The following is a 113,846-nucleotide window of genomic DNA, read 5'->3' as shown; positions in this document are numbered from 1 at the left end:
CCGTCCGACCAGGCGACCAAGGACGCGATGGTCGACGACATCGAGCAGATGGACCGCATCATCGCGGCCTTCATCGACTACGCGCGTCCGACCCAGCGCAAGCCGGAGCCGGTCGACCTGTCGTCGATCGCGCACGAAGTCGCCGCGCGCGTGTCGGGCGAGGACGGCGTCGAGATCCGCACGCGGCTCGCGCCGACCGCCGTGATCGAAGCCGACGAGACCGACATGCGCCGCGTGATCGGCAACCTCGTCGAGAACGCGCGCAAATACGGCCAGAGCCGCGACGACGGTGTGTCGCGCATCACGCTCGAGACGCGCGTGACGCACGCGCGCGTCGAGCTGTCGGTGAGCGACGAGGGCCCGGGCATCCCCGAGGACCAGTTGCCGCTCGTGATGCGGCCGTTCTACCGCGTCGACACGGCGCGCACCAAGGCGGACGGCACGGGGCTCGGCATGGCGATCGTGCTGCGCCTCGTCGGCCGCTATCGCGGCGCGCTGCGCCTGCGCAACCGCAGCCCCGAAGCGGGCCTCGAAGTCACGCTCGAATTCCCCGGCGCCGGCAAGGCGCGTGCGACGGCGTGACGCGTTCGCGCACGCTTCTTGCGCGTCACACTATCGGCGCGGTTGAAAAAAACTATGGGAATCGTTAGCCAAAAACTATTGAAGCGATTTATTAATAGTGTTATAGTCGTGCCCATGCTGTCACATCAACGTTGCAGCACCGAGGTAGCTTGACTCAGTCTTCTTCCCAACTCACACAGGAGTATCCGCATGAAAACCGTGGGCGATAAACTCGAAGCATTCACCGTCGTAGCCGCGAAGCCGGGCTTCAACAATCACGAGGAAAACGGCCAGTCGGCGTTCGAGACCGTCACCGAAGCGTCGTTCCCGGGCAAGTGGAAGATCATCTACTTCTATCCGAAGGATTTCACGTTCGTGTGCCCGACGGAAATCGTCGAGTTCGCGAAGCTGACGAAGCAGTTCGAAGAGCGCGATGCCGTCCTGCTCGGCGGCAGCTCGGACAACGAATTCGTGAAGCTCGCATGGCGCCGTGAGCACAAGGACCTCGACAAGCTGAACCACTACTCGTTCGGCGACGTCAAGGGCGAGCTGATCGACCAGCTCGGCGTGCGCGACAAGGAAGCCGGCGTGGCCCTGCGTGCAACGTTCATCGTCGATCCGGACAACACGATCCAGCACGTTTCGGTGAACAACCTGAACGTCGGCCGTAGCCCGGAAGAAGTCCTGCGCATTCTGGACGGCCTGCAAACGGACGAACTGTGCCCGTGCAACCGTGCAGTCGGCGGCGCAACGCTGTAAGCGCATCGATGCACGAAGCCCGCGGCGCACGTCCTGCCTGCGGGCTTTTTTAACGGCCAACCCATAGGAGATATCAATGGAATTCATCGATTCGATTAAGGCACGTATCCCCGACTACGCGAAGGACATTCGCCTGAACCTCGACGGCACGATCTCGCGCTCGTCGCTCGAAGGCACCGATGCAGTCGGCGTCGCGCTGGCGGCGGCGGTCGCGGCGAAGAGTACCGTGCTCGTGAAGACGATCCGCGAAGCCGGCGTGCTGTCGCCCGAAGAGACGAACGCCGTGCTGACGGCGGCCGCGCTGATGGGGATGAACAACACCTGGTATCCGTATGTCGAGATGGCCGACGATGCCGACCTGAAGACGCAGCGCGCCGAGCTGCGGATGGGCGCGTATGCGTCGCACGGCGGCGTCGACAAGCGCCGCTTCGAGATGTACGCGCTCGCCGCGTCGATCGTCGGCAAGTGCCACTTCTGCGTGAAGTCGCACTACGCGCTGCTGAAGAACGAGCAAGGGATGTCGACGACGCAGCTGCGCGACGTCGGCCGCATCGCGTCGGTGATCAACGCCGCCGCGCAGGTGATCGCCGCCGAAGGCGAATAAGCAGCCACGCGAACGGCAGCGCGATACGGCGGTCAAGCGCGCCGGATCGCGCCGCAAAACGAAAATGCCACGCAAGCGCGTGGCATTTTTCATTCCGGCGGCGCAACCTGCGCGCCGCTTCGGACCGGCGTCGGGCGCTCACGCGCCCTGCTTCACCAGCAGCGCGGCGGCCTGCGCCTCGATGCCCTCGCCGCGGCCGAGGTAGCCGAGCTTCTCGTTGGTCTTCGCCTTCACGTTCACGCGCTCGAGCGGCAGGCCGAGATCGGCCGCGAGGTTCGCGCGCATCCCGTCGATGTGCGGCGCGAGCTTCGGCGCCTGCGCGATCACCGTGCTGTCGACGTTCTGGATCGTGAAGCCGGCCGCCTTCACGCGGGCGACGCATTCGCGCAGCAGCACGCGGCTGTCCGCGCCCTTGAACGCCGCGTCGGTGTCGGAGAAATGGCGGCCGATGTCGCCGAGCGCCGCCGCGCCGAACAGCGCGTCGGTGATCGCGTGCAGCAGCACGTCCGCGTCCGAATGGCCGAGCAGGCCGCGCTCGTACGGAATCGTCACGCCGCCGATGATGAGGGGGCGCCCCGGGACGAGCTGGTGCACGTCGTAGCCTTGTCCGATTCTGAAGTCCATGCGTAATCCGGTTTGAGATGAGGTGAAAGTCAGGAAGCGTTCGCGGGGCGCGCGAGGATCGCTTCCGCGAGCGCGAAATCTTCCGGGTACGTGACCTTGAAGTTGCGCAGGCTGCCCTGCACGACGCGCGGCGTATGGCCGGCCCATTCGATCGCGCTGGCCTCGTCGGTCAGGTCGTGCCCTTCGCGCTGCGCGCGCAGGATCGCGTCGCGCAGCATGCCGATGCGGAACATCTGCGGCGTCTGCGCCTGCCACAGCGCGTCGCGCGACTCGGTGCGCGCGATCGCGTCGCCGCCGGCCGGCACGCGCTTGAGCGTATCGGCCACCGGCAGCGCGACGATGCCGCCGACCGGGTCGTCCTTCAGCGTCGCGACCAGCGTGCGGATCAGCGCCGGCGTGATGCCAGGGCGCGCGGCGTCGTGCACGAGCACCCAGTCCTGCTCGGTCGCGCCGAATTCGGCCAGCTCGAGCAGCCCGTTGAGCACCGACGCCTGCCGCGAGCCGCCGCCGCAGCGGCGCACCGCGAAGCGCAGGCCCGCGAAGCGGCGCGCATCGAAGTGCGTGTCGTCGGGCGCGAGGACGACGAGCGTCTGCGCGAATTCGCTGCACGCGTCGAACGCGGCGAGCGTGTAATGCAGGAGCGCGCGGCCGGCCAGCGTGCGGTATTGCTTCGGCACGGCCGAGCCGGAACGGCTGCCCGTGCCGGCGCAAGGAATCAGGGCGAAAAGTCGGGGAGTCACGAAGGGGAAACGCCGGAAAGATGAAATCGAGAAGCGGATTTTATAATAGGTCTTTCGTCTCGACCGGCGCGCCGCGTCGCGCCCGTGCCCGCCACCCCTGCCGTCCCTATGCCAGACAACGCTTCCACCCCGTTCGCCTCGCCCGTCGCCCGCGTCAAGCCGGGCCAGCGGTTCGCCTTCGACGGCGCGCACGGCTCCGCCGACGCACTCGCCATCGCCCGCTATCTCGCCGACAACCGCGACGCGGTCCCGCTCCTTGCGGTGATCTGCGCGAACGCGGTCGACGCGCAGCGGCTGTCGCAGGAACTCCGCTACTTCTCGCCGGAGGCGCGCGTGCGCCTGCTGCCGGACTGGGAAACGCTGCCGTACGACACGTTCTCGCCGCACCAGGATCTCGTCTCCGAGCGGCTCGCGACGCTGCACGACCTCGGCGAGGGCCGCTGCGACATCCTGCTGGTGCCCGCGACCACCGCGCTGTACCGGATGCCGCCCGCGTCGTTCATGGCCGCGTACACGTTCGCGTTCGCGCAGGGCGAGCGGCTCGACGAGGCGAAGCTGAAGGCGCAGCTCACGCTGGCCGGCTACGAGCACGTGAGCCAGGTCGTGCGGCCCGGCGAATACTGCGTGCGCGGCTCGCTGATCGACCTGTACCCGATGGGCTCGCCGCTGCCGTACCGGATCGACCTGTTCGACGACCAGGTCGACTCGATCCGCGCGTTCGATCCCGATACGCAGCGCAGCCTCTATCCGGTGCGCGACGTGCGCCTCCTGCCCGGCCGCGAGTTTCCGTTCGACGAAGCGGCGCGCACGGCCTTCCGCAGCCGCTGGCGCGAGACCTTCGAAGGCGACCCGAGCCGCGCGCCGATCTACAAGGACATCGGCAACGGCGTGCCGTCGGCCGGCATCGAGTACTACCTGCCGCTGTTCTTCGACGAGACGGCCACGCTGTTTCACTACCTGCCGCAGGATGCGCACCTCGTGTTCGCCGGCGACCTCGAAGCGTCGATCCGCCGCTTCACGGCCGATACGAAGCAGCGTCATGCGTTCCTCGCGCACGACCGCGAGCGGCCGATCCTGGAGCCGCAGCGGCTGTTCCTGTCCGACGAGGATTTCTTCGCGTTCGCGAAGCCGTTCGCGCGCGTCGTGCTGCCCGCGCAGCCGGCCGGCGGCTGGGCGACGGCCTTGCCCGAGCTCACCGTCGATCGCCACGCGGACGATCCGCTCGCCGCGCTGCGCACCTTCGTCGAAGCGTCGGGCAAGCGCGTGCTGCTGACGGTCGAATCGGCCGGCCGCCGCGAGACGATCCTGCAACTGCTCGCCGAGCATCGCCTGCGTCCGGCGTCGAACGACCACTTCGCGGGCTGGCTCGAAAGCGACGCGCCCTTCGCGCTCGGCGTCGCGCCGCTCGCGAGCGGCTTCGCGGTGCCGGGCGAAGGCTACGCGATCGTCACCGAAACCGAGCTGTACGGCGCGCTCGGCCGCCGCGCCGGGCGCCGCCGCCAGGAACAGGCGAGCAACGTCGACGCGATGGTGCGCGACCTGTCGGAGCTGAAGGTCGGCGATCCGGTCGTGCATGCGCAGCACGGCATCGGCCGCTACATGGGCCTCGTGTCGATGGATCTCGGCGAAGGCGAGACCGAATTCCTGCATCTCGAATACGCGGGCGACAGCAAGCTCTACGTGCCGGTCGCGCAGCTGCACGTGATCTCGCGCTACAGCGGCGCCGATCCCGACAGCGCGCCGCTGCACGCGCTCGGTTCGGGCCAGTGGGAGCGCGCGAAGCGCAAGGCCGCGCAGCAGATCCGCGATACGGCGGCCGAGCTGCTGAACCTGTACGCGCGCCGCGCGGCCCGCGAAGGTCACGCGTTCGCGCTCGAGCCGCGCGACTACGTGAAGTTCGCGGAAAGCTTCGGGTTCGAGGAAACGCCCGACCAGGCCGCGGCGATCGCGGCCGTGATCGGCGACATGACGAGCGGCAAGCCGATGGACCGCCTCGTGTGCGGCGACGTCGGCTTCGGCAAGACCGAGGTCGCGCTGCGCGCCGCATTCATCGCGGTGATGGGCGGCAAGCAGGTCGCGCTGCTGTCGCCGACCACGCTGCTCGCCGAGCAGCACACGCAGACCTTCGCCGATCGCTTCGCCGACTGGCCGGTGCGCATCGTCGAGCTGTCGCGCTTCAAGACCGCGAAGGAAGTGAACGCGGCGATCGCGCAGATCAACGAAGGCAGCGTCGACATCGTGATCGGCACGCACAAGCTGCTGTCGTCGGACGTGCAGTTCAAGCGCCTCGGCCTCGTGATCATCGACGAGGAACACCGCTTCGGCGTGCGCCAGAAGGAAGCGCTGAAGGCGTTGCGCGCGGAAGTCGACGTGCTGACGCTGACCGCGACGCCGATCCCGCGCACGCTCGGGATGGCGCTCGAGGGCTTGCGCGATTTCTCGGTGATCGCGACCGCGCCGCAGAAGCGGCTCGCGATCAAGACCTTCGTGCGCCGCGAGGAGGAAAGCGTGATCCGCGAGGCGATGCTGCGCGAGCTGAAGCGCGGCGGCCAGGTGTATTTCCTGCACAACGAAGTCGAGACGATCGAGAACCGCAAGGCGATGCTCGAGGAGCTCGTGCCTGAAGCGCGGATCGTGATCGCGCACGGCCAGATGCACGAGCGCGAGCTCGAACGCGTGATGCGCGATTTCGTCGCGCAGCGCGCGAACGTGCTGCTGTGCACGACGATCATCGAGACCGGCATCGACGTGCCGAGCGCGAACACGATCATCATGCATCGCGCCGACAAGTTCGGCCTCGCGCAGCTTCACCAGTTGCGCGGCCGCGTCGGCCGTTCGCACCACCAGGCGTACGCATACCTGCTGGTCCACGACCCGCAGTCGCTGACCAAGCAGGCGCAACGCCGCCTCGAGGCGATCCAGCAGATGGAGGAACTCGGTTCGGGCTTCTATCTCGCGATGCACGACCTCGAGATCCGCGGCACCGGCGAGGTGCTCGGCGACAAGCAGTCGGGCGAGATCCACGAGATCGGCTTCCAGCTGTATACCGACATGCTGAACGACGCCGTGAAGGCGCTGAAGAACGGCAAGGAGCCCGACCTCACGGCCCCGCTCGCCGCGACGACGGAAATCAACCTGCATGCGCCCGCGATCCTGCCGGCCGACTACTGCGTGGACGTGCAGGAGCGGCTGTCGCTGTACAAGCGGCTCGCGAACTGCGAGCACGGCGACGCGATCGACGGCATCCAGGAAGAGCTGATCGACCGCTTCGGCAAGCTGCCGCCGCAGGCGCACGCGCTCGTCGAGACGCACCGGCTGCGGCTCGCCGCGAAGCCGCTCGGCATCGTCAAGATCGACGCGAGCGAGGCCGCGATCGGGCTGCAGTTCGAGCCGAACCCGCCGATCGATCCGATGCGGATCATCGAGATGGTGCAGAAGCACCGGCACATCAAGCTCGCGGGCCAGGACAAGCTGCGCATCGAGACGCGCTCGCCCGATCTCGCGATCCGCGTGTCGACGATCAAGGAAACGCTGCGCGCGCTCGCCCCGCGCGCCGACGCGGCGAGCGCGGCACGCTGACGGCACGGCCGCGATGCTGCACCGCATCGCGGCCGGCGAAGGCGGGCCGGCGCGTTTTTGAGTATGATTTTCCCATTCCTCAGACGGAGTTTTGCCATGTCCACTCTCGACGCGCCGGCGCCGTCCGCCGCAACCCAAGGCGACGCCTCGCTCGTCAGCCTGCCCTGGATCAAGCAGCTGGTGTCGATGGACACGACGAGCCGCGTGCCGAACCTCGGCCTGATCGAAACGGTGCGCGACGCGCTCGCCGCGAAGGGCATCCAGTCGACGCTCACGCACGATCCGCGCGAAGGCTGGGCCAACCTGTTCGCGACCGTGCCCGCGCACGACGGCTCGACCGACGGCGGCATCGTGCTGTCGGGGCACACCGACGTCGTGCCGGTCGACGGCCAGCAGTGGGACAGCAACCCGTTCGAGCCGGAGTTGCGCGACGGCCGCCTGTACGGCCGCGGCACGTGCGACATGAAGGGCTTCATCGGCGCGGCGCTCGCGCTGCTGCCGGAGATGCAGGCGACGAAGCTCGCGAAGCCGATCCATTTCGCGCTGTCCTACGACGAGGAAATCGGCTGCGCGGGCGCCCCGCTGCTGATCGCCGATCTGGTCAAACGCGGCGTGAAGCCGTCCGGCTGCATCGTCGGCGAGCCGACCAGCATGCGGCCGATCATCGCGCACAAGGGCATCAACGCGTACCGCTGCTGCGTGCGCGGCCACGCGGCGCACTCGTCGCTGACGCCGAAGGGCCTGAACGCGATCGAATATGCGGCGCGCCTCATCTGCCACATCCGCGACATCGCCGAGCGCTTTCGCGCCGAAGGCCCGTTCGACGCGCTGTACGACGTGCCGTTCACGACCGCGCAGACGAGCACGATCCAGGGCGGCAACGCGATCAACACGGTCCCGGCCGAATGCCGGTTCGACTTCGAGTTCCGCAACCTGCCGACGCTCGATCCCGAACAGATCTTCGCGCGCATCGAAGCGTATGCGCGGGAAACGCTGCTGCCGCAGATGCTTCGCGAGCATCCGAACGCGGCGATCGAGTTCTCGAAGATCGCCGCGGCGCCCGGGCTCGACGCGACCGAACAGGCAGCGATCACGCAGCTGGTGCGCGCGCTGACGGCCGACCAGGACAAGCGCAAGGTCGCCTACGGCACGGAAGCCGGCCTGTTCGAGCGCGCGGGCATCCCGAGCATCGTCTGCGGGCCCGGCAACATCGAACAGGCGCACAAGCCGAACGAGTATGTCGAGCTCGCGCAGCTCGCCGCCTGCGAGCAGTTCCTGCGCAAGTTCATCCGCAGCATGTCGGTCGACGCACACTGACTGCCCCCGCCACGCCGGCCTGCGTGTGCGGGCCGGCCCCCTCCCGCCACCCGCCACCCGCCACGTCATGTCGACTGACCAACAGCGCACTGCCCATACGACGATCGACGGCGAACCGATTCCGACGCTCGACGAAATCGCCGCGCAGCATTTCGCGTTGTCGCCGTGGGTCGCGCGCACGCCCGTGTTCGAGCGTGCCGACCTGCCGTCCCTCGAGGGCACGCACGTCAACTTCAAGTTCGAGCTGCTGCAGGTGAGCGGCAGCTTCAAGGCGCGCGGTGCGTTCACGAACCTGCTGGCCCTCGACGAAGCGCGCAAGAACGCCGGCGTCACGTGCGTGTCGGCCGGCAATCACGCGGCGGCCGTCGCGTATGCGGCGATGCGGCTCGGCAGCAGCGCGAAGGTCGTGATGTTCCATACCGCGAGCCCGGCGCGCATCGCGCAGTGCAAGCAGTACCGCGCGGAAGTCGTGCTCGCCGGCAGCGCGTCGCAGGCATTCGACGTCGTGCGGCGGATCGAGGCCGAGGAAGGTCGCTTCTTCATCCATCCGTTCAATGGCTATCACACGATTCTCGGCACCGCGACGCTCGGCTACGAATGGGCGACGCAGACGCCCGATCTCGACGCGGTGATCGTGCCGATCGGCGGCGGCGGGCTCGCGGCCGGCATGGCGACCGCGCTGCGGCTCGCGAATCCGCGCGTGCACGTGTACGGCGTCGAGCCGGAAGGCGCCGACGCGATGAGCCGCAGCTTCGCGGCGAATCACACGATCCAGATGAGCGCGATGCAGACCATCGCCGACTCGCTGATGGCGCCGCACACCGAGGAGTACAGCTACCAGCTGTGCCGGCGCCACGTCGACCGCATCGTCACGGTGTCCGACGACGCGCTGCGCGCGGCGATGTTGTTCCTGTTCTCGCAACTGAAGCTGTCGGTCGAACCGGCGTGCGCGGCTGCGCTCGCGGCGCTGCTCGGCCCGCTGCGCGAAACGCTGCAGGGCAAGCGGGTCGGCGTGCTGCTGTCGGGCACGAACACCGATCCCGCGACGCTCGGCATGCATCTCGCGCACGCAAAACTGCAGCACTGAACCCGCGCACGATACTCAGGGTTATCCCCAGTTTATGTTGACAGCCCTGTTGATAACCCGCCGGACAAGCACGCAAGTGGTTGAGCGCGCAGCGTTTTACGCGCGCGAAGCGCGCCGGACGCGAAATAGGCAGATAGCGCCGCCGAACGCATGGCCCGCGGCGTGGCAACGTCGTACGCGGCAGATGATCGGCGCGGCAGCCGTCGCGCTACTTGCCGGTTGCGCGGCCCCGCCCTCGCCCGTCGTCGACGCTTCCGTTGGCTGTCTGCGGCCGGACATGCACCGGATGCTGCAGGCCGACCTGCTGTTCGGGCGCGATATCGCGGGACGCGGCCCCGTCACCGAAACGGAACGCGCGGCCTTCCTCGCCGAGGTCGTCACGCCGCGCTTTCCGGACGGTTTCACGGTCTGGGACACCCGCGGCCAATGGCGCGACCGCGCCACCGGCCGGATCATCGGCGAAGCGAGTTTCGTGGTCCGTATCGTCGCCGACGACACCGCCGATACGCACGCGCGGCTCGTGGCGATCCGGCACGCGTACCGCGAGCGCTTCCGGCAGGACTCGGTCGGCATCACGCTCGTACCGGCCTGCGCGTCGTTCTGATTCGTCCTCCCGCTGGCTGATGCGCGAAGACACATAAAAAAAACGGGCGCCCGAAGGCGCCCGCCGCATGCGACACATCCGCGTATCGCTTACTTGTTCTCGAACATGTCCATGATCTGCTGCTTCTCCTGCTGCGTGACGGGCGGCGGCGCGAGCCCCTCCGAGCCGGCCGAGCCGAGCGCGTCGTTCGCGCTGATCGCATTCGCGGCCGGGTTGATGTCCACGCTGCCGACGAAGCCGTTGCCCGGCGTGCGATCGGCGTAGTACAGCTCGCCGTCGATCGAGGTCAGGCCGTCCGGCATCGGCATCTGCTGCTCGGGCACGCCGTTCAGCGCGGTGCGCATGTAGTTCACCCAGATCGGCAACGCGAGCTGCGCGCCGAATTCGCGGCTACCGAGGCTCTTCGGCTGGTCGAAGCCCATCCACGCGACCGCGACGAGCGACTGCTGGTAGCCGGCGAACCAGCCGTCCTTCGCATCGTTCGTCGTGCCCGTCTTGCCCTGCAGGTCGCTGCGGCCGAGCGCGTTGGTGCCCGCGCCCGTACCGGCCGTCGCGACCGTGTGCAGCAGGCTGTTCATCACGTATGCGTTGCGGCCTTCGATCGTGCGCGGCGCGGTGCCGCCGGCGATCACCGGCTGCGATTTCTGCAGCGGCTGGCCGCGCGCGTCGTCGACTTCGGCGATCAGGTACGGATCGACCTTGTAGCCGCCGTTCGCGAAGACCGCATAGCCGGTCGCGAGCTGCAGCGGCGTCACGAGGCCGGCGCCGAGCGCCATCGGCAGGTACGGCGGCGTCTTCGCCGGATCGAAGCCGAAGCGCTGCGTCACGTACTCCTGCGCGTACTGCGTGCCGATCGACGCGAGGATCCGGATCGACACGAGGTTCTTCGAACGCTGCAGGCCGGTGCGCATCGACATCGGGCCGTCGGGCTGGTCGTCGTCCTTCGGTTCCCACGCGGTGCCGCCCGGCACGCTCGGCGGGAAGTACAGCGGCGCATCGTTGATGATCGTCGCCGGCCCGAGGCCCTTGTCGAGCGACGCCGAATAAATGAACGGCTTGAACGACGAACCCGGCTGACGCCACGCCTGCGTCACGTGGTTGAACTTGCTCTTGTTGAAGTCGAAGCCGCCGACGAGCGAACGGATCGCACCGTCCTGCGGCGCGATCGCGACGAGCGCGCCTTCGACCTGCGGCAGCTGCACGATCTGCCAGCCCGTCTTGCCGTCCTTCAGCACGCGCACGATCGAGCCCGGCTTGATGTGCAGCGTCGCGTTCGCGCGCGGGCTCAGCGCGGCCGACACGAAGCGCAGGCCGGCCGGGCCGATCGTCGTCGTGGCGCCGCCGACGAACTGCACCTCGACCGCGTTCGGCGACGCCGACAGCACCACCGCCGACTGCAGGTCGCCGTTGTCCGGGTGATCGGCGAGCGCGTCGTCGATCGCCTCGTCGCGATCGTCGCCGGCCGCCGGCAAGTTGATCGAGCCTTCCGGCCCGCGATAGCCGTGGCGGCGCTCGTAATCGAGAATGCCGCGGCGCACGGCCTGGTACGCGGCTTCCTGGTCGGCCGAGTTGATCGTCGTCGTGACGGTCAGCCCGCGCGTATAGGTTTCGTCCTTGTACTGCTGGTACATCATCTGCCGCACCATCTCGGCGACGTATTCGCCGTGCACCGCGTACTGGTTGCCCGGCGTGCGCACGCGGATCTCTTCCTTCACCGCCTGGTCGTACTGCGGCTGCGTGATGTAGCCGATCTCGAGCATGCGCTTCAGGATGTACTCCTGGCGCACCTTCGCGCGCTTCGGATTGACGACCGGGTTGTACGCGGACGGCGCCTTCGGCAGCCCCGCGAGCATCGCCGCCTCGGCGAGCGTGATGTCCTTCAGGTCCTTGCCGAAATACACGCGCGCGGCGGCCGCGAAACCGTACGAGCGCTGGCCCAGGTAGATCTGGTTCATGTACAGCTCGAGGATCTGGTCCTTCGTCAGCGCCTTCTCGATCTTGTACGCGAGCAGCATCTCGTAGATCTTGCGCGTATACGTCTTCTCGCTCGACAGGAAGAAGTTGCGCGCGACCTGCATCGTGATCGTGCTCGCGCCCTGGCGCGCGCCACCGTGCATCAGGTCGGCCACGCCGGCGCGCAGGATGCCGAGGAAGTCTACGCCGCCGTGTTCGTAGAAGCGGTAGTCCTCGATCGCGAGCACCGCCTTCTTCATCACGTCGGGAATGTCCTGGAAGCGCACGAGGCTGCGGCGCTCCTCGCCGAACTCGCCGATCAGCACGTGATCGGCGCTGAACACGCGCAGCGGCACCTTCGGCTGGTAGTTGGTCAGCGCATCGAGCGACGGCAGTTGCGGCGCCATCACGACGAGCGCGTAGCCGACGATCAGCGCACCGACGATCGCGAGCGTCGCGATCAGGCCGACGAACCACAGCGCGACGCGCGAGCCGAACGAGCGGCGCGCGCCGTCCCCGCCGCCGCGGCGCTGCGCGCGCCGGTCGTCGCCGCGCTCGTCGTCATCGGGGTAATAGGCCCCCGACGGCGAACGGCGCAACGTGTAGTGAGGTTCGTTCCGGTCGGAAGGAGAAGACGGTCGTTTGATGATTGGCATGTCGGAATGGCGGGCGGCGTGGCGCCCTCGGACGCATGCGGAAAATGCAAGCGGATGAATCAGAGTGGGTGCATCGTGGCAACTGTCACGTCGACAGACCCCGCCGCGCGGCGATCCGTTCCCGCGACGTGACAGCGCATTTTAATGAAATCGACCGATCGGCTTCGCGATTTTTTGTAAAAATTCCCGCACAAGCATGAATTGCGGAACGTATTGGCGCCATGCTCCGCCTATCATGGACTCGCGACCCGGTGCGCGCCGCGGCGTTTCTTTCAGATGCGAAAGGTGGAAACCTGCACACGCACGGCGCTTGAACTCCAGCGCTTAAGCCGTATTTAAGGGGCCGGCGGTGTAATATCCGCCGGCTCACGCGGGTCGGAACCGATTCGCGACGGGCATTGCCGCCGACGCGGCACCTTTCAACCACGGAGGATTTCATGTCGCTTTTCGACTCTGTTTCGCGCACGATCAAAGGCCTGCTGAACGATGCGGCCGACTCGGTACAGGATCCGTCGCGCGACGCACGGCAGATCGTGCGGGAGCTCGACGACAGCATCGGCCGTGCCGAGAATTCGCTGATCGAGATCGAGGCACAAGTCGCGACCCAGCGCAGCAAGCGCGATGCGGCCGACGACAAGGTGAAGAAGTACGAGGACGGCGCGAAGCGCGCGCTGCAGGCGGGCGACGAAGCGCTCGCACGCGAGGCGCTCGCCGCGCAGTCGAACGCCGAAGCCGAGCGCGATGCGCTCGCGGCCGAGCTGACGACGCTCGAGCCGTCGGTCGACAAGCTGAAGGGGCAGATCGCCGACATGCGTCAGCGCCGCAACGACCTGAACGCACGCTCGAACATCCTGCAGGCCAAGCAGGAAATCGCGCAGGCGAAGGATGTCGCGGCAAGCGCGTTGGGCGGCATCGGCGGCAAGAACCTGTCCGAGGACTTCCAGAAGCTCGAGGACAAGGTCGCGCTGCAGAATGCGCGTTCGGACGCCCGCCTGAATTCGGCCGACACGTCGAGCGGCAAGGCGCTCGACGACAAGCTCGCCGCGCTGAACAAGGGCCCGTCGGTCGAGGACCGCCTCGCCGCGCTGAAGAAGCAGCTCGACACGCCCGCGCAGTAACGGCAGGCAACCGCGCCGCGGCCCGCCGGGCGCGCGGCGCGCACCGATCGTCAGGAGACGGGCGCCCGCGCCCGGTTCGACCATGAAGAAATCTCTCGCCGCACTCGGCTTCTCGCTGATGCTGCTGTCGTCCGCCGCCTTTGCGGTTCCGTCGCTGCAGCAAGTCGAGCAGTCGATCGCGCAACGTGACTGGCAGCGCGCCGACACGCAGCTGTCGCAAGTCATCGACGCCCATCCGAACAATGCGCATGCGCGCTATCTGTACGCACAGGTGCTGGACCGCGAAGGCCGCGCGTCCGACGCGCTCGCGCAACTGCAGCGGGCGAAGTCGCTCGATCCGCAACTGCGCTTCACCGACGCGTCGCATTTCGCGCAGACCGAATCGCGCATTCGCGCCGACGCCGCGCGCGTGAGCGGCGCGAGCGGCAACGCACCGTCGGCCACGCAGGCCGGTTCGTTGCAGTCGTCGCTCGCACCTGCCGCGCCGGTTGCGAAACACGGTCCGTCGACCGGCATGTGGATCGGCCTCGGGCTGCTCGTCGCGGTCATCGCGCTGGTGCTGCGCTGGACGTTGCGGCGCGCACGCTCGGCCGACGACAGCCGTGCCGGCGACGAACGCCGCGCGCAGTTGAAACGCGCGACCGACGTGCTGAACGACATCCGTCCGCTGAAACTCGACGCGAAACTGTCGACGGCGCCCGGTGCCGCCGCGCTCACCAGCGAACTCGAAGGCATCGAGACCGATGCACGCGCGCTCGTCGAAGCGCTGTCGAACGGCAAGAACCCGGTGCCGCCGTATCGCATCGACGAACTCGAACAGCGGCATGCGAGCGTGAAGGCGCGCGTCGAAGGCCGCCCCGATCCGAGCGCGCCGCCCGCTGCGCCCGCGAACGGCAGCGGCTCCGTGTATGCGCAGGAAGCCGATCGCGTGACCGGCATGCAAGGGCAGCCGTATCAGCAGCAACCGTACCCGCAACAGCCGTATCCGCCGCAACCGTATCCGCAACAGCAGCCGCCCGTCGTGGTTCAGCAAGGCGGCGGTTTCGGCAGCGGAATGGGCGGGCTGCTGACCGGCGTGCTGCTCGGCGAAGCGATGTCCGGCGGCCGCGAACGCGTAGTCGAACGCGACGTGATCGTCGACGACCAGCGCCGGCGCCAGGAGAACAACGATCCGGGCTTCGACCTCGGCCGCGGCGACGATTCGAACTGGAGCGACGGCAATGGCGGCGGCGGCGTCGATCTCGGCAGCAACGACGACGGCTGGACCGACGACAACACCTGAGCATGGCTCGCGCGGGCGTCGACGCATCGCGCCGCGCCCGCCCCCGCGCTTTCTTTCATTTCCACTCGCGCCGGCCCGGTGATTTGTTAATCATTTCAAGATGGGCTACCGGCAATGGGGCACGTTCGCTATCATGCGGCCATCGGCGTGCCCCCGATCCGACCCATCAGACGCTTCGCAGCCCTGCGCGTCGCGGCACGCCTCCTCTCGCCCAACCAGGAGAAAGCCGCTCATGAGCATAATCAAGGAATTCAAGGAGTTCGCCGTCAAAGGCAACGTGATGGATCTCGCCGTCGGCGTGATCATCGGCGGCGCGTTCTCGAAGATCGTCGACTCGGTCGTGAAAGACCTCATCATGCCGGTCATCGGCGTGCTGACGGGCGGTCTGGATTTCTCGAACAAGTTCGTTCTGCTCGGCACCATCCCCCCGACGTTCAAGGGTAATCCCGATTCGTTCAAGGACCTGCAGGCCGCGGGCGTCGCCGCATTCGGCTACGGCTCGTTCATCACCGTGGCGATCAACTTCGTGATCCTCGCGTTCATCATCTTCCTGATGGTGAAATTCATCAACAAGCTGCGCAAGCCGGAAGAAGCGGCGCCGGCCGCGACGCCGGAAGACATCGTGCTGCTGCGCGAGATCCGCGATTCGCTCAAGCAACGCTGAGCACCGCGCCACGCTGCGACTGCCGGGCCCGCCATGTGCGGGCCTTTTTCATGGGCACGCATCGTGCACCGTCGTGCGAGCGCCTATCTCACTTTTTTGTGACGCGCGAATGCACGCGCGGGAAAAGCAGGTCTATGATGGAGACTAAACGACAGTACGGGCGCCAAGACGCTGGCTGTGTCGATCATCGTGGCATGCGGGTCGACGGGAGACATTGATCGTCGTACCGCACGAGTGCGGAGTGCAGCATTTTCGTGTGCTATAAAGGATCGACATGCGGCGTACATAGCCGGGAGTGGGTCGCATGAAAGTGCCGCATTTCTTGCAATTGTTTTTCAGGCGAGTGTTTATGTCCTTCCCGAAAAAACGTCGACGTGCGCAACAGGATGGCCAGGAGTCCTTCCTCGCGGTATTGCGCCATTCGAAACCGTTCGCGCAGCTCGACACCAAGATTGCCCGCGCCCGTGCGCAGGACGAACCCGTCCTCTATGCGCACGTGCTACCCGGCCTCGACGTGCTTCTGTGCAGCGTGCGCGGCGCACAGCCGCCCTATCCGGCCATCGCCGAACTGCGCAAGCGCTGCCTCGAATCGATCGCCAACGCACTCGAACAGCCGCTCGACGGCCTCGAGAACGGCGGGTACTGGTACGAGGCGAACGGCTTCGGCTTCCTCGTGTTCGCGAGCCGCGCCCGCGCGCGTATCCTGCCCGAATTTGGTGCAGGCACGAAAGCGAGCCTGCGTGGCGGGCTCGGACGCCAGAACGCCGGCGACACGACACCGCGCTCCCTCGGCTGAACCGACACCGACACGATGGGCCGCCTCCGGGCGGCCCATCGGCCATTCAGGCCTCCCGCTTCAGCGTCGCGGCGCGCTCACTGCGCCGTCCCGCGCCCGTTGCCGGGCCGGACGATGTCGATGAACGCGGCGAAATCGGCGCCGGCAAGCCCCTGCGCGGCGCCCAGGCGCAGCACCTGCTGCACCGTGGCCGATACGGGCATCACCGCGCCCGTGTCGCGCGCGGCGTCGGCGATCGCATCGACATCCTTCTGGAACGTGCTGAGCGCGCCGATCGGCGCGTGACCGCCTGACGTCATGCGCGGCACGAAGGTCTGCAGCAGCACCGAATCGGCCCAGCCGCCCGCCAGCGCGTCGGCCAGACGCGCGGCGTCGATGCCGCTCGCCTGGGCCAGGCCGACGGCTTCCGCGATCGCGGTCACCGTCGCGGTGACGATCGCCTGGTTGCACAGCTTCGCGGTCTGGCCCGCGCCAGCGTCGCCCATGTGCGTGACGCGCGACGCGTAGGTATCGATCAGCGGTCGCACCGCAGCGAGGTCGGCGGCGCCGCCGCCCGCCATCACCGCAAGCGTGCCGGCCTGCGCGCCGGGCACGCCGCCCGACACCGGCGCATCGATCCAGCCGACGCCGAGCGCGGCGGCACGCGCCGCGTAGTCGCGCGTCGCGGCAGGCGGAATGCTCGAGTGATCGACGATGCGCTTCAGCCGGCGTGCATGCGCATCGCCGGCAAACAGCCCGTGCTCGCCGAACGCGACGTCGCCGACCGCACGGCCGTCGAGCACGCACACGAACACCGTGTCGACGCGCTCGGCCAGTTCGCGCGGCGTGTCGACCACCTGCGCACCGTCCTTTTCAAGCGCCTCGGCCTTGCCGCGCGTGCGGTTCCATACGCTGACCCGGTGGCCCGCCGCCAGCAAATGCCGAATCATCGGCGCGCCCATCAATCCCGGTCCGCAAAATCCGACTTCCACGATCTTCCTCGTCTCCAATTGAGGTTGCACTTGCCGCCCATCATACCTATCACTCAAGAAGCCGGACACGCGCGGCGCCGCTTCGGGCCCGCCGCTTGCGCCGGCCGCACACACACCGACATCCCAGGGAGCGCATCATGAGCGACCACGTCTACAAGCTGATCGAACTGACCGGTTCGTCGCGGCAATCGTGCGACGACGCCATCCGCAACGCGATCTCGAAAGCCGGCAAGACGCTGCACAACCTGCACTGGTTCCAGGTGACCGAAACGCGCGGCCACATCGAAGGCGACCAAGTCATCCACTGGCAGGTCACGCTGAAAGTCGGCATGCGCATCGACGACTGACGCACGCGTGTCACGCGCGGTGCCCTGACCACCGGATGCGTGCAATGCGCATCCGCGCGGTACCGCGCACGCCCGCATTCCGCCCCCTTCACCCGCTCCCCGTTCGGCCCTCTTCAGTCCGCTTGGCGAGGCCCGGCGACGGGTGTCTGCGGGTATCCATCTCTTGACGCTGACTTTAGTTCATATTAAAAACCATATACCCACCTCCCCCATCGATCAGCCCAGCCATATAAACCGGAGAAATCATGAGTCAGCAACGCGAGGCGATCGACACGTACCTCTTGCGCGTCTTGCACACCTTGTTGATGGAGCGCAGCGTCACGCGCGCGGCCGTCAAACTGAACCAGTCGCAACCGGCGATCAGCGCCGCGCTGCGGCGCCTGCGCGACATCACCGGCGACCCGCTGCTGGTGCGCGGCAAGTCCGGCATGGTCCCGACCGAATACGGGCTGCGCCTGCTCGAGCCGGTGCAGAACGCACTGCGTGAAATCGAGCGCATCAAGTTCCAGCAGCACAATTTCGACCCGGCCACGTCGATCCGCTGCTACCGGATCGGCTGCCCCGACTACCTGAACGTGCTGTTCGTGCCGACCGTCGTCGAACGCTTCCGCCAGGCGGCGCCGAACGCGACGCTCGAGTTCCATTCGCTCGGCCCCGCGTTCGATTACGAGCTCGCGCTGGAAGACGGCAAGCTCGACATCGTCGTCGGCAACTGGCCCGAGCCGCCCGAGCAGCTGCACCTGTCGAACCTGTTCGTCGACGAAATCGTCTGCCTGATGAGCAACACGCACCCGTTCGCGAAGCGCGGCGGGCTCACGCTCGACCAGTACCTGAACGCGCCGCATCTCGCGCCGACGCCGTACTCGGTCGGCCAGCGCGGCGCGATCGACGTGCATCTCGCACGCGAACGGCTCAAGCGTCACGTGGTCGTCACGCTGCCGTACTTCAACCTCGCACCGTACGTGCTGGTGAAGTCCGACCTGATCTTCACGACGACGCGCCTGTTCGCCGATCACTACGCGAAGTTCCTGCCGCTGTCGGTCGTGCCGGCACCGCTCGACTTCCCGCCGATGCAGTATTACCAGCTGTGGCACGAACGCTGCCACTACTCCGACGAAGTGCGCTGGCTGCGCAGCCTCGTCGCCGAAGCGACCCGCACGCTGATCGAGGCGTAAGCGCATGCGACGCGCGCGCCGGCCACGCCGTTGCGGGGTGGGCCGGGGTGACGCGCGGCGCGGCCCTTGGCGGCTTCTCAGCCTCAGCCTCAGCCTCAGCCTCAGCCCCAGCTTCAGCCTCAGCCGTAGCCACGGCCGCGCGCCCGATCCGCGGCGTGCGGGCGCGCGGCCTTCACCTCACGTCGACGAGGTCAGCGCGACGCCTCCACGAGTGCCTGCGCCAGCGCGTTGTGGCGCTCGATGACGGGCGGCAGGTCGATCGTCGCGAGCCGCCCTTCCCGCACCACCACCTTCCCGTTCACCACCGTGTACGCCGTCTGCGATGGCGCGCAGAACACGAGCGCCGCGACCGGATCGTGCAGCGCGCCCGCGAACAGCGGCTGGCGCAGGTCGAACGCGGCGAAGTCCGCGGCCATGCCGGGCTTCAGCGCGCCGATGTCGTCGCGGTTCAGCACCTTCGCGCCGCCCAGCGTCGCGATCTCGAGCGCTTCGCGCGCGGTCATCGCATCGGGCCCGAAACCGACCCGCTGCAGCAGCAGCGCCTGCCGCACTTCCGCGACCATCTGCGCGCCGTCGTTCGACGCGGAACCGTCGACACCGAGGCCGACCGGCACGCCCGCCAGACGCATCTTCCGCACCGGCGCGATGCCCGACGCGAGCCGCATGTTCGAACACGGACAGTGCGCGACGCCGGTGCCGGTGCGCGCGAACAGGCCGATCCCCGCATCGTCGAGCTGCACGCAGTGCGCGTGCCACACGTCGTGGCCGACCCAGCCGAGATCTTCCGCGTATTCGGCAGGCGTCATCCCGAACTTCTCGCGGCTGTACGCGATGTCGTTGACGTTCTCGGCCAGGTGCGTGTGGAGCGACACGCCGTAGTCGCGCGCCAGCACGGCCGCGTCGCGCATCAGGCCGCGGCTCACCGAGAACGGCGAGCACGGCGCGACGACCACCCGCAGCATCGCGTAGCGGCCTTCGTCGTGATAGGTCTCGATCAGGCGCTGCGCATCGCGCAGGATGTCGGGCTCGCGCTCGACGACCGAATCGGGCGGCAGCCCGCCGTCGCGCTGGCCGACGCTCATCGCGCCGCGGCTCGCGTGAAAGCGCATGCCGATCCGCTGCGCGGCGCCGATGCTGTCGTCGAGCCGGCTGCCGTTCGGATAGATGTACAGATGGTCGCTCGACGTCGTGCAGCCCGACTGCAACAGCTCGGCCATCGCGGTCAGCGTCGACACCTCGATCATCTCGGGCGTCAGGTGCGCCCAGATCCGGTACAGGTTCGTGAGCCAGCCGAACAGCTCCGCGTTCTGCGCGGCCGGCACCGCGCGCGTGAGGCTCTGGTACATGTGATGGTGCGTGTTCACGAGCCCCGGGATCACGAGGTGGCCGCGCAGGTCGAGCACTTCGTCCGCAGTATCGGGCAACTCGGCGCTCGGGCCGACCGCGACGATCCGGTTGTCTTCGATATAGAGCCCCGCGTCGCGCAGTTCGCGGCGCGTGTCGTCCATGGTCACGAGCACGTCGGCGTGCTTGACCAGCAGGGTCGTCGGGCGGGATGAGGATGGGTGCGGCGCGCGTGCGTGCGCGCCGGGGTGTTGCTCGGGATTCATGCGTTCTCCGCGTCGGTCAGCCCTTTCGGGCGGTCGCAAAGCCGTTCGAACGCTGATTCGCGGCACGCCCCGGTGCCTGCGTCCGTTCGAACGCCCTGGCCCGGTTACCCGGCGTGCTCGCCGTCTTCGGGGTGCGCCCCGGCCGCCGGGCCGACGCGCACGGCGGGAGGATCGCCGATGCGCGCGCGCCGCACAATGCGCGACGCCGAATACTGCGCTTCACGGTTTCGATATGGTACGCGCGTGGGCCGTGCAGCGGCCCGCCGGGCGCGGCGCGGCGGGTTTTTTCCCGCCGTCGACAGCGGTTCATGCGCGGCGCATTATCTTTGATATCGCGCCCGTATTTGCGCGGGGAACCTTTTTACAATGCCTGCACGGCGCTCGCTTCAATCTCGCCGACGGGTATGTAGCCACGTGACGTGGAGCCTCGATCCGCCGCACAGTCATGGATCGAGTCGCCGCCGAACCTCGCATTCACACAAGGACAATTGCGAATGGGAAAGCTCACTACCCACGTACTCGATACGGCGCACGGCCGTCCCGGCGCCGCCATCAAGGTGGACCTCTACGCGCTGGACGGCGAATCGCGCCGCGCGATCAAGACCGTGCTGACCAATAGCGACGGCCGCTGCGACGAACCCCTGCTCGAAGGTGCCGCGCTCGCCGCCGGCGAATACGAACTCGTGTTCCATGCCGGCGACTACTTCGCGTCGCTCGGCGTGAAGGTGCCCGAACCGCGCTTCGTCGACCGCGTCGTGCTGCGCTTCGGCATCGCCGACACCGCATCGCACTACCACGTGCCGCTGCTCGTGTCGCCGTGGTCGTACAGCACCTATCGCGGCAGCTGACACACGCATCGGCGCCCGCATCAAAGACAACGATCTGAGTCTGGAGGAGTTTCATGGAAGGCTTCATCACCGACTGGCTGAACCTCGCGCTGCGATGGCTGCACGTCATCGTCGCCATTGCGTGGATCGGCGAGTCCTTCTATTTCGTCGCGCTCGACAACAGCCTGAAACCGCCGACCGACGCGAACCAGCGCAAGCGCGGCGTGTTCGGCGAACTGTGGCACGTCCACGGCGGCGGTTTCTACAACATGCAGAAGTACACGGTCGCCCCGCCGGAAATGCCGGATGACCTGCACTGGTCGAAGTGGCCGTCGTACACGACCTGGCTGTCGGGCTTCTCGCTGTTCTTCGTGCTGTACCTGCTCGCGCCGAACACCTACCTGATCGACAAGAGCGTGCTCGACATGGGCCCGGTGGTCGCCGTCGCGTCCGCGCTCGGCTTCCTCGCGGCCGGCTGGATCGTCTACGACACGCTGTGCCGCATCCTCGGCACCAACGATCGCGTGCTGGGCATCTGTGTCGGCCTCTACGTCGTCGTCGCCGCGTACCTCGCGTGCCACATCTTCTCGGGCCGTGCGGCGTACCTGATCGTCGGCGCGATGCTCGCGACGATCATGTCGGCGAACGTGTTCTTCGTGATCATCCCCGGCCAGCGCAAGATGGTCGACAAGATGCTCAAGGGCGAGGAGCCGAACCCGATCTACGGCAAGCGCGGCAAGCAGCGCTCGGTGCACAACACGTACTTCACGCTGCCGGTCGTGTTCGCGATGCTGTCGAACCACTATGCGATGACGTACACGAACAAGTTCAACTGGGTCGTGCTCGTGCTCATCATGCTGGCCGGCGCGCTGATCCGTCAGTTCTTCGTGATGCGTCACCGCGGCAAGCAGCTGTGGTACCTGCCGATCGGCGGCGTCGCGCTGCTGTCGGGCGCGCTGGTGTGGACGATGCCAAAGCCGGTCGCACCGGAAGCACAAGCGGCGAACGCACCGAAGATCGTGATCAACGACATCATGCCGATCCTGCAGCAGCGCTGCGTCGAGTGCCACTCGGCCAAGCCGACGCTGATGGGCAGCGCGCCCGCCGGCGTGATGTTCGACACGCCGGACGAAGTGTCGAAGAACGCGCAACGCATCTACGAACAGGCCGTGCGCCTGAAGGCGATGCCGATCGGCAACGTCACGCACATGACCGACGACGAGCGCGTGAAGCTCGCCGCCTGGTTCGAGGGTGGCGCGGTCAAGTAAGCCACGGTGCGCCGGCTATCAATTGCCGGCGCGATCCTCTCCGTTCGCGGGCCCGGCAACGGGCCCGTTTTTTTGCGTGCGCGGAATGCGCGTCGTACGCTAGCCGCGCATCGCGTCGCGCTGCAGCGCGACGAGCGCATCGAGCGCGCGCGGGCCGTCGTCGAACGGCACGAAGATGTGATCGTGATACGCGGCGGCCATCACGTTGCAGCTGATGCCGGCCTCACCCAATGCCCGCGCGAACGCGGCCGTCAGGCCGACCGCGGCAAGATCCGAATGCACGGTCAGCGTGATCCATGCGGCGCGGAACAGCACGGGCCAGCCGCGACGCGCGGCCGTCGCCTCGTCGACCACGACCGTCACGCCTTCCGCTTCGCGAAAGATCGCGATCGTTTCGGATAACGATATTTCCGTAGCGGCCGGCAGTGCGACGAATGCGAACGCACCGCGATGCAGTTCGGGCTGCAGCGTGCGCAGCAGTATCGTGAGGTCGTTTTCAGGTTGGCTCATCGGGGGAACGCGTCCGGAACCGGACGTCGGGCGGTGGCGATGCGGGCACGATAGCACGCGACCGGCCGCCTCGACGCCCCCGCAACGTCACATCCGCGTCAGCGCAACGTCGTCCGCGAGCCGGTCCGCGCGACGCGACGATGCACGGCACGGCTCGGCTCGGCGACACGCCCCGATGCGACGCCGTTCGTCGCGCTGCCGCATCGTGCGTACGAGCACGCACGGCTCGTCGCGCCATGACGCGCGCGGCGCGCATAAAAAAACCCGCGCAGGTCGCGCGGGTTGCTTCGACAGGCGGGGCCGAACTGCCGCTCAGGCCGTCACAGCGTCCAGCGCGTCCTCGGTGAGCCACAGCGATTCCGGCAGGTCCTGCTCGTTCAGGTTCAGCCCGTCACCGCCGCGATCGACGACGATGAAGTCGCTGACGCCGCCCAGCGCGATCAGCGGGTGATGCCACACGCCCTTCGCATAATTGACGCCCTGCCAGCCGCTCGTCACGAACGCGCGGATCTTCGACGGATCGAGATCGCCGGCCGGCGCGACGACGACGAGATACGGCTGGTCGTTCAGCGGCACGAACGCCTGGCTGCCGAGCGGATGGCGCTCGAGCATCTTCACCTCGAACGGCAGCGTGCGCGGCTGGCCGCGGAACAGGTTAACGAGCGTGCGGCCGTCTTCGTCGCTCACGTCGACCTTCGCAAGATCGTGAAAGCGGATCGTCGTGCCGAGATTGATCGGAATCTGCTTCGCGCCTTCGGTTTCGATCACGTCGCCGAACGCCGCGAAAGCTTCCTTGGTCAGCGGTTCGATTGCGAGCGTCTTCATTTGTCGAGCGTCCCCCACAGACGCAGGCGCGATACGCCGCCGTCCGGAATGATGTTCAGGCGCACGTGGGTCACCGGGCCCAGCGATGCGATCTCGTGTTCGAAATAGTGCTGCTTGTCCATCTGCAGCTTCTGTTCGCCGAGCAGCACCGGCCAGAACATCGACTGCGTGATCAGCGAGCTGTCGGTGCCGCCCGACACGTACGCGGCCTGGATCGAGCAGCGGTCCGGATAGTTGCCCTTGAAGAACGCGGTGTCGACTTCGATCTTGCGGATCACGCCCGGCTGCGCGAGCGCGATGATCGCCCAGTCGTTGCCCGGCTCGCGGCGACGGCGGGTTTCCCAGCCGTCGCCCATGTTCACGCCGCGGCCCGGCAGCAGCAGGTTCGACGCGACGCCGAAGTGCTGGTTGTTCGCCGCCACCACGTAGCCGCCGTTCTCCATCGCCGCGAGGTCGAACTGCTCGGTCGCGCTGGCGCCGGCCCAGTCGAGCTGCGGCTGGCCGTACACGCGCAGGCGCGCGATGCCGCCGTCCGGATAGATGTTCACGCGCAGGTGCGTGAACGCGCGCGCGTCGCTCGCCGCGACGTAGTGGTGGCTGTTGCCTTGCAGCGTCGTCGACGGCACGATCTCGACCCATTCGGTCGCGTGCGTCGGCGCGCCGTCGGCCACGTACGCGGCCTCGATCGACGCGGCCGGCGGGAAGTTGCCGGTGAAGTGGCTCGTGTCGATGTCGAAGCCCTTGATCACGCCCGGACGCGCGAGCTTGACGATGCACCAGTCGTAGCCCGTCGTGCGCTTGCGGCGCGTCTCCCAGCCGTCCATCCACTTGCCGTGGTCGTCGTACTTGCCGGGAATGAAAACGGCCGGCTCGGGGTTCAGCATCCGCTCCTTCGGCGCGAAGAAGTCGTCGCTGGCCTCGAGCGCCTGCGCACCGAGACGCGGGTCGGCGAGGTTCACGTAGCGCCGCGTGAAGTCGGGTGCGTCGGGATCGAGAAGCGGAACAGCCATGATGTTTCCTTGTTTCAGTGATGCGATCAGGCCGCTGCGACGCAGCAGGCCGTCGTGAGGTGTCAGGCGTCGATCAGGTCGTCGAGGCGGAAACGCGCGATCCGGTAGATCTGGTCGAGGCTCGCGCGCAGTTCCTCGGTGCGCGAATGATTCACGCGCGACTCGAAGTTCGCGATGATGCCGTGCCGGTCATAGCCGCGCACCGCGAGGATGAACGGGAAACCGAACTTCTCGCGATACGTGCGGTTCAGCGTCAGCAGCTTGTCGAACTCTTCCTGCGTGCACTGGTCGAGACCCGCGCCGCTCTGCTCGCGCGTCGACTCGGCCGTCAGCTCACCGCGCACGGCGGCCTTGCCGGCCAGCTCCGGGTGGGCATTGATCAGTGCGAGCTGGCGGACTTCGCCGCCCGTCTCCACCGCGTTCGACATCGTCTCGTGCAGCGCGTCGATGCTCGCGAACGGCCGCTTGCCCGCCGCGACCTCGGCCACCCACGGCGAATGTTCGAAGATCCCCGACAGCGCCGCGACGAATGCGCTCGGCGCCATCGTGTTCAGTTGCTCCAACGTGTAACGCATCGCCTTCATGCTTTCCCTTCGTTTCGATGACTGGGCTGGTACGGATGATGTTCGCGCCAATGACGCGCGATATCGACACGCCGCGTCACCCATACGCGATCGTGCTTCTCGATGTGATCGAGGAAACGCTGCAGCCCGCGGAAACGCCCCGGCCGGCCGAGCAGCCGGCAGTGCATGCCGATCGACAGCATCTTCGGCGCGTCGTCGCCCTCCGCGTACAGCACGTCGAACGCGTCACGCAGGTACTCGAAGAAGTGGTCGCCGGTGTTGAAGCCCTGCGGCGTCGCGAAGCGCATGTCGTTCGTATCGAGCGTGTACGGAACGATCAGCTGCGGCGACGTGCTGCCGCCCGACACCTCGACATCCATCCAGAACGGCAGGTCGTCGCCGTAGTTGTCGGAGTCGTACAGGAAGCCACCGTATTCCGCGACGAGGCGGTGCGTGTTCGGGCTGTCGCGGCCGGTGTACCAGCCGAGCGGACGCTCGCCCGTCACGCGCTCGATCGCTTCCATCCCGAGGCGCATGTGCTCGGCCTCGAGCTCGGGCGTCATGCTCTGGTAGTGGATCCAGCGCCAGCCGTGGCACGCGATCTCATGGCCGAGCTCGACGAAGGCACGCGCGAGTTCCGGATGACGCTCGATCGCCATGCCGACGCCGAACACCGTCAGCGGCAGCCCGCGCTTCTCGAATTCGCGCAGAATGCGCCACACGCCCGCACGCGAACCGTACTCGTAGATCGACTCCATGCTCATGTGGCGGTCCGGATAGGCGGCCGCGCCGACGATTTCGGACAGGAACTGCTCGGAGCCCGGATCGCCGTGCAGCACGCAATTCTCGCCGCCCTCCTCGTAGTTCAGGACGAATTGCACGGCGACGCGGGCGCGCCCGGGCCAGTTCGCCTGCACGGGATGGCGGCCGTAGCCGATCAGGTCGCGAGGATAGTTGGGATCGAGTGACATGGGTTCGAAGTGCCGCGAAAGCGTGCTGAAATAATGGGTTCGCATCGACCCGCGCGGGTGCCGGAGGCCGGCCGCACGGGCCGATGCGATGACGGCCCAGTGTAGCGAAAAGGTTCATACGCGCCCATACAGCGGCGCAGATAGTGCAGGTCAGACGGCGTGTATGTGCGGTTGCGGCAAAGTCGGGACCGGTTCCGGTGCGGCGCTTCCGCTGCGCGCCCCGGCGGCGGCCGGCGTGGCCGACGAGGCGCCCTCCGGCGGGCTGAAATGCGCGAATTCGCCGTCGTAGCGCTTCGGCAGCGGCCGCGCATAGTCGCCGCGCTTCGCGGTCGCGAGGCGCAGCGCGACGAGCGCCTCGGCCCACTTGACGGCTGCTGTGACACCTTCCACGACCGGCGCGCCGATCTGCTGCTCGATCTCGTGCGCGAATTCGGCCATCCCGGCACAGCCGAGGACGATCGCGTCGGCACCGTCCTCGTCGAGCGCGCGCCGGCATTCGTCGACGATGATCCGCCGCGCGGCCGAACCGGGCCGGTCGAGCTCGAGCACCGCGACGTCGGTCGCCCGCACGTTGCGGCAGAACCGCTTCATCCCGTAGCGCTCGGCGAGATGCCATGCCATCCCGCAAGTGCGCGCGAGCGTCGTGACGACCGAGAAGCCCGGCGCGAGCACGCTCGCCGCGTGCATCGCCGCCTCGGCGATCCCGATCACCGGCCCGCGCGCGAGTTCGCGCGCCGCATACAGCCCCGGATCGCCGAAACACGCGATCACGTACGCATCGCAGCCGTCACGCTCGCCCTGCGCGATCTCGGCGAGCAGCCCGGGCGTCGCGAGCGCTTCGTCGTAATAGCCTTCGATCGACGGCGGCCCCATCGGCGGGCTCACCGCGACGATCTCGGTGCCTGCCGCCGCGACTTCGCGCGCGCAGCGGCCCATCGCGTCGGTCATCCGCTGCGTCGTGTTCGGATTGATCAGCTTGATCTTCATCGCGCGCTCCTCAGGCCTTCGTGCTCGCGAGCAGCCGGTAGAACACGAAGCCGAGCCCCGCGCCGATGAACCACGAGAAGTTCGCGGCGGCCTGCCAGCCCGGCACCATCACGCAGACGACGGCGATCACCGCGGCCGGCAGCAGCGCGGCGAGCGCGCGGCGGTTCACGCCGCCGGTGTACCAGTAGGTGCCGCGCTCCGACATCGTGTACAAGTCGTCGCGCACGAGCCGGCCGCGCTTGACGAGGTAGAAGTCGGCGATCAGCACGCCGTACAACGGGCCGATGAACGCGCCGAGCACGTCGAGCGTGTAGTGGATCACGGCCGGGTTGTTGAACAGGTTCCACGGCGTGATGAAGATCGACGCGACGGCCGCGAGCATCCCGCCCGCGCGCCAGCTGATCAGCCGCGGCGCGACGTTCGAGAAGTCGAACGCGGGCGACACGAAGTTCGCGACGATGTTGATGCCGATCGTCGCGATCGTGAAGGTCAGCGCGCCGAGGATCACCGCGGTCGGATGGTCGATGCGGCCGACCGTCTCGACGGGGTCGGTGATCAGTTCGCCGAACACCGGCAGCGTCGCGGCGGTGGTGATCACCGTGACGAGCGAGAACGCGAGGAAGTTGACCGGCAGCCCCCAGAAGTTGCCGCGCTTCACGTCGCCGAACGAGCGGCAATAGCGCGAGAAGTCGCCGAAATTGAGCATCGGCCCGGAGAAGTACGACACGACGAGCGACACGGCCGTGATCATCACCGGAATCACTTCCGCGCCGTGATACTTGACGCCGCCGAGGTTGAGGCCGATGTTGCGCCAGCCCGCGCGCCACACCATGTAGCCGGCCAGGATGAACATCACGACGTAGACGGCCGGGCCCGCGAAGTCGATGAACTTCTTGATCGTCTCCATCCCGTTCCAGAACACGAGCGCCTGCAGCACCCACAGCAGCATGAAGCCGGCCCAGCCGACCGCCGACAGCCCGAGGAAGCCGTAGCGGTGGACGTCCGCGTACGGCAGCCATTGCGGAAAGAACTTCAGCACGACGATCACGAGTGCGCTGGACGCGAGATAGGTCTGGATGCCGTACCACGCGATCGCGATCAGCCCGCGGATCACGGCCGGTACGTTCGCGCCGAGCACCCCGAAGGTCGCGCGGCACGCGACCGGATACGGCACGCCGATCTGCTGGCTCGGCCGCGCGATGAGGTTGCACAGCCGATTCACGATCGTGATGCCGACGATCAGCGCGATCAGCACCTGCCAGCTCGTCAGCCCGAGCGCGAACAGGCTGCCCGCGAACACGTAGCCGCCGACGCTGTGCACGTCCGACATCCAGAACGCGAAGATGTTATATGAGCCCCACGTCTGATTCTTTAGTGGTGCCAAATCTTCGTTGTACAAACGTTCGCTGTAACCGTCCGGCAACACGGGGCCGCCGCCCTCGCCGCCTTCTTCCGCCGGATACGCACTGTCGTGCGCCACACTGAACTGAGCCATGACTTCTCCTTGACGCGGCCTGGCAGCCGCTCCACCGTCATCGATATCGCTCCGGATCGTCGTCCGGAGTCGGACTGGCGGCCGGCGGCGCGAACCGCCGGCCTGCATTGCTCTCGTCGTGTGGCGCGCGGCCGGGTTCGCGTCGCCGCTCAGGCGCCGCCGAACACTTCGCGCAAATCGACCTGCCCTTGCGCGGGCCGGTCCAGCATCTTCAGTTCGACATGCTGCAGGTGGTGCGCCATCAGCGTCACCGCCCGCTTCGAATCGCCCGCTTCCAGCGCGGTCAGGATCTCGTCATGGTCGTCGCACGAGCACGGGCTGCGCCCGTGCGATTCGTACAGCGCCGACATCAGCGTCGAGCGTGCGACGAGCCCGTCGAGGCACTCGCAGAGCGTCGCGTTGCCCGTCAGCGCCGCGAGCGCCGTATGGAATTCGCCCGACAGGCGGATCCACGCCGCGAAGTCGTGCCGCTCGAACGCCTTGCGTTCCTTGTCGATCAGCGCGGCGACGCCCTTCAACCGCTTCGCGCCCGGCCCCGTCGCGAGCCGCTCGACGACGGCCAGCTCGATGATCCGGCGCATCTCGAACACCTCGTGCACATCCTGCAGCGTCGGGCTCGCGACGAACGCACCGCGGTTCGGCTCGAGATCGACCAGCTTGTCGGCGGCGAGCTGCGAAAGTGCCTGGCGGATCGTCCCGCGCTTCACGCCGAACACGTCGCAGAGCTGCGCCTCCGTCAGCTTCGCGCCGGGCGCGAGCCGATGCTCGAGGATCGCGGTGCGGATCCGCTCGGCGATCGCTTCGGGACCGGCGGCGCCGGACGGATGGGTAGCGGAGTCGTTCATGTTCTGCATCGTGTGATGGTCCTCATCCTAGGACGGACATAAAGATTGTCAACAATTCTTTTCGGAGAATGCGCACAACCGGTGTGCATCGGCCTGTGCCAGAGCGGTGCGCTGTGCCCGATATCCAGGCACGACAAGCCTCTCGCGTTTGCCCATGGCGGCTCACGGTGTATACCCTCTCCGCCATTTTGTTGACAAAAATGGTGCGTGCCACGACACCAACCCGATCGGCGACGATGAAAATTTCCGACCGTTAGTTGCACATTTACTTTAAAGAAAAAGGCGGGAAACCCCGCCTTTCGATGGCCCCTGCCGGCCTCAGCCGAGATGCGGATAGTCCGACAGCGTGAGCCGGAAACCGTGCGCATTCGCGACGAGCTGCGCCTGCGCGCCGAACGGCAGCGTCAGCAGGTCGGGCACGTGACCGAACTGCAGCCCAGTGACGACCGGAATGCCGATCACCGCGCGCATCTGGTCGATCATCGCCTGCATGTCGTAGCCGTTGTCGTACTCGAACGGCCGCGCGCCCGTGAACTGGCCGAGCACGAGCGCCTGCTGGCGCGCGAGCAGCCCCGACAGGTGCAGCTGGTAGATCATCCGTTCGATCCGGAACGGCTGCTCGTTCACGTCCTCGATGAACAGGATGCCGCCCTCGATGTCGGGCATGTACGGCGTGCCGACGAGCGACGTGAGGATCGCGAGGTTGCCGCCCCACAGCGTCCCCGTCACGTTCACGGTCTGCACTTGCGGCGCCTCGGTGACGATCGTCGTGGTCGGCTGCGACAGCGTCCGCCAGAAGTGCTGCATCGTGAAATCGCTCGGCGTTTCCGCGCCGAAGTCGGCCGACAGCATCGGGCCGCCGAAGGTCTTGATGCGCGCCTTCGCGTACAGCGCGAGCTGGATCGCGGTGAAGTCGCTGTGGCCCACGAGCGCGATCGGCTGGTCGCGCAGCCGACGCTCGAGCCCGCGATAGTCGAGCCCGTGCAGGATGCGCGCGGCGCCGTAGCCGCCGCGCACCGCGAGCGCGATATCCGGCAGCGCGCGCTCCGGATCCGCGAGACGGTTCAGGTCGCCGGCCCGCTCGCCGTCGGTGCCGCCGAAGCGCTGAAAGCGACGCTGCGTCGCCTCGATGTTCTCGATGCGCTGCTGCGCGCCGCTCAAGCGCTCGAGCGCGCGGTTGATCGCATCGGGGTCGTGCGGATAACCGGACGGCGCCAGCAGGCGGATGGTGTAGGACGCGGCGGGCTGGAAGGACATGGCGAAAGATATCGGGATCGTCAAACCTGCTTAGAGGGTCCGAACCGTCTCCGGTTCACGGAACTGCGCGGCCCGCCCGCTCCGGGCGACGGGCACTGGCACGGCGGGCGCGCTATGACGCGCCGGATGCGGCGTCGCGGGCGAGCCGTGCTTCCCGCAGCGCGCGACGGCGCTCCGCGAAGAACGATTTCAGCGCGGCGCCGCACTCGTCGGCGAGCACGCCGCCGGTCACGTCGGTATGGTGATTGAGCTGCGGATTCGCGAACGCGTCGATCACGCTGCCGCACGCGCCCGTCTTCGGGTCGGCGGCGCCGTAGACGACCCGCGCGATGCGCGCGTGCATGATCGCGCCCGCGCACATCAGGCACGGCTCGAGCGTCACGTACAGCTCGCAGCCGGGCATTCGGTAATTCTGCAGATGCTGCGCGGCCATGCGCAGCGCGGCCATTTCCGCGTGGGCCGACGGGTCGTGCCCGCCGATCGGATGGTTGAAGCCGCGTGCGATCACTTCGTCGCCGCGCACGAGCACCGCGCCGACCGGCACTTCGCCGGCCGCGCGCGCCTCTTCGGCGGCAGCCTGCGCGAGCCGCATGAAATGCAGGTCGCGCGCCGACACCGGCGCGGCTTCGGGAACGGGAGCATCGGGAACGACAGCCGGTCCGGCTGCCGCGTCGGGCAGCGCGTTGGCGCTCACATCGGCCCCGCTTCGGCGGGCGCGTCGTCGAGCCCGCGCTCGCACAGACGTTCCGCGATGCGCCGGCAATAGTCGCGCGGCATCACCATCGGGCCGCCGCGCAGCGATTCGAGCGCCATGTCGAGGGCGAGGATCTTCGCCTGCAGCCGGCAGCGCGCGGCGCGGTCGCTGACCGCCTGCAGTTCGTCCTGCAGGTTGCGCAGCGCGCGCAGTTGCTCGACGGCCGGCGGCACGAAGCCCGCATTCTTCAGGATACGGTTGGCCACCCGCACCTCCTCGGGTACGAGCAGGTCGTCATCCAGCGCCTGCGGCGCGCCGGTACCCGGCAAATCGTCGAACTCGCCCCGCGCGGCGGCGGCGGCAATGCGTTGTTCGACCAGTGCGTCAAGCAATCTCATCAGTCAATCGGAACAAATGCGGCAGCCGAATTCTAGCAGGGTGACGTGCGTATGACAGGCCCTTCGAACGCATGCTCGATATTGTGTTTTTTAGGGGCCGAATCGGCGCGCATGCGTGCCGATCGCCGCGACTTGCCGCTGTGCTGCGCCGCAGCAGGCTCCGCGCGGATTCGGCGCCGTTTGCGCGGGCCGTGTCGCGCCCTGTTTTTTTATTTTCGCGCGGGTCGCCGCCGCCCCGCTTTTCCGGAATCGGAAAGTCGAAATCAGAAATAGTTGGTTGGGGCGCGCGAGCGCGCTCACTACACTCGAGCCATCTTGTCATAACAAGTTGACCGATGACCCCACCCAACGTCGTGCCGCTGTCGGCGGCGCCGCTCTACGTGCAGATCAAGGACACGCTGCGCACGCGCATCCTCGACGGCACCTATGCACCACACAGCCGGATGCCGTCCGAGCACGAACTCTGCGCGATGTTCGACGTGAGTCGCATCACGGTGCGCCAGGCACTCGGCGACCTGCAGAAGGAAGGCCTGCTGTTCAAGCTGCACGGCAAGGGCACGTTCGTGTCGAAGCCGAAGGCGTTCCAGAACGTGACGTCGCTTCAGGGCTTCGCCGAGGCGATGTCGTCGATGGGCTACGAGATCGTCAACCAGCTGCGCAGCTTTCGCACCGTGAAGGCCGATCGGCACCTCGCGACGAAGCTGAACGTGCCGGAAGGCGCGCCGCTCATCGAGATCCACCGCGTGCGGCTGCTGAACCGCGAGCCGGTGTCGCTCGAGCAGACGTGGGTGCCCGAGGCGCTCGGCAAGCGGCTCGCCGACGCCGATCTCGCGACCCGCGACATCTTCCTGATCCTCGAGAACGACTGCGGCGTGCCGCTCGGCCACGCCGACGTGTCGATCGACGCGATCCTCGCCGACGATGAAATCGTCGACGCGCTGCGCGTCGAGGAAAGCAGCCCCGTGCTGCGGATCGAGCGCCTGACGCACGACGCGTCGGGCACGCCGATCGACTACGAACACCTGTACTTCCGCGGCGACGCCTTCCAGTACCGGCTGCGCATCGACCGGCAGAAGACCCGCCAACCTGCAAGGAATCCTCAATGAATACCCATGTACTCGAATACGACATCGTCGTGGTCGGCGGCGGCACGGCCGGCCCGATGGCGGCGATCAAGGCGAAGGAGCGCGACCCGTCGCTGCGCGTGCTGCTGCTGGAGAAGGCCAACGTGAAGCGCAGCGGCGCGATCTCGATGGGGATGGACGGGCTGAACAACGCGGTGATCCCGGGCCACGCGACACCCGAGCAGTACACGCGCGAGATCACGATCGCCAACGACGGGATCGTCGATCAGGAAGCCGTGTACGCGTATGCGACGCACAGCTTTGCGACGATCGAGCAGCTCGACCGCTGGGGCGTGAAGTTCGAGAAGGACGGCACCGGTGACTACGCGGTGAAGAAGGTCCACCACATGGGTTCGTACGTGCTGCCGATGCCGGAAGGCCACGACATCAAGAAGGTGCTGTACCGGCAGCTGAAGCGCGCGCGCATCGCGATCACGAACCGGACCGTCGCGACGCGCGTGCTGACCGACGCGCAGGGCCGCGCGAGCGGCGTGCTCGGCTTCGACTGCCGCACGGCCGAGTTCCACGTGATCCGCGCGAAGGCCGTGATCCTGTGCTGCGGCGCGGCCGGCCGGCTCGGCCTGCCGGCGTCCGGCTACCTGATGGGCACCTACGAGAACCCGACCAATGCGGGCGACGGCTACGCGATGGCGTACCACGCGGGCGCGGCGCTCGCGAACCTCGAGTGCTTCCAGATCAATCCGCTGATCAAGGACTACAACGGCCCGGCCTGCGCATACGTGACGGGCCCGCTCGGCGGCTTCACCGCGAACGGCAAGGGCGAGCGCTTCATCGAGTGCGACTACTGGAGCGGCCAGATGATGTGGGAGTTCTACCAGGAACTGCAAAGCGGCAACGGCCCGGTGTTCCTGAAGCTCGACCATCTCGCGGAAGAAACGATCCAGACCATCGAGCAGATCCTGCACACCAACGAGCGGCCGAGCCGCGGCCGCTTTCACGCGGGGCGCGGCACCGACTACCGGCGCCAGATGGTCGAGATGCACATCTCCGAGATCGGCTTCTGCAGCGGCCACAGCGCATCCGGCGTCTACGTGAACGCCCGCGCGGAAACGACCGTGCCGGGGCTCTACGCGGCCGGCGACATGGCGGCGGTCCCGCACAACTACATGCTCGGCGCATTCACCTACGGCTGGTTCGCCGGACAGAACGCGGCCGACTACGTGGCCGGCCGCGCTCACGCGCCGGTGGACGACGAACAGGTCGCCGCCGAACGCGCCCGCGTGCTTGCGCCGCTCACGCGCGAGCGCGGCCTCGCGCCGGCGCAGGTCGAATACAAGCTGCGCCGCATGGTGAACGATTACCTGCAACCGCCGAAGGTGACGCGCAAGATGGAGATCGGGCTGCAACGTTTTGACGGCATTACTGAGGATATCGAAGAAATCAAGGCGAGCCACCCGCATGAACTGATGCGCGCGGCCGAAGTGCGCGCGATCCGCGACTGCGCCGAAATGGCCGCGCGCGCGTCGCTGTTCCGCACCGAGAGCCGCTGGGGGCTGTACCACCATCGCGTCGACTTTCCGCATCGCAACGATGCCGAGTGGTTCTGCCACACGTGGCTGCGCAAGGGTGCCGACGGCACGATGCGCAGCGAGAAACGACCGGTCGAACCCTACGTCGTGCCGCTCGCCGACGACGAACGCAGCGCCTACGCGCACCTGCGCATCCGCGAACCGGCCGCACACGCGGCCGCCCTCTGACTCCGAGGAGCCTTACCGTGCCCCATACCCCGCACGACATCTTCCTGCGCAGCAGCGCGCCCGTGACGATCGACGAGGACCGCTGCATCGCCGACAAGGGCTGCACCGTCTGCGTCGACGTGTGCCCGCTCGACCTGCTCGCAATCGACGTGACCAAGGGCAAGGCCTACATGCAGTTCGACGAATGCTGGTACTGCATGCCGTGCGAACGCGACTGCCCGACCGGCGCGGTCAAGGTCGACATTCCGTACCTGTTGCGCTGACCTGGCGCGCCGCTTCCCCACTACCGGACTCACGACACATGAAACCTGCTTCCGACCATGCCGCGCTCGTCGCGCGCGTTGCCGCACCCGATGCATCGGTGCGCCGGATCGCGCTGCTCGAACTCGCCGATCTCGAGGATCCCGATCTCGTGCCGATCTTCGTAGCCGCGCTGCGCGACGATCCGTCCGCCGACGTGCGCGGCGAAGCCGCGCGTGTGCTCGCCGCCTGGGAGCAGCCCGACGTCGTCGACGCGCTGTGCCGCGCGCTGCTCGATCCGGACGACGACGTGCGCGCGACCGCCGCACACAGCCTGTCCGAACTGAAGGACGTCGCATCCGGCGCCGCGCTGTGCCGCTGGGTCGAGCACGCCGAACCGTTCGTGCGCGGCGCCGTGCTGCGCGCGCTGCGTGAACTGCGCGACCCCGACGCGTTCGCGCCGGCGCTGCGCGCACTCGACGCGCCGGCGTCGGCCGTGCGCGCCGAGGCCGTCGCCGTGCTCGGCTGGCTCAAGGACGCCCGCGCGCTGGCGCCGCTCGCACGCATCGCCACGACCGACACGCATGCGGACGTACGGCGTATCGCGGTCGGCGCGGTCGGATTCGCGGCGTCCGCCGACACGGCCGTCGTCACCGCCTTGCTGGCGGCGCTGCGCGACGCCGAATGGCAGGTCCGCGAGGAAGCGGCCGCGACGCTCGGCAAGCTGCGTGTCGCGGCCGCGCGCGCACCGCTCGTCGCCTCGCTCGACGACGATTACTGGCAAGTGCGCTTGCGTGCGGTGCGCGCACTCGGGCAATTGCGCGACGCCGCCGCGGCGCAGGCCGTCGCCGCGCTGCTGTCGCACGCGATCAGCAACCTGCGCAAGGAGGCCGCGCTCGCGCTCGGCGAACTGCGCGATCCCGCGACGCTGCCCGCGCTGCACGACGCGCTCGACGATCGCGATCCCGAAGTACGCAAGGCCGTGCGGATCGCGATCGCGCAGATCGGGGAAGATGCACGATGACGCCGCCGACCGAGATCCTGCTCGATCATGCGGCCCGCGCATTGACGCTGTGCTGGCCGGACGCCGACACGCAGCACATCGGCTATGCGCACTTGCGCAGCGCTTGCCCATGCGCCGCATGCCGGAAGATCCGACTCGATGGCGGGCAGGTCGACGCGCCACCCGACCTGACGCTGGACGGCGTGGAAGCGGCCGGTTACGGCATCCGCCTGCTGTTCGGCGACGGTCACGCGCGCGGCATCTATCCGTGGCCGTTTCTGGCGGAACTCGGCGCAGACGAGACGGATGCGGGCGTCGCAGCGCCCGACGTGCCCGCATCCGGCCATCCCGCGAACTGACCGTCGGCGAAGCTCGATCTGGCCGTCGACGAGCACGATCGTCCGGTCGGCTTCATGCTGCTCGACGGCAGTCACATGGAAGCACTGTTCGTCGATCCCGCGCACCACGGCGCGGAGTGTCGGGCGGCGGCTGGTCGAAGCGGCCCTCCGACGCCATCCCGACCTGTCGACAGACGTCAACGAGCAGAACGAAGCGGCGGCGGGATTCTACGAACGGCTCGGATTCGAGCGCTGCGGACGATCGGCGCGCGATGGACAAGGGCGCCCTTATCCGCTGATTCACCTTCGTTATCGTAGTGGCGGGCAAGACTGAGCAGGATCGGGACAGCGCGTGACGTCGCCTTGCGCTGCATCGAAAGCCGCGCTTTCCACCGACGCTACAACGGAGCACCCGCCCGCCTTCTGCTCTGCGATACGCGAGCCATCCGTGCAGCACGGGCATCGCGGGCATCGCGGGCATCGCGGGCATCGCACCGCTACGCGCGTCGGCGTGGCAGCATGCGCTCGGCGACCGCGAACGCACGCTGCATGAAGTGGTTGAACCGCTCGGCATCGCGCCGCAGTCCGGCCTGCTGGCCGCCGATCAGACACAGGTGCGCGATCTGCCCGACGATCTCGGCTTCGCCCGGCATGCGAACCCACCGACGGGACGTCTCGAGCGCGAATGCGAGACGCGTGGCATCGACGCGCTGCTGGAATTCCGCGACCAGCGCGTCCTGCATTGCCCAGGCGCGGATCGCCGCTTCGCGCCCCGGTCGCTTCTCCGCCGCGATGCGCAGGTAGCGCGTCAGCGTGTCGGCCGCGCCGCGGCCGTCCGCCGCGTAGGCGAGCATGCGTGCGGTGTAATCGTCCTCCCACGCGGTCAGCAACGTCCTGACGAAGTCCTCCCGATTCCGGAAGTGGTGATGGAACGAGCCGCGGGTCACGTTCAGCCGTCGTGCGAGACGCTCGGCCGAAATCCCCGCATACCCTTCCCCGTCGAGGGCGTCGAAGCCCGCGGCGATCCAGTCGTTTCGAGTCAGTGTGCGCATCGGTATCGCCATACAGGCTGTGTATGGCGCGGCATGGGCAGATAGGCTGCGAACTCTATCACGGCCGCCACCGCTTCCTGCAACGCGCCACGACTCACGGAGTTCACGTTGAAAGACATCGCTCTCGTCGCATTCGACCAGTTCACCGACATCGACCTGTTCCTGATGTGGGACATCCTCGGCCGCAATACCACGGACTGGCGTGTCCGGATTCTCGGCGCGCAGCCGCTGTTGCGTTCCGCGCATGGTCTGGCCATCCCCGTGCACGGCCCGCTCGAGGAAGCCAATCGCGCCGACGCCGTGCTGTTCTCGAGCGGCAGGCTGGGCATCCCGGCCGCGCTCGCGAGCCCGGATTTCCTGCCGTCGTTCGATCTCGATCCGGCGCGCCAATACATCGGATCGATCTGCGCGGGCGCCTTCGTCCTGGAGCGGCTCGGGCTTTTGCCGGACCGTCGCGCAACGACGCACCCCGACGCGCGACACGGGCTGACGGATCGCGGGCTGCATGTGCCGGACCAGCCGCTCGTGTGCCACGGCAATGTTGCGACGGCGGGCGGCTGCGTGGCGGCGCTCTATCTGACGGGATGGCTCGTGGAATCGATGTTCGATGCGGACAAGCGGCGCGAGACGTTGCTGCCGGTCCTGCCCGCCGGACAACGGGAACTCTACGAGGACATCATCGAATTCAGCATTCGACAAGGACAGGGGCAGACTTCGGGCTCGATCAGGATGATCGATGCCGGCGGTCGTCGGCTGCCCTAGTGCGCGACATGCAGACGCGTCGCTTGTAGTGGCCGGGCTGTCCCGCACCTCGGTGCCCGGACCCGGCATGCAGGCAAGGAAAACACTGCGCGCCGGCGGCCATCGAATCACGGCCGCCAACCGCACCAACGACAACGCCCGGCAGGTTCCCCTGCCGGGCGTTGCGCATCATCCGATGCCGCTATCGGTCATCGAGGCACGCCTCGACGCCGACGCTCACTCCCACTCGATCGTCGCCGGCGGCTTGCCCGAGATGTCGTACACCACGCGGTTGATCCCGCGCACCTCGTTGATGATCCGGTTCGACGCACGGCCGAGCAGCGCGTACGGCAGGTGCGCCCAGTGCGCGGTCATGAAGTCGGTGGTCTGCACCGCGCGCAGCGACGTCACGTAGTCGTACGTGCGGCCATCGCCCATCACGCCGACCGACTTCACCGGCAGGAACACCGCGAACGCCTGGCTCGTCAGGTCGTACCAGGTCTTGCCGACGTCGGCCTCGCCGCACAGGCCCGCTGCCGCGTCCTGCGCGGTGGCGGTCGTGCCGCGCAACTCCTCGATGAAGATCGCATCCGCGCGACGCAGCAGGTCCGCGTATTCGCGCTTCACTTCGCCGAGAATCCGCACGCCGAGGCCCGGGCCCGGGAACGGATGGCGGTACACCATCTCCGGCGGCAGGCCGAGCGCGACGCCGAGTTCGCGCACTTCGTCCTTGAACAGGTCGCGCAGCGGCTCGAGCAGCTTCAGGCCGAGCGTTTCCGGCAGGCCGCCGACGTTGTGGTGGCTCTTGATCGTCGTCGCCTTCTTCGTCTTCGTGCCGCCCGATTCGACCACGTCCGGATAGATCGTGCCCTGCGCGAGCCACTTCGCCTTCGACAGCTTCTTCGCCTCGGCCTGGAACACCTCGACGAACTCGCGGCCGATGATCTTGCGCTTCGCTTCCGGATCGGTCACGCCGGCCAGGTGGCCGAGGAACTGCTCGGATGCGTCGACGTGCACGACCTTCGCATGCAGGCGGCCCTCGAACATGTCGAGCACCATCTTGCCTTCGTTCAGGCGCAGCAGACCGTGGTCGACGAACACGCAGGTCAGCTGGTCGCCGATCGCGCGGTGGATCAGCGCGGCCGCGACGCTCGAATCGACGCCGCCCGACAGGCCGAGAATCACTTCCTCGTCACCGACCTGCTCGCGAATCTTCGCGACGGCTTCCTCGATGTGGTTCTTCATGATCCAGTCGGGCTTCGCGCCGGCGATCTGCAGCACGAAGCGTTCGATGATCTGGCGGCCCTTCACCGTGTGCGTGACTTCCGGGTGGAACTGCACCGCGTAGTAGCCGCGCGCCTCGTCGGCCATGCCGGCGATCGGGCAGCTCGGCGTCGACGCCATCAGCGCGAAGCCCGGCGGCAGCTCGGCAACCTTGTCGCCGTGGCTCATCCAGACCTTCAGCATCCCGTGGCCTTCGTCCGTCTTGAAATCCTCGATGCCGTCGAGCAGGCGCGTATGGCCGTGCGCGCGCATTTCCGCATAGCCGAATTCGCGATGGTCGCTCCACTCGACCTTGCCGCCAAGCTGCACGGCCATCGTCTGCATGCCGTAGCAAATGCCGAGCACCGGCACGCCGAGATCCCACACGGCCTGCGGCGCGCGCAGCTGGTGGTCTTCGTACGTGCTCGCGTGGCTGCCCGACAGGATCACCGCCTTCGGCGCGAACTCGCGGACGAAGTCGTCGGACACGTCGTTCGGGTGGATTTCGCAGTAGACGTGCGCTTCGCGCACGCGGCGCGCGATCAGTTGGGTGACTTGCGAACCGAAGTCGAGAATCAGGATTTTGTCGTGCATGGCTGCGGACGGGATGAAGAGAATAAGAAAAGCAGCGCACGAAGCGCTGCGTCAAAAGCATGGACAGCGGCGTCGGGCGGCAGGCGGCTCGCGCGACGCATCGCCGGTCAATCCTGCAACGGCGGGCGGGCGTCGAATGCGACGCTGCCTGACGCGCGGTCGGATGCGGCCGACGTGGTGGCCGCGGCCGGCGCCGAGGGCGCCGCCGGACGGCTGACGACCGGTTCGACCCGCTGCCGCGGCGCGGAGGCCACCGCTGATTCGGCCGGGCGCTTCGCGTCCCGAGCGTCGGGCGCCTGCGCCCGTTCCACCCTTTCCGCCTTCTCGCGCCGCCGCACGGTCGATGCCAGCCGCACGCCGCCGAGGCCCAGCAAGATCAGCGCGACCCCGGCCATCGCCGACAGCACGCGGCCGGCGGCCGCGAGCGCGGGACCGTTGCCGGTGCCGAACGACCACACGACCGCCAGCACGCCGATCAGCCAGTTCACATGGCCGACCGCACGTGCGACGGGCGCCGTGAGATCACCGTTGAGCGCCGCATGAAACGCGAGCCACGCGAGGCCGAGCAGCGCGATGCCGAACGCCTGGCCGAGCATCGCCGGCTGGATGTTCGCCAGCTGCAGCGCGTTGAACAGCGCCTGCCAGGGCGTCAGCACGAACAGCACGCCGAACGCCAGCAGCAGCACGGCATCGACGATCAGCACGGCTCGCAGCAGCGGTTTCATCGGCGATCAGTCCACGTGGTAGTTCGGTGCTTCCTTCGTGATCTGCACGTCGTGCACGTGCGACTCGCGCATGCCCGCCGCGGTGATCTGGACGAATTCGGCCTTGTCGTGCAGTTCGTCGATCGTGCGGCAACCGCAGTAGCCCATGCTCGCGCGCACGCCGCCGACCAGCTGGAACAGGATCGCGTTGACCGAACCCTTGTACGCGACGCGGCCCTCGATGCCTTCCGGCACGAGCTTGTCGATGTTCGCCGAGTTGTCCTGGAAGTAGCGGTCCGCCGCGCCGTCCTTCATCGCGCCGACCGAACCCATGCCGCGGTACGACTTGTACTGGCGGCCCTGGTACAGGAACACGTCACCCGGCGCCTCTTCGGTACCCGCGAACATGCTGCCCATCATCACCGCGTTCGCGCCGGCCGCGAGGGCCTTCGACACGTCGCCCGAGAAACGCACGCCGCCGTCGGCGATGCACGGCACGCCGGTGCCCTTCAGCGCTTCCGCGACGTTCGCGATCGCGCTGATCTGCGGCACGCCGACGCCCGCGACGATCCGCGTCGTGCAGATCGAGCCCGGGCCGATACCGACCTTGACCGCGTCCGCGCCGTATTCGACGAGCGCCTTCGCGGCGGCAGCCGTCGCGATGTTGCCGCCGATCACCTCGACGTGCGGGAAGTTCTGCTTGACCCAGCGCACGCGCTCGAGCACGCCCTTGCTGTGGCCGTGCGCGGTATCGACGACGATCACGTCGACGCCCGCCTGCACCAGCAGCTCGACGCGCTCTTCGTTGTCCGGGCCGACGCCGACCGCCGCGCCTGCGCGCAGCTTGCCGTGTTCGTCCTTGCACGCATCCGGGTGTTCGGTCTGCTTCGTGATGTCCTTCACGGTCATCAGGCCGCGCAGTTCGAACGCGTCGTTGACGACCAGCACGCGCTCGAGGCGGTGGCTGTGCATCAGCGCCTTCGCTTCGGCGAGCGGCGTGCCTTCCTTGACGGTGACGAGACGCTCGCGCGGCGTCATGATCGACTTGACCGGTTCGTCGAGGCGCGATTCGAAACGCAGGTCGCGGTTCGTGACGATGCCGACGAGCTGCGGGCCTTCGACGACCGGGAAGCCCGAGATGCCATGCTGACGCGACAGCGCGATCACGTCGCGCACCTTCATCTGCGGCGGAACCGTGATCGGGTCGCGCACGACGCCCGATTCGAAACGCTTGACCTTCGCGACTTCGCGAGCCTGCTCGGCCGGCGTGAGGTTCTTGTGGACGATGCCCACACCACCCTGCTGCGCCATCGCGATCGCGAGGCGACCTTCGGTGACCGTGTCCATCGCGGCGGACACGAGCGGCATGTTCAGGGAGATGTTGCGGGTCAGCTTGGTCTTCAGGCTGGTGTCGCGCGGGAGAACGTCGGAAAAGGCGGGAACGAGGAGCACATCATCGAAAGTGAGTGCTTTTTGGATCAGACGCATGGCAAATCCTATGGGCGCAAAAGCGAATTATACGCGAAGCGCTGCGAATTTTCACAACACGAACAACGGGTTAGCCGCCTTCAGGCGCCCGGGGGCCGAATCGTTCGGATCGCCGTTCGGTTCGTTTTCGATCGCCTTTCGTTTCACCCCCGCATCGGCCCATTCGCGCAGCCGGCCGGAATCGGGCCGATCGCCCGCCGTTGCCGCACGACGCCGGACCTGCCGACGGCGCCTGCGCCGGCCCCGTTCGACGCGCACCGGCAGCCCCCCGGGGCGCCGCTAGGCCAGTCCGGCCGCGGCCCACGCGATCATCGCCGCGCCGGCGCCGATCGCCACGCCGCCGACAAGCCGCGCGACGCGAACGCCAGCCGGCGCCAGCCGCTCGGCGGCGACCGCCACGGTCACGACGGCCATCACGCGCAGGTCCATCATGCCGGCCGCCAGTGCGACGGCCGTCAAGTTCCCGCAGCAGGCGCCGCACCGTAGCGCGGTACGCACGCCGTACCGCCACGCGACCGCGGCCCGGGCTGCCGCCCGCGGCGCGCATGCGTCGTCCGGCGCATGCCGGCAGCAAGCGAGCCGGCGCGCCTTCCAGCCGGAAAACTGCAGCACGCCCGCGCCGAGCACGATCGCGCCAGCCGCGAACGGCACCGTGGCGGCGAGCGCGGGCAGCCGCGCGGCGGCCGCCGCCCATGCAGTGCCGACCGGAAACACCAGCGCGCCGAGCGCCATCCACACGGAGAAATACGCGGTGCCCGCGACCGCGACGAACCATGCCGCACGCGCGTCGTCCGCCGCGCCGAGACGTTGCCGACATCGCCAGAGCACCGGCGCCAGCACCGGCAGCATCATCGTCACCGTCATCGCGCCCCACATCCCGGCGAATGCGGCGAACGCGCGCCCAGCCTGCCATCCGCACGGCCTGAGCCACCCGGCCGACAGCGTCCAGCCGCCGGCCATCGGCATGCCGCCCATCGCGTCCATCGATGCGTGCTGCGCGAGCGTCGCCCAGATCGCGGCGGCCCATACCGCGACGAGCGCGGCGCCGAACACCCGCCGGCCGCCGCCCGCGTCAGCAGCAACAGCCCGTTTCGTCGCCGTGCTCATCGCCCGCTCCCGCGGCTCGCCGGGCCGTGCTCAACCGCGTGCATACTCGTCATGACGGCGCCACCACACGCCCGTCTCGTTGCGCCCGAGCGGCGCGCGATCGAGCCACTGGTACATCCCCCACAGCCCGTCGAGCCCGCGCGCGTACGTCGAATACGTGTGATAGACGATGCCGTCCTCGCGCACGAACGCGCTCATCCCCGGCCGGTCGCGCGCGTACGTCGCGGCGTCGGTGCCGCACGTCGCCGCGAACTGGGCGAGCGCGGCGGGCGGCGGGTCCATGTCCATCGCGTGGCCGGCCCGCGCATAGTTGTATTCGACGTCGCCGGCGCGCTGCTGCGCTTCGGTGAACGACACGTTGAAGTCGAAGTTGAACTCGCCGCCGTCCGATGACGCCCACGGAAAGTGCCAGCCCATCCGCTGCCGGTATGCCAGCAGCTTCGCAAGCGGCGCGCGCGACACCGCCGCGAGCGTCACGTCGTGGTTCGCGAGGTGGACCGCGAAACCGTCGAAGCCGTCGGCGAGCGCCGAGCACGACGGGCAGCCGGCCTTGTAGTCGGGGCCGAACATGAAGTGATAGACGAGCAGTTGCGAGCGGCCGCCGAACAGATCGTCGAGCGTCGCCGGGCCGCGTTCGGTGTCGAACCGGTAGGCCTTGTCGACGCGCACCCACGGCAGCGCCTGGCGCCGCCGCGCGAGTTCGTCGCCCTGCCGGGTCAGCGCCTTTTCCGCATCGAGCAGCGCGCGGCGCGCAGCCAGCCATTCGGCGCGCGTTCCGGTGAGATGGTTCGTCATTACGGGTTCCTCCTTTCGATGGATATCCGGGCACGGCGCATCTGCCGTGTGCGTGGTGCTAGATTAGGACCGGGCGTCGAACCGGAGGGAGTGACAACTGTGTCGGGATTCGGATGGATTCGCTGATCACGGCCGCCGCGCGGGCGCTCGCGGCGGGCGACCCGCTCGGCGCGCTGAACCGCGTCGCGTTGCGCGACGACGCACCGGCGCTCGCGTTGCGCGGCATCGCGATGGCCCAGCTCGGCGATTTCGAGCGCGCACGCGCGCTCGTGCGCAGCGCGGCTCGCGCGTTCGGCGCGAAGGAAGCCGTCGCGCGGGCGCGCTGCGTCGTCGCGGAGGCCGAGATCGCGCTGGCGTCACGCGACCTCGGCTGGCCGTCGCGCGCCCTCGACGCCGCCTGCGCGACGCTCGACGCACACGGCGACCGCACGAACGCCGCGCATGCGCGCTATCTCGGCGTGCGCCGGCTGCTGCTGATCGGGCACGTCGGGGATGCCGAACAGCGGCTCGCGAGCCTCGATCCCGCACCGCTGCCCGCCGCATCGCGCGCAGCTCATGAACTGATCGCGGCCGGCATCGCGATGCGCCGCATCCGCCCGCACGCGGCGCGCCTGGCGCTCGCCCGTGCGCGCGCGGCCGCACGGGACGCCGGCATCGCCGCGCTGACGGCCGAAGTCGACACGGCCGCCCGCATGCTCGATACGCCGGCCGCGCGACTCATCGCGCGCGGTGCGTCGCGGCTCGTGCTGCTCGACGAGGTCGAGGCGCTGCTGGCATCGAACGCGCTGGTCGTCGATGCATGCCGCCACGCGGTGCGCGACGCGCGCACGACCGTGTCGCTCGCACGCCGCCCGGTGCTGTTCGTGCTCGCCCGCGCACTGGGCGAGGCGTGGCCCGGCGACGTGTCGAGAAACACGCTCGTCGCCGCGGCGTTTCGCGCGAGACATGCGGACGAATCGCATCGCGCCCGCCTGCGCGTCGAGATCGGCCGCTTGCGCGCGGTGCTGCGGCCGCTCGCGAACATCACTGCGACGCCGAGCGGCTTCGCGCTCGAACCGCTCGGCCCGCACGAGGCCGTCGTGCTCGCGCGTCCGGTCGACGACCGCCACGCGGCCGTGCTCGCGCTGCTCGCGGACGGCGAGGCGTGGTCGAGCTCCGCGCTGGCGCTCGCACTCGGCGTGAACCCGCGCACCGTGCAGCGCGCGCTCGATGCGCTCGCCGAAGCGGACAAGGTGCAGGCGGTCGGCCGCGGTCGCGCGCGCCGCTGGATGACGCCGCCGCTGCCCGGATTCGCGACGACCTTGTTACTCCCCGCGCCGCTGCCGGGCGACTAGGATGGGGATACCAACGACGAGGTGACAAACATGAAACGCTCCACCGCAGACATCCTCCGCGAATACGGCCCGTTTCCGGGCGTCGACGGCGTACACGGCGTCACGTTCGACGGGCGGCACGTGTGGTTCGCGTCCGGCGACAAGCTGAACGCGCTCGACCCGGAACGCGGCACGACCGTGCGCGCACTCGACGTCGCCGCGCACGCAGGCACCGCGTTCGACGGGCGCCACCTGTTCCAGATCGTCGAGGACCGTATCGAGAAGATCGATCCCGACTCCGGCCGCGTGCTCGCGACGATCCCCGCGCCCGGCGGCGGCGCCGATTCGGGGCTGGCCTGGGCGGAAGGCACGCTGTGGGTCGGCCAGTACCGCGAACGCAAGATTCATCAGGTGGATCCGCAATCGGGCGCCGTGCTGCGCACGATCGAATCGAACCGCTTCGTCACCGGCGTGACGTGGGTCGACGGCGAGCTGTGGCACGGCACCTGGGAAGCGGACGAGAGCGAGTTGCGGCGGATCGACCCGCGCACCGGGCAAGTGCTCGAACAGGTCGACATGCCGCCCGGCGTCGGCGTGTCGGGGCTGGAGTCCGACGGCCACGACCTCTTCTACTGCGGCGGCGGCAACAGCGGCAAGCTGCGCGCCGTGCGCCGCCCCGCAGGGGCAGCCGCGGCGGGCAACAGTGCGGCGGCGGCCGAGCCGGTCGAGCGCTGATCGGTTGATCGTCGAAGGGCAACGCGACCCGCCGCAGCCACCGGTTAAACAGGACCGGGGCGCGGCGGCGCTTGCAGCCGGTCCCTGCCACACCCCGCTCCCGAGTGCAGGAATGAACAAGACGCGGTCGCGTAGCCGTCGTTAAGATGCGCGCTCGTCAGTCTTTCGTTCGGAGCAGTCGATGCAGCGCGGTGTGGTGTATGGCGTCCTCGCGGGCGCGTTGTGGGGCATGGTCTTTCTCGTGCCGCGGCTGATGACCGACTTCTCGCCGCTGCTGCTGAGCGCGGGCCGCTATGCGATGTACGGCCTCGTGTCGCTGGCGGCGGCCCTGCCGGCCGCCCGCTCGCTGCTCGCCCGGCTGACCCGCGAGGACCTCGTCGCGCTCGCGAAGCTCGCGCTGATCGGCAACGTTGCGTACTACATGCTGCTGTCCGGTGCCGTGCACCTGATCGGCATCGCACCCAGCTCGCTGATCGTCGGCGTGCTGCCCGTGACCGTCACGCTCGCGGGCCTCGGCGACCACGGCGCGATGCCGCTGCGGCGCCTCGCCGCCCCGCTCGCGCTGGTGATCGCCGGCATCGTCTGCATCAACATCGACCTCTTCACGTCGGAAGCCGCGCAGGCGACGACGCTCGGCCAGAAGCTCGCGGGCATCGCGTGCGCAAGCGGCGCACTCGCGAGCTGGACCTGGTACGCGGTCGCGAACACGCGCTACCTGCAGCGCCACCCTCATTTCGGCGGCAACGAGTGGTCGGTGCTGTGGGGTGTCGTGACGGGGCTGATCGGCGGCCTCTGCTGGCTCGCGATCCTCGCGCTGCCGGCCGGCACGGTGCAGGCCGCCGTTCCGGCATCGCGCTGGCACCTGTTCTGGCTGCTGAACCTCGTGCTTGCGATCGGCGCGTCGTGGCTCGGCAACGGACTGTGGAACGCGGCGTCGAAGCGGCTGCCGCTCACGCTGTCCGGCCAGCTGATCGTGTTCGAAACCGTGTTAGCGATGCTCTATGCGTTCGTCTACGATCAGCGGATGCCGCGCGTACTCGAGATCGTGGCGCTCGCCCTGCTGCTGGCGGGCGTCTACGGGTCGGTGCGCCGGCACAACGACACGCATGCGGGCGGCAACACGCCCGGCAGCGCGGCCGTGAACGCGAACGTCACGGCGCACTGAGCGCCGCCGCGCCTGGTCTGACGAATCGGAACGGAGAAGATGCAGCAACGCCGACGCGACGCGTCAGCGCGCGTCCTTGTGCATCCACTTGCGGCCCTCGACGGAGCCCTCGCGGCGGGTCTTGTCGACGCGCCGCTGACGCGCGAGCTTCGGATCGACGATCAACGGGCGGTAGATCTCGACGCGGTCGTGGTCGGCGAGCGGCGCGTCGAGCGGCGCGAGCTTGCCGAATATGCCGGTTTTCGTGTGCGCGAGGTCGATTTCCGGGTGCAGCGCGAGCACGCCGCTCGCGTCGATCGCCGCGCGCACGGTCGCGCCTTCGGGCAGCGACACCGGAATCAGCGTCTGGCGATCCGGCAGCGCGTAGCAGACTTCGATCGACAGCATCGCGTCACCCCTTCCCGTAGCGCTGGTCGGCGCGCTTGACGAACGAATCGACGAACGTGTTCGCGATATGGCTGAACACCGGCCCGATGATCTTCTCGAGCAGGATGCTCGAGAACTCGTAGTGCAGCGCGAATTCGATCTTGCATGCATCGGCGCGCAGCGGGATGAAGCGCCACGAGCCCGTGAACTTCCGGAACGGGCCGTCCGCGAACTCCATGTCGATCCGCGTCGGGCGCTGCTGCGTGTTGCGCGTCGCGAAATGCTGCTTGATGCCCTTGAAGTTGATGTCGATGCGCGCTTCCATACCGCTGTCGTCCTGACGGCGAATCTCGACGCCACCGCACCAGGGCAGGAAATTGGGGTAATCGGCCACGTCGGTGACGAGGTCGAACATCTGTTCCGCCGAATGACGGATCAATACGGTTTTCTGGACATCTGCCATAAATCGCGCGGCATCGCTCGAGGTGAGAACGCAAGCCGGGCGATTCCCGCCCTGCTTTGCTAAAATCGTGATTTTAAACGAGTTGGCCCGATCCTTTCATGAGCATCATCGACAACAGGAAAGCGCACTTCGATTATCACATCGAGGAACGCTACGAGGCGGGGCTCGTGCTCGAGGGCTGGGAAGTCAAGGCGCTGCGCGCCGGGCGCGGCCAGATCAAGGAAGGCTACGTCGTGGTGAAGAACGCCGAGATCTTCCTGATCGGTACCCACATCAGCCCGCTGCCCGAAGCCTCGACGCACATCAAGCCCGATCCGGTCCGCACGCGCAAGCTGCTGCTGCACCGTGACGAAATCAAGAAACTGATCGGCAAGGTCGAGCAGCGTGGCTACACGCTCGTGCCGCTGAACTTCCACTACAAGGGCGGTCGCGTGAAATGCGACATCGCGCTCGCGAAGGGCAAGAAGCTGCACGACAAGCGCGAAACCGAGAAGAAGCGCGACTGGGAACGCGAAAAGGCGCGCATCATGCGCGCCGGCACCTGACGCTCGGGAAAGCCAGCCTCACAAACGACACGGCCCGCTCGAAGCGGGCCGTGTTGCTGTGTGCGGTGCGAAGCGCATGAGCGGCTGCCGGACCGCCGCTCGCCTTCCGGGACGAACCGCTGCGCAACCTGTACTGCTGACATGCGGGCGCGATCGCGCCCGAGGTCGCGCGACGATTCGCCGCATGCCGGGCACATGACCGGCACATGACCGGCACATACCGGGCACACGACGGGCGCACGAGCGGCGCACACCCGGCGACGCTCGCGGCGATCGCCGGCACGCGTAACCCGCGCGTGCCGCTCAGCCCCGCCCGCTCGCCGCCGGTGCCGCGTTCTTGACGATCGTCAGCGCCGACGCGATCGCGGTGCCGAGATCCGACAAGTTCGCCGGCACGATCAGCGTATTGCCCTGTTTCGCGAGGTTCGAGAACGCGCCGACGTACTGCTCGGCGACCTTCAGGTTCACGGCATCCATCCCGCCCTGCGACTGGATCGCGTTCGCGATCTTCTGGATCGCCTGCGCGTTCGCCTCGGCCACCGCGAGAATCGCGGCCGCCTCGCCCTGCGCCTGGTTGATCGCGGCCTGCCGCTCGCCTTCCGACTTCTGGATCGCCGCTTCGCGCGCGCCCGACGCGAGGTTGATCTGCTCCTGCTTGCGGCCTTCGGAAGCAGCGATCAGCGCGCGCTTTTCCCGCTCCGCGGTGATCTGCGCCTGCATCGCATGGAGGATCTCCTTCGGCGGCGTCAGGTCCTTGATCTCGTAGCGCAGCACCTTCACCCCCCAGTTCGCGGCGGCCTGGTCGAGCGCCGACACGATGTTGTGGTTGATGAAGTCGCGCTCCTCGAAGGTCTTGTCGAGTTCGAGCTTGCCGACCACCGAGCGCAGCGTCGTCTGCGCGAGCTGCGTGATCGCGAGCACGAAGTTGCTCGACCCGTACGACGCCTTCATCGGATCGGTCACCTGGAAGTACAGCACGCCGTCGACCTGCAGCTGCGTGTTGTCGCGCGTGATGCAGACCTGGCTCGGCACGTCGAGCGGAATTTCCTTCAGCACGTGCCGGTAGGCGATCCGGTCGACGAACGGCAGCACGATATTGAGACCGGGCGACAGCGTCGCGTGATAGCGCCCGAAGCGTTCGAGCACCCACGCATGCTGCTGCGGCACGATCTTCACCGTCTTCGACACGATCACGATGGCGATGACGAGCAGGACGACCCAGATGATCAGCGAATCCATGAAATATTCCCTCCTTGTTGTATCAGTGGACGATCAGCCCGCGGGTTTCGCGATGACGACGAGACTGTTGCCGCGCACGGCACGCACCTGATACACGCGTGCATCGTCGCGCTCGCCGGCCGCGAGTTCGACGTCCCAGTCGGCGCCGCGATACTGCACACGCGCGCGGCGGTCGTGCCACGCGTCGACCGTGACGGTCGCGCCGATATCGAGATTGACGTCCGGATTCGTCGACGTGTCGCGCTTCTGCTTGCGCCCGAGCCCCGAGCGGCGCAGCACGATCATCGCGACGATCGCGACCACGGCGGCCGCACCGAACTGCACGTGCGGCGCGAAACCGGCGAGCTGCAGCAGCGCGCCCGCGAGAAAGCCGAGCGCGATCATCAGCAGATAGAACGTGCCGGTCAGCAATTCGGCGACGACCAGCACGCCGACTCCGACCCACCAGAACAGATGCCCCGACATCATTGTGGTCTCCCGAAAAACGTCCCCGCTGCTCACTATATTCGCTGCGCGCCCGTCCGTGGGCCGCGGTCGACACGCATGACGCAACGCGGTGCGTACCGACGAAAAAAAACACCCCGGTGCTTACCGGGGTGTTTATAACACGAACCTTGCATTTTGCCTTCAGCGCAAGCGCGGCGTACCGCGCTTGCGCCGAATAAGCGTTACCGACCGTTACTTCCGGTTGGCGAGCGCTTGCCACGTATCGATGATCGTGTCCGGGTTCAGCGAGATCGACACGATGCCTTCGTCGGTCAGCCATTGCGCGAAGTCCGGGTGATCGGACGGGCCCTGGCCGCAGATACCGACGTACTTGCCCATCTTGCGGCAGGTATCGATCGCACGCTTGAGCAGGAACTTGACGGCCGGGTCGCGTTCGTCGAAGTCGACGGCCAGCAGTTCCATGCCCGAGTCACGGTCGAGGCCGAGCGTGAGCTGCGTAAGGTCGTTCGAACCGATCGAGAAACCGTCGAAGTGCTCGAGGAACTCTTCTGCGAGGATCGCGTTGGTCGGGACTTCGCACATCATCACGAGGCGCAGGCCGTTCTCGCCGCGCTTCAGGCCGAACTTCTCGAGCAGGCCGACGACACGCTCCGCCTGCTTCACGGTACGCACGAACGGCACCATGATCTCGACGTTGGTCAGGCCCATCTCGTCGCGCACGCGCTTCAGTGCACGGCATTCCATCTCGAACGCCTGCGCGAAGTCTTCGGCGATGTAGCGCGATGCGCCGCGGAAGCCCAGCATCGGGTTTTCCTCGTCCGGCTCGTAGCGCGAACCGCCGATCAGCTTCTTGTACTCGTTCGACTTGAAGTCGGACAGACGCACGATCACGGGCTTCGGATAGAACGCCGCGGCGATCGTCGCGACGCCTTCCGTCAGCTTGTCGACGTAGAACTGGCGCGGCGACGCGTGACCGCGCGCGACGCTCTCGACCGCCTTCTTCAGGTCCTGGTCGATGTTCGGGTACTCGAGGATCGCCTTCGGGTGCACGCCGATGTTGTTGTTGATGATGAACTCGAGACGCGCGAGGCCAACACCACCGTTCGGCAGTTGCGAGAAGTCGAACGCGAGCTGCGGGTTGCCGACGTTCATCATGATCTTGACCGGGATTTCCGGCAGTTCGCCGCGCTGCACTTCCGTGACTTCCGTCTCGAGCAGCCCGTCGTAGATCTTGCCTTCGTCGCCTTCCGCGCACGACACCGTGACGAGCGCGCCGTCCTTCAGCACGTCGGTCGCGTCGCCGCAGCCGACGACTGCCGGCACGCCGAGCTCACGCGCGATGATCGCCGCGTGGCAGGTGCGGCCGCCACGGTTCGTGACGATCGCCGCCGCACGCTTCATCACCGGCTCCCAGTTCGGGTCGGTCATGTCCGCCACCAGCACGTCGCCCGGCTGCACGCGTTCCATTTCCGACGGGTCCTGGATCACGCGCACGGGGCCCGCGCCGATCTTCTGGCCGATCGCGCGGCCCGTTGCCAGCACCTGCGACTGGCCCTTCAGCTTGAAGCGCTGCTCGGCCTTGCCGCTCGCCTGGCTCTTCACCGTTTCCGGACGCGCCTGCAGGATGAAGATCTTGCCGTCGCGGCCGTCCTTGCCCCACTCGATGTCCATCGGACGCTGGTAGTGCTTCTCGATGATGACCGCGTACTTCGCGAGTTCGATCACGTCTTCGTCGGTGATCGAGTAGCGGTTGCGCTGCTCGTGCGGCACGTCGACCGTCTTCACGCGGCCCGGCTCGCCCGGCTGCGTGAATTCCATCTTGATCAGCTTCGAGCCGATCGAGCGGCGGATGATCGGGTACTTGTCCTGTGCGAGCGTCGTCTTGAACACGTAGAACTCGTCCGGGTTCACGGCGCCCTGCACGACGGTTTCGCCCAGGCCGTAGCTCGACGTGATGAACACGGCGTCCTTGAAGCCCGATTCGGTGTCGATCGTGAACATCACGCCGGCCGCGCCGACGTCCGAGCGGACCATGCGCTGCACACCGGCCGACAGCGCGACTTCAGCGTGCGTGAAACCCTTGTGCACGCGATACGAGATCGCGCGGTCGTTGTACAGCGACGCGAACACGTGCTTCATGCGGTCGAGCACGTCGTCGATGCCGACGACGTTCAGGTACGACTCCTGCTGGCCGGCGAACGACGCGTCGGGCAGGTCTTCCGCGGTCGCGGACGAACGCACGGCGAACGACAGCTCGCCCGGCGAGCCGTTCTTCAGGATTTCGAACTGTGCGCGGATTTCCTCCTCGAGACGTGCCTGCAGCGGCGCGTCGACGATCCACTTGCGGATTTCGGCACCGGCTTCGGCGAGCGCCTTCACGTCGTCGATGTCGAGCGACTCGAGACGCTTGGCGATGCGATCGGTCAGATCGTTGTGCTTGAGGAAATCGCGGAATGCGAGCGCGGTCGTGGCGAAACCGGTGGGTACGCGAACGCCTGCTTCGGAAAGCTGGCTGATCATCTCGCCGAGCGACGCATTCTTGCCGCCCACGATCTCCACATCGGTCATCCGCAACTGCTCGAACGGGATTACATACGCCTGGTCCTTTGCGACGTTTGCTGCGTTAGTCATACAAGCCCCTAAGTGTGAAAAAAATGCTCGATTGCGCAAGTGGGCTCGGACGCGGGCGCTTGCAAAAAGGCGCGGCGCGTCTTGCGCAACCTGTTGGAGAAACAATCGCAGGCGGGAAATCTTCCGACCCGATTTGCAAAAATCCCGGCAGAAGGGCGATATATTCAGACGAATCGCCGAACTTGCCGGGAGTTCTGGAACGTTCGCGGCAAGTCTGGCGTGCCGTTCGCACCCCGCCCCCGCAATTGCTTATCCAACAGGTTGCCGCTATTCTACCGTGCCGGCTGCCGGATGTGGCGCGACCTTGTCACTGTGCCTGGAGGCGGACCTCCAGCCGCCCGCGCAACCGCCCTTCACGCTCGACGCCCAGATTCATGCTGCCTACCGTTTTCATCGTCTCCGACGGCACCGGGATCACTGCCGAAACCTTCGCGCACTCGATCCTCTCCCAGTTCGACCAGAAATTCCGGCTCGTGCGCGTGCCGTTCGTCGACTCGCTCGACAAGGCCTTTTCGACCGTCGAGAAGATCAACGAAGCCGCGGTGCACGACGGCCGCCGCGCGATCGTGTTCACGACGCTCGTCGACAGCGAGTCGAACGACATCGTCAAGCGCTCGAACGCGCTCGTGCTGGACATGTTCCAGCGCTTCGTCGAGCCGCTCGAGCAGGAACTGGAGCTGAAGTCGAGCCACGCGATGGGCCGCGGCCACCAGAACGCCGACACCGAGGAATACAAGACGCGGATCGAGGCGATCAACTTCTCGCTCGCGCACGACGACGGCCAGTCGAACCGCAACCTGTCGGAAGCCGACGTGATCCTGGTCGGCGTGTCGCGCAGCGGCAAGACGCCGACGAGCCTGTATCTCGCGATGCAGTACGGCGTGAAGGCCGCCAACTATCCGCTGATTCCGGAAGACTTCGAGCGCGGCAAGCTGCCGTCGGCGCTGTCGCCGCATCGCGACAAGCTGTTCGGGCTGTCGATCGATCCGCAGCGCCTGTCGGAGATCCGCAACGAGCGCCGCCCCGGCAGCAAGTACGCGGCGCCCGAGAATTGCCGCTACGAGATCAACGAGGCCGAGGCGATGATGCGCCGCGAAGGGATCAAGTGGCTGTCGTCGACGCACAAGTCGATCGAGGAGATCGCGACGACGATCCTGCAGGAAATCCGCCTCGACCGGCAGTCGTACTGACGACCGGCGCACGGGCGGCCGCCGGGCCGCCGTCGCCAGAAGCAACAAGGCCGCGTCGATCGCGGCCTTGTTTCGTGGTGCGGGATACCGCCCGGCCAACGCCGCGCGTCACGTCATCAAGTCATGCGTGCCGCTGCTGCCGCACCTGCTCGAACAGGCACACCGCCGCCGCAGCCGCCACATTCAGCGACTCCATGCCGCCCGGCTGCGGGATCGTCACGCGATGCGTGGCCACGTCGCGCCAGAACGCCGACACGCCGGCGCCCTCGTTGCCGAACACCCATGCGACGGGACCGGCCAGGTCGCAGTCGTAGATCGCCTGCGCGCCGTGCGAATCGGTCAGCGCGACCGGCACGTCGAGGCGTTCGGCGAGCGCGCCGGCCTCGACATCCTCGTGGATCGACAACAGGAAGTGCGCGCCCATTCCCGAGCGCAGCACCTTCGACGACCACGCATAGGCGGTGCCCGGCGCGCAGAACACGTGCCGCACACCGGCCGCGGCCGCGCTGCGCAGGATCGAGCCGACGTTGCCGGCGTCCTGCACGCCGTCGAGCACGACCGACGTGTGCGTGACACGCTCCGGCAGCGGCTGCGCGGGACGATCGACGAGCAGCAGGAAACCGACGCCGCTCACCACGTTCGACAGTTGTCCGAACAGCGCATCGGGCAGCGTGACGACCCGCTGCACGTCGACGCGCGCGATGATCGCCTGCGCTTCGTCGTGCGCGAGCGCGCCTTCGGTGGCGACGCACAGCTCGGGTATCGCGCCCGTATCGAGATACGCGCTGGCGAGGTGAAAACCTTCGAGCAGCGCCTGGCCACCGCGGCGCTGCTGGGACGTCGAACCCGCAAGCGCCTTCAGGCGCTTGTACAGCGGGTTGTCGCGGGAAGTAATGCTTTTCATCGAATCAGGTCGAGTGCCGCGCGCACGGGTGCGAACGAGCGCCGATGCGCTTCACACGGGCCGTGCTCGCGCAGCGCGGCGAGATGTTTCTCGGTGCCGTAGCCCGCATGCACGTTGAACCCGTACACCGGGAAGCGTTCGTGCAGCTCGACGAGCATGCGGTCACGCGCGACCTTCGCGAGGATCGACGCGGCCGAGATGCTCGGCACGAGCGCGTCGCCGCTGACGATCGCCTCGGCACGCACCATCAGCGTCGGGCAGCGGTTGCCGTCGATCTGCGCGAGCGTCGGCAGCACCGACAGGCCTTCGACGGCCCGCTTCATCGCGAGCATCGTCGCGTGCAGGATGTTGAGCGTGTCGATCTCGTCGACGCTGGCCGACGCGACGCAATACGCGCGCGAGCGCGCGACGATCAGGTCGTACAGCGCGTCGCGCTTTTTCGCGGACAGCGCCTTCGAATCGTCGAGCCCGTCGATCGGCTGCGCGGGATCGAGGATCACCGCGGCGGCGACCACCGGCCCCGCGAGCGGGCCACGGCCCGCTTCGTCGACGCCGCAGACGATCTCGTCGGGCCGGCTGAAGTCGAAGCCGCCCTGCACGTCGGTCGACGCGCGGCGGCGTGGTGCACGGGCTGCCGTCATGCGCGCCCCTTGCGTTGCTCGAGTACGCGCACGACCGCTTCGGCCGCCTTCGCGGCCGTGTTCTGCCGCAGCGAGAGATGCATTTCGGTAAACACTTCGGTCAGCGTGCGGCGGTTCGCGTCGTCGCGCAGCTGCGTGAGCGTCGCATCGGCGAGCGCCTCGGGCGTCGCGAAATGCTGCAGCAGCTCGGGCACGACGAAGCGCCCCGCCAGGATGTTCGGCAAGCCGACGTACGGCAGATAGCCCTGCCGGCGCATGATCTGTCCGGTCAGCCAGGGCACCTTGTACGAGATCACCATCGGCTTCTTCAGCAGCGCGGCTTCCAGCGTGACGGTGCCGCTCTTCACGAGGATCGCGTCGGCGGCCGTCATCGCGACCTGCGAGCGGCCGTCGGTGATCGTCAGCGCGAGTTGCGGATGGGCGTCGACGAGCGGCTGCAGCAGTTCGCGCAGCGCGGGCGTCGCCGCCGGCATCACGAACCGCACGCCGGGCTCGCGCTGCTGCATCAGCGCCATCGCGGCGAAGAACGTCGGGCCGATCAGCCCGATCTCCGAGCGCCGGCTGCCCGGCAGCACCGCGATCACGGGGCCCTCGGCCGGCAGGCCGAGCGCGATGCGCGCGCCGTGCGTGTCGGGCTCGAGCGGAATCTCGTCGGCCAGCGGGTGGCCGACATACGTCGACGCGACGCCCGCCTTGTCGAGGATCGCCGGTTCGAACGGGAACAGGCACAGCATGTGGTCGACGGACTTCGCGATCTTCTTGATCCGGCCGCCGCGCCACGCCCAGATCGACGGGCACACGAAGTGGATCGACGGGATGCCCGCGTCGCGCGCGGCCTGCTCCACGCTGAAGTTGAAATCGGGCGCGTCGACGCCGATGAAGGCGTCGGGCCGCTCCGCGAGCAGCTGGCGCTTCAGCTCGCCGCGAATCCGCAGGATCTCGGGAATCTGGCCCAGCGCCTCGACGTAGCCGCGCACCGTCAGCTTGTCCATCTGCCAGTGCGAGTCGAAGCCGTGCGCGAGCATCCGCTGCCCGCCGATCCCGTAGTAGCGGGTCGATGCGGGCAGCCGCGCCTGAAGCCCGCCGAGCAGCGACGCCGCGAGCAGGTCGCCCGACGGCTCGCCGGCCACCATCGCGAGCCGGAGCTGATTGGTCGGGAGCGACATCGCTTAGCGGATGATGCCGCGTTGGGACGCGTCGATGAACTCGACGAGCGCGGTGACCGCTGCGTCGCCTTCGCCGCCCGCGGCCGCCAGCTCGCGCAACTGTACCTTCGCTTCCTCGAGCGACAGGCCGTTCTTGTACAGCAGGCGGTACGCGCTGCGCAGCGCCGAGATCGCGTCGGGCGAGAAATCGCGCCGGCGCAGGCCTTCGACGTTGATGCCGTGCGGCTCGGCCTTGTTGCCGGCCGCGATCACGAACGGCGGCACGTCCTGCACGAGCGCCGAGGCGCCGCCCAGCATCGAGTGCGCGCCGATGCGCACGAACTGGTGCACACCCGACATCCCGCCGACGATCGCGAAGTCGCCGATCTCGACGTGACCGGCCATCTGCGCGTTGCTCGACAGGATCACGTTGCTGCCGACGCGGCAGTCATGGCCGATGTGCACATAGGCCATGATCCAGTTGTCGTCGCCGAGCGTCGTCACGCCGACGTCCTGCACGGTGCCGGTGTGGATCGTCGTGAATTCGCGGATCGTGTTGCGGTTGCCGATCACGAGCTTCGTCGGCTCGTCCTTGTACTTCATGTCCTGCGGACGGCCGCCCACCGACGCGTAATGGCCGATGCGGTTGTCCTCGCCGAGCGTCGTGTGACCTTCGATCACGCTGTGCGAGCCGATCGTCGTGCGCGCGCCGATCGTGACGTGCGGCCCGACGATCGCGTACGGCCCGATCTCGACGGACTCGTCGATCTGTGCGCCCGGTTCGACGATCGCGGTAGGATGAATCCTGGTCATGCGCCGTTGCCTCTCGATGTGATGTGTCGCGTTGCCCGCGTTACGTTACCCATGCGTGCCGCGTCGCTCAGGGCGCCGCGTCGGCCGTCTTGACCGTGCACATCAGTTCGGCTTCCGCCGCCACCTTGCCGTCCACTTCCGCCACTGCCTTGAACTTCCAGATGCCGCGGATGTAACGTTCGAACGTCACGTTCAGAATCAGCTGGTCGCCCGGTTCGACCACGCGCTTGAAGCGCGCGCCGTCGATCCCGACGAAGTAGTACAGCGTGTTTTCCGGATCCTTCGGCTGCTCTTCCGAGAACGTCAGCAGCGCGGCCGCCTGAGCGAGCGCCTCGAGGATCAGCACCCCCGGCATCACCGGCCGCTTCGGGAAGTGCCCCTGGAAGAACGGCTCGTTGATCGACACGTTCTTCAGCGCTTTGATCCCCTTGTGCGGCTCGAGTTCGAGCACGCGATCGACGAGCAGAATCGGATAGCGATGCGGCAGCAGCGTGAGGATCTTGTGGATGTCGAGATTGATTTTTTCAGTGCTCATGATGGTTCGTCTCACGCAGAGGCTGCGCGGTGGTGATGCAAAGGCTGAAGCGGGCCGCCGTGCGGCCCAGTCTGGCAAACCGGGCCGGATGCGCTGGCCGTGCCCGGTTCGTGGTCTCGCATGGTGTCGGTCAGGCGTGCGTGCCGCCCTGGGCGGCCAGCGCGGTTTCGAGCGCCTTGATGCGGTCGCGCAGCTTGTCGAGGTTGCGCACGAGCGCGGCGCTCCGGTTCCATTCGCCGTGGTCGACGGCCGGGAACGCGCTCGTGTAGATGCCGGCCTTCGGCAGCGACTTCGACACGCCCGAATTCGCCGTGATGATGACATAGTCGCCAAGCGTCACGTGGCCGGCGATCCCCGCCGCGCCACCGATCATGCAGTGGCGGCCGATCGTCGTGCTGCCCGCGATGCCCGCCTTGCCGGCGATCACCGTGTAGGCGCCGATCCGGCAGTTGTGGGCGATCTGCACCTGGTTGTCGATCTTCACGCATTCTTCGATGACGGTGTCCGCCATCGCGCCGCGGTCGATCGTCGTGTTCGCGCCGATCTCGACGTCCGGGCCGATCGACACGCCACCGACCTGCGGAATCTTGACCCAGCTGCCGGTGCGCGCGTCGCCGTCGCCGACGAAATCCGGCGCGAAGCCGAAGCCGTCGGAACCGATCACGGCACCCGCGTGGATGATCGCGCGCGGGCCGATCTTGCAGCCGTGGTACACCGACGCGTTCGGATACAGGTGCGAGCCGGCGCCGATCGTCGTGCCGCGGCCGACGAACACGTTCGCGTCGAGTTGCACGTCGTCTTCGATCACCGCGCCGGCCTCGACCGTCACGTGCGGGCCGATCACCGCGGTCGCGGCGACCTGCGCGGCCGGATCGATCGTCGCGCTCGGATGCACGCCGGCCGCGCGCGGCGGCGTGGCGAGATCGATGAACATCTGCGCGACGCGCGCGAAGTACGCGTACGGATTCGGCGTCACGATGAAGTTGCGGCCGCTCGCGGCCGCGCCCAGCTTTTCGAGATCCTTCGGCGCGATCAGCACCGCGCCGGCGCGGGTCGTCTCGACCTGCGACAGGTACTTCGGGTTCGCGAGAAACGCGAGTTGCTGAGGGCCTGCCTGGTCGAGCGGCGCGAGGCCGCCCACCATGCACTGGGCGTCGCCGGCGATCTCGCCGCCGAACCGCGTTACGAGTGCCTCAAGCGTCAATGCCATTCGTCGTCTGCTCCGTTCAGTTCGTCGAGCCGGACGCGAGCGCCTTGAGCACCTTGTCGGTGATGTCGATGCGCGGGCTGACGTACACGGCTTCCTGCACGATCAGGTCGTAATTCTGCTGCTCGGCGATCTGCTTGATGACCTTGTTCGCACGCTCCAGCACGGCCGCGAGCTCCTCGTTGCGGCGCTGGTTCAGGTCTTCGCGAAACTCGCGCTGCTTGCGCTGGAAGTCGGTGTCGAGCTGCGCGAGATCGCGCTGCTTCTGCGCGCGATCGGCCGCCGACAGCGACGCACCGTTCTTGTCCAGCGAATCGGACATCGACTTCAGGCGCGCCGCGAGGTCCTGCAGATCCTTGTCGCGCTTCGCGAACTCGGCTTCGAGCTTCGTCTGCGCCGCCTTGGCGGGCGCCGACTCGCGCAGGATCCGATCCGAATTGACCGCCGCGATGCGGGCGACGTCCTGAGCATGCGCCGTCGCCGCGCCCAAGGCCAGCGCAACGGTCAGCGCACACATCACTCGTTTCGAAAACTTACCGGTTAGCAAAATTACCCTCTCGTTACTGTTGTCATGCGTTCGATCAGAACGCCGTCCCGATCTGGAACTGGAATTTCTGGTACTGGTCGCCTTCGTGCTTCTGCAGCGGGAAGCCGAGGCTCAGCTTCAGCGGGCCGATCGGCGAGATCCACGCGAGACCCACACCGTAGCCGTAACGCAGGCCGTTCGCGCCGGTACTCGTGCCGCCCGGCGCGTTGCCCCACACGTTACCGCCGTCGAGGAACGTGAACACGCGCAGCGTGCGGTCGTAGCCGGTGCCCGGCAGCGGGAACGTCAGCTCGATGTTGCCGACCACCATCTTCGAACCGCCGATCGGGTCGTTCGTCTTCGTGTCGCGCGGGCCCAGCGAGCTCGGCTCGTAGCCACGCACGGAGCCGATACCGCCCGCGTAGTAGTTCTTGAAGATCGGGTATGGGTTGCCGATGCCGTTACCGTAGCCGCCTTGCAGGTTCAGGCCCAGGATGAAGCCGCGCGAGAACGAATAGTAGTACTGCGCCTGCAGGTCGGCCTTGTAGTACTGGATCTTGCCGACCGGCACGCCGTATTCGACGTTCGCCTGCGTGAAGTAGCCGCGGCTCGGGATCAGCGCGCTGTCACGCGCGTCGCGCGACCATGCCACCGTCAGCGGCACCGTGTTCGACACGCGGCCGAACTCGTTCACGTAATCCTGGTAGCTCTGCGGCGTGTTCGAGTCGACGTCGAGACGGTTCTGCTCGAAGCCCGCGCCGAAGTAGACGGTGTCGACTTCCGAGAACGGAATGCCGAACTTCAGGTTGCCGCCCGCGCTGATGATCCGGAAGCTCGAGCTCGTCGAGTAGTAAAGCGGCTGGTACGTGCGGTAGTAGACGTCGGTGATCCGCTTGATGCCGTCGACCGTGAAGTACGGGTCGACCTGCGTGACGGTCAGCGTGCGGTAGCTCTTCGCGGTGTTGACGTTCACCGACAGGCTCGTGCCCGAGCCGAACACGTTGTCCTGCGACACGCCGGCCGACAGCACCACCTTGTCCGTCGACGAGAAGCCCGCGCCCAGCGTGATCGCGCCGGTCGGCTTTTCGTCGACCTTCACGTTCACGTCGACCTGGTCGTTCGTGCCTTCGACCGGCACCGTCGTCACGTCGACGTTGGTGAAATAGCCGAGACGGTTCACGCGGTCCTTCGACAGCGCGAGGCGGTTCGAATCGAACCACGAGCTTTCGAGCTGGCGCATTTCGCGGCGCACGACTTCGTCGCGCGTGCGCGTGTTGCCGACCACGTTGATGCGGCGCACGTACACGCGGCGGCTCGGATCGACGACGAGGTTCAGGTTCACCTTGTGGTTCGCCTGGTCGATGTCCGGCTGCGCGTTGACGGTCGCGAATGCGTAGCCGTATTCACCGAGCTTGTCGACGATCGACTTCGTCGTTTGCTGCAGCTTTTCGGCCGAGAAGCGATCGCCCGGCTTGATCTTGATCAGCTTGTTCAGTTCGGCTTCGCGATCGAGCAGGTTGCCCGACAGCTTGATGCCCGACACCGTGTACGGCTCGCCTTCGTGCAGCGTGACCGTCAGGTACATGTCCTTCTTGTCGGGCGAGATCGACACCTGCGTCGATTCGATGTTGAACTCGAGGTAGCCGCGGTTCAGGTAGTACGAGCGCACGGCCTCGAGGTCGCCCGTGAGCTTTTCCTTCGAGTACAGGTCGTTCTTCGTGTACCAGGAGAACCAGTTCGGCGTCGACAGCTGCATTTCGTCGCGCAGCGTGCTGGTGCTGAACGCCTTGTTGCCGATGAAGTTGATCTGGCGGATCTTCGCGCTCGGGCCTTCGGCGACCGCGAACAGGATCGACACGCGGTTCGCGTCGACCGGCGTGATCGTCGTCTTGACCTCGGCCGCATAGAAGCCGCGCGTCAGGTACTGACGCTTGAGCTCCTGCTCCGCCTTGTCGACGAGCGCCTTGTCGTAGTAGCGGCCGTCGGCCAGACCCACCGCGCGCAGCGCCTTCGTCAGGTTGTCCTTGTCGAATTCCTTCGTGCCGGTGAAGTCGATCGACGCGATGGCCGGACGCTCCTGCACCTGCACGATCACGACGTTGCCTTGGGTGGCGATGCGCACGTCGTTGAAGAAGCCCGTCGCGTACAGCGCCCGGATTGCTTCGGATGCCTTGTCGTCGGTGAAGGTATCGCCCTGCTTGATCGGCAGGTAGGCGAACACCGAACCGGCTTCGACGCGCTGCAACCCCTCGATCTTGATGTCTTGCACCACGAACGGTGCCGCTGCATGCGCCGCGAGGCCGTGCGCGGCGAGCGCGGCCGCTGCAACTGTCTTAGGTACAAAGCGATGAGGTTTGAACAACGTGCATCCCCAATATTTAGCTGCATCAAATCAGGCGGCGGCCGACTGGCCGCCGCCTGACGCTTCAGAAATGGATTAACCGAGCCAGGTCGTTGAACAGCGCGATCGCCGACAACGCGACGATGCAGATCAACCCGGCTCTTTGCAGAATCAGCTGCCAGCGCTCCGATACGGCTTTCCCGGTCGCGGCTTCAACCAGATAATATAACAGATGCCCCCCGTCCAAAACGGGAATCGGCAGCAAGTTCAGCACCCCGAGGCTAATGCTGACAAGGGCGAGGAACGACAGGAAGGCCGACGGACCGAGCCGCGCGCTCTTGCCCGCGTAGTCCGCAATCGTCACCGGGCCGGACAGGTTCTTCAGCGACGCATCGCCCGTGATCATCCGCCCGAACATCCTCAGCGAGTAGACGGCGATGTCCCACGTGCGGTGCGCGCCGAGGCGCAGACTCTCGATCGGCCCGTAGCGGACGTCGACCGACGGCGTGTGCATCGACAGCGCCGCGCCGATGCGGCCGACCTGCTGCCCCGTTTCGTCGTCGCGCTGCGCCTGCGGCACGATCGACACCGTCCGGGAGGCACCGCCGCGCTCGATCTGCAGTTCGACTGCCTGGCCCGCATGGTGCTTCACCGCGTCGATGAAGCGCGTGGCGCCGCCGATGGGCTTGCCGTCGAGCGCAAGCAGCTTGTCGCCGGCCTTCAGGCCCGCCTGCTCGGCCGCGCTGCCGGGCTGCACCGACGCCACCGACAGCGCGCCGCCGCCGGTCTCGAAGCCCAGGTGCAGCATGAAATCGTCGTCGAGCGCGCTTTCGGGAACATTGCGCAGGTCGACGCGGAAGTCGAACGTCGCCGCGCCGCCGTCGCGCGCGCCGAGCACGACCTCACGATGATCGAACGCGGCCGCCAGCAGCTTCCAGCGCAAGTCCGACCACGAGCGCACCGGCACGGCGTCGCCGCCCTGCGCGTCGCCTACGCGCACGTCGCGGATCGATACGATCGTCTCGCTGCCGTCGAAGCCCGCGCGGGCGGCCGCCGTGCCGGCGGCCGGCGGCGCGAGCACCGCGGCCGGCTCGGTCACGCCGGTTGCGAATACGGCGGAAAACAGGACGATTGCCAACAGGAAGTTCGCGATCGGGCCGGCGGCGACGATCGCGATGCGCTTGAACACCGATTGCCGGTTGAACGCCTGGCCGAGCTCCTCGGGTTTGACGCCCGCCCCCGGCTCGCGCTCGTCGAGCATCTTCACGTAGCCGCCGAGCGGCAGCGCGGAGAGCGTCCATTCGGTGCCCGTCTTGCGGCTGACCCAGCGCGCGACGGGCTGGCCGAAGCCGATCGAGAAACGCAGCACCTTCACGCCGCACCAGCGCGCGACGCGATAATGTCCGTACTCATGCACGACGACCAGCACCCCGATCGCCACCGCAAACGCGATCAGTTCGACCAGCACGTTCATGAGCACCTCATTCAGACAGTGCGCTCCACGCGTGGCGCAGGCGCTTTCGCAATGATCTCGGCAGCGAGGCGGCGTGCCTCGGCATCCGCCGCAAGGACGTCGTCGAGCCCGTTCGGGTTGCGGTTCGGCAGTGCGTTGAGCACCGCGTCGACCGTCGCCGCGATCGCCATGAAGCCGATCCGGCGCTCGAGAAACGCTTCGACCGCGATTTCGTTCGCCGCGTTCAACGCGGCGCTCGCGATGCCGCCCTCCTCGAGCGCCTTCAGCGCGAGCGCGAGGCACGGGAAGCGCGTGTAGTCGGGCTTCTCGAACGACAGCTGGGCGATCTGCGCGAGGTCGAGCTGCTCGACACCGGCGTCGACGCGCTCCGGGAACGCCAGCGCGTGCGCGATCGGCGTACGCATGTCGGGGTTGCCGAGCTGCGCGAGCACCGAGCCGTCGCGGTACGACACAAGCGAATGGATCACGCTCTGCGGGTGGATCAGCACGTCGATCCGGTCGCCCGGCAGGCCGAAGATCCAGTGCGCCTCGATCACTTCGAGGCCCTTGTTCATCATCGTCGCGGAATCGACGGAAATCTTGCGGCCCATCACCCAGTTCGGATGCTTGCAGGCCTCGTCCGGCGTCACGTCGACGAGCGTGGCCGGCTCGCGCGTGCGGAACGGGCCGCCCGACGCGGTCAGGATGATCTTCGAGATCCCGCCGTGCTCGTTCGCGTCGCGCGGCATGCACTGGAAGATCGCGTTGTGTTCGCTGTCGACCGGCAGCAGGATCGCGCCATGGTCGCGCACGGCGTCCATGAAGATCGCGCCCGACATCACGAGCGATTCCTTGTTCGCGAGCAGGATGCGCTTGCCGGCGCGCGCGGCCGCCAGGCTCGGCGCGAGGCCGGCCGCGCCGACGATCGCCGCGACGACCGTGTCGCAGCCGTCGCTGTTCGACACGTCGACGAGCGCCTGCGGCCCGTACAGCACCGTGGTCTTGTTGCCCGCCGCGCGCAGCTTCGCCTCGACGTGCGCTGCCGTGTTCGCATCGCCGACCACCGCGACTTCGGGTGCGAAGCGCAGGCACTGCTCGACGAGCTTGTCGCCATTGCGGTGCGCGGTCAACGCATAGACCGAGAAACGCTCGGGATGGCGGGCGACCACGTCGAGCGTGCTGTCTCCGATCGAGCCCGTGGAACCGAGCAGTGTCAGACGTTTTTGCATAACAGAAATAGTGGTTTAACCAAGCAGCAGCATTGCGAGCGGCAGCACCGGCAGCAGCGCGTCGACGCGGTCGAGCACGCCGCCGTGACCGGGCAGCAGGCCGCTCGAATCCTTCACGCCCGCCTGACGCTTGAGCAGCGACTCGAACAGGTCGCCGATCACGCTGTACGCAACCAGCAGCGTCAGCGCGGCCCACGCGCCGGGCATCCCGTAGCGCGTCGCGAATGCGGAAAACAGGGTCGGCTCGAACCAGTGCGCGGCCATCGCGGCTCCCGCGACGACCATCACGGCGAGCCAGCCGCCGATCGCGCCTTCCCAGCTCTTCCCGGGACTGATCGTAACGGCCAGTTTACGCTTTCCGAAGGCCTTGCCCGCGAAATATGCACCAATATCGGCCAGCCACACGACCAGCAGCAGCGAGAGCACGAACGGAACGCCCTGCGCACGCGCCGCGACGACCGCGTGCCAGCAGGCCGCGAACACCACGAGCCCGGCCGCGAGCAGGAACGGCCGCCACACGCCGCCCGCGAGTTCCGGCTTGCGGCGCAGCGAGAACGGGCCGACCAGCAGCCAGAACACGCCGGCCGCCATGAAAAGGGGACGGGACGAAGCGGCCTCGACGCCGAGCGGCGCGGTCGCCGCGAGCGCCAGCGCGGCGACGATCGCATAAACGACCGAACCGGCCGCGCCGAGCTTCAGCAGGCGCGCCCATTCCCACGCGGCGAACACGAGCACGACGCCGATCAGCGCGCCGAAGGCCGCGAGCGGCGCGAACAGCGTCACCGGCAGCAACACGGCCAGCATCACGACCGCCGTGATCACACGGGTCTTCAGCATGAAAGGGAATCGGCGTTCTGCGATTGCGGTTCGAGCTGCGCGCTGGTGCGCCCGAAACGGCGCTCGCGCTCGGTATACGACGCGATCGCGTCGGCCAGCGCCGCGCCGTCGAAATCCGGCCAGTATTTGTCGGTGAAATAGAATTCGGCGTACGCGAGCTGCCACAGCAGGAAATTGCTGACGCGCTGCTCGCCGCCGGTGCGGATGAAGAGATCGGGCTCCGGCGCATAGGCCATCGCCAGGTGCGGCGCGAACGCGTCTTCGGTCACCTCGACCTCGCGGCCCTCGCGCACGGCCTGCTCGACGAGTTTCTTCGTCGCCTGCAGGATGTCCCAGCGGCCGCCGTAGTTCGCGGCGATCGTCAGGGTCAGGCGGGTGTTGCGCGCCGTCTTGGTTTCGGCGCGGCGGATCAGTTCGCGGATGCGCGGCTCGAAACGCTCGAGATCGCCCACGACGCGCAGGCGGATCCCGTTCGCATGCAGCTTGCCGATCTCGCGCTCGAGCGCGGTGATGAACAGCCGCATCAGGAACGACACTTCGTCGTTCGGCCGGCGCCAGTTCTCCGAACTGAACGCGAACAGCGTCAGGTATTCGACGCCGGCGCGCGCGCAGCCTTCGACCACCGACCGCACGGCGTCGACGCCGCGGGTGTGCCCCGCGACGCGCGGCAAGCGGCGTTCGGTCGCCCAACGGCCGTTGCCGTCCATGATGATCGCGATATGACGCGGCACGGCGCCGACGTCAGGCACGCGAACGGTAGAGCTGGTATAGGTCATGGCCGTTGAGACAGTTGCGGGAAGAAGGCGGCGCGCGAGGACGGTCGTCAGACCGTCATGATCTCGGCTTCCTTGCTCTGCACGAGCTTGTCGACTTCGGCGACGTGCTTGTCGGTCAGCTTCTGCACGTCGTCGCTCGCACGGCGCTCGTCGTCTTCCGAGATTTCCTTGTCCTTCACGAGCTTCTTGAGCGCTTCGTTCGCGTCGCGGCGCAGGTTGCGGATCGCGACCTTGGCCGTTTCGCCTTCGCTCTTGACCACCTTAGTGAGCTCGCGGCGGCGCTCTTCCGTCAGCGCGGGCATCGGCACGCGGATCAGGTCGCCGGCCGTGGCCGGGTTCAGGCCCAGATCGGCTTCGCGGATGGCCTTCTCGACCTTCGCGACCATGTTCTTTTCCCACGGCTGCACGCCGATCGTGCGTGCGTCGACGAGCGTCAGGTTCGCAACCTGCGAGATCGGCACCATCGAACCGTAGTAGTCGACCTGCACGTGATCGAGCAGACCGGTATGCGCACGGCCCGTACGGATCTTCGCCAGATCGTTCTTGAACGCTTCGATCGAGCGCTGCATCTTCTGCTCTACGCCCTTCTTGACATCAGCGACACTCATTTCAACCTCCGAACCTTCCAACCTTCAATGAACGCGGGCCGCGCCCGGTGCGCCACGCACCACGGCCGGCGACCCGCGCCGCTTGCCCGCATCCGCGGGAGTTTACACGTGGACGAGCGTACCTTCGTCCTCGCCCAGCACGATGCGCTTGAGCGCGCCCGGCTTGTTGATCGAAAACACGCGGATCGGCAGCTTCTGGTCGCGGCACAGCGCGAAGGCCGTCGCGTCCATCACCTGCAGATTGCGGCTGATCGCCTCGTCGAAGCTGATCGTCGTGTAGCGCGTGGCCGACGGATCCTTCTTCGGATCGGCAGAATATACGCCATCGACCTTGGTCGCCTTCAAAACGACCTCGGCGCCCACTTCCGAACCGCGCAGCGCGGCGGCCGTGTCCGTCGTGAAGAACGGGTTGCCCGTGCCGGCCGCGAAGATCACGACCTTGCCTTCCTCGAGCTGGCGGATCGCGCGCGGCCGGATGTACGGCTCGACGACCTGATCCATGCGCAGCGCGGACTGCACGCGCGCGACGATGCCGGCGTGGCGCATCGCGTCCTGCAGCGCCAGCGCGTTCATCATCGTCGCCAGCATCCCCATGTAGTCGGCCGTCGCACGGTCCATGCCGGCCGCACCGCCCGCGACACCGCGGAAAATGTTACCGCCGCCGATCACGACCGCGAGTTGCGTACCGAGACCCACGACTTCGGCGATATCCGCCACCATCCGTTCGATCGTCGCGCGATTGATGCCGAAGGCATCGTCGCCCATCAGCGCTTCGCCGGAGAGTTTGAGGAGGACGCGTTTATAGGCATTGGACATAGGGGCTTCCGAGCGACGAGAGGATGACAACCACGAACTGTAGGGGCGAAATACTGATTCGGGCAAGCGCCGGCGACCGGACCGGGTTTCCCGGCCGGCCGGCGGCGCCGCCGGCCGCGGCGGAGCGGACGCCCGCCGCGGATACTGCCTGACTGCTTACTGCTGCTTTGCTGCTGCGACTTGCGCGGCCACTTCGGCGGCGAAGTCGTCCTGGCGCTTCTCGATGCCTTCGCCGACGACGAACAGCGCGAACTTCTGCACGGTCGCGTTCGCTGCCTTCAGCATCTGCTCGATCGTCTGCTTGTCGTTCTTCACGAACGTCTGGTTCAGCAGCGACACTTCCTTCAGGTACTTCTGGACGCTGCCGTCGACCATCTTCGCGACGATTTCAGCCGGCTTGCCCGATTCGGCAGCCTTCTGCTCGGCGACGCGGCGTTCCGTCTCGATCAGTTCCGCCGGCACGTCGGCCGACGACAGGGCGACCGGCTTCATCGCGGCGATGTGCATCGCGACGTCCTTGCCGACCTGCTCTTCCGCACCCGTGTACTCGACGATCACGCCGATACGCGCGCCGTGCAGGTACGTTGCGATCTTGTTCGCGGTTTCGAAACGGACGAAACGGCGGATCGAGACGTTCTCGCCGATCTTGCCGATCAGGGCCAGGCGGACTGCGTCGACCGTCGAACCGTCGAGCGGCAGTGCCGACAGCGCTGCCACGTCGGCCGGGTTTTGCGTCGCGACGAGTTCTGCAACCGTCTTCGAGAATGCGAGGAAGTCGTCGTTCTTCGCGACGAAGTCGGTTTCGCAGTTCAGCTCGACCAGCGCGCCCGCGTTGCCGCCGACGAACGATGCGACGACGCCTTCTGCCGTCACGCGCGATGCCGCCTTGCTCGCCTTGTTGCCGAGCTTGACGCGCAGCAGCTCTTCAGCCTTGGCCAGGTCGCCGTCGGCTTCCGTCAGCGCCTTCTTGCACTCCATCATCGGTGCGTCGGTCTTTGCGCGCAGTTCTGCCACCATGCTTGCGGTAATTGCCGCCATCATTCGCTCCTTGAGTCTGTATTCACAACGCCGCCCGCTTGGACGCGAACGGCCGAAAATCGTTTCCGGACCCGCGCCGATTCGGCGCGATCAGGTCCGGCGCACAAGCTTAAAAAAAGGGGGCCTGTTGAGAGCCCCCTTTTTGCGCCGGCTCGGGGCCAGTTACGCGTTTTCCTCGACGTACTCGTCGTCGCCACGCGCTGCCTGGACCACTTCGTTGACCGCGTTCGCACGGCCTTCCAGGATCGCGTCGGCCACGCCTTCAGCGTACAGCGCGACTGCCTTGCTCGAGTCGTCGTTGCCCGGGATCACGTAGTCCACACCTTCCGGCGAGTGGTTCGTGTCGACCACGGCGATGACCGGCACGCCCAGCTTGTTCGCTTCCGTGACGGCGATCTTGTGGTAGCCGACGTCGACGACGAAGATTGCGTCCGGAATGCCGCCCATGTCCTTCACGCCGCCGATCGACTTCTGCAGCTTGGCGATTTCGCGTTCGAACAGCAGCGCTTCCTTCTTGCTCATCTTCTCGAGCTCGCCCGCCTCGACTGCCGCTTCCATGTCCTTCAGGCGCTTGATCGATACCTTCAGCGTCTTGAAGTTGGTCATCATGCCGCCGAGCCAGCGTGCGTTGACGTACGGCATGCCCGCACGTTGCGCTTCCTGGGCGATCGTGTCACGCGACTGGCGCTTCGTGCCGACGAACAGGATCGTGCCGCGGTTCGCTGCCAGCTGGCGCACGTACTTCTGTGCGTCCGTGAACATCGGCAGCGTCTTTTCGAGGTTGATGATGTGAATCTTGTTGCGGTGACCGAAAATGAACGGGGCCATCTTCGGGTTCCAGAAGCGCGTCTGGTGACCGAAGTGGACACCCGCTTCCAGCATTTGGCGCATCGTGACTGCCATGTAAATTCTCCACGAGGGTTGGGTCTTAAGCCGGCTGCCGTACCGCCGCGCGTTCCGCGCGGCCGGCACCCTGGTTGCGCCGGCTTGCGATTCGGCACGTGCGAAACTGCCCGTGCCGCAAGCCTTTCATCCTGATGCCGTCGCGATACCACCCCACATCGGGGCATGTTCGGCATTTGGATGTCGACTTAGCCAAAGAGTATAGCACGCCGATTTGTCGGCTCTCAAGTCGCCCGCCACTTTCGCCTGCCGCGGGGCAGCCGGCCGGACAATCCGCGAAAACCCGCACCGGCACCGCCGGCAGGGGCTGCGAGGCCCGCCATAAGGTGCGATAATCCGTCAATTCACCGCATTCCAGGCATACCTCGATGGCTATTACGCTCAAAAACGAACACGACATCGCCGAGATGCGCGTCGCCTGCCGTCTCGCGAGCGAAGTGCTCGACTTCATCACGCCGCACGTCGTCGCGGGCATCACGACCGCCGAACTCGACCGGCTCTGTCACGAATTCATGCTCAACGAGCAGGGCACGATCCCCGCGCCGCTGAACTACCAGCCGCCCGGCTATCCGCCGTACCCGAAGGCCACCTGCATCTCGGTCAACGACGTGATCTGCCACGGCATTCCCGGCGAGAAGGTGATCAAGAACGGCGACGCGCTGAACATCGACATCACCGTGATCAAGAACGGCTACTTCGGCGACACCAGCCGGATGTTCATCGTAGGCGAAGGCTCGATCCTCGCGAAGCGCCTCGTGCAGACCACCTACGAGTGCATGTGGCTCGGCATCGACCAGGTCAAGCCCGGCGCGCACCTTGGCGACATCGGCTACGCGATCCAGAAGCACGCCGAAGCGCACGGCTACAGCGTCGTGCGCGAATACTGCGGCCACGGCATCGGCACGGTGTTCCACGAGGATCCGCAGGTCGTCCACTACGGGCGCCCGGGCACCGGCATCGAACTGAAGGCCGGGATGATCTTCACGATCGAGCCGATGATCAACGCCGGCAAGCGCGACATCCGCACGATGCCCGACCAGTGGACGGTCAAGACGCGCGATCGTAGCCTGTCCGCGCAATGGGAGCACACGGTGCTCGTCACCGAAACCGGCTACGAGGTGCTGACCGTGTCCGCCGGCACGCCGGCACGCCCGGTGTTCGCGCAACCGGCCGCCGCGGTCTGAGCGCCGTCGCGCCCGCCCCGCCCACCCCTCACCTGCTGACCTGAACGGCCGCCCATGAGCGCTCACGCCGCCCCCTCGCCCGCAGCGCTGTCGCGGCGCGCCGAATTCAAGGCCGCCAAGGCCGACCTGCTCGAGCGCTTTCGCAGCGCGACGAACGTCACGTCGCTGATGCACGCGCTGTCGAGACTCACCGACGATGCGCTCAAGCGCGTGTGGGACGACTGCGGGCTGCCCGCGACGCTCGCGCTCGTCGCCGTCGGCGGCTACGGGCGCGGCGAGCTCGCGCCCCACTCCGACGTCGACATCCTGGTGCTGCTGCCCGATGCGCACGACCCGGCGCTCGACGCGCGGATCGAGCGCTTCATCGGGATGGCGTGGGATCTCGGCCTCGAGATCGGCAGCAGCGTGCGCACGGTCGAGCAATGCATCGAGGAGGCGTCGCAGGACGTCACCGTGCAGACCTCGCTGCTCGAAGCGCGCCGCATCGTCGGCAGCACCGCGCTGTTCGAGCGCTTCACCGTGCGGTATCACGAGGCGCTCGACGCGCGCGCCTTCTTCACCGCGAAGGTGCTCGAGATGCGTCAGCGCCACGCGAAGTTCCAGGACACGCCGTACAGCCTCGAGCCGAACGTGAAGGAGAGCCCCGGCGGGCTGCGCGACCTGCAGACGATCCTGTGGATCGCGCGCGCGGCCGGCTTCGGCAGCAGCTGGCGCGAGCTCGACACGCGCGGCCTCATCACCGATCGCGAGGCGCGCGAGCTGCGCCGCAACGAAGGATTCCTGAAGACGCTGCGCGCGCGCCTGCACGTGATCGCCGGACGCCGCCAGGACATGCTCGTGTTCGACCTGCAGACGCAGGCCGCCGAGAGCTTCGGCTACCGGCCGACGCAGGCCAAGCGCGCGAGCGAGCAGCTGATGCGCCGCTACTACTGGGCCGCGAAAGCGGTCACGCAGCTGGCGACGATCCTGATCCAGAACATCGAGGCGCAGCTGTTCCCCGCGACGAGCGGCATCACGCGCGTGCTGTCGCCCGATCGCTTCGTCGAGAAGCAGGGCATGCTCGAGATCGTCGACGACGGCGTGTTCGAACGCCATCCCGACGCGATCCTCGAGGCGTTCCTGCTGTACGAGGCGACCCGCGGCGTGAAGGGCCTGTCCGCCCGCACGCTGCGCGCGCTCTACAACTCGCGCGAGATCATGAACCACACGTGGCGGCGCGATCCGCAGAACCGCCGCACGTTCATGCAGATCCTGCAGCAGCCCGAAGGCATCACGCATGCGTTCCGGCTGATGAACCAGACGAGCGTGCTCGGCCGCTACCTGCTGAATTTCCGCCGCATCGTCGGCCAGATGCAGCACGACCTGTACCACGTGTACACGGTCGACCAGCACATCCTGATGGTGTTGCGCAACATCCGCCGCTTCGCGGTGGCCGAGCATGCGCACGAGTACCCGTTCTGCAGCCAGCTGATCGGCAACTTCGAGCGCCCGTGGGTGCTGTACGTCGCGGCGCTGTTCCACGACATCGCGAAAGGCCGCGGCGGCGACCACTCGACGCTCGGGATGGCCGACGCGCGGCGCTTCTGCCGCGAGCACGGGATCACCGGCGACGACGCGTCGCTGATCGTGTGGCTCGTCCAGCATCACCTGACGATGAGCCAGGTCGCGCAGAAGCAGGACACGAGCGACCCGGAAGTCATCAAGCGCTTCGCCGAAGTCGTCGGCAACGAGCGCTACCTCACCGCACTCTACCTGCTGACCGTCGCCGATATCCGCGGCACGAGCCCGAAGGTGTGGAACACGTGGAAGGGCAAGCTGCTCGAGGACCTGTACCGCATCACGCTCGCGGTGCTCGGCGGAGCGAACCCCGACGCGCATTCGGAACTGAAGTCGCGGCAGGAGCAGGCGCTCGCGCTGCTGCGCCTAGAGACCGTGCCCGACGACGCGCACCGCGCGCTGTGGGACCAGCTCGACGTCGGCTTCTTCCTGCGTCACGACGCGGCCGACATCGCATGGCAGACGCGCGTGCTGTACCGGCACGTGAACGCCGAAACCGCGATCGTGCGCGCGCGGCCGTCGCCGATCGGCGACGCGCTGCAGGTGCTCGTGTACGTGAAGGATCGCCCCGACCTGTTCGCGGGCATCTGCGCGTACTTCGACCGCAACGGGCTGTCGGTGCTCGATGCACGTGTCAGCACGACGCGGCACGGCTATGCGCTCGACAACTTCATCGTCACGCAGACCGAACGCGACGTGCGCTACCGCGACATCGCGAATCTCGTCGAACAGCAACTCGCAGCGCGCCTGGCCGAAACCGCGTCGCTGCCGGAGCCGTCCAAGGGCCGCCTGTCGCGGTTGTCGCGGACGTTTCCGATCACGCCGCGCGTCGACCTCCGGGCCGACGAGCGCGGCCAGTACTACATCCTGTCCGTGTCCGCCAACGACCGGCCGGGCCTTCTCTATTCGATCGCGCGCGTCCTGGCCGAGCATCAGGTCGGCGTCCACGCGGCGCGGATCAATACGCTCGGCGAACGCGTCGAGGACATCTTCCTGCTCGACGGTGCCGGCCTGTCCGACAACCGCCTGCAGATCCAGCTCGAAACCGAATTGCTGCGCGCGATCGCAGTCTGAATGAATCCCAGCGTTTATGCGCACCAAATTAACCGTCAAGAATCCGAAGCCGGCGTCGCCGACCCGCGCCCCTGTCCGCTCCGGCAGCCTCGTCGCCCGCAAGGCGGTGCGCCCAGCCGCGCTACCCGCAGGCGACAAGCCGGCGCGCCCGAAGAAGGCCGCGCCGGCCGCCGCCGGCGAACGCTCGTTCAAGCCGCGCGGCGCGGCAGGCGCCGAGCGCCCGGGCGCGGATCGCGCACCGGCCAAGCGTGCGCCGCGTGAGGGCGGTGCCGAACGCGGCACGCGCGCGCCGTATCGCGACAACGCATCCGGCGAAGGCGCAAAGCGCAGTTTCGGCGACCGTCGCACGTCGTCCGATCGTCCGCCCCGTCGTGACGACGATGCACGTCCGCGTCGCGCGGGTGGCGAAGGCGGCCCGCGTGCGCCCTATCGCGACAACGCATCCGGCGAAGGCGCAAAGCGCAGTTTCGGCGACCGTCGCACGTCGTCGGATCGTCCGCCGCGCCGTGATGACGATGCACGTCCGCGTCGCGCGGGTGGCGAAGGTGGCCCGCGTGCGCCGTATCGCGACAACGCATCCGGCGAAGGGGCGAAGCGCAGTTTCGGCGACCGTCGCACGTCGTCGGATCGCCCGCCCCGTCGTGACGACGATGCACGTCCGCGTCGCGCGGGTGGCGAAGGCGGCGCACGTGCGCCGTATCGCGACAACGCATCCGGCGAAGGCGCAAAACGCAGTTTCGGCGACCGTCGCACGTCGTCGGATCGCCCGCCGCGTCGCGACGACGATGCACGTCCGCGTCGCGCGGGTGGCGAAGGCGGCGCACGTGCGCCCTATCGCGACAACGCATCCGGCGAAGGCGCAAAACGCAGCTTCGGCGACCGTCGCACGTCGTCCGATCGCCCGCCGCGTCGTGATGACGACGCCCGCCCGCGCCGCGCAGGCGCCGATGAAGGCAAACGCCCGTCCTATCGCGACAAGGCATCCGGCGAAGGCGCGAAGCGCAGCTTCGGCGAACGCCCGACGCGCCCCGCACGCGACGGCGAACGCCGCTCGTTCGGTGCGGTCAAGACCGCGCAACCGGTCAAGCGCGCGGCGGCCGACGTCGACCACGGCGACGAAACCGGCCTGATGCGCCTGTCGAAGCGCATGTCCGAACTCGGCCTGTGCTCGCGCCGCGAAGCCGACGAATGGATCGAAAAGGGCTGGGTGCTCGTCGACGGCGAACGCATCGACACGCTCGGCACCAAGGTCCGCCCGGACCAGAAGATCGAGATCGACGAGCGCGCGAGCGCCGCGCAGGCCGCGCAGGTGACGATCCTGCTGCACAAGCCGGTCGGCTACGTGTCGGGTCAGGCGGAAGACGGCTATGAGCCGGCATCGGTGCTGATCACGCGCGCCAACCAGTGGAGCGGCGACCGCTCGCCGCTGCGCTTCTCGCCGCAGCACCTGCACGCGCTCGCGCCGGCCGGCCGGCTCGACATCGACTCCACCGGCCTGCTCGTACTGACGCAGAATGGCGTGATCGCGAAGCAGCTGATCGGCGAGCAGTCGGACATCGACAAGGAGTATCTGGTGCGCGTGCGCTTCGGCGAACGGCTGATCGACATCGACCAGCACTTCCCCGCGGAATCGCTCGCGAAGCTGCGCCACGGCCTCGAACTCGACGGCGTCCCGCTGAAGCCGGCGATGGTGAGTTGGCAGAATGGCGAACAGCTGCGTTTCGTGCTGCGTGAAGGCAAGAAGCGCCAGATCCGCCGCATGTGCGAACTGGTCGGTCTCGAAGTGATCGGCCTGAAGCGCGTGCGGATGGGCCGCGTGATGCTCGGCGCGCTGCCGCAGGGGCAATGGCGCTACCTGTCGGCCGACGAGTCGTTCTGACAGCGGGCACGCGCTGCGTGCCGCACCATGAAACAAGCCCGCGCAAGCGGGCTTTTTCGTGTCCGGTACGAAACCACGCGCAACACGGCGCGCGCAGCCGCATCAAGGTCAGTCGTCGGCTGCCGGATCGAGCCCCGGGAACAGCACCTCGGTGAAGCCGAAGCGCGTGAAGTCGGTGATCCGCATCGGATACAGCTTGCCGATCAGGTGATCGTATTCGTGCTGGACGACCCGCGCATGGAAGCCTTCCGCGACACGGTCGAGCTTCGCGCCGAACTGGTCGAAGCCGCTGTAACGCACCTTCGCGTAGCGGCTGACGACGCCGCGCATGCCCGGCACCGACAGGCAGCCTTCCCAGCCCTCTTCCATGTCCGGCGGCATGTACTCGAGCTTCGGGTTGATCAGCACGGTCTCGGGCACCGGCGGTGCGTCCGGATAACGGTTGTTGCTGCCGAAGCCGAAGATGATGATCTGCAGCCCGACGCCGATCTGCGGCGCGGCAAGCCCCGCGCCGTTCGCGTGATGCATCGTCTCGAACATGTCCGCGACGATCTCGTGCAGCTCGGGGGTGTCGAACCGCTCGACCGGCTTGGCGACTTCGAGCAGGCGCGGATCGCCCATCTTCAGGATCTCGCGAATCATGGCGTGTTGCCCTCCAGGAGTTGGTGCAGTCCGTCTTCGTCCAGCACGGGGATGCCGAGTTCCTCGGCCTTCGCGAGCTTGCTGCCGGCGTCGGCGCCCGCGACCACATAATCCGTCTTCTTCGATACCGAGCCCGCGACTTTCGCGCCGGCCGCTTCGAGCATCTCCTTCGCCGCGTCGCGCGTGAGGTTCGGCAGCGTGCCCGTCAGCACGACCGTCTTGCCGGCGAGCACGCCCTGCGGCGCCTTCGGCGCGGGCGGGCCTTCGGGCCACGTGACCTTGCCGGGCGCGCGCAATTGCTCGATCACCGTGCGGTTGTGCTCTTCCGCGAAGAACTGGTGAATCGACTCGGCCACGATCGGCCCGACGTCGTTCACTTCGAGCAGCTCCTCGATCGACGCGTCCATGATCGGGGTCAGCGACCCGAAATGCTTCGCGAGATCCTTCGCGGTCGATTCGCCGACATGGCGGATCCCGAGCCCGTAGATGAAGCGCGCGAGCGTCGTGTGCTTCGCCTTCTCGAGCGAGTCGAGCAGATTCTGCGCGGACTTCTCGGCGAACCGGTCGAGTTCAGCGAGCGTCGCGAAACCGAGATTGAACAGGTCGGCCGGCGTGCGTACGAGATTCAGTTCGACGAGCTGATCGATGATCTTCTCGCCGAGCCCGTCGATGTCGAGCGCGCGGCGCTGCGCGAAGTGCCACAGCGCCTGCTTGCGCTGCGCCGGGCAGAACAGCCCGCCCGTGCAGCGCGCGATCGCCTCGTCCGGCAGGCGCTCGATCTTCGAGCCGCACACCGGGCACTCGGTCGGCATCACGAACTCGGCCGCATCATCCGGCCGGCGCTCGAGCAACGCACCGACGACCTCGGGGATCACGTCGCCCGCGCGCCGCACGATCACGGTATCGCCGATCCGGATGTCCTTGCGGCGCACTTCGTCCTCGTTGTGCAGCGTCGCGTTGGTCACCGTCGCGCCGCCGACGAACACGGGTTCGAGCCGCGCGACCGGCGTGATCGCGCCCGTGCGGCCGACCTGCACGTCGATCGCGACGAGCTTCGTCAGCGCTTCCTGCGCCGGGAACTTGTGCGCGAGCGCGAAGCGCGGCGCGCGCGACACGAAGCCGAGGCGGTCCTGCTCGTCGCGCCGGTTCACCTTGTAGACGACGCCGTCGATGTCGTACGGCAGCGACTCGCGCTTCTCGCCGACCTTGCGGAAGAAGCCGAGCAGGCCGTCGGCGCCCTGCACGACCGCGCGTTCGCGGTTCACCGGCAGGCCGAGCGTCTCGTACCAGTCGAGCAGCGCGCTGTGCGTGTCCGGCATCGGCATCCCGTCGAGCCTGCCGACCCCGTACGCGAAGAACGACAGCGGACGCTGCGCGGTGATCTTCGGGTCGAGCTGGCGCAGGCTGCCGGCCGCCGCATTGCGCGGGTTCGCGAATTCGCGCTGCTCGGCCGCGCGCTGGCGTTCGTTCAGGCGTGCGAAATCACGCTTGAACATCAGCACCTCGCCGCGCACGTCGAGCACGGCCGGCACGTGCTTGCCCTTCAGCTTCAGCGGGATCGAGCGGATCGTGCGGACGTTCTCGGTCACGTCCTCGCCGGTCGTGCCGTCGCCGCGCGTCGACGCCTGCACGAACATGCCCTGCTCGTAGCGCAGCGAGATCGCAAGCCCGTCGAACTTCAGCTCGCACGCGTATTCGACCGGGTCCGTCACCGAGCCGGCGAGATCAGTCGTCTTGTCGAGCGCATCGGCGACGCGCTTGTCGAATGCGACGATGTCTTCGTCGGCGAAGCCGTTGTTCAGCGACAGCATCGGCGCGTCGTGGACGACCGGCGTGAAACCGCCCGCCACTTCGCCTCCGACGCGCTGCGTCGGCGAATCGGGCGTCACGAGTTCGGGATGATCGGTTTCGAGTTGCTGCAGCTCGCCGAACAGCCGATCGTATTCGGCGTCGGGCAGGTCCGGCTGGTCGAGCACGTAATAGGCGTAATTCGCCCGCTCGAGTTGGTCGCGCAGCCACGCGGCACGCGCGTCGGGCTGGCTGGCTGGCGGTTCGGCTTGGGTTCGGGCCATGCTGGCGGCAGATTCGTTCTGAAAAATCGGATGTCCGATTATCTCAGTTTGACGCCGCGACGGGGGCGCGCGATGCGTGCCGCGCAGGCCCGCTGCAGCACACCCAGGCGGGGTGTGTGCACTGCAGCAGCAGCGACCGACGGGCGACGGCACGTCAGGCCGCCGCCCGTGCAACGCGTTACTGGCTGAAGAGACGGCGCGTGACCGGCGAACCGGCCGGGATGCCCGCTTCCTCGAGCTTCGCGTACAGCTTCATCAGTTGCTGGTCGATCGCGACGAGCGTCGATTCCGGCAGCGGCCGGCGCGAATCGTCGACGACCCGCGCGCCGATCCGCTCGGACAGCGACTTCGCGTAATCGCACATCAGCCGGAATGGCAGGATGTCCTCTTCGGCGACCGGCACGTCGAGCACCAGCGTGATGATGTTGCCGCCCTTGTAGGTCAGGTCGTCGCGCAGGAAGTTCGTGTCGCCGAACTGCAGCATGAACACGGGGTTCTGCTTCGCGTCGAGCTTCACGAACCGCGTGCCGTCACGCGACAGCAGCAACCCGTCCTGGGACGCGACGGCCTGCACGTAGTTCGCCGACCACGGCGCGCCGTCCGACATCACGTTGATCGACAACTGCGCGTCGCACTGCGCGGCAAAGCCGTCGAGCTCGCGCGCCATCGCGACCGTCTCCATCATGTCGGGGAATTCCGGTGCGCCGTCGATCGTGTCGGCGAACTGCTGGACGCCCGTCACGAACTCGGAGAATTCGAGCTCGTTCAGCGCGCCGCTGCGGTTCGCGAGCTGCGCGGCCGCGCGCAGCTCTTCATAGCGCACGCCGTTCTGCAGCAGCTCCCATTGGCCGCCCTCCGGCTTGCCTTCGATATGCACGGGCTTGCTGCCCGCGCGGCGCAGCCGCTGCGCGGCCGGCAGGATCTTGTCGCCCGGCAGCGGCGCGCCGAGGCGAATCGGCACGATGCAGTCGATCCGGCGGTCGACGATCGCGGGCGGCGCCGACGAAATCGTCGTGGCGGCCGGCAGCACGGGTTCGGCCGGTTCGTGCGATGCGGCGGCGGCCGGCGCTTCCTGCGCGGCGGCTGCATCGTCGACGGCCTGCTCGGCCGACTCGGTCGACCCCGACGGCGCGTCGCCTCCGGTGGCTTCGGCCTGCAGGTCGGCCGGCGTGTCGGCAGGCGCCACGCCGCCGAAGGTCGGCTCGACGCGCGCGGCTTCGACCGGCGCGCTCGCGGCGGCGGCGGCCGGTGCCGGCGCCGCGGGCTCGCGGCGTGCGGGCTGGCGCACCGGCTCGATGAACGGCAGCTCTTCGTCGCGCTCGGGGCGATTCATCGCCTCGACCGCCTCTTCCGGCATCGGGCGCGGCATCCTGCGCCGCACCTTCGCGCCCTGCCACGCGTTGTAGACCACGACGCCGCCCACCACGACGGCGCCCGCGCCGATCAAACCGAGTGTCAACTCGTCCATGCACGCTCCATCAGCAATTCTTGTTCGTCGGAACCGCGAACGGGCGCCCATGCGCCGCGCGAACGCGGTCCGGTTTCTTCAAACGTCAATTCTGGGCAAAACCCGCGGCGGTTTCCATGTCCACCGCGACGATCCGCGACACGCCCTGCTCCTGCATCGTCACGCCGATCAGTTGCTGCGCCATCTCCATCGCGATCTTGTTGTGCGAGATGAAGAGGAACTGCGTCTTGTCGGACATCGCGCGCACGAGATTCGCGAAACGCTCGGTGTTCGCGTCGTCGAGCGGCGCGTCGACCTCGTCTAGCAGACAGAACGGCGCCGGGTTCAACTGGAACATCGCGAACACCAGTGCGGTGGCGGTCAGCGCCTTTTCGCCACCCGACAGCAGGTGGATGGTCGCGTTCTTCTTGCCCGGCGGCTGCGCCATCACCTGCACGCCCGCATCGAGGATTTCGTCGCCCGTCATGATCAGCTTCGCCTGGCCGCCGCCGAACAGGCGCGGGAACAGGTCGCTGAAGTGACGGTTGACCTCGTCGAAGGTACCCTGCAGCAGCGTGCGGGTTTCCTGGTCGATCTTGTGGATCGCATCCTCGAGCGTCGTGATCGCGTCGGTCAGGTCGGCCGACTGCGCATCGAGGAACACCTTGCGCTCGCTCGCGGCCTTCAGCTCGTCGAGCGCGGCCATGTTGACCGGACCCAGCGCGTTGATCGCGTTGTTCAGGCGCGTGACCTCGCCCTGCAGGTACGACGGTTTCAGGTCCGGCGTCAGCTTCTCGCGCAGCGCTTCCTCGTCGACCTCGGCCGCCGCGAGCTGCTCGGCAAACTGCTCGACGGACAGGCGCGCGGCCTGCTCCTTCAGCTGCAGCTCGGTGATGCGGTCGCGCAGCGGCTGCAGCGAACGCTCGGCGACGAGACGCTGCTCGTCCGACGCGCGCAGCTTCGCAGTCAGGTCGTCGAGTTCGATCCGCGCGGCCTGCAGCGCCTCTTCCTTCACCGCGCGAATTTCGAGCGCGTCCTGCAGGCCCGTGTGCGCGGTCTGCTCGTTGATCGTTTCGAGTTCGGCGCGCGCGTCTTCCAGCGACGCGGCGACGCGCTCGCTCTGCTCGTGCGCGACCTGGATGCTGCGCTTCAGTTCGTCGATCCGCGTGACCGCGTTGCGCGCGGCGAAGCGCGCGTCGTTCGCGCCGCGCTCGAGATCGCGCGCTTCCTGGCGCGCCTGCGTCAGCGATTCGTCGAGCGCCTCGAACGCGAGCTGGTTGTCCTCGAAGCGCGCCTGCAGTTCCGCGAGTTCGCCGTCGAAGCGCTCGAAGTTCGCTTCCGATTCCGCGCGCAATGCGCGCTGCTCGTCGATCTGCGCGCCGATCTCCTCGAGTTCCTCGCGGATCTGCGTGCTGCGCTGCGTGTAGCGTTCATGCGCCTGGGCGAGCTTCAGCACGTCCATCTGCAATGCATGCACGCGCTGGGTCGCGCGTTCGGCCTGCGCGCGCACGTCGCCGAGCGCCTGCGTGGCCTGCGTGTGCGCGGCTTCCGCGCGCACCGCCGCCGTGCGGGCCTCGTCGGCCAGCAGCGCCTGCGCGCGCACCTGGCGCGTCAGGTTTTCGATCTCCTGCTGGCGGGCCAGCATCCCGGCCTGCTCCGAATCGGCCGCGTACAGCTGCACGCCGACACGCGTGACGATGTGGCCGGCCTTCACGACGAACGCGCCGCCGGCCGGCAGTTGCGCGCGCGTCGCGAGTGCCTGCGCGACGTCGTCGGCGACGTACACGTTGCCGAGCCAGTCGTTCAGCACCGCGCGGATGCCTGCATCGTCGATGCGCACGAGCGACAGCACCGGGCGCAGCCCGGCCGCGGCGGCCGGCGGCTCGCCGGCCACGGGCGGCGCGTAGAACGCGAGCTTCGCGGGCGGCGCATCGGTCGCGAACGCCTTCACCCAGTCGAGATTCGACACTTCGAGCGCGGCCAGCCGCTCGCGCAGCACGGCCTCGAGCGCCGCTTCCCAGCCGGCCTCGACGTGCAGCTTCTTCCAGAGACGCGGCAGCGCGCCGAGCTCGTGCTTGTCGAGCCACGGCTGGATCTTGCCTTCGGTCTGCACGTTCTCCTGCAGCTGCTTGAGCGCGGCGAGCCGCGCCTCGAGCTGGTGGATCTGCGCGCTTTCGGCCTGCACGCGCTCCTGGGCCGCGCGGCGCTCGCCGTCGAGACGCGGTACCGTTTCCTGCGCATCGGCGAGGCGCGCCTGGGCTTCGGCGAGGATTTCTTCCTGCTCGGCGAGCTGCATGCGCAGTTCCTCGAGCTGCGCTTCGTCGGGCGCGTCGAGCCCGCCCGCCTCGGACTTCAGGCGCTCGTGGCGCTGTTGAAGCTGCTGGAGCTGCTGGTCGGCATTGCGCTGGTGTGCGGCCTCGAGCTTCAGCGACTGTTCGGTCTGCGCGATCCGCGCGCGATCGTCGTTGAGCTGCGCCTGCGCATCGCGCCATTTCGCCTCGAGCGCCGGCAGCGCGTCGTGTTTCGCGGCCGCGTTGTCTTCGGCGAGCGCGGCCTTCTCGTCGGCCATCGCGCGCGCTTCCTCGGCTTCCTCGAGCTCGTCCTGCGCCTTCTCGGCCTGCGCGCGCCATTGCTCGCGCTGCGCGTTCAGCGCGGCGATCTGCGCCTGCACGCGGTTGCGCGATTCGACGATGAACTTGATCTCGGCCTCGAGGCGGCTCACTTCGGCGTTGGCCTCGTAGAGCGCGCCCTGCGCGCCCTGCATCGCGTCGCTCGCCGAGTAATGCGCGACCCGCAGCGTCTCGAGCTGCGATTCGACCTCGCGCAGTTTCGCCGTCTGCGCCTCGAGGTCGATCTGCGCCTGTTCGATCGCGCGCTGCTGCTTCTGCTGCTCGCCGGCGGCCTCGTTCTTGCGCAGCAGCCACAACAGGCGCTGCTTCTCCTCGCCGTCGGCGACGAGTTCCTTGTACTTGGTCGCGACGACGGCCTGCGCCTCGAGCTTCTCGAGGTTCGCGCCGAGCTCGCGGACGATGTCCTCGACGCGCGTCAGGTTCTCGCGCGTGTCGTGCAGGCGGTTCTCGGTCTCGCGGCGGCGCTCCTTGTACTTCGACACGCCCGCGGCTTCCTCGAGGAACACGCGCAGCTCTTCCGGCTTCGCCTCGATGATCCGCGCGATCATGCCCTGCCCGATGATCGCGTACGCGCGGGGCCCGAGGCCCGTGCCGAGGAAGATGTCCTGGATGTCGCGGCGGCGCGCCGGCAGGTTGTTGATGTAGTAGCTCGACGTGCCGTCGCGCGTCAGCACGCGCTTCACGGCAATCTCGCCGTACTGGCCCCACTGCCCGGCCGCGCGGCCGTCGGAGTTGTCGAAGATCAGTTCGACGCTGGCCCGGCTGCCGGGCTTGCGGGCGGTCGAGCCGTTGAAGATCACGTCCTGCATCGACTCGCCGCGCAGCTCGGACGCGCGCGACTCGCCGAGCACCCAGCGCACGGCATCGATGATGTTGGACTTGCCGCACCCGTTCGGGCCCACCACGCCGACAAGCTGGCCCGGAACCTGGAAATGCGTGGGATCGACAAAGGATTTGAAGCCAGCGAGTTTGATCGAGCTCAGACGCACGGCGGTATCGGATGTGAAGAAGAGGTGAAACGGACGGGGCCGCGACGCGCGGGGCCGGACGGCCCGTGCGCGCGATGCGCCCCGGAATTCAAAAGCGGGGCCGCGCGCATCTCAAGCGTTGGGCCCCGCAAACGGCTTCCATCATACCATCGCGCGTGCGCCGTCCCGCCCGTCGCCGGGTTTGCCCGATGCCGGCGCGGCACGATGGACCCGGCTCGACAGCAGCGTCGCCAGCACGATGCACGCGCCGCCCGCCCACTCTCGCGCGCTCGGCAGTTCGCTCGCGAACACCCACGCCGACAGCGCGGTGATCACGATCTCGAACAGCATGATGATCGACGCGCGGTTCGCCGGCACGCGCGCGAGCCCGTATTGCACGAGCAGGTTGTTGGCGGCCATCGTCACGCCGATCGCGGCGATGATCGCTGCCGCGACGCCGAGCTGGCTTCCCGCCGGCGCGGCCGGCAGCCCCTCGAACAGCGACGCGACCGCGCCGAACACCGCCGCGCCGCCGAACAGCGTCGCCGTGCGCATCTCGGCGCGCATCTCCGGCAGCTCGCGGCTCGCCTTGATCACGAGCACGTTGCTCATCGCGAAACTCAGGCCGGCCGCGAGCCCCGCCCATTCGGCCGGGTTGGCCGGCAGCGGCACGCCGAGCTGCGGCGACCACAGCATCAGCATCGCGCCGCCGATCGACAGCGCCGCGAGCGCCGCGCCGGCCCAGGTCAGCCGCTCGCGCAGCAGGAAATGCGCGTAGATCGCGGTCCATGCCGGGGTCAGGTAGAACAGCAGCATCACGCGCAGCACTTCGCCGTGGATCGTGCCCCACACGAAACCGAGGTTGGTCACGCCCGCCGTGATCGCGATGCCCGGCAGCACCCAGTGCCAGCGCAGCGTGGCGATCGTGCGGTGCCGCACGACGACCACGAACAGGAACGCGACCGCGCTCGTCAGCGCGCTCGCCAGCGTGCCGGTGAGCCCGAGCGACGCGAGAATCCGCAGCGGATACCAGATCAGGCCCCATACCGACGCGCCGATCAGGATGGCCAGCGTCGGCAGGCTGCCGCGTACCGCGTTATTCATTTGATTCGCTACCCTTTATTCGAGCGGCCCGGCCGCCGTTCCGGCGGGCCGCGACCGCATTGCGTCACGTTATAATCATCCGTTGCGAGCCGCGCGCCGTCGGCGCCCGCTCGCAGCCGTGCGGCACCCGCGCCGCCCCTTTCGCCCTTTCGCTCCAACCGGCCGCGATGGCCGCTTCGCCCGTGAACCCTCGACTCGACTCGCTCCAGCCCTATCCCTTCGAAAAGCTGCGCGCCCTGTTCAAGGACGTGACGCCTTCCGGCGACCTGAAACCGATCAGCTTCGGCATCGGCGAGCCCAAGCACCCGACGCCGGCGCTGATCCGCGACGCCGTGGTGGCCGCGCTCGACGGTCTCGCGTCGTACCCGGCCACGGCCGGCTCGGACGCGCTGCGCACGTCGATCGCACACTGGCTCGAACGCCGCTACGGGCTGCCTGCAATCGACCCGGCCACGCAGGTGCTGCCGGTGTCGGGGTCGCGCGAGGCGCTGTTCTCGCTCGCGCAGACGGTGATCGACGCGCGCCCGCGCGCGGATGGCAAGAAGGCGATCGTACTCTGTCCGAATCCGTTCTATCAAATTTACGAAGGCGCGGCGCTGCTGGCCGGTGCCGAACCCTATTTCGCGAACAGCGACCCGGCCCGCAACTTCGCGTGCGACTACGCGGCCGTGCCCGATGAAGTGTGGGCGCGCACCCAGCTGCTGTACGTGTGCTCGCCGGGCAACCCGACGGGCGCCGTGCTGACGCTCGACGACTGGCGCGAGCTGTTCGCGCTGTCCGACCGCCACGGTTTCGTGATCGCGTCCGACGAGTGCTATTCGGAGATCTATTTCGACGAAGCGGCGCCGCCGCTCGGCGGCCTCGAGGCCGCGCACCGCCTCGGCCGCGGCTTCGAGCGGCTCGTGATGCTGTCGAGCCTGTCGAAGCGCTCGAACGTGCCGGGCATGCGCTCGGGCTTCGTCGCCGGCGACGCCGCGCTGCTGAAGAAATTCCTGCTGTACCGCACGTACCACGGCGCCGCGCTGTCGCCGGTCTGGCAGCATGCGAGCATCGCCGCGTGGAACGACGAAGCGCACGTGCGCGAGAACCGCGCGCTGTACCTGCAGAAGTTCAGCACGGTCACGCCGATGCTGGCCGACGTGATCGACGTGAAGCTACCCGACGCCGCGTTCTACCTGTGGGCCAACGTCGCGCGCACTGGCCTGTCGGACACCGAGTTCGCCCGCCGCCTGTACGCCGACTATAATGTGACGGTTCTGCCCGGCTCGTACCTCGCGCGCGATGCGCACGGCACGAATCCGGGCCGCGATTTCATCCGGATCGCGCTCGTCGCGGGCACCCCCGAATGCGTCGAGGGCGCGCAACGCATCGTCGATTTCTGCCGGGCTCTCGCGCGGTAAGACGTCCATCCCGATCAATTCCATTCATCTCCTGCGAAAACGAACATGTCGCAACAACTTCAGCAAATCATCGATACCGCCTGGGAAAACCGCGCCGAGCTGTCGCCGAAGGCCGCGCCCGCCGACGTCCGCGAAGCCGTCGCGCACGCGATCGAGCAGCTCGACAAGGGTGCACTGCGCGTCGCCGAGAAGATCGACGGCAACTGGACCGTCCATCAGTGGCTGAAGAAGGCCGTGCTGCTGTCGTTCCGCCTGGAGGACAACGCACCGATGCCGGCGGGCGGCTACTCGCAGTTCTACGACAAGGTGCCGTCGAAGTTCGCGAACTACACGGCCGAAGACTTCGCCGCGGGCGGCTTCCGCGTCGTGCCGCCGGCCATCGCGCGCCGCGGCTCGTTCATCGCGAAGAACGTCGTGCTGATGCCGTCGTACACCAACATCGGCGCGTACGTCGACGAAGGCACGATGGTCGACACGTGGGCGACGGTCGGCTCGTGCGCGCAGATCGGCAAGAACGTGCACCTGTCGGGCGGCGTCGGCATCGGCGGCGTGCTCGAGCCGCTGCAGGCCAACCCGGTCATCATCGAAGACAACTGCTTCATCGGCGCGCGCTCGGAAGTCGTCGAAGGCGTGATCGTCGAGGAGAACTCGGTGATCTCGATGGGCGTGTACCTCGGCCAGAGCACCAAGATCTACGATCGCGAAACGGGCGAAGTCAGCTACGGCCGCATCCCGGCCGGCTCGGTCGTCGTCGCCGGCAACCTGCCGTCGAAGGACGGCTCGCACAGCCTGTACTGCGCGGTGATCGTGAAGAAGGTCGACGCGAAGACCCGCGCGAAGGTCGGTCTGAACGAGCTGCTGCGAGGCGACTGATGGCGAAGCCGCGCACCGTGGTCGTCTACGGCATTCCGAACTGCGACACCGTGAAGAAGGCCCGCGTGTGGCTCGACGATCACGGCGTCGCGTTCGAGTTCCACGACTTCAAGAAGCTCGGCGTCAGCGCACCGCTGGTCGAAGACTGGCTGAAGGACGTATCGCTCGACGCGCTCGTGAACAAGCGCGGCACGACGTGGCGCGGCCTGGACGACGCCATGAAGGCGGCCGCGGAAACGAAGTCCGGCGCGGTTGCGCTGATGATCCACAAGCCGTCGGTCATCAAGCGCCCCGTGCTCGTCGTCAACGGCCGCGTGAAATCGCTCGGCTTCGTGGCCGATCAGTACGCGGCGCTGTTTGCCGCCTAGGGCGGCCCGCGCGGCGCCCACGCTGCACACGACGCCTCATCGCTGCCGGCCACCGCGCCGGCATTTTTTATCGAAAGTGGTCCGAACCATGTCCGCCACCCTAGCCCTTACCGAACAGCTGATCGCCCGCGCGTCCGTCACGCCCGACGACCAGCATTGCCAGCAGATCATGACCGAGCGCCTCGCCGCGCTCGGCTTCGAATGCGAAACCATCGCGTCGCACGGCGTGACCAACCTGTGGGCCGTCAAGCGCGGCGCCGACGGCCGCGACGGCAAGCTGCTCGCGTTCGCGGGCCACACCGACGTCGTGCCGACCGGCCCGCTCGAGCAGTGGACCTCGCCGCCGTTCATTCCCGCGCATCGTGACGGCAAGCTGTACGGCCGCGGCGCGGCCGACATGAAGACGTCGCTCGCGGCGTTCGTCGTCGCGTCCGAGGAATTCGTCGCGGCCCACCCCGGCCACCGCGGCGCGATCGCGTTCCTGATCACGAGCGACGAGGAAGGCCCGGCCACCGACGGCACCGTGAAAGTCGTCGAGCTGCTCGAAGCGCGCGGCGAACGTCTCGACTACTGCATCGTCGGCGAGCCGACGTCGACCACCGAACTCGGCGACGTCGTGAAGAACGGCCGCCGCGGCTCGATGTCGGGCGAACTGATCGTCAAGGGCGTGCAGGGCCACATCGCCTACCCTCACCTCGCGAAGAACCCGATCCACCTGCTCGCGCCGGCGCTCGCCGAGCTCGCCGCCGAACAGTGGGACGAAGGCAACGAATACTTCCCGCCGACCACCTGGCAGGTGTCGAACCTGCACGCCGGCACCGGTGCGACCAACGTGATCCCCGGCCACGCGGACCTGATGTTCAATTTCCGCTTTTCGACGGCGAGCACCGTCGAGGGCCTGCAGGCGCGCGTGCATGCGATCCTCGACAAGCACGGCCTCGAATATTCGCTGAAGTGGTCGGTGAGCGGCCTGCCGTTCCTCACGCCGCGCGGCGACCTGTCGAACGCGCTGGAGAACGCGATCCGCGCCGAGACCGGCCTCACGACCGAGCTGTCGACGACGGGCGGCACGTCCGACGGGCGCTTCATCGCGCGCATCTGCCCGCAGGTGATCGAGTTCGGTCCGCCAAACGGCAGCATCCACAAGATCGACGAGCACATCGACGTGCGCTTCGTCGACCCGCTGAAGAACGTGTACCGCCGCGTGCTCGAACAACTGATCGCCTGACGGAGCCTCGCATGACGACACCTTTTGCAACTGTTCGCGACCTGCTGCGCTATGCGGTCACGCGCTTCTCGAAGGCGAAGCTCGCGTTCGGCCACGGCTCGGACAACGCATACGACGAAGCCGCCTACCTCGTACTTCACACGCTCGACCTGCCGCTCGACACGCTCGAGCCGTTCCTCGATGCCCGCCTGCTGCCCGACGAAATCGCGGCCGTGCTCGCGGTGATCGAGCGACGCGCGACCGACCGCGTGCCGGCCGCGTATCTCACGCATGAAGCGTGGATGCACGGCCACCGCTTCTACGTCGACGAGCGCGTGATCGTGCCGCGCTCGTTCATCGGCGAACTGCTCGACGACGGGCTGCAGCCGTATGTCGCCGATCCCGAGCAGGTCGGCGCGGTGCTCGAGCTGTGCACCGGCTCCGGCTGCCTCGCGATCCTCGCGGCCAGCGCGTTCCCGAATGCCGAGATCGACGCGGTCGACCTGTCCGAGAAGGCACTCGAAGTCGCCGAGATCAACGTGCGCGACTACGGCCTCGACGATCGCATCACCCTGCATCGCGGCGACCTCTACACGCCGCTGCCCGCGTTCCGCGCCGAACCCGACACGCGCTACGACGTGATCCTGACGAACCCGCCGTACGTGAACGCGACGTCGATGGCGGCCCTCCCGCCCGAGTACCGGCACGAGCCGGAAATGGCGCTCGCGGGCGGCGACGACGGGATGGACATCGTGCGGCGCATCATCGGGCAAGCGCACAACTGGCTGCACGACGACGGCGTGCTCGTCGTCGAGATCGGCAACGAGCGCGAGCACGTCGAAGCCGCGTTCGGCGGCCTCGAGCTCACGTGGCTGCCCACCAGCGCGGGCGACGACGCCGTGTTCCTGATCCAGGCGTCGGACCTGCCGCGCAAGGCCTGACGGCGCGCCGCGACCGAACCGTGCGGTACGGCACACCGCTGTCCCGCACGGTTGGGTAAGATGCGCGTACGCGGCCGTCGCGCCGCACGACTTCAGGAGTCCGTCACGCGCCCATGACCCTCGACTGGCTACATCTCGGCACCCTGGTCCTGGCCATCCATGTGCTCGGGATCATCGCGGCGTGTCATGCGCTCATGAATACCCGCACGTCGCAAGGCGCGATCGCATGGGCCGTGTCGCTCGCCGCGATGCCGTACCTGACGCTCATCCCGTACCTGTTCCTCGGCCGCAGCAAGTTCTCCGGCTACGTCGATGCACGACGCCACGAGATGGAAGCGCTGCGCACGCACACGCCGCGCGCGCCATGGCTCGCTGCGGACGCAACCGACGGGCAGGCCGCCGACGCGATCGGCCGGGCCGCCGTGCTCGCGCTCACGCGGCTGGGTGGAATGCCGTTCGTCGGCGGCAATGCGGTGCGCACGCTCGTGAACGGCGACGCAACCTTCTCGGCGATCCTGTCGGCGATCGACGCCGCGCGCGACTACGTGATCGTCCAGTTCTTCATCGTGCGCGACGACGCGCTCGGCCAGATGCTGCGCGACGCGCTGCTCGCCCGCACGGCGGCCGGCGTGCGCTGCTACCTGCTGTACGACAGCATCGGCAGCTTCGACCTGCCGCGCGGTTACGTCGACACGCTGCGCCGCGGCGGCGTCGAGGTCCATCCGTTCGCGACCCACCGCAAGTTCGTCAACCGCTTCCAGCTCAACTTCCGCAACCATCGCAAGATCGTCGTCGTCGACGGCAATCGCGCGTTCGTCGGCGGCCTCAACGTCGGTATCGAATATCTCGGTGCGAACCGGCGCCTGTCGCCGTGGCGCGACACCCATATCGAGATTCGCGGCCCGGTGGTGGCCAGCATCCAGTACGTGTTCGCCGAAGACTGGCACTGGGCCACGCAGACGCTGCCGCCGCTCGCCGCGCCGCCGGAGGCGCTGCCCGACGACGCGATGCATTGCCTCGCCGTGCCGATGGGGCCGGCCGACAAGCAGGAAACCGGCTCGCTGTTCTTCGTCGAGGCGATCAACGCCGCGCGCGAGCGGATCTGGATCACGACGCCGTATCTCGTGCCCGACGAAGCGGTGATCGCCGCGCTGAAGCTCGCGGTGATGCGCGGCGTCGACGTGCGCATCCTGATTCCGAGCCGGCGCGATCACTACGTGGTGTTCGAAGCGTCGAAGCTCTATGCGCGCGATCTCGTCGACGCTGGCGTCAAGGTGTTTCGCTACCGGCCCGGCTTCCTGCATCAGAAAGTGCTGCTGATCGACCGCGTCGCGGCCGCCATCGGCAGCGCGAATCTCGACAACCGCTCGTTCCGGCTGAACTTCGAAATCATGGTGCTGACCGTCGACCGCGCGTTCGCCGCCGAAGTCGAAGCGATGCTCGACGCCGATTTCGCGCTGGCCTACGAAGTCGATGCGAACGAGTATCGGCACTCGCCCGCGTGGCGGCGTATCGCAATGCACGTCGCGCGCCTGTTCGCGCCGATCCTGTAGCGGTTGCGCGAGCGCCGGCCCGGCGCCGCCGCCCGGCGGCGCATGCTTTCGCACGGCATGCCCCGGCGCCGCGACCCAGGCAGGCTCGATCCGAACCGCCCGCTCGCCGCATCGAACCGTCAAAGCAGCTTGTCGATATCCGCGGCGATTTCCTCGGGCTTCGTCGACGGCGCGTAGCGCTTGACGATCCGCCCGTCGCGGTCGATCAGGAATTTCGTGAAATTCCACTTGATCGCCTTGAGGCCGAGGATGCCGGGCGCCTCGTCGGTCAGGTAGCGGTACAGCGGATGCGCGTGGTCGCCCTTCACGTCGATCTTCGCGAACATCGGGAACGTGACGCCGTAGTTGCGCTCGCAGAACGCGCCGATCTGCGTGGCGTCGCCCGGCTCCTGCTTGCCGAACTGGTTGCACGGGAAGCCGAGCACGAAGAAACCGCGGGCCGCGTACTGGTCATACAGCTTCTGCAGGCCCGCATACTGCGGCGTGAAACCGCACTCGCTCGCGGTATTGACGATCAGCAGCACCTTGCCGCGATACGCGTCGAGCGACGCCGGCGCACCGGCGAGCGTCTCTGCGCTGAACGAATACAGGGTGGACATCGGGCACTCCTTTTACGAAACCGTATCGACGTGGAGTCTAGGCGAAATCGCGCCGTTGCGGCACCTGCCGAACGGCCGATATCCGGGGCGACGCGCGCGCAGTCTAGAATAGCGGTTTTGGTCAGTCATTCCCGCCGTGATCCGTTTCAATCAGTTCAGCCTTGCGCGCGGCACCAAGCCGCTGTTCGAGTCGGCCTCGTTCGTGCTCAATCCCGGCGAGAAAGCCGGCCTGATCGGCGCGAACGGCGCCGGCAAATCGACGCTCTTCTCGGTCCTGCGCGGCGAGCTGCATTCCGACGGCGGCGATTTCGCGATGCCGCCGTCGTGGCGGATCGCCCACGTGTCGCAGGAAACGCCCGCCGTCGACCGCTCCGCGCTCGACTACACGCTCGACGGCGACACCGCGCTGCGCGAGATCGAGGCGCGTATCGCCGCCGCCTCGGCCGCGCACGACGGCGCGGCCGAAGCCGACGCGCACGCGGCGTTCGCCGACGCCGACGGCTATACGGCCCCCGCGCGCGCCGAAGCGCTGCTGCTCGGCCTCGGCTTCACGCTCGCGCAGACGCGCGAATCGGTCGCCAGCTTCTCCGGCGGCTGGCGCATGCGGCTGAACCTCGCGCAGGCGCTGATGTGCCGCTCCGACCTGCTGCTGCTCGACGAACCGACCAACCACCTCGACCTCGACGCGATCGTCTGGCTCGAAGACTGGCTGCACCGCTACGCCGGCACGCTCGTCGTGATCTCGCACGACCGCGAATTCCTCGACTCGATCTGCAACGTCACGCTGCATCTGGAAAATCGCCAGGTGAAGCGCTACGGCGGCAATTACTCGCAATTCGAAGTGCTGCGTGCGCAGCAGCTGGCGCTGCAGCAAAGCGCGTACGAAAAGCAGCAGAAGACGATCGAGCACCTGCAGAGCTTCGTCGACCGCTTCAAGGCCAAGGCGACCAAGGCCAAGCAGGCGCAAAGCCGGATGAAGGCGCTCGAGAAGATGGAGCTGATCGCGCCCGCGCACATCGCGTCGCCGTTCACGTTCGAATTCCGCACGCCCGACGCCGCGCCGAACCCGATGATGGTGATGGAAGACGTCCGCTGCGGCTACCACGCAGAGGACGGCACGGACATCCCGATCGTCGAACGCGTGGCGCTGTCGATCCAGAACGGCCAGCGCATCGGCCTGCTCGGCGCGAACGGCCAGGGCAAGTCGACGCTGATCAAGACGCTGGCCGGCACGCTCGCGCCGCTGTCGGGCCACGTGCGCGACGGCAAGGGGCTGACGATCGGCTATTTCGCGCAGCACCAGCTCGAAACCCTGCGCGAGGACGATTCGCCGCTCGCGCATCTCGCACGGCTCGCCCCCGATACGCGCGAGCAGGAACTGCGCGACTTCCTCGGCGGCTTCAATTTCTCCGGCGACATGGCGACGAGCCCGGTCGGCCCGTTCTCGGGCGGCGAGAAGGCGCGGCTCGCGCTTGCGCTGATCATCTGGCAGAAACCGAACCTGCTGCTGCTCGACGAGCCGACCAACCACCTCGACCTCGAGACGCGTCACGCGCTGACGATGGCGCTCGCGCAGTTCGAAGGCACGCTGATCCTCGTCTCGCACGACCGCCACCTGCTGCGCGCGACCACCGACCAGTTCATGCTCGTCGCGAAGCACCGGCTGCAGCCGTTCGACGGCGACCTCGACGATTACCGCGACTGGCTGCTGCAGCATGCGGCCGAGCAACGCGCGGCCGCGAAGGCCGACAGCGCCGCAGCAGCGGGCACGGATCCGGGCATCAACCGCAAGGATCAGAAGCGTCAGGCGGCCGAGGAGCGCCAGCGGCTGTCGCAGCTGAAGAAACCGCTGCAGAACCGCATCACGAAGCTCGAAAGGGAAATGGAAACGCTGCACGCGGAGAAGGCGCGCCTCGACGCGTTCGTCGCCGATCCGGCGAGCTACGAAGCCGCGCGCAAGACGGAACTGACCGAAGCGATCCGCAAGCTGGGCGAGGTCAATGCCCGGCTCGAAACGGTCGAGGCGGACTGGCTCGCCGTGCAGGAAGAACTCGAGCAGATCGGCTGAACGCGCCCGGCGCGCCGTCAGCCGGTCGTTTCAGCGGCGGCCGCACGCCTAGGCACGATCCACGACCGGCGAACCCGCCCGGCCGCACCGGGCGCGGAAACGACAAGGCCGGGCGCCCGGGCCCGGCCTCTTTGTCATTGTTGCGTTCGACGTGATCGCGTCGGCCGTCCGCCGGCCGCCGGCCGCGCCATCCGCTCAACGCCGCGGCAACGTATCGCGCGGCATCTGCTCGTCATCGCCCATCAGGTGACGCCGCCCTTCGGTCGGCCGGCGGATCGCCGCGGCGACCTCCGCTTCCGTCACGTCCTCGGACACGACCCGGCGCGCCAGGCGCCCTTCGTCGTCGATCCATTCGACGATCCGGCATCCGCCGCCCCACGGCTGAACGATCGGCTCCGACACACGGCAGCCGCGCAGGTTGTAACTGCGTCCGCTCGGCGCTTCCCCATACTGTTTAAACATAGGTTCCCTTCGCATTGCGCGGTTCGACAATCCGGCAAAGGATAGGGAAAAGCGATGTCCGGCGGGTTACATCAGCCTACATATTCATTACATTCAATTACGCGACAGATCACCGTGGCCAATGCACGGCGGCGCTGGCCAGCCACGGCTATTCGAGATCGCGCACACGGTCGATCGCCTGCTCGATCCGATCGACGGCCATCACGTTCAGTCCTTCGATCGGCTGTTTCGGTGCATTCGCCTTCGGGATCAGCGCGGCGGTGAAACCGAGCTTCGCCGCCTCGCGCAGGCGTTCCTGGCCGCGTGGGGATGGCCGGATCTCGCCCGCCAGCCCCACTTCGCCGAACACGATCAGGCCCTTCGGCAGCGCCTTGTTGCGCATCGACGAATGGATCGCGAGCAGCACCGCCAGGTCGGCGGCCGGCTCGGTGATCTTCACGCCGCCCACCGCGTTCAGGAACACGTCCTGGTCGAAACACGCGATGCCCGCGTGCCGGTGCAGCACCGCGAGCAGCATCGCGAGCCGGTTCTGCTCGAGGCCGACCGCGAGCCGGCGCGGGTTCGGCACGTGGGCCGTATCGACGAGCGCCTGGATCTCGACGAGCAGCGGGCGCGTTCCCTCCTGCGTGACGAGCACGCAGGAACCCGGCACGACCTGCTCGTGCTGCGACAGGAACAGCGCGGACGGGTTCGCGACGCCACGCAGCCCGCGCTCGGTCATCGCGAACACGCCGAGCTCGTTGACCGCGCCGAAGCGGTTCTTGAACGCGCGCACGAGCCGGAACGACGAATGGGTGTCGCCCTCGAAGTACAGCACCGTGTCGACGATATGCTCGAGCACGCGCGGGCCCGCGAGGTTGCCCTCCTTCGTCACGTGCCCGACCATGATGATCGCGGTGCCGGACTGCTTCGCGATGCGCGTGAGCTGCGCCGCGCACTCGCGCACCTGCGCGACCGAGCCGGGCGCCGATGTCAGCGCTTCGGAATAGACGGTCTGGATCGAGTCGATGACGGCGACGTCCGGCCGTTCCGCGTCGATCGCGGCCTGGATCTTCTCGAGCTGGATCTCGGCGAGCAGCTTCAGCTCGGCCGCCGGCGCGCCGCCGTCGAGCAGTGCGAGCCGTTGCGCGCGCAACGCGATCTGCGCGGCCGATTCCTCGCCGCTGATATAGAGTGCGCGCCGCTCGCTCGCGATGTCCGCGAGCGACTGCAGCAACAGCGTCGACTTGCCGATGCCGGGATCGCCGCCGATCAGCACGACGCCGCCAGGGACCAGCCCGCCGCCCAGCACGCGATCGAATTCGCCGATGCCGGTGGAGAAGCGCGGCACGTCGGCCGCCTCGATGTCGACGAGGCGCTGCACGGGCGCGCGTTTCGCGAGCGACTGGAAGCGATGGGCGGCCGGCGACTCGGCGACCGATTCGACGAGCGTGTTCCAGGCCTGGCACGACGGGCATTGCCCCTGCCACTTCGGGGTTTGTCCGCCGCACTCGCTGCAGACGTAGACGGTTTTCTGTTTGGCCACGCGTGCTGCCCTTATTCCGCGCGCACCGGTACGCGGGCGGCGACCGCGCACATCAGTTCATAGCCGATGGTCCCGCAATGGCGCGCGACGTCGTCGATCGGCAGCGCGTTGCCCCACAGCTCGACCCGCGCGCCGACGCCGGCCTGCGGGCACGGCGTCAGGTCGACGGTAATCATGTCCATCGACACGCGGCCGACGATCCGCGTGCGGATGCCGTCGACGATCACGGGCGTGCCTTCGGGTGCGACGCGCGGATAGCCGTCCGCATAGCCGCACGCGACGACGCCGATGCGCATCTGCGCTTGCGCGGAGAACGTCGAGCCATAGCCGATCGCCTGCCCCTTCGCGATCGTCTGCACGGCGATCAGCTCGGAGGCGAGCGTCATCGCAGGCTTCAGGCCCGTATCGGCGATGTCGGACGACAGCCCCGACGGCGATGCGCCGTACAGCACGATCCCCGGCCGCACCCAGTCGAAGTGCGTATCCGGATGCCACAGCACGGCCGCCGAATTCGCGAGGCTGCGCGCGCCCGCGATGCTTGCCGCGCCGCGCTCGAACGTCGCGAGCTGCTCGGCGACGCCGCGCTCGTTGTCGGCGTCCGAAAAATGGGTCATCAACGTGATCTGGCCGATGCCGGGGCACGCACGGGCGCGCTCCCACGCGGCGCGGTACTTCTCCGGCACGTAGCCGAGCCGGTTCATCCCGCTGTTCATCTTGAGCTGCACGTTGACGGGCTTCGACAGCCGCGCCGTCTCCAGCATCCGCATCTGCTCGTCGTTGTGGACGGTGGTCGTGAGGCTGTAGCGGTCGATCACGTCGATGTCGGTCGACCGGAAGAACCCTTCGAGCAGCAGGATGGGGCCGGCCCAGCCGAGCTCGCGCAGCTTCACGGCCTCGTCGAGGTCGAGCAGGCCGAAGCCGTCGGTGCCGCGCAGGCCGGGAAACACGCGCGCGAGACCGTGGCCGTACGCGTTGGCCTTGACGACCGCCCAGACCTTGGACGGGCCGGCAAAGCGGCGGACGACGGAGAGATTGTTCGCGAGGGCGGCGGTGTGGATGGTGGCGGAGATCGGGCGCGGCATGGGAAATTTACGTAAAGACGCTTGCGAATCATCAGCTTACCGCGCCTTTTGAGCACCGAAGCCGACAATTTGCGGAACGATCGGGGAATCTTGCTAGTCCGAATTGCCGTATTTTCGTGTTATAAAGCCGTGCGCACAACCCATTTCGAACGGAATAAGCCGATCGCATACTAGGCGGCCTACGCGGCCCTGCCGCAGCGACGAAAGCATCGCATCAGATGAAAAAAGGTTTTTACACCATCATGGCCGCGCAGTTTTTCTCGTCGCTGGCCGACAATGCGCTTCTCATCGCCGCCATCGCCCTGCTGAAAGACCTCCACGCCCCCAACTGGATGACACCGCTGCTCAAGCTGTTCTTCGTGTTGTCGTATGTGGTGCTGGCGGCCTATGTCGGTGCGTTCGCCGATTCGCGTCCGAAGGGGCGCGTGATGTTCATCACCAATTCGATCAAGGTGGTCGGCTGCCTGATCATGCTGCTCGGCGCCCATCCGCTGATCGCATACGGCATCGTCGGGTTCGGCGCCGCGGCCTACTCGCCCGCGAAGTACGGCATTCTGACCGAGCTGCTGCCGGCCGACCGGCTCGTCGCCGCGAACGGCTGGATCGAAGGCACGACCGTCAGCTCGATCATCCTCGGCACCGTGCTCGGCGGCGCGCTGATCAGCCCGCACATCGCGTCGCACGTGATCGCGCACACGCCAGCCTGGATCGCCACGCCCGCCGAAGCGGCGATGGTGATCATCATGGCGATCTACGTGATCGCCGCCATCTTCAATCTGCGGATCCCCGATACCGGCGCGCGCTACCCGAAGCAGGAGCGCGGCCCGGTCAAGCTCCTCACCGACTTCGCCGACTGCTTCATGGTGCTCTGGCGCGACAAGCTCGGCCAGATCTCGCTCGCGGTCACGACGCTGTTCTGGGGCGCGGGCGCGACGCTGCAGTTCATCGTGCTGAAGTGGGCCGAAGTGTCGCTCAACATGTCGCTGTCCGAAGGCGCGATCCTGCAGGCGGTGGTCGCGGTCGGCGTCGCGGGCGGTGCGATCGCCGCCGCCGCGCGGATCCCGCTGAAGAAGTCGCTCAGCGTGCTGCCGGTCGGCATCATCATGGGCATCGCGGTCATGCTGATGGCGTTCTACACGCGCGACCTGTTCCCGGCGCACTGGGCCGTGCATTTCGGCCACCTGCGCCTGCCGGTGTACCTGATCGTCGCGTACATCTTCCTGATCTGCGTCGGCGCGCTGTCCGGCTACTTCGTGGTTCCGATGAACGCGCTGCTGCAGCATCGCGGCCACGTGCTGCTGTCGGCCGGCCATTCGATCGCGGTGCAGAACTTCAACGAGAACCTGTCGGTGCTCGTGATGCTGTGCCTGTATGCGGTGCTGGTCTGGCTCGACGTGCCGGTCGGCGTCGTGATCGTGCTGTTCGGCACGTTCGTGTGCCTGACGATGTGGCTCGTGATGCGCCGCCACCAGGCGAACCAGCGCCAGTTCGACTCGGTCGCGCTGATCGGCGAATCGCGGCACTGACGCTACACTTCCTGTTTCCGTCCGTCGGCGCCGGTCTTCGAACCGGCGCCTTGCCATCATGACGCACCCGATACCCAACGTCCTGACGATCGCCGGCTCCGACTCGGGCGGCGGCGCGGGCATCCAGGCCGACCTCAAGACCTTCTCCGCGCTCGGCGCGTACGGCGCGAGCGTGATCACCGCGCTGACCGCGCAGAACACGCGCGGCGTGACCGGCGTGCACGCTCCGGACGCCGCGTTCGTGACCGCGCAGCTCGACGCGGTGTTCGACGACATCCGCATCGACGCGGTCAAGATCGGCATGCTCGCGAACGCGGCGATCGTGCACGCGGTCGCCGACGCGCTGCGGCGCCATGCGCCGCGTTTCGTCGTGCTCGATACGGTGATGATTTCGAAGAGTTCGCACGCGCTGCTCGCGCCCGATGCGGTCGACGCATTGCGCGACGCGCTGCTGCCGCTCGCGACCGTCGTCACGCCGAACCTGCCCGAAGCGGCCGCCCTGCTCGGCGACACGCCCGCGATGACCGAAGACGACATGGTCCGGCAAGGCCAGGCGCTGCTGAAGACCGGCGCGCGCGCCGTGCTGATGAAGGGCGGCCACCTGCCCGACGCGGCCGCGAGCCCCGACTGGCTCGTCGATGCGGCGCATGCGGTGCGGTTCGACGGCACGCGCGTGCCGGTCAGCAACACGCACGGCACGGGCTGCACGCTGTCGTCGGCGATCGCCGCGCTGCTGCCGCAGCGGCCCGATCTCGACAGCGCGGTGCGCGAAGCGAAGGCCTACCTGACCGGCGCGATCGCCGCGAGCGGCCAGCTCGACGTCGGCCACGGCGTCGGCCCCGTCCATCACTTCCATCGCTGGTGGTAAGCGCCGGCTGATGCGGCGTCAGTGGTCCTGGGCAGCGAACGCCTGCGCACGCGCGGGCCAGTCGTCCGGCACGATGAAACCGCGCGCCGTCTCCCGCCATACGCCGTTGCCGTCCAGTCGATGGACGCCGATCAGCGCGGGCGCCTGGCGCGCCGTCAAGGCGGACGGCAATTCGAGCGAATGCGCCAGCGGTTCGGGCGCGGCGTCGGCCGCCACCCGCCGCGGCGCGAGCCATGCGAGCCGCGGCAGCACGTTCCATGCCGCACCGTCGGGCTGTGCGGATGCCCACGCCGGCCACTGCGCGTGCGTGAGCCAGAACCCGCGCGGATGATCGGCCGCGATTTCCGCGGCCACCGGCGGCAGCGGCACGCCGTGCGGATAGAACAGCCAGCCCTTGATGAACATCTGCGCATCGGACGGCGCGCCGTAGCCCAGCAGCGCGAACCCGTGGCGATCGCTCAGCCGCAGCTGATGCTCGAGCAGCCGGCTGCGCTTGCGGTCGAGGCGGTCGACGAGATTCGGCCCGACGAAATCCGCGAGCGACGCGTCGCCGTCGACCGGCGCGCATAGATAGCACTTGACCGCGAGTTCCCAGTGCAGGCGCAGCCCGCCCGGCGCATCGACGAGGAAATCGACCTCGCCGAGCGTCTTGCCGTTGCTGCGCAGCGGCAGGTTGGCGGCGACGAGCCGCAGCGACGGCCCGTGCGTGAGGAAATACTCGAGCAGGCATTCGGCATAGCGGCCGAGTCGCACGGGCCGCAGCCCGTCGAGCGCGCGGTGCAGCGGCTCGGGCGCGGCATCGAGCGCGACGAGCCACGCTTCGACGGCCACCCGCTCGACCGCATCCGCCCACGGATGCGCGAGCGGCGCCCCGGGCGCGGCAGTGAGCAGGCTCGGGCTCGCGAGGAGCCAGCCCAGATCGCGGACCGCGGCATCGTGCAGCGTATCGACGAACGCGACCGCCGCGCCGCGCGTCATTGTCCGGCCGGCCCGTGCGCGGCGGCGCCCTCCGCCCGCTGGAACGTATCGCGCGCCAGGCACAGGTCGGCCCACGCCTTCGACTTGTCCTGCAGGCTACGCAGCAGGTACGCCGGGTGGTAGGTGACGATCACCGGCACGCCTTCGTACGTGTGCACGCGGCCGCGCAGCGATGCGATGCTCGCGTCCGTCTTCAGCAGCGTCTGCGCGGCGAAGCGGCCGAGCGCGACGATCAGCTTCGGTTTCACGAGCGCGACCTGGCGCTGCAGGTACGGCTCGCAGCGCGCGACCTCGTCCGGTTCCGGGTTGCGGTTGCCGGGCGGGCGGCACTTGATCACGTTCGCGATGTAGACGTTGTCGCCGCGCTTGAGCGCGAGCGACTGCAGCATGTTGTCGAGCAGCTTGCCGGCCTGGCCGACGAACGGCTCGCCCTGCCTGTCCTCGTTCTCGCCCGGCGCTTCGCCGATCAGCATCCAGTCCGCTTCCCGATCGCCGACACCGAACACGGTATTGGTGCGCTTCTCGCACAGGCGGCAGCTCGTGCAGCCGGCGACGCGTGCGGCGAGCGCATCCCAGTCGAGCATCGCGACCGGCGTTGCAGCAGGACGCGCTTCGGCCGGCGGCAGCGGATCGCCAGGCGGCGCCGCGTCGAACCACGCGAAATCGTCTTCGGTGAGCGGCGGCAGGTCGTCCGCGGCGGCGGCGGCGGCCGGGGACGATGCCGGCCCGGCGGATGCGCGCTCTTCGTCGATCGCGGCACGCGCGCCGCTGCCCGTTTCCGCAGCCGGTGCCGCGGAGCGCGCGGCGCCCCCAGCGGGCGGCGTATCCGCCAGCGGCATATCGCCGCGCGGGAACACGCGTGCAGCCGCCTGCGTGTCACGCGGCTGCTCCGACGTCGGCCGCGACGCGGGCGCGACGGTTGCGGCCGCAACGGCGGACGCATCGTCGGCCGCGCCCGGCACGCCAACCGGCCCGGCCCCCGCCCCACCCGCTTCGGCGCCTTCCGCGCGCGACCCGCGCCGCACCCAGATCTGCGCGAGCCCCATTTCCTCGAGCGCTGCTTCAGCCCACGCCATGCGCGTCCCCTTCGTCCTTGTTCAGCGTCAGACGCATCACGATCGCGTCCTCCCGGCTGCGATGCCGCGCCGGATAGTAGTTCTTGCGCCGGCCGATCGTCACGAAGCCGAAGCGCTCGTACAGATGGATCGCCCGCGGATTGGACGGCCGCACCTCGAGCAGCACGCCGTCGAGCCCCTCCGCGCGCGAGATGCGCACGGCTTCGCGCAGCAGCGCGAGGCCCGCGCCCGACTGCTGGGCGGCCGGCGCGACGCACAGGTTCAGCAGGTGCATTTCGTCGATCACCGGCATCAGCACGCAATAGCCGACGAGCGCGCCCGTCACGTGCCGCAGGCACACGCCGAAATAGCCGTTGCGCAACGAATCCTGGAAATTGCCGCGGCTCCACGGGAATTCGTACGCGACCTGCTCGATCGCGACGACCTCGTCGAGATCGGTGTCGGTCATCGGCGACAGATAGCGGTCGCTCAACAGGACGCCCGTCATCGTTTTGCTCCGTCCGTCTGCGCGGCACGCGCGGCCATGCGCTCGGCGGTGGTCTGCGCGACCTTGTCGCGCACGTATTCGGGTGCGGCCTGGTCGGCCGGCACCGTCCGGCCGGCGCGGAATGCCCGCAGCGCGGCATGCGCGACCGCCAGCGCATGCGGCAGCGCGTCGCCGTCGATCACGGCCGCGGCCGCCGCGGCCGGCAGTTGCGCGCCGAACGCGGCGGCCGCGTTGCCCGCGAGCGTGAACGGCGCGTCGGGCACGCCGACGGCGCCCGGTGCATCGAGCGACGCCGGATGCAGCGTGCGCCAGTCGCCCGCCTGCTCGTCCCATGCGAAGTCGGCCCAGTACGCTTCGTCCATCCGCGCGTCGAGCGCGGCCAGCACGCGCGTCGTGCCGGGTGCGCGCAGCCGCGCGTGTTCGGCGCACGCGAGCAGCGTGCTGACCGGCACGACCGGCAGCCCGCGCCCGAACGCGAGCCCCTGGGTAATGCCGGTCGCGGTGCGCAGCCCGGTGAACGAGCCGGGGCCCGCGCCGAACGCGATCGCGTCGCAATCGGCGAACGTGAGGCCCGATTCGGCGAAGAGTTCCTGGATGGCCGGCAGCACGCGCGTGCTCGACACGGCGCCCGTCAGCTCGTGGCGGACCCAGGTTTGCGTGGTGGAAACGGCGTCATCGGCGAAAGCCGAGCGCAGCAGCGCGACCGAGCAGTATTCGGTCGACGTATCGATGGCGAGGAGCACTGTTTGCGTCATGGCCGACATTGTAATGCGGCGCCCCGCTCCCACGGGCGGTCGGACCCGATCGCGATGCGCGCGCCGCGCGGCTGGCGGTTTGGAAGGATCGCTCGACCCCGCGCGGCGCGGCGCTTGTTAAGATCGCCCGACCTGAAACCCTTACGGAGACACACGATGAGCGAACTCACCGCCCAATTCGACCAGGCCCAGGTCGACGTCAAGCAACTGACAGAGCGACCGGGCAACCTGACGCTGCTGCGCCTGTATGCGCTCTTCAAGCAGGCGACCGACGGCGACGCGCACGGCGACAAGCCGGGCTTCACCGACATCGTCGGCAAGTACAAGTACGACGCGTGGGAAGCGCTGAAAGGCACGACCCAGGATGCGGCGAAGCAGCAATACATCGAACTCGTCGAATCGCTGAAGAACGGCACGGCGTCCTGATCTGTCCCGCCTGCCGCGACAGTCAATCAATAGGCAATCAAATCAGTGGCGCAGCGCAGCAAATATCTCTATAATGCTGGCTGCGTCACCTCCCGCGCTCGGCTCGCAAGCCGTTCCGGCCCGACGCCTCGTAGCGTTAAGCTCCAATCCGGTTTAGAACCTGTCCCCTCCTGCTTCGACCCTCGCGGTCGTCAACTAGGCTGGCGGCCCCCGCTCCAGAAGCGCGCCGCACCCAAAACAGCTTCTAATGCCTCATCCGCCGACGGTTCGGCGGATTGCACCCGTTTCCCGATTTGCTCGCTGAATCCGACGACTTGGGTATGCGCGATTGGCGCCGACGTTTCACCCACTGTGTTTCAAGGATTGTTATGACTTCGAGCATCAACTCCAGCCCGCTCAACGCGATCGCCGACCAGGCGCTCGGTCTCGAGAACGCCGCCGCACCGGCCGCGGTCGAACCGGCGTCGGACGAGCCGACTTTCGCGTCGCTCGGGTTGTCGCCGGAGATCGTCTCCGCGCTGCAGGCCGCCGGCTACGCCAAGCCGACGCCGGTCCAGCAGCGCGCGATTCCGGCCGGCATCGCCGGTCGGGACCTGCTGGTGTCGAGCCCGACCGGTTCGGGCAAGACGGCCGCATTCATGCTGCCCGCGATCGAACGTTTCGCGCAGCTCCAGAAGGCGCAGGCGCAGCAACCGCGTGCGCCGCGCGAACCGAATCAGGGCGACCGCCGTGCGCGCCGCCCGCAGCCCGTCGCCCGCCCGGGCCTGCTCGTGCTGACGCCGACCCGTGAGCTCGCGATGCAGGTCACCACGGCCGCGTCGACCTACGGCAAGCACCTGAAGCGCCTGCGCACGGTCAGCATCCTCGGCGGCGTCGCCTACGGCCAGCAGCTGATGCTGCTCGCGAAGAACCCCGAGATCCTGGTCGCCACGCCGGGCCGTCTGCTCGATCACCTCGAGCGCGGCCGCATCGACCTGTCCGAACTGAAGATGCTCGTGCTCGACGAAGCCGACCGCATGCTCGACATGGGCTTCATCGAAGACATCGAGACGATCGTCGCCGCGACGCCCGAGTCGCGCCAGACGATGCTGTTCTCGGCCACGCTCGACGGCAAGATCGGTTCGCTGACGAGCCGCCTGCTGAAGGATCCGGAACGCATCGAGATCCAGCAGCGCCTCGAATCGCGCGCGAACATCGCACAGACCGTCCATTACGTCGACGATCGCGACCACAAGGACCGCCTGCTCGATCACCTGCTGCGCGACGACGCGCTCGACCAGGCGATCATCTTCACGGCGACCAAGATCGATGCCGACCAGCTCGCCGGCCGTCTCGCCGACGCCGGCTTCGAATCGGCCGCGCTGCACGGTGACCTGCCGCAGGGCGCGCGCAACCGCACGATCCGTGCGCTGCGCGAGCGCCGCGTGCGCGTGCTGGTCGCGACCGACGTCGCAGCCCGCGGCATCGACATCCCGGGCATCACGCACGTGTTCAACTACGACCTGCCGAAGTTCGCGGAAGACTACGTGCACCGTATCGGCCGTACGGGCCGTGCCGGCCGTTCGGGCACCGCGGTGAGCCTCGTGCACCACGCCGAGCAAGGCGCGCTCAAGCGCATCGAGCGCTTCGTGCGCTCGCCGCTGCCGGTCAACGTGATCGAAGGCTTCGAGCCCCGCAAGGCACCCCCGCGCAACGATCGCGGCACCGGCGGCCGCGGCCGTCCGGGCGGCGGTAACGGCGGTCGTCGTTTCGGCGGCAAGCCGGGCGGCGGTCATGGCGGCAACGGCCGCAGCTACGGCGGCGGCAATGGCGGCGGCTGGAGCGGCAAGCCGGGCGGCAGCCGTGACGGCGGCCCGCGTCGCGACGGCCAGCGCAGCGGCGGCCCGCGTCGCAGCAATTCGGCGTCGTAAGCACGCCCCGGCGGCCCCCGTGGCCGCCCGCCCATCCGGCAAACCGGCGCACCCGCGCCGGTTTTTTTTCGTCCCGCGCCAAATTTCACGATGCGGAAAATTTTTTTGCGTCGTAAAAAATCATGCTGCGCGGCACAACCTTACAATTGCGAGATGGGAAAAATCGTTTCTCATTGCGAAACACAAAACACAAGTTGTTGATTAAAAACGATTAAAAAGTTTCAAACTTCCTGGTATAGCCCCTGTTTCACTCGGATCGGTTTGCCTAGACTCTTATACAAGACTTCTCAAAGCGGCACGCACCGCGCCCCGCTTCGAGAACAGCATCAGCACCGTCCGATTCGACCGATCTGGCAACACACCGCATCAAGGAGCTCATCATGTCGCGACAGCAACAGGCACAGGAACTGCAAAAGCAATGGGAAACCGATCCGCGCTGGAAGGGCATCAAGCGCAGCTACACGGCTGAGGACGTGGTGCGCCTGCGCGGCTCGATCGCCGTCGAGCACACGCTGGCCAAGCGCGGCGCGGAAAAGCTGTGGCACCTCATCAACGAAGAGCCGTTCGTCAACGCACTCGGTGCGCTGACCGGCAACCAGGCGATGCAGCAGGTGAAGGCCGGCCTGAAGGCGATCTACCTGTCGGGCTGGCAAGTGGCCGGCGACGCGAACGTCGCGGGCGAAATGTACCCGGACCAGTCGCTGTACCCGGCGAACTCGGTGCCGCTCGTCGTCAAGCGCATCAACAACACGCTGACGCGCGCCGACCAGATCCAGTGGTCGGAAGGCAAGAATCCGGGCGACGAAGGCTACGTCGATTTCTTCGCGCCGATCGTCGCGGACGCGGAAGCCGGCTTCGGCGGCGTGCTGAACGCGTTCGAACTGATGAAAGCGATGATCGAGGCCGGCGCCTCGGGCGTGCACTTCGAGGATCAGCTCGCGTCGGTAAAGAAGTGCGGCCACATGGGCGGCAAGGTGCTGGTGCCGACCCGCGAAGCGGTCGCGAAGCTGTCGGCGGCGCGTCTCGCGGCCGACGTAATGGGCACGCCGACCGTGCTGGTCGCGCGGACCGACGCGGAAGCGGCGGACCTGATCACGTCCGACATCGACGACAACGACAAGCCGTTCCTGACGGGCGAGCGCACGGTCGAAGGCTTCTTCCGCACGAAGCCGGGCATCGGGCAGGCGATCTCGCGCGGCCTCGCGTATGCGCCGTACGCCGACCTCGTCTGGTGCGAGACGGGCAAGCCGGATCTCGAGTACGCGAAGAAATTCGCGGAAGCGATCCAAAAGCAGTTCCCCGGCAAGATGCTGTCGTACAACTGCTCGCCGTCGTTCAACTGGAAGAAGAACCTCGACGACGCGACGATCGCGAAGTTCCAGAAGGAACTCGGCGCGATGGGCTACAAGTTCCAGTTCATCACGCTGGCCGGCTTCCATGCGCTGAACTACTCGATGTTCAACCTCGCGCACGGCTATGCCCGCACGCAGATGAGCGCGTTCGTCGAACTGCAGCAGGCCGAGTTCGCGGCGGCCGACAAGGGCTTCACGGCCGTCAAGCACCAGCGCGAAGTCGGCACCGGCTACTTCGACGCGGTCACGCAGACGGTCGAGCGGGAAGCCTCGACGACCGCGCTGCACGGCTCGACCGAAGACGAACAGTTCTTCGACGGCAAGAAGGTCGCGTAACGCGCGCAAGCGTCACGCCGATGCCGGCCCGTCACGCGACGGCGCGGCATCGGCGGCACCGGACAACAATCAGGGAGGAGACGGCTGGCGCGCGATCGACGTCGCGCGACCGGTCGCGCGCGGCCAGTGGCCGCCAGCAACGACGCGCGCCGGCTTCGTCCGGCGCGCCCTTTTTTCAGCGGCGCCGCCGTGCTGTCGCCCGCGCGGCTACGAACGACGGGCGCCGCGTCTACCGATAGACGATCACCGGAATTTTCGTATGGGTCAGCACGCGCTGCGTTTCGCTGCCGATCAGCAGGCTGCCGAGCCCGCGGCGTCCGTGGGACGCCATGAAGATCACGTCGCAGCCGCCACGTTCGGCCGCCTCGATGATGCCGAGGTACGGCGACGGATGCACGCTCGTCCAGCTGTCGCAATCGACGCCGGCCGCCTTCGCGGCTGCCTGCACGTCGTCCAGGTGCGCGCGCGCCTCGCGCTCGCTGCGCGCCCGGAAATCGGCGGGCGGCTCGATGATCACTTCGGAAAACGGCGAGTACGGATACTGCGGCAGGCACGCATAGGCCGTGACCCGCGCGCCGACCGCGCGCGCCAGGTCGATCGCGCCGTCGATCGCCTTCTGCGACAGTTCGGAACCGTCGGTTGGAACGAGGATGTGCCGGAACATCGCGCCCTCCTGCGTCAGACGCACCGCGCGCACCGCGAACCCATGCGGGCCGGCTCCGGCGCGTCGCGCATGCCAGTTTCGATTGTAGTGCGCGAAACCGGGCGACCGGCGCCGGCAGCGGGTTCGCCCTCATATCGGAAACGCGCGGGCCGGTGCGCCCTGCTCGCCCCGCCCTACTCGCCCCAATACCCCGGCCGTTCGTACGTATGTTTCAGGTAATCGAGAAACAGCCGCACGCGCAGCGGCAGGTGACGGCGCTGCGGAAACACCGCGTGGATGCCGATCGGTGGTGCCGCGAACGCGTCGAGCACGGTGACGAGGCGGCCGGCCGCGATGTCGTCGCCGACCTCCCACCACGATCGCCATGCCAGGCCGTAGCCGGCGAGGCACCATTCGTGCAGCACCGCGCCGTCCGAGCATTCCATCGTGCCGTTCACGCGGATCGACACCACCTTGTCGCCCTCCTGGAACGCCCAGCCGCGCTGCTGGTTCGCATTCGCGGCAAGCGCGAGGCAGTTGTGGCGCGCGAGTTCCGCAAGCGTGGCCGGCGTGCCGCGCCGCGCGAGATACGCGGGGGACGCGACGCACACGCGCCGGTTCTCGCCGAGCTTCAGCGACACCAGCGACGAATCGGGCAGCTCGCCGAGCCGCACCGCGCAATCGAACCCTTCGTTGACGAGGTCGACCATCCGGTCGGACAGGTCGAGCGTGACCGACACGTCCGGATGCGCGCCGCTGAATTCGGGCACGAGCGGCGCGACGTGGCGCCGCCCGAAGCCGGCCGGCGCGGAAATGCGCAGGTGGCCGCTCGCCTTCACGCCGCCGGCGGACACGCTCGCCTCCGCGTTCTGCATGTCGTTGATGATCCGCTGGCAATCCTCGAGGAAGGCCGACCCCTCGAAGGTCAGCGTGAGCTTGCGCGTAGTCCGCACCAGCAGCTTCACGCCGAGCCGCTCCTCGAGCGCGTCGAGGCGGCGGCCGATGATCGCCGGCGCGACGCCTTCCGCATGCGCGGCCGCCGACAGGCTGCCCTTCGCCGCGACCGCGGCGAACGTTTCGATCTGTTTGAACCGGTCCATGACTCGCAGGGCGGCGCTCCCGCCCTTCAAATAGCTTGAGCCGTCAAGATTAGGTATATGAAAGTAAAAGATCAAGTGATGTTTAGCGTCTTTTTTAGCACTGACGAGCACGAATAAAATCGTTTCCGACCTCTGAAACTGGAGCGCAAGGCTATGTCGGCCACAACGACACTCTCCTCTCCCGACGCAATCCTCTTCGATGCATTCGGCACGTTGTTCGACGTGCATGCGGTCGTGGCCGCGGCAGAGCAGATGTTTCCCGGTCACGGGGACCGGTTGTCGCGGCTGTGGCGACGCAAGCAAATCGAATACTCGCAGTTGCGCACGCTCGCCGATCCGTCCGGCGCCCGCTATCGCCCGTTCCGCGACATCACGCTCGACGCGTTGCGGTTCGCCGCGCGCAGGCTCGGGCTCGCGCTGAACAGCGCGGCCGAGAAGCGGCTGATGGACGAATACGCGTGCCTGTCCACCTATCCCGACACGGTGCCCGCGCTGCGCAAGCTGCGCGCGCTCGACCCGCGCCCGCCGCTCGCGATCCTGTCGAACGGCAACCCGGAGATGCTCGACATCGCGATCAAGAGCGCCGGCATGACCGGCCTGTTCGATCGCGTGCTGTCGGCCGACGCGGTACGCGCGTACAAGCCGAGCCCGGCCGCGTACGCGCTCGGCACCGCCGCGTTCGGCGCGAACCCGCGCGACATCGTGTTCGTGTCGTCGAACGCCTGGGACGTCGCGGGGGCCGCCTGGTTCGGCTACACGACGTTCTGGCTCAACCGCACGGGTGCGCCCGTCGAGGAACTCGGCGCGCCGCCCGACGGCACCGGCAGCGGCATGGCCGACCTGCTCGCATTCCTCGCCACCCCGGCCCCGGCCGGCAGACCCGCGAACCGCGCGCGCCCCGGCCCGGGCGCATGACGTTCGCTGCGCTGCCGCCTTCCCCCTTCACCGAAACCGCAACTGACCGACCAAGGAGATGAGACTCATGAGCACCCCGATCACGCTGCCGCAAGGCATGGCGATCACCGGCGAAATCAAGCCGGGTTACGAAGCGATCCTGACGCCTGAAGCACTCGCGCTCGTCGCGGCGCTGCACCGCGCGTTCGAGCCGCGCCGCCAGGCGCTGCTGCAGGCCCGCGTCGAACGCACCAAGCGCCTCGACGCCGGCGAGCGCCCCGATTTCCTGGCCGACACGAAGGCGATCCGCGAGGGCGACTGGAAGGTCGCGCCGCTGCCGGCCGACCTGCAATGCCGCCGCGTCGAGATCACCGGCCCCGTCGAGCGCAAGATGATCATCAACGCGCTGAACTCGGGCGCCGATTCGTACATGACGGACTTCGAGGATTCGAACGCGCCGAGCTGGACGAACCAGATCGACGGCCAGATCAACCTGAAGGACGCGGTGCGCCGCACGATCTCGCTCGAACAGAACGGCAAGTCGTACCGGCTGAACGACAAGGTCGCGACGCTGATCGTGCGTCCGCGCGGCTGGCATCTCGACGAGAAGCACGTGACGGTCGACGGCCAGCGCGTGTCCGGCGGCATCTTCGATTTCGCGCTGTTCCTGTTCCACAACGCGAAGGAACTGATCGCGCGCGGCTCGGGCCCGTACTTCTACCTCCCGAAGATGGAAAGCCATCTCGAAGCGCGCCTGTGGAACGACATCTTCGTCGCGGCACAGGAGGCAGTCGGCGTGCCGCGCGGCACGATCCGCGCGACGGTGCTGATCGAGACGATCCTCGCCGCGTTCGAGATGGACGAGATCCTGTACGAACTGCGCGAACACAGCTCGGGCCTGAACGCCGGCCGCTGGGACTACATCTTCTCGGCGATCAAGAAGTTCAAGAACGACCGCGACTTCTGCCTGGCCGATCGCTCGAAGATCACGATGACGGTGCCGTTCATGCGCGCGTACGCGCTGCTGCTGCTGAAGACCTGTCACAAGCGCAATGCGCCGGCGATCGGCGGAATGAGCGCGCTGATCCCGATCAAGAACGATCCGGAAGCGAACGACAAGGCGATGGGCGGCGTGCGCTCGGACAAGCAGCGCGACGCGACCGACGGCTACGACGGCGGCTGGGTCGCGCACCCGGGCCTCGTGCCGATCGCGATGGATGAATTCGTCAAGGTGCTCGGCGACAAGCCGAACCAGATCGCGAAGCAACGCGACGACGTGCAGATCGAAGGCAAGAACCTGCTCGACTTCCAGCCTGAAGCGCCGATCACCGAAGCCGGCCTGCGCAACAACATCAACGTCGGCATCCACTATCTCGGCGCCTGGCTCGACGGCAACGGCTGCGTGCCGATCCACAACCTGATGGAAGACGCGGCGACCGCCGAGATCTCCCGCTCGCAGGTGTGGCAGTGGATCCGCTCGCCGAAGGGCGTGCTCGACGACGGCCGCAAGGTCACCGCCGAGCTCGTGCGCGAATTCGCGAAGGCCGAGCTCGACAACGTGAAGCGGTCGGTCGGCGGCAACACGCAGCCGTACGAGCGTGCCGCGGCGATCTTCGAACAGATGTCGACGTCGGAAGGCTTCACCGAATTCCTGACGCTGCCGCTGTACGAGGAAATCTGACGACGCGGGCCGGGTCGCCCGGTCCTGCCCGCCGCCGGTCGCGCAACACGGCGGCATGAAAAAAGCGCCCCGCGGGGCGCTTTTCCTTTGCTGGGCAGCGGGTTCTCTATGCGGATGCGGCGGCGGCTTCCCGCTCGCGCCGGTGCTGGACCCAGTCGCCCGACACGATGCGCGGACGGTCGGCTGCCGCATGCGCGGCGACCGGATAGTAGACGCACGCATAGGCACGACCGCCGAGTTCGACGGTCACCGGCTCCTGCCGGAACAGCGTGTCGACGCCCGGATAGACGCGCTCGATCTCGTCGAGCACGGGCACCAGTCGCTCGTCGATCTCGTAGACGTCGCCCCACACGAGCGACCGGCCGGCCGGCCCGGGCACCATGCCCGGATACGTGCCGAAATCGTACAGTTCGCCCGGCAGTGCGGCCGCCCCGAGCAGCGTCGGCGCGGCGATCCCGTTCCGCGCGGCCGCCTGGCCGATGTCGTTGGCTTCTCCCGCTCTCAACGTGCCGTAGACGAATACATGGCGCATCGTGGTCCTCCTCTTCGATTCAGGTGTTGCCGTGCCGGGCCGTCGCGGCCGTGCCGCGGGCGCCGGCGTCGTTGGGGCGCTGCTTGTGCGAAAACGCGCCCGCATCGATAGACCGCGCCGGCGGCACGATGGTTCTTTTCGGCGCGACGCATCACGCTGGCCAGGGCTTGCGCCGGCCGGCACACGTGCTGCCCCATACAAAGTTCATTTGAACCGTGCATTATCGGCCGAAAAACCGCCGCATGCGCCTGCGCGGCGCCTTCTAAAATGACGGCATCGCCGCCGCGCCGACCGAATCGTCCATGAACCCGCCAGCCCAAGCCGACGCATCGAACCCGTACGACGTCATCGACATCCCGCCCGAGTTCGCGCCGACCCGCGTCCACCCGATGCGTGTCCGGGCACGGCAGGTCGACGCCGGACGCCGGATCCCGCTGCACACGCACGCGTGGGCGCAACTCGCGTATGCATCGCGCGGCGTGCTGCGCGTCGCGACGACCGGGACGACATGGATGGTGCCGCCTTCCCGCGCGATCTGGGTGCCGCCGCACGTCACGCACGAGGTCGTGATCGTCGAGGAAGCGTACTTGCGCACGCTGTACATCGATGAGTCGGTCGTGCCGGACGGGCTCGACGCATGCCGGGTGGTCGAGGTGACGGGCTTGCTGCGCGAACTGATCGTCGCGCTCGACGCGCGCGACCTGAGCGGCACCCGCGAACGGCTGCTGTGCGGGCTCGTGCTCGACGAGCTGAGCCGCGCCGAACCGCTGCCGCTCGCGGTGCCGATGCCCGACGAGAAGCGGCTGCGCATGCTGTGCGAGGCGGTGCTCGCGCAACCGGCGCATGCGGAATCGCTCGAACACTGGGCGAGCGAGGTGGGTGCGAGCACGCGCACGATCTCGCGGCTGTTCAGGCAGGAACTGGGCGTGAGTTTTTCGCAGTGGCGGCAGCAGGCGCTGCTCGCGCGCGCGATTCCGCTGTTGAACCAGGGGCGCCCGCTGTCGCATATCGCCCGCGAACTCGGCTACCAGAGCCAGAGCGCGTTTTCGGCGATGTTCCGGCGCGCGTTCGGCGAAAGCCCGCGCGCGTTCATGCTGCGCGGCTACGAGCATCGCGGCGCGGAAGACGGCATCGCAATCGACGACGACGCGATCGACGCCGCCCGCTGACCGTCGCCGCGTGGCCCCCCGCGTGGGTAACCGTTACGCGCTCAAACCGGACGCACCATGTGGCGAATCGAGCCGAGCTGGGCCAGCCTCGGCCCGGTGACGCGGTAGCCCATACGCAGGTAGAGGCGCGCGGCCGGATTGTCGACGAACACACGCAACTGCAGTTCGTGCAGCCCGCGGGCGCGCGCCCAGCGATGCGACATGTCGAGCATGTAGGTGCCGGCGCCCTGTCCGCGATGGCCGGCCGCGATCTGCACGTCGCGGATGTGCAGCGAATCGCCCTCCTCGGTCACGCGCAGCACGCCGATACGTTCGCCGTCGGCTTCCAGGATGAAGTTTTCGGATTCGCGCCAGCTCGCATAGAACAGGTCGCTGCGCCAGACGAGCCCATGGCGCTTGTAATAGCCGCCCATGTTGCCGTGCGTCAGCGCCTCGGCAAACGGAAAATCGCCAGGCTCCGCGGGCCGGAGCTGATACAACAATCGCAGGTCGGTCGGATCGAGCATCGCGCAGGGGTCAAAAACGCATTCCGCCACGATAGCGCAGTCGCGGGTGGATGCAATCGCGAATTTCTCGTAGTGGCGCCGGATCGGCGATGCAAATGAAAAAGCCCGCACGAGGCGGGCTTTTTCATTTTCTGGCGGAGCGGACGGGACTCGCCTACATCCTGCAGGCCGCGGCTGCGCGTGCACGCGCAGCCCTTCGCGTCCCGCCGGAAGCCGCGCAGGCGGCTTCCTCCACTCCGCAGTCACGCGCCCGCACGCGGGCACGATCAACGGTGCAAATGAAAAAGCCCGCACGAGGCGGGCTTTTTCATTTTCTGGCGGAGCGGACGGGACTCGAACCCGCGACCCCCGGCGTGACAGGCCGGTATTCTAACCGACTGAACTACCGCTCCAGTCTTGCTTCTTGCCTGGCAGGCGTCGGTTACTTCCTGCCGGCGCATCGCTTGTTCGAACGACGCCGAAATCTGGCGTCCCCTAGGGGATTCGAACCCCTGTACTCACCGTGAAAGGGTGATGTCCTAGGCCTCTAGACGAAGGGGACAACGTACTGCTTACATCTTTAACACAAAAGCCCGCTCAAAACGTTCATTTGAACGGGCTTTGTTCTGGCGGAGCGGACGGGGCTCGAACCCGCGACCCCCGGCGTGACAGGCCGGTATTCTAACCAACTGAACTACCGCTCCAGCTTTCTTCACTCTCACCTGCAGGACCTCGTTCACGTCCTGCAAGCGTTGCGACACTTCTACTACGAAACGCCGCTGAATCCTGGCGTCCCCTAGGGGATTCGAACCCCTGTACTCACCGTGAAAGGGTGATGTCCTAGGCCTCTAGACGAAGGGGAC

At 67.7% G+C, this 113,846-nt stretch carries 104 protein-coding genes, 4 tRNA genes and 1 pseudogene (1 of these 109 running past the window's edge); 45 read left to right on the top strand and 64 right to left on the bottom strand.

All coding sequences use genetic code 11. From position 1 onward, the window contains the following. The 3 genes from DIE12_RS04905 to DIE12_RS04895 form a co-directional block, all read left to right on the top strand. Window positions 1-582, top strand: the final stretch of a protein-coding gene (locus DIE12_RS04905) for an ATP-binding protein (RefSeq protein WP_044843721.1). Its footprint begins 780 nt before the window's first position; 582 of the gene's 1,362 nt are visible here — the last part of the coding sequence; its start codon lies beyond the left edge, outside the window; its stop codon occupies window positions 580-582. 189 nt (window positions 583-771) lie between these two features. Beyond that, on the top strand, window positions 772-1,320 hold the full coding sequence (locus DIE12_RS04900) for a peroxiredoxin (protein ID WP_006478563.1): 549 nt from the start codon (window positions 772-774) through the stop codon (window positions 1,318-1,320). Between the two features lie 76 nt (window positions 1,321-1,396). Continuing rightward, window positions 1,397-1,924: a carboxymuconolactone decarboxylase family protein gene (locus tag DIE12_RS04895; RefSeq protein ID WP_124520047.1), complete on the top strand. Its 528-nt coding sequence runs from the start codon at window positions 1,397-1,399 to the stop codon at window positions 1,922-1,924. 138 nt (window positions 1,925-2,062) lie between these two features. On the opposite strand, the gene ispF is transcribed toward DIE12_RS04895, so the two are convergent. Both ispF and ispD read right to left on the bottom strand, forming a co-directional pair. After that, entirely contained in the window at window positions 2,063-2,548 is a 486-nt protein-coding gene (gene ispF, locus DIE12_RS04890; protein WP_044843723.1) for a 2-C-methyl-D-erythritol 2,4-cyclodiphosphate synthase, read from the bottom strand. A gap of 29 nt (window positions 2,549-2,577) precedes the next feature. After that, on the bottom strand, window positions 2,578-3,288 hold the full coding sequence (gene ispD, locus DIE12_RS04885; RefSeq protein WP_124486221.1) for a 2-C-methyl-D-erythritol 4-phosphate cytidylyltransferase: 711 nt from the start codon (window positions 3,286-3,288) through the stop codon (window positions 2,578-2,580). A 108-nt stretch (window positions 3,289-3,396) separates the two neighbouring features. Between ispD and mfd the strand changes: the two genes are divergently transcribed. The 4 genes from mfd to DIE12_RS04865 all read left to right on the top strand — a co-directional run bounded on the left by mfd (window position 3,397) and on the right by DIE12_RS04865 (window position 9,875). Beyond that, entirely contained in the window at window positions 3,397-6,867 is a 3,471-nt protein-coding gene (gene mfd, locus DIE12_RS04880; RefSeq protein ID WP_124486220.1) for a transcription-repair coupling factor, read from the top strand. Between the two features lie 96 nt (window positions 6,868-6,963). Next, a complete protein-coding gene (argE, locus tag DIE12_RS04875; RefSeq protein ID WP_124520045.1) occupies window positions 6,964-8,184 on the top strand; it encodes an acetylornithine deacetylase in 1,221 nt (406 codons plus the stop codon). Window positions 8,185-8,251: 67 nt separating this feature from the next. Next, entirely contained in the window at window positions 8,252-9,271 is a 1,020-nt protein-coding gene (locus DIE12_RS04870; RefSeq protein ID WP_044843727.1) for a threonine/serine dehydratase, read from the top strand. A 184-nt stretch (window positions 9,272-9,455) separates the two neighbouring features. Next, window positions 9,456-9,875, top strand: coding sequence for a DUF3574 domain-containing protein (locus DIE12_RS04865; RefSeq protein ID WP_124486314.1), 420 nt, complete (start codon window positions 9,456-9,458; stop codon window positions 9,873-9,875). Window positions 9,876-9,964: 89 nt separating this feature from the next. Here the strand turns inward: DIE12_RS04865 and DIE12_RS04860 are convergent, their stop codons facing one another. Then, window positions 9,965-12,484 carry a penicillin-binding protein 1A gene (locus tag DIE12_RS04860; protein WP_124486218.1) on the bottom strand — a complete coding sequence of 840 codons (2,520 nt, stop codon included), beginning with the start codon at window positions 12,482-12,484 and terminating at the stop codon, window positions 9,965-9,967. 437 nt (window positions 12,485-12,921) lie between these two features. Here DIE12_RS04860 and DIE12_RS04855 point away from each other — a divergent pair, with 437 nt between their 5' ends. From DIE12_RS04855 to DIE12_RS04840, 4 genes are all read left to right on the top strand, one after another. Further along, a complete protein-coding gene (locus tag DIE12_RS04855) occupies window positions 12,922-13,602 on the top strand; it encodes a PspA/IM30 family protein (RefSeq protein ID WP_044843730.1) in 681 nt (226 codons plus the stop codon). An 82-nt stretch (window positions 13,603-13,684) separates the two neighbouring features. Continuing rightward, window positions 13,685-14,884, top strand: coding sequence for a tetratricopeptide repeat protein (locus tag DIE12_RS04850; RefSeq protein ID WP_124520044.1), 1,200 nt, complete (start codon window positions 13,685-13,687; stop codon window positions 14,882-14,884). Between the two features lie 232 nt (window positions 14,885-15,116). Next, a complete protein-coding gene (mscL, locus tag DIE12_RS04845) occupies window positions 15,117-15,548 on the top strand; it encodes a large conductance mechanosensitive channel protein MscL (protein WP_006760677.1) in 432 nt (143 codons plus the stop codon). Window positions 15,549-15,897: 349 nt separating this feature from the next. Beyond that, on the top strand, window positions 15,898-16,344 hold the full coding sequence (locus tag DIE12_RS04840; protein WP_185500383.1) for a hypothetical protein: 447 nt from the start codon (window positions 15,898-15,900) through the stop codon (window positions 16,342-16,344). Between the two features lie 77 nt (window positions 16,345-16,421). On the opposite strand, the gene DIE12_RS04835 is transcribed toward DIE12_RS04840, so the two are convergent. Further along, the gene (locus DIE12_RS04835; protein WP_044843795.1) at window positions 16,422-17,315 is read right to left on the bottom strand and encodes an NAD(P)-dependent oxidoreductase; all 894 of its coding nucleotides are present in this window, start codon (window positions 17,313-17,315) and stop codon (window positions 16,422-16,424) included. 137 nt (window positions 17,316-17,452) lie between these two features. Here DIE12_RS04835 and DIE12_RS04830 point away from each other — a divergent pair, with 137 nt between their 5' ends. Both DIE12_RS04830 and DIE12_RS04825 read left to right on the top strand, forming a co-directional pair. Beyond that, window positions 17,453-17,662 (top strand): dodecin, encoded by a 210-nt coding sequence (locus DIE12_RS04830; RefSeq protein WP_006755984.1) that lies wholly within the window; start codon window positions 17,453-17,455, stop codon window positions 17,660-17,662. Between the two features lie 245 nt (window positions 17,663-17,907). Next, window positions 17,908-18,837: a LysR substrate-binding domain-containing protein gene (locus DIE12_RS04825; RefSeq protein ID WP_006762467.1), complete on the top strand. Its 930-nt coding sequence runs from the start codon at window positions 17,908-17,910 to the stop codon at window positions 18,835-18,837. Between the two features lie 191 nt (window positions 18,838-19,028). On the opposite strand, the gene DIE12_RS04820 is transcribed toward DIE12_RS04825, so the two are convergent. Next, window positions 19,029-20,447 (bottom strand): 8-oxoguanine deaminase, encoded by a 1,419-nt coding sequence (locus tag DIE12_RS04820; protein ID WP_124520042.1) that lies wholly within the window; start codon window positions 20,445-20,447, stop codon window positions 19,029-19,031. A gap of 494 nt (window positions 20,448-20,941) precedes the next feature. Between DIE12_RS04820 and uraH the strand changes: the two genes are divergently transcribed. Both uraH and DIE12_RS04805 read left to right on the top strand, forming a co-directional pair. Beyond that, entirely contained in the window at window positions 20,942-21,295 is a 354-nt protein-coding gene (uraH, locus tag DIE12_RS04810) for a hydroxyisourate hydrolase (protein WP_011657188.1), read from the top strand. Window positions 21,296-21,348: 53 nt separating this feature from the next. Beyond that, window positions 21,349-22,542, top strand: a complete 1,194-nt coding sequence (locus DIE12_RS04805; protein WP_124520038.1) for a urate hydroxylase PuuD — start codon at window positions 21,349-21,351, stop codon at window positions 22,540-22,542. Window positions 22,543-22,641: 99 nt separating this feature from the next. On the opposite strand, the gene DIE12_RS04800 is transcribed toward DIE12_RS04805, so the two are convergent. From DIE12_RS04800 to DIE12_RS04750, 11 genes are all read right to left on the bottom strand, one after another. After that, complete coding sequence (locus tag DIE12_RS04800) at window positions 22,642-23,052, bottom strand: ACT domain-containing protein (protein ID WP_124486214.1); 411 nt, start codon at window positions 23,050-23,052, stop codon at window positions 22,642-22,644. 312 nt (window positions 23,053-23,364) lie between these two features. Further along, window positions 23,365-23,877, bottom strand: a complete 513-nt coding sequence (locus DIE12_RS04795; protein ID WP_124486213.1) for an ureidoglycolate lyase — start codon at window positions 23,875-23,877, stop codon at window positions 23,365-23,367. Continuing rightward, a complete protein-coding gene (gene alc / locus DIE12_RS04790; protein ID WP_044843737.1) occupies window positions 23,874-24,887 on the bottom strand; it encodes an allantoicase in 1,014 nt (337 codons plus the stop codon). The genes DIE12_RS04795 and alc overlap by 4 nt, the downstream gene beginning before the upstream one ends. A gap of 62 nt (window positions 24,888-24,949) precedes the next feature. Then, entirely contained in the window at window positions 24,950-25,471 is a 522-nt protein-coding gene (gene uraD, locus DIE12_RS04785) for a 2-oxo-4-hydroxy-4-carboxy-5-ureidoimidazoline decarboxylase (protein WP_044843738.1), read from the bottom strand. Then, a complete protein-coding gene (puuE, locus tag DIE12_RS04780; protein ID WP_124520036.1) occupies window positions 25,468-26,421 on the bottom strand; it encodes an allantoinase PuuE in 954 nt (317 codons plus the stop codon). Before puuE ends, uraD begins: the two co-directional genes overlap by 4 nt. A gap of 150 nt (window positions 26,422-26,571) precedes the next feature. Next, entirely contained in the window at window positions 26,572-27,408 is an 837-nt protein-coding gene (locus tag DIE12_RS04775) for an aspartate/glutamate racemase family protein (protein WP_124486210.1), read from the bottom strand. A 10-nt stretch (window positions 27,409-27,418) separates the two neighbouring features. Continuing rightward, window positions 27,419-28,903, bottom strand: coding sequence for an NCS1 family nucleobase:cation symporter-1 (locus tag DIE12_RS04770; protein WP_124486209.1), 1,485 nt, complete (start codon window positions 28,901-28,903; stop codon window positions 27,419-27,421). Window positions 28,904-29,052: 149 nt separating this feature from the next. Then, the gene (locus DIE12_RS04765; RefSeq protein ID WP_044843742.1) at window positions 29,053-29,757 is read right to left on the bottom strand and encodes a GntR family transcriptional regulator; all 705 of its coding nucleotides are present in this window, start codon (window positions 29,755-29,757) and stop codon (window positions 29,053-29,055) included. Between the two features lie 309 nt (window positions 29,758-30,066). Continuing rightward, window positions 30,067-31,005, bottom strand: a complete 939-nt coding sequence (gene ldcA, locus DIE12_RS04760; RefSeq protein ID WP_124486208.1) for a muramoyltetrapeptide carboxypeptidase — start codon at window positions 31,003-31,005, stop codon at window positions 30,067-30,069. A 112-nt stretch (window positions 31,006-31,117) separates the two neighbouring features. Continuing rightward, a complete protein-coding gene (gene tadA / locus DIE12_RS04755) occupies window positions 31,118-31,699 on the bottom strand; it encodes a tRNA adenosine(34) deaminase TadA (RefSeq protein ID WP_185500377.1) in 582 nt (193 codons plus the stop codon). Continuing rightward, a complete protein-coding gene (locus DIE12_RS04750; protein WP_044843744.1) occupies window positions 31,696-32,097 on the bottom strand; it encodes a DnaJ family domain-containing protein in 402 nt (133 codons plus the stop codon). Before DIE12_RS04750 ends, tadA begins: the two co-directional genes overlap by 4 nt. Window positions 32,098-32,432: 335 nt before the next feature. Here DIE12_RS04750 and DIE12_RS04745 point away from each other — a divergent pair, with 335 nt between their 5' ends. The 6 genes and pseudogenes from DIE12_RS04745 to DIE12_RS04720 all read left to right on the top strand — a co-directional run. Next, complete coding sequence (locus DIE12_RS04745) at window positions 32,433-33,203, top strand: GntR family transcriptional regulator (RefSeq protein WP_124520034.1); 771 nt, start codon at window positions 32,433-32,435, stop codon at window positions 33,201-33,203. Beyond that, window positions 33,200-34,939, top strand: a complete 1,740-nt coding sequence (locus DIE12_RS04740; RefSeq protein WP_124486206.1) for a fumarate reductase/succinate dehydrogenase flavoprotein subunit — start codon at window positions 33,200-33,202, stop codon at window positions 34,937-34,939. Before DIE12_RS04745 ends, DIE12_RS04740 begins: the two co-directional genes overlap by 4 nt. A 17-nt stretch (window positions 34,940-34,956) precedes the next feature. Then, window positions 34,957-35,202: a ferredoxin family protein gene (locus tag DIE12_RS04735; protein ID WP_006755644.1), complete on the top strand. Its 246-nt coding sequence runs from the start codon at window positions 34,957-34,959 to the stop codon at window positions 35,200-35,202. 38 nt (window positions 35,203-35,240) lie between these two features. Next, window positions 35,241-36,203 carry a HEAT repeat domain-containing protein gene (locus DIE12_RS04730; protein ID WP_124520032.1) on the top strand — a complete coding sequence of 321 codons (963 nt, stop codon included), beginning with the start codon at window positions 35,241-35,243 and terminating at the stop codon, window positions 36,201-36,203. Next, complete coding sequence (locus DIE12_RS04725; protein WP_124520030.1) at window positions 36,200-36,541, top strand: gamma-butyrobetaine hydroxylase-like domain-containing protein; 342 nt, start codon at window positions 36,200-36,202, stop codon at window positions 36,539-36,541. The genes DIE12_RS04730 and DIE12_RS04725 overlap by 4 nt, the downstream gene beginning before the upstream one ends. Beyond that, a pseudogene (locus DIE12_RS04720) lies at window positions 36,542-36,854 on the top strand (acetyltransferase); the annotation flags it as partial. 163 nt (window positions 36,855-37,017) lie between these two features. Here the strand turns inward: DIE12_RS04720 and DIE12_RS04715 are convergent. Then, window positions 37,018-37,572, bottom strand: coding sequence for a TetR/AcrR family transcriptional regulator (locus DIE12_RS04715; RefSeq protein ID WP_124520028.1), 555 nt, complete (start codon window positions 37,570-37,572; stop codon window positions 37,018-37,020). Window positions 37,573-37,680: 108 nt separating this feature from the next. Between DIE12_RS04715 and DIE12_RS04710 the strand changes: the two genes are divergently transcribed. Beyond that, window positions 37,681-38,334, top strand: a complete 654-nt coding sequence (locus DIE12_RS04710) for a DJ-1/PfpI family protein (RefSeq protein WP_124486201.1) — start codon at window positions 37,681-37,683, stop codon at window positions 38,332-38,334. A gap of 216 nt (window positions 38,335-38,550) precedes the next feature. Here DIE12_RS04710 and guaA read toward each other — a convergent pair whose 3' ends face one another. The 5 genes from guaA to DIE12_RS04680 all read right to left on the bottom strand — a co-directional run bounded on the left by guaA (window position 38,551) and on the right by DIE12_RS04680 (window position 44,264). Beyond that, window positions 38,551-40,170: a glutamine-hydrolyzing GMP synthase gene (gene guaA, locus DIE12_RS04705; protein WP_124520026.1), complete on the bottom strand. Its 1,620-nt coding sequence runs from the start codon at window positions 40,168-40,170 to the stop codon at window positions 38,551-38,553. 107 nt (window positions 40,171-40,277) lie between these two features. Then, the gene (locus DIE12_RS04700; protein WP_124520024.1) at window positions 40,278-40,895 is read right to left on the bottom strand and encodes a hypothetical protein; all 618 of its coding nucleotides are present in this window, start codon (window positions 40,893-40,895) and stop codon (window positions 40,278-40,280) included. 6 nt (window positions 40,896-40,901) lie between these two features. Continuing rightward, window positions 40,902-42,362, bottom strand: a complete 1,461-nt coding sequence (guaB, locus tag DIE12_RS04695; protein WP_059464274.1) for an IMP dehydrogenase — start codon at window positions 42,360-42,362, stop codon at window positions 40,902-40,904. Window positions 42,363-42,641: 279 nt separating this feature from the next. Next, the gene (locus DIE12_RS04685; RefSeq protein ID WP_124520020.1) at window positions 42,642-43,469 is read right to left on the bottom strand and encodes a DUF2182 domain-containing protein; all 828 of its coding nucleotides are present in this window, start codon (window positions 43,467-43,469) and stop codon (window positions 42,642-42,644) included. 30 nt (window positions 43,470-43,499) lie between these two features. After that, window positions 43,500-44,264: a DUF899 domain-containing protein gene (locus tag DIE12_RS04680; RefSeq protein ID WP_124486198.1), complete on the bottom strand. Its 765-nt coding sequence runs from the start codon at window positions 44,262-44,264 to the stop codon at window positions 43,500-43,502. Window positions 44,265-44,377: 113 nt separating this feature from the next. Between DIE12_RS04680 and DIE12_RS04675 the strand changes: the two genes are divergently transcribed. The 3 genes from DIE12_RS04675 to DIE12_RS04665 all read left to right on the top strand — a co-directional run bounded on the left by DIE12_RS04675 (window position 44,378) and on the right by DIE12_RS04665 (window position 47,477). Then, window positions 44,378-45,598: a helix-turn-helix domain-containing protein gene (locus DIE12_RS04675; RefSeq protein ID WP_124520213.1), complete on the top strand. Its 1,221-nt coding sequence runs from the start codon at window positions 44,378-44,380 to the stop codon at window positions 45,596-45,598. Window positions 45,599-45,628: 30 nt separating this feature from the next. Continuing rightward, window positions 45,629-46,312, top strand: coding sequence for a glutaminyl-peptide cyclotransferase (locus DIE12_RS04670; RefSeq protein ID WP_124520016.1), 684 nt, complete (start codon window positions 45,629-45,631; stop codon window positions 46,310-46,312). A gap of 181 nt (window positions 46,313-46,493) precedes the next feature. Next, on the top strand, window positions 46,494-47,477 hold the full coding sequence (locus DIE12_RS04665; protein WP_124520014.1) for a DMT family transporter: 984 nt from the start codon (window positions 46,494-46,496) through the stop codon (window positions 47,475-47,477). A 63-nt stretch (window positions 47,478-47,540) separates the two neighbouring features. On the opposite strand, the gene DIE12_RS04660 is transcribed toward DIE12_RS04665, so the two are convergent. After that, the gene (locus tag DIE12_RS04660) at window positions 47,541-47,864 is read right to left on the bottom strand and encodes an RnfH family protein (RefSeq protein WP_124520012.1); all 324 of its coding nucleotides are present in this window, start codon (window positions 47,862-47,864) and stop codon (window positions 47,541-47,543) included. Between the two features lie 4 nt (window positions 47,865-47,868). Then, window positions 47,869-48,306, bottom strand: a complete 438-nt coding sequence (locus DIE12_RS04655) for a type II toxin-antitoxin system RatA family toxin (RefSeq protein ID WP_044843759.1) — start codon at window positions 48,304-48,306, stop codon at window positions 47,869-47,871. Window positions 48,307-48,404: 98 nt separating this feature from the next. On the opposite strand from DIE12_RS04655, the gene smpB reads away from it, so the two are divergent. Continuing rightward, a complete protein-coding gene (gene smpB / locus DIE12_RS04650) occupies window positions 48,405-48,851 on the top strand; it encodes an SsrA-binding protein SmpB (protein ID WP_050012888.1) in 447 nt (148 codons plus the stop codon). A gap of 303 nt (window positions 48,852-49,154) precedes the next feature. Here smpB and DIE12_RS04645 read toward each other — a convergent pair whose 3' ends face one another. From DIE12_RS04645 to ppsA, 3 genes are all read right to left on the bottom strand, one after another. Then, the gene (locus DIE12_RS04645) at window positions 49,155-50,090 is read right to left on the bottom strand and encodes an SPFH domain-containing protein (protein WP_044843761.1); all 936 of its coding nucleotides are present in this window, start codon (window positions 50,088-50,090) and stop codon (window positions 49,155-49,157) included. Window positions 50,091-50,123: 33 nt separating this feature from the next. Further along, entirely contained in the window at window positions 50,124-50,558 is a 435-nt protein-coding gene (locus DIE12_RS04640) for an NfeD family protein (RefSeq protein ID WP_044843762.1), read from the bottom strand. Between the two features lie 210 nt (window positions 50,559-50,768). Beyond that, on the bottom strand, window positions 50,769-53,168 hold the full coding sequence (ppsA, locus tag DIE12_RS04635) for a phosphoenolpyruvate synthase (protein ID WP_124486193.1): 2,400 nt from the start codon (window positions 53,166-53,168) through the stop codon (window positions 50,769-50,771). Between the two features lie 374 nt (window positions 53,169-53,542). Between ppsA and DIE12_RS04630 the strand changes: the two genes are divergently transcribed. Then, entirely contained in the window at window positions 53,543-54,358 is an 816-nt protein-coding gene (locus DIE12_RS04630) for a pyruvate, water dikinase regulatory protein (RefSeq protein WP_044843764.1), read from the top strand. A gap of 121 nt (window positions 54,359-54,479) precedes the next feature. Here the strand turns inward: DIE12_RS04630 and DIE12_RS04625 are convergent, their stop codons facing one another. The 16 genes from DIE12_RS04625 to rpsB all read right to left on the bottom strand — a co-directional run bounded on the left by DIE12_RS04625 (window position 54,480) and on the right by rpsB (window position 70,130). Continuing rightward, entirely contained in the window at window positions 54,480-55,262 is a 783-nt protein-coding gene (locus DIE12_RS04625) for an RNA methyltransferase (protein WP_124520010.1), read from the bottom strand. Next, window positions 55,259-55,903: a ribonuclease HII gene (rnhB, locus tag DIE12_RS04620; RefSeq protein WP_044843766.1), complete on the bottom strand. Its 645-nt coding sequence runs from the start codon at window positions 55,901-55,903 to the stop codon at window positions 55,259-55,261. Before rnhB ends, DIE12_RS04625 begins: the two co-directional genes overlap by 4 nt. Further along, window positions 55,900-57,069 carry a lipid-A-disaccharide synthase gene (lpxB, locus tag DIE12_RS04615; RefSeq protein WP_124486191.1) on the bottom strand — a complete coding sequence of 390 codons (1,170 nt, stop codon included), beginning with the start codon at window positions 57,067-57,069 and terminating at the stop codon, window positions 55,900-55,902. Before lpxB ends, rnhB begins: the two co-directional genes overlap by 4 nt. A 3-nt stretch (window positions 57,070-57,072) precedes the next feature. Next, window positions 57,073-57,861 carry an acyl-ACP--UDP-N-acetylglucosamine O-acyltransferase gene (gene lpxA, locus DIE12_RS04610; RefSeq protein ID WP_124520008.1) on the bottom strand — a complete coding sequence of 263 codons (789 nt, stop codon included), beginning with the start codon at window positions 57,859-57,861 and terminating at the stop codon, window positions 57,073-57,075. A gap of 67 nt (window positions 57,862-57,928) precedes the next feature. Then, window positions 57,929-58,396 (bottom strand): 3-hydroxyacyl-ACP dehydratase FabZ, encoded by a 468-nt coding sequence (gene fabZ / locus DIE12_RS04605; protein WP_006402657.1) that lies wholly within the window; start codon window positions 58,394-58,396, stop codon window positions 57,929-57,931. A gap of 130 nt (window positions 58,397-58,526) precedes the next feature. Continuing rightward, a complete protein-coding gene (gene lpxD, locus DIE12_RS04600; RefSeq protein ID WP_124520006.1) occupies window positions 58,527-59,606 on the bottom strand; it encodes a UDP-3-O-(3-hydroxymyristoyl)glucosamine N-acyltransferase in 1,080 nt (359 codons plus the stop codon). A 16-nt stretch (window positions 59,607-59,622) separates the two neighbouring features. Further along, complete coding sequence (locus DIE12_RS04595) at window positions 59,623-60,120, bottom strand: OmpH family outer membrane protein (RefSeq protein ID WP_040144479.1); 498 nt, start codon at window positions 60,118-60,120, stop codon at window positions 59,623-59,625. A gap of 64 nt (window positions 60,121-60,184) precedes the next feature. Further along, on the bottom strand, window positions 60,185-62,491 hold the full coding sequence (gene bamA / locus DIE12_RS04590; protein ID WP_044843770.1) for an outer membrane protein assembly factor BamA: 2,307 nt from the start codon (window positions 62,489-62,491) through the stop codon (window positions 60,185-60,187). A gap of 64 nt (window positions 62,492-62,555) precedes the next feature. After that, entirely contained in the window at window positions 62,556-63,944 is a 1,389-nt protein-coding gene (gene rseP / locus DIE12_RS04585; protein ID WP_124486188.1) for an RIP metalloprotease RseP, read from the bottom strand. An 11-nt stretch (window positions 63,945-63,955) separates the two neighbouring features. After that, window positions 63,956-65,152, bottom strand: coding sequence for a 1-deoxy-D-xylulose-5-phosphate reductoisomerase (locus tag DIE12_RS04580; RefSeq protein ID WP_044843772.1), 1,197 nt, complete (start codon window positions 65,150-65,152; stop codon window positions 63,956-63,958). A gap of 15 nt (window positions 65,153-65,167) precedes the next feature. Then, the gene (locus DIE12_RS04575) at window positions 65,168-65,989 is read right to left on the bottom strand and encodes a phosphatidate cytidylyltransferase (RefSeq protein WP_124486187.1); all 822 of its coding nucleotides are present in this window, start codon (window positions 65,987-65,989) and stop codon (window positions 65,168-65,170) included. Beyond that, entirely contained in the window at window positions 65,983-66,765 is a 783-nt protein-coding gene (gene uppS, locus DIE12_RS04570; RefSeq protein WP_044843774.1) for a polyprenyl diphosphate synthase, read from the bottom strand. Before uppS ends, DIE12_RS04575 begins: the two co-directional genes overlap by 7 nt. A gap of 47 nt (window positions 66,766-66,812) precedes the next feature. Further along, window positions 66,813-67,373 carry a ribosome recycling factor gene (gene frr, locus DIE12_RS04565; RefSeq protein WP_006752152.1) on the bottom strand — a complete coding sequence of 187 codons (561 nt, stop codon included), beginning with the start codon at window positions 67,371-67,373 and terminating at the stop codon, window positions 66,813-66,815. A gap of 102 nt (window positions 67,374-67,475) precedes the next feature. Continuing rightward, a complete protein-coding gene (gene pyrH / locus DIE12_RS04560) occupies window positions 67,476-68,189 on the bottom strand; it encodes a UMP kinase (protein WP_011885142.1) in 714 nt (237 codons plus the stop codon). A 156-nt stretch (window positions 68,190-68,345) separates the two neighbouring features. Continuing rightward, window positions 68,346-69,227 carry a translation elongation factor Ts gene (gene tsf, locus DIE12_RS04555; protein ID WP_044843775.1) on the bottom strand — a complete coding sequence of 294 codons (882 nt, stop codon included), beginning with the start codon at window positions 69,225-69,227 and terminating at the stop codon, window positions 68,346-68,348. A 162-nt stretch (window positions 69,228-69,389) separates the two neighbouring features. After that, window positions 69,390-70,130 (bottom strand): 30S ribosomal protein S2, encoded by a 741-nt coding sequence (gene rpsB, locus DIE12_RS04550; protein WP_006483818.1) that lies wholly within the window; start codon window positions 70,128-70,130, stop codon window positions 69,390-69,392. A gap of 368 nt (window positions 70,131-70,498) precedes the next feature. On the opposite strand from rpsB, the gene map reads away from it, so the two are divergent. Genes map through DIE12_RS04530 form a run of 3 tightly spaced genes read left to right on the top strand, consistent with a single transcriptional unit; the run spans window position 70,499 to window position 75,824 of the window. Then, window positions 70,499-71,314, top strand: a complete 816-nt coding sequence (gene map, locus DIE12_RS04540) for a type I methionyl aminopeptidase (protein ID WP_124520004.1) — start codon at window positions 70,499-70,501, stop codon at window positions 71,312-71,314. Between the two features lie 54 nt (window positions 71,315-71,368). Continuing rightward, a complete protein-coding gene (locus DIE12_RS04535; RefSeq protein ID WP_044843776.1) occupies window positions 71,369-73,945 on the top strand; it encodes a [protein-PII] uridylyltransferase in 2,577 nt (858 codons plus the stop codon). A 16-nt stretch (window positions 73,946-73,961) separates the two neighbouring features. Next, window positions 73,962-75,824 carry a pseudouridine synthase gene (locus DIE12_RS04530; protein WP_124520002.1) on the top strand — a complete coding sequence of 621 codons (1,863 nt, stop codon included), beginning with the start codon at window positions 73,962-73,964 and terminating at the stop codon, window positions 75,822-75,824. A 108-nt stretch (window positions 75,825-75,932) separates the two neighbouring features. Here DIE12_RS04530 and def read toward each other — a convergent pair whose 3' ends face one another. The 5 genes from def to DIE12_RS04505 all read right to left on the bottom strand — a co-directional run bounded on the left by def (window position 75,933) and on the right by DIE12_RS04505 (window position 84,687). Next, window positions 75,933-76,466 carry a peptide deformylase gene (def, locus tag DIE12_RS04525; RefSeq protein WP_044847933.1) on the bottom strand — a complete coding sequence of 178 codons (534 nt, stop codon included), beginning with the start codon at window positions 76,464-76,466 and terminating at the stop codon, window positions 75,933-75,935. Further along, a complete protein-coding gene (gene ligA / locus DIE12_RS04520) occupies window positions 76,463-78,538 on the bottom strand; it encodes an NAD-dependent DNA ligase LigA (protein ID WP_124486185.1) in 2,076 nt (691 codons plus the stop codon). The genes def and ligA overlap by 4 nt, the downstream gene beginning before the upstream one ends. Window positions 78,539-78,716: 178 nt before the next feature. Further along, complete coding sequence (locus DIE12_RS04515; RefSeq protein ID WP_124520000.1) at window positions 78,717-80,006, bottom strand: cell division protein ZipA C-terminal FtsZ-binding domain-containing protein; 1,290 nt, start codon at window positions 80,004-80,006, stop codon at window positions 78,717-78,719. A gap of 85 nt (window positions 80,007-80,091) precedes the next feature. Then, window positions 80,092-83,604 (bottom strand): chromosome segregation protein SMC, encoded by a 3,513-nt coding sequence (gene smc / locus DIE12_RS04510; RefSeq protein WP_124519998.1) that lies wholly within the window; start codon window positions 83,602-83,604, stop codon window positions 80,092-80,094. Window positions 83,605-83,745: 141 nt separating this feature from the next. Next, on the bottom strand, window positions 83,746-84,687 hold the full coding sequence (locus DIE12_RS04505) for a DMT family transporter (RefSeq protein ID WP_124519996.1): 942 nt from the start codon (window positions 84,685-84,687) through the stop codon (window positions 83,746-83,748). A 167-nt stretch (window positions 84,688-84,854) separates the two neighbouring features. Here DIE12_RS04505 and dapC point away from each other — a divergent pair, with 167 nt between their 5' ends. The 6 genes from dapC to cls all read left to right on the top strand — a co-directional run bounded on the left by dapC (window position 84,855) and on the right by cls (window position 91,029). Continuing rightward, complete coding sequence (gene dapC, locus DIE12_RS04500) at window positions 84,855-86,087, top strand: succinyldiaminopimelate transaminase (protein WP_124519994.1); 1,233 nt, start codon at window positions 84,855-84,857, stop codon at window positions 86,085-86,087. A gap of 45 nt (window positions 86,088-86,132) precedes the next feature. After that, complete coding sequence (gene dapD, locus DIE12_RS04495; RefSeq protein ID WP_006478479.1) at window positions 86,133-86,960, top strand: 2,3,4,5-tetrahydropyridine-2,6-dicarboxylate N-succinyltransferase; 828 nt, start codon at window positions 86,133-86,135, stop codon at window positions 86,958-86,960. Beyond that, on the top strand, window positions 86,960-87,328 hold the full coding sequence (locus DIE12_RS04490) for an ArsC family reductase (RefSeq protein WP_124486181.1): 369 nt from the start codon (window positions 86,960-86,962) through the stop codon (window positions 87,326-87,328). Before dapD ends, DIE12_RS04490 begins: the two co-directional genes overlap by 1 nt. Before the next feature lie 88 nt (window positions 87,329-87,416). Next, on the top strand, window positions 87,417-88,556 hold the full coding sequence (dapE, locus tag DIE12_RS04485) for a succinyl-diaminopimelate desuccinylase (protein ID WP_124486180.1): 1,140 nt from the start codon (window positions 87,417-87,419) through the stop codon (window positions 88,554-88,556). 11 nt (window positions 88,557-88,567) lie between these two features. Next, window positions 88,568-89,476: a 50S ribosomal protein L3 N(5)-glutamine methyltransferase gene (gene prmB / locus DIE12_RS04480; protein ID WP_124519992.1), complete on the top strand. Its 909-nt coding sequence runs from the start codon at window positions 88,568-88,570 to the stop codon at window positions 89,474-89,476. A gap of 113 nt (window positions 89,477-89,589) precedes the next feature. Beyond that, window positions 89,590-91,029: a cardiolipin synthase gene (gene cls / locus DIE12_RS04475; RefSeq protein ID WP_124519990.1), complete on the top strand. Its 1,440-nt coding sequence runs from the start codon at window positions 89,590-89,592 to the stop codon at window positions 91,027-91,029. A gap of 119 nt (window positions 91,030-91,148) precedes the next feature. Here the strand turns inward: cls and DIE12_RS04470 are convergent, their stop codons facing one another. Further along, complete coding sequence (locus DIE12_RS04470) at window positions 91,149-91,628, bottom strand: glutathione peroxidase (RefSeq protein WP_069745053.1); 480 nt, start codon at window positions 91,626-91,628, stop codon at window positions 91,149-91,151. A 136-nt stretch (window positions 91,629-91,764) separates the two neighbouring features. On the opposite strand from DIE12_RS04470, the gene DIE12_RS04465 reads away from it, so the two are divergent. Next, a complete protein-coding gene (locus DIE12_RS04465; RefSeq protein WP_124486177.1) occupies window positions 91,765-93,696 on the top strand; it encodes an ATP-binding cassette domain-containing protein in 1,932 nt (643 codons plus the stop codon). 195 nt (window positions 93,697-93,891) lie between these two features. On the opposite strand, the gene DIE12_RS04460 is transcribed toward DIE12_RS04465, so the two are convergent. The 3 genes from DIE12_RS04460 to alr form a co-directional block, all read right to left on the bottom strand. After that, complete coding sequence (locus DIE12_RS04460) at window positions 93,892-94,158, bottom strand: DUF2866 domain-containing protein (protein WP_044847945.1); 267 nt, start codon at window positions 94,156-94,158, stop codon at window positions 93,892-93,894. A gap of 148 nt (window positions 94,159-94,306) precedes the next feature. Further along, entirely contained in the window at window positions 94,307-95,683 is a 1,377-nt protein-coding gene (gene radA, locus DIE12_RS04455; protein WP_124519988.1) for a DNA repair protein RadA, read from the bottom strand. Between the two features lie 11 nt (window positions 95,684-95,694). Beyond that, complete coding sequence (gene alr / locus DIE12_RS04450; protein ID WP_044847947.1) at window positions 95,695-96,765, bottom strand: alanine racemase; 1,071 nt, start codon at window positions 96,763-96,765, stop codon at window positions 95,695-95,697. A 218-nt stretch (window positions 96,766-96,983) separates the two neighbouring features. Here alr and lplT point away from each other — a divergent pair, with 218 nt between their 5' ends. Together lplT and thiD are read left to right on the top strand one after the other, a co-directional pair. Continuing rightward, window positions 96,984-98,291: a lysophospholipid transporter LplT gene (gene lplT, locus DIE12_RS04445; protein WP_044847948.1), complete on the top strand. Its 1,308-nt coding sequence runs from the start codon at window positions 96,984-96,986 to the stop codon at window positions 98,289-98,291. A gap of 58 nt (window positions 98,292-98,349) precedes the next feature. Next, entirely contained in the window at window positions 98,350-99,159 is an 810-nt protein-coding gene (gene thiD, locus DIE12_RS04440) for a bifunctional hydroxymethylpyrimidine kinase/phosphomethylpyrimidine kinase (RefSeq protein ID WP_124486176.1), read from the top strand. A gap of 18 nt (window positions 99,160-99,177) precedes the next feature. Here the strand turns inward: thiD and DIE12_RS04435 are convergent, their stop codons facing one another. The 4 genes from DIE12_RS04435 to tsaB are packed head-to-tail and all read right to left on the bottom strand — an operon-like array spanning window position 99,178 to window position 102,464. Then, entirely contained in the window at window positions 99,178-100,137 is a 960-nt protein-coding gene (locus tag DIE12_RS04435) for a DUF1853 family protein (protein ID WP_124486175.1), read from the bottom strand. Next, the gene (locus tag DIE12_RS04430; RefSeq protein ID WP_124519986.1) at window positions 100,134-101,213 is read right to left on the bottom strand and encodes a uracil-DNA glycosylase family protein; all 1,080 of its coding nucleotides are present in this window, start codon (window positions 101,211-101,213) and stop codon (window positions 100,134-100,136) included. Before DIE12_RS04430 ends, DIE12_RS04435 begins: the two co-directional genes overlap by 4 nt. Further along, entirely contained in the window at window positions 101,200-101,700 is a 501-nt protein-coding gene (gene rimI / locus DIE12_RS04425; RefSeq protein ID WP_044847952.1) for a ribosomal protein S18-alanine N-acetyltransferase, read from the bottom strand. The genes DIE12_RS04430 and rimI overlap by 14 nt, the downstream gene beginning before the upstream one ends. Next, window positions 101,697-102,464: a tRNA (adenosine(37)-N6)-threonylcarbamoyltransferase complex dimerization subunit type 1 TsaB gene (tsaB, locus tag DIE12_RS04420; RefSeq protein ID WP_124486172.1), complete on the bottom strand. Its 768-nt coding sequence runs from the start codon at window positions 102,462-102,464 to the stop codon at window positions 101,697-101,699. The genes rimI and tsaB overlap by 4 nt, the downstream gene beginning before the upstream one ends. Window positions 102,465-102,611: 147 nt before the next feature. Between tsaB and DIE12_RS04415 the strand changes: the two genes are divergently transcribed. The 3 genes from DIE12_RS04415 to aceA all read left to right on the top strand — a co-directional run bounded on the left by DIE12_RS04415 (window position 102,612) and on the right by aceA (window position 106,479). Next, a complete protein-coding gene (locus tag DIE12_RS04415) occupies window positions 102,612-102,881 on the top strand; it encodes an acyl-CoA-binding protein (RefSeq protein WP_044847954.1) in 270 nt (89 codons plus the stop codon). Window positions 102,882-103,249: 368 nt separating this feature from the next. Beyond that, window positions 103,250-104,791 (top strand): DEAD/DEAH box helicase, encoded by a 1,542-nt coding sequence (locus DIE12_RS04410; protein WP_044847955.1) that lies wholly within the window; start codon window positions 103,250-103,252, stop codon window positions 104,789-104,791. A gap of 380 nt (window positions 104,792-105,171) precedes the next feature. Then, window positions 105,172-106,479, top strand: coding sequence for an isocitrate lyase (gene aceA, locus DIE12_RS04405; RefSeq protein WP_124486171.1), 1,308 nt, complete (start codon window positions 105,172-105,174; stop codon window positions 106,477-106,479). Between the two features lie 229 nt (window positions 106,480-106,708). Here the strand turns inward: aceA and DIE12_RS04400 are convergent, their stop codons facing one another. Beyond that, a complete protein-coding gene (locus tag DIE12_RS04400; RefSeq protein ID WP_044848000.1) occupies window positions 106,709-107,143 on the bottom strand; it encodes a universal stress protein in 435 nt (144 codons plus the stop codon). Window positions 107,144-107,316: 173 nt separating this feature from the next. After that, window positions 107,317-108,222, bottom strand: a complete 906-nt coding sequence (locus DIE12_RS04395) for a LysR family transcriptional regulator (RefSeq protein WP_044847957.1) — start codon at window positions 108,220-108,222, stop codon at window positions 107,317-107,319. 153 nt (window positions 108,223-108,375) lie between these two features. Here DIE12_RS04395 and DIE12_RS04390 point away from each other — a divergent pair, with 153 nt between their 5' ends. Beyond that, a complete protein-coding gene (locus DIE12_RS04390) occupies window positions 108,376-109,137 on the top strand; it encodes a haloacid dehalogenase type II (protein WP_124519984.1) in 762 nt (253 codons plus the stop codon). Window positions 109,138-109,204: 67 nt separating this feature from the next. Further along, complete coding sequence (aceB, locus tag DIE12_RS04385; RefSeq protein ID WP_124519982.1) at window positions 109,205-110,797, top strand: malate synthase A; 1,593 nt, start codon at window positions 109,205-109,207, stop codon at window positions 110,795-110,797. Window positions 110,798-110,903: 106 nt separating this feature from the next. Here aceB and DIE12_RS04380 read toward each other — a convergent pair whose 3' ends face one another. Further along, a complete protein-coding gene (locus DIE12_RS04380) occupies window positions 110,904-111,329 on the bottom strand; it encodes a gamma-glutamylcyclotransferase (protein ID WP_124486168.1) in 426 nt (141 codons plus the stop codon). 302 nt (window positions 111,330-111,631) lie between these two features. On the opposite strand from DIE12_RS04380, the gene DIE12_RS04375 reads away from it, so the two are divergent. Further along, a complete protein-coding gene (locus DIE12_RS04375; RefSeq protein WP_124519979.1) occupies window positions 111,632-112,498 on the top strand; it encodes a helix-turn-helix domain-containing protein in 867 nt (288 codons plus the stop codon). Window positions 112,499-112,539: 41 nt separating this feature from the next. On the opposite strand, the gene DIE12_RS04370 is transcribed toward DIE12_RS04375, so the two are convergent. The 5 genes from DIE12_RS04370 to DIE12_RS04350 form a co-directional block, all read right to left on the bottom strand. Continuing rightward, window positions 112,540-113,004 carry a GNAT family N-acetyltransferase gene (locus DIE12_RS04370; RefSeq protein ID WP_014896698.1) on the bottom strand — a complete coding sequence of 155 codons (465 nt, stop codon included), beginning with the start codon at window positions 113,002-113,004 and terminating at the stop codon, window positions 112,540-112,542. 315 nt (window positions 113,005-113,319) lie between these two features. Next, window positions 113,320-113,396 (bottom strand) — tRNA-Asp (locus DIE12_RS04365). Window positions 113,397-113,469: 73 nt separating this feature from the next. Then, window positions 113,470-113,545, bottom strand: a tRNA-Glu gene (locus DIE12_RS04360). A 65-nt stretch (window positions 113,546-113,610) separates the two neighbouring features. Further along, window positions 113,611-113,687: transfer RNA gene (locus DIE12_RS04355), tRNA-Asp, on the bottom strand. 83 nt (window positions 113,688-113,770) lie between these two features. Beyond that, window positions 113,771-113,846 (bottom strand) — tRNA-Glu (locus DIE12_RS04350).

The sequence above is a fragment of the Burkholderia sp. Bp9015 genome, assembly GCF_003853505.1.
In the GTDB taxonomy this organism is placed as follows: domain Bacteria; phylum Pseudomonadota; class Gammaproteobacteria; order Burkholderiales; family Burkholderiaceae; genus Burkholderia.
Note: the sequence above shows the minus strand (reverse complement) of the source record. Positions and strands in the feature narration are given on the sequence as shown.

Bases quoted from the DNA above. Each gene is read 5' to 3' on its own strand.
- mfd (WP_124486220.1), top strand. From the start codon at position 3,397: ATGCCAGACAACGCTTCCACCCCGTTCGCCTCGCCCGTCGCCCGCGTC.
- dapD (WP_006478479.1), top strand. From the start codon at position 86,133: ATGTCGCAACAACTTCAGCAAATCATCGATACCGCCTGGGAAAACCGC.
- DIE12_RS04715 (WP_124520028.1), bottom strand. From the start codon at position 37,572: ATGCGCACACTGACTCGAAACGACTGGATCGCCGCGGGCTTCGACGCC.
- DIE12_RS04435 (WP_124486175.1), bottom strand. From the start codon at position 100,137: ATGACGCGCGGCGCGGCGGTCGCGTTCGTCGATACGCTGCACGATGCC.
- puuE (WP_124520036.1), bottom strand. From the start codon at position 26,421: ATGTCACTCGATCCCAACTATCCTCGCGACCTGATCGGCTACGGCCGC.
- DIE12_RS04390 (WP_124519984.1), top strand. From the start codon at position 108,376: ATGTCGGCCACAACGACACTCTCCTCTCCCGACGCAATCCTCTTCGAT.
- thiD (WP_124486176.1), top strand. From the start codon at position 98,350: ATGACGCACCCGATACCCAACGTCCTGACGATCGCCGGCTCCGACTCG.
- ligA (WP_124486185.1), bottom strand. From the start codon at position 78,538: ATGGCCCGAACCCAAGCCGAACCGCCAGCCAGCCAGCCCGACGCGCGT.
- DIE12_RS04870 (WP_044843727.1), top strand. From the start codon at position 8,252: ATGTCGACTGACCAACAGCGCACTGCCCATACGACGATCGACGGCGAA.
- tsaB (WP_124486172.1), bottom strand. From the start codon at position 102,464: ATGTCGGCCATGACGCAAACAGTGCTCCTCGCCATCGATACGTCGACC.
- DIE12_RS04580 (WP_044843772.1), bottom strand. From the start codon at position 65,152: ATGCAAAAACGTCTGACACTGCTCGGTTCCACGGGCTCGATCGGAGAC.
- aceA (WP_124486171.1), top strand. From the start codon at position 105,172: ATGTCGCGACAGCAACAGGCACAGGAACTGCAAAAGCAATGGGAAACC.
- DIE12_RS04775 (WP_124486210.1), bottom strand. From the start codon at position 27,408: ATGAAGATCAAGCTGATCAATCCGAACACGACGCAGCGGATGACCGAC.
- DIE12_RS04895 (WP_124520047.1), top strand. From the start codon at position 1,397: ATGGAATTCATCGATTCGATTAAGGCACGTATCCCCGACTACGCGAAG.
- def (WP_044847933.1), bottom strand. From the start codon at position 76,466: ATGATTCGCGAGATCCTGAAGATGGGCGATCCGCGCCTGCTCGAAGTC.
- DIE12_RS04395 (WP_044847957.1), bottom strand. From the start codon at position 108,222: ATGGACCGGTTCAAACAGATCGAAACGTTCGCCGCGGTCGCGGCGAAG.
- DIE12_RS04770 (WP_124486209.1), bottom strand. From the start codon at position 28,903: ATGGCTCAGTTCAGTGTGGCGCACGACAGTGCGTATCCGGCGGAAGAA.
- frr (WP_006752152.1), bottom strand. From the start codon at position 67,373: ATGAGTGTCGCTGATGTCAAGAAGGGCGTAGAGCAGAAGATGCAGCGC.
- mscL (WP_006760677.1), top strand. From the start codon at position 15,117: ATGAGCATAATCAAGGAATTCAAGGAGTTCGCCGTCAAAGGCAACGTG.
- map (WP_124520004.1), top strand. From the start codon at position 70,499: ATGGCTATTACGCTCAAAAACGAACACGACATCGCCGAGATGCGCGTC.
- guaA (WP_124520026.1), bottom strand. From the start codon at position 40,170: ATGCACGACAAAATCCTGATTCTCGACTTCGGTTCGCAAGTCACCCAA.
- DIE12_RS04740 (WP_124486206.1), top strand. From the start codon at position 33,200: ATGAATACCCATGTACTCGAATACGACATCGTCGTGGTCGGCGGCGGC.
- DIE12_RS04380 (WP_124486168.1), bottom strand. From the start codon at position 111,329: ATGCGCCATGTATTCGTCTACGGCACGTTGAGAGCGGGAGAAGCCAAC.
- ldcA (WP_124486208.1), bottom strand. From the start codon at position 31,005: ATGTCCTTCCAGCCCGCCGCGTCCTACACCATCCGCCTGCTGGCGCCG.
- DIE12_RS04515 (WP_124520000.1), bottom strand. From the start codon at position 80,006: ATGGACGAGTTGACACTCGGTTTGATCGGCGCGGGCGCCGTCGTGGTG.
- DIE12_RS04370 (WP_014896698.1), bottom strand. From the start codon at position 113,004: ATGCTCGATCCGACCGACCTGCGATTGTTGTATCAGCTCCGGCCCGCG.
- DIE12_RS04400 (WP_044848000.1), bottom strand. From the start codon at position 107,143: ATGTTCCGGCACATCCTCGTTCCAACCGACGGTTCCGAACTGTCGCAG.
- DIE12_RS04765 (WP_044843742.1), bottom strand. From the start codon at position 29,757: ATGCAGAACATGAACGACTCCGCTACCCATCCGTCCGGCGCCGCCGGT.
- rimI (WP_044847952.1), bottom strand. From the start codon at position 101,700: ATGACGGGCGTCCTGTTGAGCGACCGCTATCTGTCGCCGATGACCGAC.
- DIE12_RS04805 (WP_124520038.1), top strand. From the start codon at position 21,349: ATGGAAGGCTTCATCACCGACTGGCTGAACCTCGCGCTGCGATGGCTG.
- DIE12_RS04840 (WP_185500383.1), top strand. From the start codon at position 15,898: ATGTCCTTCCCGAAAAAACGTCGACGTGCGCAACAGGATGGCCAGGAG.
- DIE12_RS04850 (WP_124520044.1), top strand. From the start codon at position 13,685: ATGAAGAAATCTCTCGCCGCACTCGGCTTCTCGCTGATGCTGCTGTCG.
- DIE12_RS04745 (WP_124520034.1), top strand. From the start codon at position 32,433: ATGACCCCACCCAACGTCGTGCCGCTGTCGGCGGCGCCGCTCTACGTG.
- DIE12_RS04660 (WP_124520012.1), bottom strand. From the start codon at position 47,864: ATGCTGTCGATCGAAGTCTGCTACGCGCTGCCGGATCGCCAGACGCTG.
- DIE12_RS04725 (WP_124520030.1), top strand. From the start codon at position 36,200: ATGACGCCGCCGACCGAGATCCTGCTCGATCATGCGGCCCGCGCATTG.
- lpxD (WP_124520006.1), bottom strand. From the start codon at position 59,606: ATGGCATTGACGCTTGAGGCACTCGTAACGCGGTTCGGCGGCGAGATC.
- DIE12_RS04595 (WP_040144479.1), bottom strand. From the start codon at position 60,120: ATGTGTGCGCTGACCGTTGCGCTGGCCTTGGGCGCGGCGACGGCGCAT.
- DIE12_RS04700 (WP_124520024.1), bottom strand. From the start codon at position 40,895: ATGAAACCGCTGCTGCGAGCCGTGCTGATCGTCGATGCCGTGCTGCTG.
- uppS (WP_044843774.1), bottom strand. From the start codon at position 66,765: ATGACCTATACCAGCTCTACCGTTCGCGTGCCTGACGTCGGCGCCGTG.
- dapC (WP_124519994.1), top strand. From the start codon at position 84,855: ATGGCCGCTTCGCCCGTGAACCCTCGACTCGACTCGCTCCAGCCCTAT.
- DIE12_RS04460 (WP_044847945.1), bottom strand. From the start codon at position 94,158: ATGTTTAAACAGTATGGGGAAGCGCCGAGCGGACGCAGTTACAACCTG.
- uraD (WP_044843738.1), bottom strand. From the start codon at position 25,471: ATGAAGGCGATGCGTTACACGTTGGAGCAACTGAACACGATGGCGCCG.
- DIE12_RS04830 (WP_006755984.1), top strand. From the start codon at position 17,453: ATGAGCGACCACGTCTACAAGCTGATCGAACTGACCGGTTCGTCGCGG.
- DIE12_RS04795 (WP_124486213.1), bottom strand. From the start codon at position 23,877: ATGAAGACGCTCGCAATCGAACCGCTGACCAAGGAAGCTTTCGCGGCG.
- uraH (WP_011657188.1), top strand. From the start codon at position 20,942: ATGGGAAAGCTCACTACCCACGTACTCGATACGGCGCACGGCCGTCCC.
- rseP (WP_124486188.1), bottom strand. From the start codon at position 63,944: ATGAACGTGCTGGTCGAACTGATCGCGTTTGCGGTGGCGATCGGGGTG.
- DIE12_RS04750 (WP_044843744.1), bottom strand. From the start codon at position 32,097: ATGAGATTGCTTGACGCACTGGTCGAACAACGCATTGCCGCCGCCGCC.
- lpxA (WP_124520008.1), bottom strand. From the start codon at position 57,861: ATGACCAGGATTCATCCTACCGCGATCGTCGAACCGGGCGCACAGATC.
- DIE12_RS04575 (WP_124486187.1), bottom strand. From the start codon at position 65,989: ATGCTGAAGACCCGTGTGATCACGGCGGTCGTGATGCTGGCCGTGTTG.
- DIE12_RS04430 (WP_124519986.1), bottom strand. From the start codon at position 101,213: ATGGCGTGGGCTGAAGCAGCGCTCGAGGAAATGGGGCTCGCGCAGATC.
- alr (WP_044847947.1), bottom strand. From the start codon at position 96,765: ATGCCGCGCCCGATCTCCGCCACCATCCACACCGCCGCCCTCGCGAAC.
- DIE12_RS04415 (WP_044847954.1), top strand. From the start codon at position 102,612: ATGAGCGAACTCACCGCCCAATTCGACCAGGCCCAGGTCGACGTCAAG.
- argE (WP_124520045.1), top strand. From the start codon at position 6,964: ATGTCCACTCTCGACGCGCCGGCGCCGTCCGCCGCAACCCAAGGCGAC.
- guaB (WP_059464274.1), bottom strand. From the start codon at position 42,362: ATGCGTCTGATCCAAAAAGCACTCACTTTCGATGATGTGCTCCTCGTT.
- DIE12_RS04630 (WP_044843764.1), top strand. From the start codon at position 53,543: ATGCTGCCTACCGTTTTCATCGTCTCCGACGGCACCGGGATCACTGCC.
- DIE12_RS04530 (WP_124520002.1), top strand. From the start codon at position 73,962: ATGCGCACCAAATTAACCGTCAAGAATCCGAAGCCGGCGTCGCCGACC.
- DIE12_RS04470 (WP_069745053.1), bottom strand. From the start codon at position 91,628: ATGTCCACCCTGTATTCGTTCAGCGCAGAGACGCTCGCCGGTGCGCCG.
- DIE12_RS04645 (WP_044843761.1), bottom strand. From the start codon at position 50,090: ATGGATTCGCTGATCATCTGGGTCGTCCTGCTCGTCATCGCCATCGTG.
- ppsA (WP_124486193.1), bottom strand. From the start codon at position 53,168: ATGACTAACGCAGCAAACGTCGCAAAGGACCAGGCGTATGTAATCCCG.
- lplT (WP_044847948.1), top strand. From the start codon at position 96,984: ATGAAAAAAGGTTTTTACACCATCATGGCCGCGCAGTTTTTCTCGTCG.
- DIE12_RS04665 (WP_124520014.1), top strand. From the start codon at position 46,494: ATGCAGCGCGGTGTGGTGTATGGCGTCCTCGCGGGCGCGTTGTGGGGC.
- lpxB (WP_124486191.1), bottom strand. From the start codon at position 57,069: ATGTCGCTCCCGACCAATCAGCTCCGGCTCGCGATGGTGGCCGGCGAG.
- DIE12_RS04825 (WP_006762467.1), top strand. From the start codon at position 17,908: ATGAGTCAGCAACGCGAGGCGATCGACACGTACCTCTTGCGCGTCTTG.
- pyrH (WP_011885142.1), bottom strand. From the start codon at position 68,189: ATGTCCAATGCCTATAAACGCGTCCTCCTCAAACTCTCCGGCGAAGCG.
- DIE12_RS04655 (WP_044843759.1), bottom strand. From the start codon at position 48,306: ATGGCAGATGTCCAGAAAACCGTATTGATCCGTCATTCGGCGGAACAG.
- DIE12_RS04490 (WP_124486181.1), top strand. From the start codon at position 86,960: ATGGCGAAGCCGCGCACCGTGGTCGTCTACGGCATTCCGAACTGCGAC.
- DIE12_RS04535 (WP_044843776.1), top strand. From the start codon at position 71,369: ATGAGCGCTCACGCCGCCCCCTCGCCCGCAGCGCTGTCGCGGCGCGCC.
- DIE12_RS04670 (WP_124520016.1), top strand. From the start codon at position 45,629: ATGAAACGCTCCACCGCAGACATCCTCCGCGAATACGGCCCGTTTCCG.
- rnhB (WP_044843766.1), bottom strand. From the start codon at position 55,903: ATGACGGCAGCCCGTGCACCACGCCGCCGCGCGTCGACCGACGTGCAG.
- alc (WP_044843737.1), bottom strand. From the start codon at position 24,887: ATGGCTGTTCCGCTTCTCGATCCCGACGCACCCGACTTCACGCGGCGC.
- DIE12_RS04625 (WP_124520010.1), bottom strand. From the start codon at position 55,262: ATGAAAAGCATTACTTCCCGCGACAACCCGCTGTACAAGCGCCTGAAG.
- DIE12_RS04675 (WP_124520213.1), top strand. From the start codon at position 44,378: ATGGATTCGCTGATCACGGCCGCCGCGCGGGCGCTCGCGGCGGGCGAC.
- DIE12_RS04505 (WP_124519996.1), bottom strand. From the start codon at position 84,687: ATGAATAACGCGGTACGCGGCAGCCTGCCGACGCTGGCCATCCTGATC.
- DIE12_RS04865 (WP_124486314.1), top strand. From the start codon at position 9,456: ATGATCGGCGCGGCAGCCGTCGCGCTACTTGCCGGTTGCGCGGCCCCG.
- dapE (WP_124486180.1), top strand. From the start codon at position 87,417: ATGTCCGCCACCCTAGCCCTTACCGAACAGCTGATCGCCCGCGCGTCC.
- ispF (WP_044843723.1), bottom strand. From the start codon at position 2,548: ATGGACTTCAGAATCGGACAAGGCTACGACGTGCACCAGCTCGTCCCG.
- DIE12_RS04820 (WP_124520042.1), bottom strand. From the start codon at position 20,447: ATGAATCCCGAGCAACACCCCGGCGCGCACGCACGCGCGCCGCACCCA.
- DIE12_RS04855 (WP_044843730.1), top strand. From the start codon at position 12,922: ATGTCGCTTTTCGACTCTGTTTCGCGCACGATCAAAGGCCTGCTGAAC.
- DIE12_RS04900 (WP_006478563.1), top strand. From the start codon at position 772: ATGAAAACCGTGGGCGATAAACTCGAAGCATTCACCGTCGTAGCCGCG.
- DIE12_RS04860 (WP_124486218.1), bottom strand. From the start codon at position 12,484: ATGCCAATCATCAAACGACCGTCTTCTCCTTCCGACCGGAACGAACCT.
- DIE12_RS04685 (WP_124520020.1), bottom strand. From the start codon at position 43,469: ATGAGCACGGCGACGAAACGGGCTGTTGCTGCTGACGCGGGCGGCGGC.
- DIE12_RS04410 (WP_044847955.1), top strand. From the start codon at position 103,250: ATGACTTCGAGCATCAACTCCAGCCCGCTCAACGCGATCGCCGACCAG.
- aceB (WP_124519982.1), top strand. From the start codon at position 109,205: ATGAGCACCCCGATCACGCTGCCGCAAGGCATGGCGATCACCGGCGAA.
- DIE12_RS04680 (WP_124486198.1), bottom strand. From the start codon at position 44,264: ATGACGAACCATCTCACCGGAACGCGCGCCGAATGGCTGGCTGCGCGC.
- smpB (WP_050012888.1), top strand. From the start codon at position 48,405: ATGAGCATCATCGACAACAGGAAAGCGCACTTCGATTATCACATCGAG.
- tsf (WP_044843775.1), bottom strand. From the start codon at position 69,227: ATGGCGGCAATTACCGCAAGCATGGTGGCAGAACTGCGCGCAAAGACC.
- DIE12_RS04800 (WP_124486214.1), bottom strand. From the start codon at position 23,052: ATGAGCCAACCTGAAAACGACCTCACGATACTGCTGCGCACGCTGCAG.
- DIE12_RS04640 (WP_044843762.1), bottom strand. From the start codon at position 50,558: ATGATGTCGGGGCATCTGTTCTGGTGGGTCGGAGTCGGCGTGCTGGTC.
- DIE12_RS04375 (WP_124519979.1), top strand. From the start codon at position 111,632: ATGAACCCGCCAGCCCAAGCCGACGCATCGAACCCGTACGACGTCATC.
- fabZ (WP_006402657.1), bottom strand. From the start codon at position 58,396: ATGAGCACTGAAAAAATCAATCTCGACATCCACAAGATCCTCACGCTG.
- DIE12_RS04730 (WP_124520032.1), top strand. From the start codon at position 35,241: ATGAAACCTGCTTCCGACCATGCCGCGCTCGTCGCGCGCGTTGCCGCA.
- cls (WP_124519990.1), top strand. From the start codon at position 89,590: ATGACCCTCGACTGGCTACATCTCGGCACCCTGGTCCTGGCCATCCAT.
- rpsB (WP_006483818.1), bottom strand. From the start codon at position 70,130: ATGGCAGTCACGATGCGCCAAATGCTGGAAGCGGGTGTCCACTTCGGT.
- prmB (WP_124519992.1), top strand. From the start codon at position 88,568: ATGACGACACCTTTTGCAACTGTTCGCGACCTGCTGCGCTATGCGGTC.